This window comes from Winslowiella sp. 2C04 (genome assembly GCF_050037805.1).
GTDB lineage: Bacteria > Pseudomonadota > Gammaproteobacteria > Enterobacterales > Enterobacteriaceae > Erwinia > Erwinia toletana_A.
Map to the genome: position 1 here is coordinate 3,913,357 of NZ_CP188300.1, position 115,343 is coordinate 4,028,699.

At 51.4% G+C, this 115,343-nt stretch carries 98 protein-coding genes, 1 pseudogene and 1 other annotated feature (2 of these 100 only partly in view); of the genes and pseudogenes, 32 read left to right on the top strand and 67 right to left on the bottom strand.

Annotated features, from left to right (window positions below; genetic code table 11):
- Together ACP3TC_RS17805 and ACP3TC_RS17810 are read right to left on the bottom strand one after the other, a co-directional pair.
- A protein-coding gene (locus tag ACP3TC_RS17805) for a DUF2169 family type VI secretion system accessory protein (RefSeq protein WP_426816940.1) crosses the window boundary here: on the bottom strand, positions 1-1,054 show its start. It extends 1,460 nt beyond the left edge of the window; only the first 1,054 of its 2,514 coding nucleotides appear in the window; its start codon is at positions 1,052-1,054; its stop codon lies beyond the left edge, outside the window.
- Between the two features lie 42 nt (positions 1,055-1,096).
- Positions 1,097-3,127: a type VI secretion system Vgr family protein gene (locus tag ACP3TC_RS17810; RefSeq protein ID WP_426816941.1), complete on the bottom strand. Its 2,031-nt coding sequence runs from the start codon at positions 3,125-3,127 to the stop codon at positions 1,097-1,099.
- Between the two features lie 288 nt (positions 3,128-3,415).
- Between ACP3TC_RS17810 and polB the strand changes: the two genes are divergently transcribed.
- The 3 genes from polB to rluA all read left to right on the top strand — a co-directional run bounded on the left by polB (position 3,416) and on the right by rluA (position 9,489).
- Positions 3,416-5,776, top strand: coding sequence for a DNA polymerase II (gene polB / locus ACP3TC_RS17815; RefSeq protein ID WP_313855722.1), 2,361 nt, complete (start codon positions 3,416-3,418; stop codon positions 5,774-5,776).
- A gap of 153 nt (positions 5,777-5,929) precedes the next feature.
- Entirely contained in the window at positions 5,930-8,836 is a 2,907-nt protein-coding gene (gene rapA / locus ACP3TC_RS17820; protein ID WP_426816942.1) for an RNA polymerase-associated protein RapA, read from the top strand.
- Complete coding sequence (gene rluA, locus ACP3TC_RS17825) at positions 8,836-9,489, top strand: bifunctional tRNA pseudouridine(32) synthase/23S rRNA pseudouridine(746) synthase RluA (RefSeq protein ID WP_426816943.1); 654 nt, start codon at positions 8,836-8,838, stop codon at positions 9,487-9,489. The genes rapA and rluA overlap by 1 nt, the downstream gene beginning before the upstream one ends.
- 142 nt (positions 9,490-9,631) lie before the next feature.
- Here rluA and djlA read toward each other — a convergent pair whose 3' ends face one another.
- A complete protein-coding gene (gene djlA, locus ACP3TC_RS17830; protein WP_426816944.1) occupies positions 9,632-10,456 on the bottom strand; it encodes a co-chaperone DjlA in 825 nt (274 codons plus the stop codon).
- A gap of 148 nt (positions 10,457-10,604) precedes the next feature.
- Here djlA and lptD point away from each other — a divergent pair, with 148 nt between their 5' ends.
- From lptD to apaH, 6 genes are read left to right on the top strand one after another with little or no spacing between them, the layout of a single operon-like run.
- Entirely contained in the window at positions 10,605-13,004 is a 2,400-nt protein-coding gene (gene lptD / locus ACP3TC_RS17835; RefSeq protein ID WP_426816945.1) for an LPS assembly protein LptD, read from the top strand.
- Between the two features lie 52 nt (positions 13,005-13,056).
- On the top strand, positions 13,057-14,352 hold the full coding sequence (gene surA, locus ACP3TC_RS17840; RefSeq protein ID WP_313855717.1) for a peptidylprolyl isomerase SurA: 1,296 nt from the start codon (positions 13,057-13,059) through the stop codon (positions 14,350-14,352).
- Positions 14,342-15,334, top strand: coding sequence for a 4-hydroxythreonine-4-phosphate dehydrogenase PdxA (pdxA, locus tag ACP3TC_RS17845; RefSeq protein ID WP_426816946.1), 993 nt, complete (start codon positions 14,342-14,344; stop codon positions 15,332-15,334). The genes surA and pdxA overlap by 11 nt, the downstream gene beginning before the upstream one ends.
- A complete protein-coding gene (gene rsmA, locus ACP3TC_RS17850; RefSeq protein WP_313855715.1) occupies positions 15,327-16,148 on the top strand; it encodes a 16S rRNA (adenine(1518)-N(6)/adenine(1519)-N(6))-dimethyltransferase RsmA in 822 nt (273 codons plus the stop codon). Before pdxA ends, rsmA begins: the two co-directional genes overlap by 8 nt.
- Positions 16,149-16,151: 3 nt before the next feature.
- The gene (gene apaG / locus ACP3TC_RS17855; protein WP_313855714.1) at positions 16,152-16,529 is read left to right on the top strand and encodes a Co2+/Mg2+ efflux protein ApaG; all 378 of its coding nucleotides are present in this window, start codon (positions 16,152-16,154) and stop codon (positions 16,527-16,529) included.
- 12 nt (positions 16,530-16,541) lie between these two features.
- On the top strand, positions 16,542-17,372 hold the full coding sequence (gene apaH, locus ACP3TC_RS17860; protein ID WP_426816947.1) for a bis(5'-nucleosyl)-tetraphosphatase (symmetrical) ApaH: 831 nt from the start codon (positions 16,542-16,544) through the stop codon (positions 17,370-17,372).
- Between the two features lie 54 nt (positions 17,373-17,426).
- Here the strand turns inward: apaH and ACP3TC_RS17865 are convergent, their stop codons facing one another.
- The 3 genes from ACP3TC_RS17865 to ACP3TC_RS17875 form a co-directional block, all read right to left on the bottom strand.
- Positions 17,427-19,214, bottom strand: a complete 1,788-nt coding sequence (locus ACP3TC_RS17865) for a glycosyl hydrolase family 18 protein (RefSeq protein WP_426816948.1) — start codon at positions 19,212-19,214, stop codon at positions 17,427-17,429.
- A 155-nt stretch (positions 19,215-19,369) separates the two neighbouring features.
- Positions 19,370-21,331 (bottom strand): glycosyl hydrolase family 18 protein, encoded by a 1,962-nt coding sequence (locus tag ACP3TC_RS17870; RefSeq protein ID WP_426816949.1) that lies wholly within the window; start codon positions 21,329-21,331, stop codon positions 19,370-19,372.
- 143 nt (positions 21,332-21,474) lie between these two features.
- Complete coding sequence (locus tag ACP3TC_RS17875) at positions 21,475-22,233, bottom strand: prepilin peptidase (protein WP_313855709.1); 759 nt, start codon at positions 22,231-22,233, stop codon at positions 21,475-21,477.
- 316 nt (positions 22,234-22,549) lie between these two features.
- Between ACP3TC_RS17875 and gspG the strand changes: the two genes are divergently transcribed.
- From gspG to ACP3TC_RS17935, 12 genes are read left to right on the top strand one after another with little or no spacing between them, the layout of a single operon-like run.
- A complete protein-coding gene (gene gspG, locus ACP3TC_RS17880) occupies positions 22,550-22,972 on the top strand; it encodes a type II secretion system major pseudopilin GspG (RefSeq protein ID WP_426816950.1) in 423 nt (140 codons plus the stop codon).
- 2 nt (positions 22,973-22,974) lie between these two features.
- Positions 22,975-23,421, top strand: coding sequence for a lytic transglycosylase domain-containing protein (locus ACP3TC_RS17885; RefSeq protein ID WP_313855707.1), 447 nt, complete (start codon positions 22,975-22,977; stop codon positions 23,419-23,421).
- Positions 23,422-23,435: 14 nt separating this feature from the next.
- Positions 23,436-24,605, top strand: a complete 1,170-nt coding sequence (locus ACP3TC_RS17890) for a type II secretion system F family protein (RefSeq protein WP_313855706.1) — start codon at positions 23,436-23,438, stop codon at positions 24,603-24,605.
- Positions 24,605-26,242, top strand: a complete 1,638-nt coding sequence (locus ACP3TC_RS17895; protein WP_426816951.1) for a GspE/PulE family protein — start codon at positions 24,605-24,607, stop codon at positions 26,240-26,242. Before ACP3TC_RS17890 ends, ACP3TC_RS17895 begins: the two co-directional genes overlap by 1 nt.
- Positions 26,223-26,924 (top strand): hypothetical protein, encoded by a 702-nt coding sequence (locus ACP3TC_RS17900; RefSeq protein ID WP_313855703.1) that lies wholly within the window; start codon positions 26,223-26,225, stop codon positions 26,922-26,924. Before ACP3TC_RS17895 ends, ACP3TC_RS17900 begins: the two co-directional genes overlap by 20 nt.
- Positions 26,914-27,408 carry a hypothetical protein gene (locus tag ACP3TC_RS17905; protein WP_426816952.1) on the top strand — a complete coding sequence of 165 codons (495 nt, stop codon included), beginning with the start codon at positions 26,914-26,916 and terminating at the stop codon, positions 27,406-27,408. The genes ACP3TC_RS17900 and ACP3TC_RS17905 overlap by 11 nt, the downstream gene beginning before the upstream one ends.
- Positions 27,398-27,952 carry a hypothetical protein gene (locus ACP3TC_RS17910; RefSeq protein ID WP_313855701.1) on the top strand — a complete coding sequence of 185 codons (555 nt, stop codon included), beginning with the start codon at positions 27,398-27,400 and terminating at the stop codon, positions 27,950-27,952. The genes ACP3TC_RS17905 and ACP3TC_RS17910 overlap by 11 nt, the downstream gene beginning before the upstream one ends.
- Positions 27,949-28,461, top strand: a complete 513-nt coding sequence (locus tag ACP3TC_RS17915) for a hypothetical protein (protein WP_313855700.1) — start codon at positions 27,949-27,951, stop codon at positions 28,459-28,461. Before ACP3TC_RS17910 ends, ACP3TC_RS17915 begins: the two co-directional genes overlap by 4 nt.
- Positions 28,462-28,463: 2 nt before the next feature.
- The gene (locus ACP3TC_RS17920) at positions 28,464-30,350 is read left to right on the top strand and encodes a secretin N-terminal domain-containing protein (protein ID WP_313855699.1); all 1,887 of its coding nucleotides are present in this window, start codon (positions 28,464-28,466) and stop codon (positions 30,348-30,350) included.
- Positions 30,347-30,826, top strand: a complete 480-nt coding sequence (locus tag ACP3TC_RS17925; protein WP_426816953.1) for a type II secretion system protein — start codon at positions 30,347-30,349, stop codon at positions 30,824-30,826. The genes ACP3TC_RS17920 and ACP3TC_RS17925 overlap by 4 nt, the downstream gene beginning before the upstream one ends.
- Positions 30,813-31,181: a type II secretion system protein gene (locus ACP3TC_RS17930; RefSeq protein WP_426816954.1), complete on the top strand. Its 369-nt coding sequence runs from the start codon at positions 30,813-30,815 to the stop codon at positions 31,179-31,181. Before ACP3TC_RS17925 ends, ACP3TC_RS17930 begins: the two co-directional genes overlap by 14 nt.
- Complete coding sequence (locus tag ACP3TC_RS17935) at positions 31,168-31,665, top strand: hypothetical protein (RefSeq protein ID WP_313855695.1); 498 nt, start codon at positions 31,168-31,170, stop codon at positions 31,663-31,665. The genes ACP3TC_RS17930 and ACP3TC_RS17935 overlap by 14 nt, the downstream gene beginning before the upstream one ends.
- 4 nt (positions 31,666-31,669) lie before the next feature.
- Here the strand turns inward: ACP3TC_RS17935 and ACP3TC_RS17940 are convergent, their stop codons facing one another.
- Positions 31,670-31,945 carry a LysR family transcriptional regulator gene (locus ACP3TC_RS17940; protein WP_313855694.1) on the bottom strand — a complete coding sequence of 92 codons (276 nt, stop codon included), beginning with the start codon at positions 31,943-31,945 and terminating at the stop codon, positions 31,670-31,672.
- 241 nt (positions 31,946-32,186) lie between these two features.
- Here ACP3TC_RS17940 and ACP3TC_RS17945 point away from each other — a divergent pair, with 241 nt between their 5' ends.
- Positions 32,187-32,876, top strand: a complete 690-nt coding sequence (locus ACP3TC_RS17945; RefSeq protein WP_426816955.1) for a LuxR C-terminal-related transcriptional regulator — start codon at positions 32,187-32,189, stop codon at positions 32,874-32,876.
- Between the two features lie 107 nt (positions 32,877-32,983).
- Here ACP3TC_RS17945 and ACP3TC_RS17950 read toward each other — a convergent pair whose 3' ends face one another.
- The 6 genes from ACP3TC_RS17950 to ACP3TC_RS17975 form a co-directional block, all read right to left on the bottom strand.
- Positions 32,984-33,175: a hypothetical protein gene (locus ACP3TC_RS17950; RefSeq protein ID WP_313855690.1), complete on the bottom strand. Its 192-nt coding sequence runs from the start codon at positions 33,173-33,175 to the stop codon at positions 32,984-32,986.
- Positions 33,176-33,442: 267 nt separating this feature from the next.
- Complete coding sequence (locus ACP3TC_RS17955) at positions 33,443-37,060, bottom strand: transporter substrate-binding domain-containing protein (RefSeq protein WP_426816956.1); 3,618 nt, start codon at positions 37,058-37,060, stop codon at positions 33,443-33,445.
- 2 nt (positions 37,061-37,062) lie between these two features.
- Positions 37,063-37,689, bottom strand: coding sequence for a response regulator (locus ACP3TC_RS17960; protein WP_313855685.1), 627 nt, complete (start codon positions 37,687-37,689; stop codon positions 37,063-37,065).
- Positions 37,686-38,933: an MASE1 domain-containing protein gene (locus tag ACP3TC_RS17965; protein ID WP_426816957.1), complete on the bottom strand. Its 1,248-nt coding sequence runs from the start codon at positions 38,931-38,933 to the stop codon at positions 37,686-37,688. Before ACP3TC_RS17965 ends, ACP3TC_RS17960 begins: the two co-directional genes overlap by 4 nt.
- 185 nt (positions 38,934-39,118) lie before the next feature.
- Positions 39,119-41,005 carry a PhoX family protein gene (locus tag ACP3TC_RS17970; RefSeq protein WP_426816958.1) on the bottom strand — a complete coding sequence of 629 codons (1,887 nt, stop codon included), beginning with the start codon at positions 41,003-41,005 and terminating at the stop codon, positions 39,119-39,121.
- A 165-nt stretch (positions 41,006-41,170) separates the two neighbouring features.
- On the bottom strand, positions 41,171-41,467 hold the full coding sequence (locus ACP3TC_RS17975) for a hypothetical protein (RefSeq protein ID WP_313855680.1): 297 nt from the start codon (positions 41,465-41,467) through the stop codon (positions 41,171-41,173).
- 323 nt (positions 41,468-41,790) lie between these two features.
- On the opposite strand from ACP3TC_RS17975, the pseudogene ACP3TC_RS17980 reads away from it, so the two are divergent.
- Positions 41,791-41,964, top strand: a pseudogene (locus ACP3TC_RS17980) (LysR family transcriptional regulator); the annotation flags it as partial.
- A gap of 111 nt (positions 41,965-42,075) precedes the next feature.
- Positions 42,076-42,696, top strand: coding sequence for a LysR substrate-binding domain-containing protein (locus ACP3TC_RS17985; RefSeq protein ID WP_426818297.1), 621 nt, complete (start codon positions 42,076-42,078; stop codon positions 42,694-42,696).
- Between the two features lie 78 nt (positions 42,697-42,774).
- Here ACP3TC_RS17985 and ACP3TC_RS17990 read toward each other — a convergent pair whose 3' ends face one another.
- The 8 genes from ACP3TC_RS17990 to ACP3TC_RS18025 form a co-directional block, all read right to left on the bottom strand.
- On the bottom strand, positions 42,775-43,128 hold the full coding sequence (locus ACP3TC_RS17990) for a DUF6277 family protein (RefSeq protein WP_313855677.1): 354 nt from the start codon (positions 43,126-43,128) through the stop codon (positions 42,775-42,777).
- A gap of 19 nt (positions 43,129-43,147) precedes the next feature.
- Positions 43,148-46,603 carry a type VI secretion system membrane subunit TssM gene (tssM, locus tag ACP3TC_RS17995; protein ID WP_426816959.1) on the bottom strand — a complete coding sequence of 1,152 codons (3,456 nt, stop codon included), beginning with the start codon at positions 46,601-46,603 and terminating at the stop codon, positions 43,148-43,150.
- A 13-nt stretch (positions 46,604-46,616) separates the two neighbouring features.
- Positions 46,617-48,140: a type IVB secretion system protein IcmH/DotU gene (gene icmH, locus ACP3TC_RS18000; protein ID WP_426816960.1), complete on the bottom strand. Its 1,524-nt coding sequence runs from the start codon at positions 48,138-48,140 to the stop codon at positions 46,617-46,619.
- The gene (gene tssK, locus ACP3TC_RS18005) at positions 48,137-49,492 is read right to left on the bottom strand and encodes a type VI secretion system baseplate subunit TssK (RefSeq protein ID WP_426816961.1); all 1,356 of its coding nucleotides are present in this window, start codon (positions 49,490-49,492) and stop codon (positions 48,137-48,139) included. Before tssK ends, icmH begins: the two co-directional genes overlap by 4 nt.
- A 79-nt stretch (positions 49,493-49,571) precedes the next feature.
- Positions 49,572-50,054 carry a type VI secretion system lipoprotein TssJ gene (gene tssJ / locus ACP3TC_RS18010; protein ID WP_426816962.1) on the bottom strand — a complete coding sequence of 161 codons (483 nt, stop codon included), beginning with the start codon at positions 50,052-50,054 and terminating at the stop codon, positions 49,572-49,574.
- Entirely contained in the window at positions 50,041-50,367 is a 327-nt protein-coding gene (locus ACP3TC_RS18015) for a PAAR-like domain-containing protein (RefSeq protein WP_426816963.1), read from the bottom strand. Before ACP3TC_RS18015 ends, tssJ begins: the two co-directional genes overlap by 14 nt.
- Positions 50,368-50,422: 55 nt before the next feature.
- Positions 50,423-51,028 carry a DUF3540 domain-containing protein gene (locus ACP3TC_RS18020; RefSeq protein ID WP_313855668.1) on the bottom strand — a complete coding sequence of 202 codons (606 nt, stop codon included), beginning with the start codon at positions 51,026-51,028 and terminating at the stop codon, positions 50,423-50,425.
- The gene (locus ACP3TC_RS18025; RefSeq protein WP_426816964.1) at positions 51,021-51,947 is read right to left on the bottom strand and encodes a pentapeptide repeat-containing protein; all 927 of its coding nucleotides are present in this window, start codon (positions 51,945-51,947) and stop codon (positions 51,021-51,023) included. The genes ACP3TC_RS18020 and ACP3TC_RS18025 overlap by 8 nt, the downstream gene beginning before the upstream one ends.
- Positions 51,948-51,982: 35 nt before the next feature.
- Here ACP3TC_RS18025 and ACP3TC_RS18030 point away from each other — a divergent pair, with 35 nt between their 5' ends.
- On the top strand, positions 51,983-52,138 hold the full coding sequence (locus ACP3TC_RS18030) for a hypothetical protein (RefSeq protein WP_426816965.1): 156 nt from the start codon (positions 51,983-51,985) through the stop codon (positions 52,136-52,138).
- 43 nt (positions 52,139-52,181) lie between these two features.
- Here ACP3TC_RS18030 and ACP3TC_RS18035 read toward each other — a convergent pair whose 3' ends face one another.
- The 17 genes from ACP3TC_RS18035 to ACP3TC_RS18115 all read right to left on the bottom strand — a co-directional run bounded on the left by ACP3TC_RS18035 (position 52,182) and on the right by ACP3TC_RS18115 (position 73,451).
- The gene (locus tag ACP3TC_RS18035; protein ID WP_426816966.1) at positions 52,182-54,416 is read right to left on the bottom strand and encodes a DUF2169 family type VI secretion system accessory protein; all 2,235 of its coding nucleotides are present in this window, start codon (positions 54,414-54,416) and stop codon (positions 52,182-52,184) included.
- Positions 54,417-54,425: 9 nt separating this feature from the next.
- Positions 54,426-56,705 carry a type VI secretion system Vgr family protein gene (locus tag ACP3TC_RS18040; protein ID WP_426816967.1) on the bottom strand — a complete coding sequence of 760 codons (2,280 nt, stop codon included), beginning with the start codon at positions 56,703-56,705 and terminating at the stop codon, positions 54,426-54,428.
- Between the two features lie 83 nt (positions 56,706-56,788).
- Positions 56,789-59,362 (bottom strand): type VI secretion system ATPase TssH, encoded by a 2,574-nt coding sequence (gene tssH / locus ACP3TC_RS18045; RefSeq protein WP_426816968.1) that lies wholly within the window; start codon positions 59,360-59,362, stop codon positions 56,789-56,791.
- A gap of 15 nt (positions 59,363-59,377) precedes the next feature.
- Positions 59,378-60,418 carry a type VI secretion system baseplate subunit TssG gene (gene tssG, locus ACP3TC_RS18050; protein WP_426816969.1) on the bottom strand — a complete coding sequence of 347 codons (1,041 nt, stop codon included), beginning with the start codon at positions 60,416-60,418 and terminating at the stop codon, positions 59,378-59,380.
- On the bottom strand, positions 60,408-62,252 hold the full coding sequence (tssF, locus tag ACP3TC_RS18055; RefSeq protein ID WP_426816970.1) for a type VI secretion system baseplate subunit TssF: 1,845 nt from the start codon (positions 62,250-62,252) through the stop codon (positions 60,408-60,410). Before tssF ends, tssG begins: the two co-directional genes overlap by 11 nt.
- A gap of 14 nt (positions 62,253-62,266) precedes the next feature.
- The gene (locus tag ACP3TC_RS18060; protein WP_313855660.1) at positions 62,267-62,713 is read right to left on the bottom strand and encodes a type VI secretion system baseplate subunit TssE; all 447 of its coding nucleotides are present in this window, start codon (positions 62,711-62,713) and stop codon (positions 62,267-62,269) included.
- Between the two features lie 57 nt (positions 62,714-62,770).
- Positions 62,771-63,289 carry an Hcp family type VI secretion system effector gene (locus tag ACP3TC_RS18065; RefSeq protein WP_313857588.1) on the bottom strand — a complete coding sequence of 173 codons (519 nt, stop codon included), beginning with the start codon at positions 63,287-63,289 and terminating at the stop codon, positions 62,771-62,773.
- A 198-nt stretch (positions 63,290-63,487) separates the two neighbouring features.
- Complete coding sequence (gene tssC / locus ACP3TC_RS18070) at positions 63,488-64,990, bottom strand: type VI secretion system contractile sheath large subunit (protein WP_426818298.1); 1,503 nt, start codon at positions 64,988-64,990, stop codon at positions 63,488-63,490.
- Between the two features lie 8 nt (positions 64,991-64,998).
- Positions 64,999-65,559, bottom strand: a complete 561-nt coding sequence (tssB, locus tag ACP3TC_RS18075; protein WP_426816971.1) for a type VI secretion system contractile sheath small subunit — start codon at positions 65,557-65,559, stop codon at positions 64,999-65,001.
- Between the two features lie 27 nt (positions 65,560-65,586).
- Entirely contained in the window at positions 65,587-66,558 is a 972-nt protein-coding gene (locus ACP3TC_RS18080; RefSeq protein ID WP_426816972.1) for an ImpA family type VI secretion system protein, read from the bottom strand.
- A 165-nt stretch (positions 66,559-66,723) separates the two neighbouring features.
- Positions 66,724-67,245, bottom strand: a complete 522-nt coding sequence (locus ACP3TC_RS18085; RefSeq protein ID WP_313855656.1) for a fimbrial protein — start codon at positions 67,243-67,245, stop codon at positions 66,724-66,726.
- Between the two features lie 12 nt (positions 67,246-67,257).
- Complete coding sequence (locus ACP3TC_RS18090) at positions 67,258-68,286, bottom strand: fimbrial protein (RefSeq protein WP_313855655.1); 1,029 nt, start codon at positions 68,284-68,286, stop codon at positions 67,258-67,260.
- An 11-nt stretch (positions 68,287-68,297) separates the two neighbouring features.
- A complete protein-coding gene (locus ACP3TC_RS18095; RefSeq protein ID WP_313855654.1) occupies positions 68,298-68,936 on the bottom strand; it encodes a fimbrial protein in 639 nt (212 codons plus the stop codon).
- A 26-nt stretch (positions 68,937-68,962) separates the two neighbouring features.
- Positions 68,963-69,697 (bottom strand): fimbrial biogenesis chaperone, encoded by a 735-nt coding sequence (locus tag ACP3TC_RS18100; protein WP_426816973.1) that lies wholly within the window; start codon positions 69,695-69,697, stop codon positions 68,963-68,965.
- A 20-nt stretch (positions 69,698-69,717) separates the two neighbouring features.
- Positions 69,718-72,207 carry a fimbria/pilus outer membrane usher protein gene (locus ACP3TC_RS18105; RefSeq protein ID WP_313855652.1) on the bottom strand — a complete coding sequence of 830 codons (2,490 nt, stop codon included), beginning with the start codon at positions 72,205-72,207 and terminating at the stop codon, positions 69,718-69,720.
- Positions 72,208-72,300: 93 nt separating this feature from the next.
- Positions 72,301-72,852 carry a fimbrial protein gene (locus ACP3TC_RS18110; RefSeq protein WP_313855651.1) on the bottom strand — a complete coding sequence of 184 codons (552 nt, stop codon included), beginning with the start codon at positions 72,850-72,852 and terminating at the stop codon, positions 72,301-72,303.
- 77 nt (positions 72,853-72,929) lie between these two features.
- Positions 72,930-73,451: a fimbrial protein gene (locus ACP3TC_RS18115; protein ID WP_313855650.1), complete on the bottom strand. Its 522-nt coding sequence runs from the start codon at positions 73,449-73,451 to the stop codon at positions 72,930-72,932.
- 620 nt (positions 73,452-74,071) lie between these two features.
- Between ACP3TC_RS18115 and ACP3TC_RS18120 the strand changes: the two genes are divergently transcribed.
- Positions 74,072-74,965 (top strand): FKBP-type peptidyl-prolyl cis-trans isomerase N-terminal domain-containing protein, encoded by an 894-nt coding sequence (locus tag ACP3TC_RS18120; RefSeq protein WP_426816974.1) that lies wholly within the window; start codon positions 74,072-74,074, stop codon positions 74,963-74,965.
- 66 nt (positions 74,966-75,031) lie between these two features.
- Here ACP3TC_RS18120 and folA read toward each other — a convergent pair whose 3' ends face one another.
- The 7 genes from folA to ACP3TC_RS18155 form a co-directional block, all read right to left on the bottom strand.
- Positions 75,032-75,511, bottom strand: a complete 480-nt coding sequence (gene folA, locus ACP3TC_RS18125; RefSeq protein WP_313857585.1) for a type 3 dihydrofolate reductase — start codon at positions 75,509-75,511, stop codon at positions 75,032-75,034.
- A gap of 288 nt (positions 75,512-75,799) precedes the next feature.
- Positions 75,800-76,522, bottom strand: coding sequence for a putative quinol monooxygenase (locus ACP3TC_RS18130; protein ID WP_426816975.1), 723 nt, complete (start codon positions 76,520-76,522; stop codon positions 75,800-75,802).
- A 46-nt stretch (positions 76,523-76,568) separates the two neighbouring features.
- Positions 76,569-77,168 carry an NAD(P)H-dependent oxidoreductase gene (locus ACP3TC_RS18135; RefSeq protein WP_426816976.1) on the bottom strand — a complete coding sequence of 200 codons (600 nt, stop codon included), beginning with the start codon at positions 77,166-77,168 and terminating at the stop codon, positions 76,569-76,571.
- 53 nt (positions 77,169-77,221) lie between these two features.
- Positions 77,222-77,599, bottom strand: coding sequence for a DUF1330 domain-containing protein (locus tag ACP3TC_RS18140; RefSeq protein WP_426816977.1), 378 nt, complete (start codon positions 77,597-77,599; stop codon positions 77,222-77,224).
- Between the two features lie 153 nt (positions 77,600-77,752).
- On the bottom strand, positions 77,753-78,049 hold the full coding sequence (locus ACP3TC_RS18145; RefSeq protein ID WP_426816978.1) for a YciI family protein: 297 nt from the start codon (positions 78,047-78,049) through the stop codon (positions 77,753-77,755).
- 14 nt (positions 78,050-78,063) lie between these two features.
- Positions 78,064-78,639 (bottom strand): NAD(P)H-dependent oxidoreductase, encoded by a 576-nt coding sequence (locus tag ACP3TC_RS18150; RefSeq protein ID WP_426816979.1) that lies wholly within the window; start codon positions 78,637-78,639, stop codon positions 78,064-78,066.
- A gap of 274 nt (positions 78,640-78,913) precedes the next feature.
- Positions 78,914-79,861: an aldo/keto reductase gene (locus tag ACP3TC_RS18155; protein WP_426816980.1), complete on the bottom strand. Its 948-nt coding sequence runs from the start codon at positions 79,859-79,861 to the stop codon at positions 78,914-78,916.
- 198 nt (positions 79,862-80,059) lie between these two features.
- Here ACP3TC_RS18155 and ACP3TC_RS18160 point away from each other — a divergent pair, with 198 nt between their 5' ends.
- Both ACP3TC_RS18160 and ACP3TC_RS18165 read left to right on the top strand, forming a co-directional pair.
- Entirely contained in the window at positions 80,060-80,947 is an 888-nt protein-coding gene (locus ACP3TC_RS18160) for a LysR family transcriptional regulator (protein WP_313855639.1), read from the top strand.
- A gap of 107 nt (positions 80,948-81,054) precedes the next feature.
- Positions 81,055-81,669 carry a LysE family translocator gene (locus tag ACP3TC_RS18165; protein WP_426816981.1) on the top strand — a complete coding sequence of 205 codons (615 nt, stop codon included), beginning with the start codon at positions 81,055-81,057 and terminating at the stop codon, positions 81,667-81,669.
- A gap of 65 nt (positions 81,670-81,734) precedes the next feature.
- Here ACP3TC_RS18165 and carB read toward each other — a convergent pair whose 3' ends face one another.
- The 8 genes from carB to ribF all read right to left on the bottom strand — a co-directional run bounded on the left by carB (position 81,735) and on the right by ribF (position 93,422).
- A complete protein-coding gene (carB, locus tag ACP3TC_RS18170; protein WP_313855636.1) occupies positions 81,735-84,959 on the bottom strand; it encodes a carbamoyl-phosphate synthase large subunit in 3,225 nt (1,074 codons plus the stop codon).
- A gap of 14 nt (positions 84,960-84,973) precedes the next feature.
- A complete protein-coding gene (gene carA / locus ACP3TC_RS18175) occupies positions 84,974-86,122 on the bottom strand; it encodes a glutamine-hydrolyzing carbamoyl-phosphate synthase small subunit (RefSeq protein WP_313855635.1) in 1,149 nt (382 codons plus the stop codon).
- A 466-nt stretch (positions 86,123-86,588) separates the two neighbouring features.
- The gene (gene dapB, locus ACP3TC_RS18180; protein WP_313855634.1) at positions 86,589-87,410 is read right to left on the bottom strand and encodes a 4-hydroxy-tetrahydrodipicolinate reductase; all 822 of its coding nucleotides are present in this window, start codon (positions 87,408-87,410) and stop codon (positions 86,589-86,591) included.
- Between the two features lie 304 nt (positions 87,411-87,714).
- Positions 87,715-88,668, bottom strand: a complete 954-nt coding sequence (ispH, locus tag ACP3TC_RS18185) for a 4-hydroxy-3-methylbut-2-enyl diphosphate reductase (protein WP_313855633.1) — start codon at positions 88,666-88,668, stop codon at positions 87,715-87,717.
- Complete coding sequence (gene fkpB / locus ACP3TC_RS18190) at positions 88,649-89,119, bottom strand: FKBP-type peptidyl-prolyl cis-trans isomerase (RefSeq protein WP_313855632.1); 471 nt, start codon at positions 89,117-89,119, stop codon at positions 88,649-88,651. The genes ispH and fkpB overlap by 20 nt, the downstream gene beginning before the upstream one ends.
- A gap of 3 nt (positions 89,120-89,122) precedes the next feature.
- A complete protein-coding gene (lspA, locus tag ACP3TC_RS18195; protein WP_313855631.1) occupies positions 89,123-89,629 on the bottom strand; it encodes a signal peptidase II in 507 nt (168 codons plus the stop codon).
- The gene (gene ileS / locus ACP3TC_RS18200; RefSeq protein WP_313855629.1) at positions 89,629-92,445 is read right to left on the bottom strand and encodes an isoleucine--tRNA ligase; all 2,817 of its coding nucleotides are present in this window, start codon (positions 92,443-92,445) and stop codon (positions 89,629-89,631) included. Before ileS ends, lspA begins: the two co-directional genes overlap by 1 nt.
- Before the next feature lie 38 nt (positions 92,446-92,483).
- Positions 92,484-93,422 (bottom strand): bifunctional riboflavin kinase/FAD synthetase, encoded by a 939-nt coding sequence (ribF, locus tag ACP3TC_RS18205; RefSeq protein ID WP_313855627.1) that lies wholly within the window; start codon positions 93,420-93,422, stop codon positions 92,484-92,486.
- Between the two features lie 318 nt (positions 93,423-93,740).
- Here ribF and rpsT point away from each other — a divergent pair, with 318 nt between their 5' ends.
- Entirely contained in the window at positions 93,741-94,004 is a 264-nt protein-coding gene (gene rpsT, locus ACP3TC_RS18210; protein WP_313855626.1) for a 30S ribosomal protein S20, read from the top strand.
- Positions 94,005-94,205: 201 nt separating this feature from the next.
- Here rpsT and ACP3TC_RS18215 read toward each other — a convergent pair whose 3' ends face one another.
- The 8 genes from ACP3TC_RS18215 to tal all read right to left on the bottom strand — a co-directional run bounded on the left by ACP3TC_RS18215 (position 94,206) and on the right by tal (position 105,797).
- Positions 94,206-96,248: a trypsin-like serine peptidase gene (locus ACP3TC_RS18215; RefSeq protein ID WP_426816982.1), complete on the bottom strand. Its 2,043-nt coding sequence runs from the start codon at positions 96,246-96,248 to the stop codon at positions 94,206-94,208.
- Positions 96,249-96,797: 549 nt separating this feature from the next.
- Entirely contained in the window at positions 96,798-97,688 is an 891-nt protein-coding gene (gene nhaR, locus ACP3TC_RS18220; RefSeq protein ID WP_313855624.1) for a transcriptional activator NhaR, read from the bottom strand.
- Between the two features lie 104 nt (positions 97,689-97,792).
- Complete coding sequence (gene nhaA / locus ACP3TC_RS18225; RefSeq protein WP_313855622.1) at positions 97,793-98,953, bottom strand: Na+/H+ antiporter NhaA; 1,161 nt, start codon at positions 98,951-98,953, stop codon at positions 97,793-97,795.
- Between the two features lie 271 nt (positions 98,954-99,224).
- Positions 99,225-100,373, bottom strand: a complete 1,149-nt coding sequence (gene dnaJ, locus ACP3TC_RS18230; RefSeq protein ID WP_313855621.1) for a molecular chaperone DnaJ — start codon at positions 100,371-100,373, stop codon at positions 99,225-99,227.
- Between the two features lie 153 nt (positions 100,374-100,526).
- On the bottom strand, positions 100,527-102,437 hold the full coding sequence (gene dnaK, locus ACP3TC_RS18235) for a molecular chaperone DnaK (RefSeq protein WP_313855619.1): 1,911 nt from the start codon (positions 102,435-102,437) through the stop codon (positions 100,527-100,529).
- Between the two features lie 241 nt (positions 102,438-102,678).
- Positions 102,679-103,983, bottom strand: a complete 1,305-nt coding sequence (locus ACP3TC_RS18240; RefSeq protein WP_313855617.1) for an MFS transporter — start codon at positions 103,981-103,983, stop codon at positions 102,679-102,681.
- A gap of 128 nt (positions 103,984-104,111) precedes the next feature.
- Positions 104,112-104,699, bottom strand: a complete 588-nt coding sequence (mog, locus tag ACP3TC_RS18245; RefSeq protein WP_313855615.1) for a molybdopterin adenylyltransferase — start codon at positions 104,697-104,699, stop codon at positions 104,112-104,114.
- A 144-nt stretch (positions 104,700-104,843) separates the two neighbouring features.
- Positions 104,844-105,797: a transaldolase gene (tal, locus tag ACP3TC_RS18250; RefSeq protein WP_313855613.1), complete on the bottom strand. Its 954-nt coding sequence runs from the start codon at positions 105,795-105,797 to the stop codon at positions 104,844-104,846.
- 221 nt (positions 105,798-106,018) lie between these two features.
- On the opposite strand from tal, the gene yaaA reads away from it, so the two are divergent.
- Entirely contained in the window at positions 106,019-106,795 is a 777-nt protein-coding gene (gene yaaA, locus ACP3TC_RS18255; protein ID WP_426816983.1) for a peroxide stress protein YaaA, read from the top strand.
- A gap of 68 nt (positions 106,796-106,863) precedes the next feature.
- Here yaaA and thrC read toward each other — a convergent pair whose 3' ends face one another.
- The 5 genes from thrC to ACP3TC_RS18280 all read right to left on the bottom strand — a co-directional run bounded on the left by thrC (position 106,864) and on the right by ACP3TC_RS18280 (position 112,613).
- Positions 106,864-108,150 (bottom strand): threonine synthase, encoded by a 1,287-nt coding sequence (thrC, locus tag ACP3TC_RS18260; protein ID WP_426816984.1) that lies wholly within the window; start codon positions 108,148-108,150, stop codon positions 106,864-106,866.
- 3 nt (positions 108,151-108,153) lie between these two features.
- Positions 108,154-109,083 (bottom strand): homoserine kinase, encoded by a 930-nt coding sequence (gene thrB / locus ACP3TC_RS18265; protein WP_313857584.1) that lies wholly within the window; start codon positions 109,081-109,083, stop codon positions 108,154-108,156.
- Positions 109,084-109,085: 2 nt separating this feature from the next.
- A complete protein-coding gene (gene thrA / locus ACP3TC_RS18270; RefSeq protein ID WP_313855605.1) occupies positions 109,086-111,548 on the bottom strand; it encodes a bifunctional aspartate kinase/homoserine dehydrogenase I in 2,463 nt (820 codons plus the stop codon).
- Between the two features lie 25 nt (positions 111,549-111,573).
- Positions 111,574-111,696, bottom strand: a sequence feature (Thr leader region).
- Positions 111,632-111,703 carry a thr operon leader peptide gene (gene thrL / locus ACP3TC_RS18275; protein ID WP_313857581.1) on the bottom strand — a complete coding sequence of 24 codons (72 nt, stop codon included), beginning with the start codon at positions 111,701-111,703 and terminating at the stop codon, positions 111,632-111,634. It overlaps the preceding feature by 65 nt.
- 223 nt (positions 111,704-111,926) lie before the next feature.
- Positions 111,927-112,613, bottom strand: coding sequence for a tRNA/rRNA methyltransferase (locus tag ACP3TC_RS18280; RefSeq protein WP_313855603.1), 687 nt, complete (start codon positions 112,611-112,613; stop codon positions 111,927-111,929).
- Positions 112,614-113,221: 608 nt separating this feature from the next.
- On the opposite strand from ACP3TC_RS18280, the gene arcA reads away from it, so the two are divergent.
- Positions 113,222-113,938 carry a two-component system response regulator ArcA gene (arcA, locus tag ACP3TC_RS18285; RefSeq protein ID WP_313857579.1) on the top strand — a complete coding sequence of 239 codons (717 nt, stop codon included), beginning with the start codon at positions 113,222-113,224 and terminating at the stop codon, positions 113,936-113,938.
- 111 nt (positions 113,939-114,049) lie between these two features.
- Here the strand turns inward: arcA and creA are convergent, their stop codons facing one another.
- On the bottom strand, positions 114,050-114,523 hold the full coding sequence (gene creA / locus ACP3TC_RS18290) for a protein CreA (RefSeq protein ID WP_313855601.1): 474 nt from the start codon (positions 114,521-114,523) through the stop codon (positions 114,050-114,052).
- 213 nt (positions 114,524-114,736) lie between these two features.
- On the opposite strand from creA, the gene robA reads away from it, so the two are divergent.
- Positions 114,737-115,343: the 5' portion of an MDR efflux pump AcrAB transcriptional activator RobA gene (gene robA / locus ACP3TC_RS18295; protein WP_426816985.1), read on the top strand. 269 nt of this gene lie beyond the right edge of the window; the window shows 607 of its 876 coding nt (coding positions 1-607); it begins with the start codon at positions 114,737-114,739; its stop codon lies beyond the right edge, outside the window.

Sequence of the window (115,343 nt, forward strand, 5' to 3'; positions counted from 1 at the left end):
CTTTTTCACGAAAGGCATACAGCGCGCCCTTTTCTTTATCCAGCCGCTGCTCAAGCACCAGGCGATAGTGACTAAGTGAACGTTCACTACCGATTTTTTCCAGCGCCGGTAAGATCTGCAATATATCGGCACCATCATCCTCAGCAATGCGGATACTGCCCTGCCAAATCAGCAGCATCTGTTCAAGATGTGGAAAGAACCACAGCGTCGTGGCGCGCAGCGGCACCTCGTCAAACTGCTGCTGATTCTGACGGGTGATAAAACAGCGCGCCTGCCACGGCGGTAATCGCCCCTGCTGTAACGGCCGGTTTGGATGCATATTCCAGATGCGCCACTGCGCCCCGGCGGGCAGCCTGTCATCCTGCGGCCACCACTGATCTTCGCTGGCGGCATTGAACAGTCGCCAGTCCATATCCGGCGCGAAACCCGGAAAATGTTGCTGTAACCAATGGGTATCGTACTGTTGACCCACGCGCGAAAAACGTCGTGGCCATGTGATATCTAACGGACCAAATCCGGCGGGTTCTGGCCTGTCGCCCACTGATGCCATGCGCCCGCTAAGCGACTCAATATTCGGCAGGCGAAAAAAATCATGCCCCTCAATGTTATCGGGATGAAAGCCAATACCCTGCGGGTTGTCCGCGAAGCCTTTACCACCAAAAGCCCGGCTCCAGTCGAGGCGCATCTGACGAAAACAGCGGGGCGAGGACGGTTTATCGGCTAACCAGTGACGATCGCCGGTGACCAGCAGCGTCTTACTCAACATCCCGACTTCAATTTTTACCGTGCAGCGCGTTTTATCTGCCTGATGTTGACTAAAGGCATAGCCGGTCGCCAGGTATTCGGCGCAGACTTTTGGCATCGCTAAATCCAGCACGCCACCGCTGGTGGATAACTCACTGGCAGCCAGTTGCCACATTTCCGCTTCGGGCCGTAATTGCGGTGTGGCCCCCATATCCGCCAGTGCTAATACCGAAATTCCCAGCTGATTTTCCCCCTGCAAACAATAAGGCCGGTTTAATACACTTAAACGCAGAGGCTTAATTATTTTCATGCGATGATCCTTAAGCACACTGCAAGCGATAAAGGCTGGTGATTACATATATAAATGCAGCATGCTGAATATCGATATTTGATTGGAAAAATCCAGCTTCACTCCGGAACCACTGTATTTTATGGTATCGGTTTGCAGCGTAACAGCGCTTTTAGACATATTAAAGCCGGTAATACTGCTGGAAACGCCCTTAAATTCATTACTCGATAGCGTAGTACCTGCCGTCATACCATTTACTTTGATATCAAGACCATTAATACCAATATTGACACCAGAAATAGTGCAGGCTTCTCCCCGGGTAGTAAAGGTAATGCCCGGCGCGTTGATGGCTATATTACTGTCACTTTTCAGATGAATATTATGGGGTGAAGTAATAGCAATATTTCCGCCATTAACATTCTGTTGCCAGCCACCCTCAATCGAAACATTCGCTTCGCCATGAATACAAACATTACGATCGCCGGCAATCGTCAGCTTACTGTCTCCCCCAATTTCAGTGCGTTGCTGGCCTTTGATAAGATAGCGGGCGTCACTGTCTACCTGCAGATTCAGGTCATTCTCTACCGAAATCGTCATATCACGCTCGGCGTGCATGGCGAAAATCTCGCGCCCCGGCGCATCATCAAGAAACAGGTAGCTGGCATTGTCCATGCTGCCACCGCTGCTGCGCGACATAAAGCCCATGCGGGTGGCGGCGCTGGGTAACGCCCACGGCGGCATATTCTGCTGATTATATACGCCTCCGGTAATAATCGGCCGATGCGGATCGCCATTAATAAAATCCACCACCACCTCTTCTCCGATGCGCGGCACCTGAACCGCACCATATTTCCAGCCTGCCCGACCGCTGGAGACCCGCACCCAGCAGGAAGCCGTCTCATCATCACCACCGTGACGATCCCAGTGAAACTTCAGCTTTACCCGCCCGTATTGATCGGTCCAGAAGGTTTCACCTCGCGGCCCGACAACCACGGCGGTTTGCGGCCCATACGTTTTCGGCCAGCGGGTATTTCGTGCCGGTCGCCAGTTCACCACCGCGGGCACCACGACAAAGTTGATATGCTGTTCGGCATCCTGCTCGTTACCGCTGGCATAGGGGTTTGCCACCAGCTGATAGCTGGCGCTGATGGTGAGGTAGTCTCCTTCATCCACCGCGCGAGCCGCCTGGCTAAAGTTAAACAGAAAACCCGCAGCGATGCCGACAGCACTGGCGCTGCCGGTTATCTGCTGATGACGTGCAGCAAGCTCCTGCTGACGCACTCGGGCATAAAACTCGCCGTGCTCTCGATCGGTAAACCCGCCAGGCCAGTCAAAGACTTCGGCTTTACCGCTGGCAAAAGAGTGGGGATTCTGACGCACCTGCAGCAAACGCGCATGTGGCTGTAAGTAATCGTAATCCGCGTGGCTGTAGCGTGCCGGAGTCACAGAATCCGTTACGCTCCAGCTCATTATCGCTTCCGCAACCTGCTCTTCATCCGGCTGATACGTCAGCCTTTCATAACCCGGCAGCGGGTTATGTGCTCCGGGTGCATCAGCCAGAATGCAGACCTCGCTGCCCAGCTGATGCTTAAAGTAGTAATAGATCCCTTCGTGCTCCATCAGGCGGCTGATAAAATCAAAATCACTCTCCTGATACTGCACGCAATAATTCCACCGCCGGTAGCGCCAGCTAAGTTGATTCTCAAAAAGGATCTGATGCTCCGTCAGTAGCCCAGCCACAATTTCAGGAACGCTTTTTTCCTGCCAGATTCTGAAATCGCGATTTTGTGTTAAATGCCACAGCGCCGGACGTAAAACCGCCAAATAAACATAATAACGTTCACCACGGTTTTCACGTCCTACCAGGGTTATTTGCGTAACACAGCCATTTAAATATCTCGGTATTTCTTTGTGGGTATTTAATGCAACCGTTATTGACTGCCCTAACAAACATTTCAGCTCGATATCATTACTGGCGCTTAATAGCTCAACTTCAAAGCGATACAATCCGGAAAGCTGCTCACTGCCGGTCAGTTTTTTGAATAGCAGCCGACCGTCATCCAGCGGAGTATAGGCGACAATTTGGCGTTCCATGGTAAAAATCCTTTTATTAACTCTTCGCCTGCCTGGCTAAAAAATAAATTAACATCGTCCGTTTTTATTGCCATAAAAATGTCATACCAATCGGTCTGAATAACATTATTACGTTAAATCGCCGTAAGGTTTAACACCTGATTCTGTATCTTGCCAGCCACAAGCGAAAGATTGAGCAATAATTTAAAAGTGTAATGATAATTATTATCAATTAAACACTCAGCGTCTGCAGCACTGTATAAATAAACATGCTATTATTGCTTATAGTTAACGCAATAAGGGTTTTCGGTGGACAACGCGCGCGCAGGCTTTTTACTTACTCGCCACTGGCGGGATACCGCCACGGGAACGGAGGTGGTGCTGTGGCTGGCAACCGATGCCGGGCCGCAACGGCTGGTGCTGCCGCAACAGGAGTCGGTGGCCTTTATTCCGCTGGAGTATCAGCAGCAGGTGCAGCAGCTGCTGGCAAATGAACGCCACTACCGCGTTGCACCGCTGGAACTGAAAGATTTTCGCCTGCGTCAGGTATTTGGGCTGTATTGTCGTCAGTACCGTCAGCTGCAGCGGCTGGAAAAACTGCTGCGGGAAAATCAGATACCGGTTTATGAAGCCGACATCCGCCCGCCAGAGCGCTTTTTAATGGAGCGCTTTATCACCGCACCGGTGTGGTTTAGCGGCCAGCCACTGGGTAACAGCCTGCAAAACGCCCGTCTGAAACCGCATCCTGATTATCGTCCACCGCTAAAATGGGTGTCGCTGGATATTGAAACCACTCAGCACGGCGAACTGTACTGCATTGGTCTGGAAGGCTGCGGTCAGCGCCAGGTTTATATGCTGGGGCCGGAAAATGGCGATGCCAGCCAGCTAGATTTTGCACTGGAGTACGTCAGCAGCCGGCCGCAGCTGCTGGAAAAACTTAATGCCTGGTTTCAGCAGCACGATCCGGATGTGCTGATTGGCTGGAATGTGGTGCAGTTCGATCTGCGGGTATTACAGAAACATGCTGACCGCTACGGTATTCCGCTGCGGTTAGGCCGCAATAATGAACCCCTCGAATGGCGTGAACATGGCTTTAAACCCGGCGTGTTTTTCGCCCAGGCCACCGGCCGGTTGGTCATTGATGGTATTGAAGCGCTGAAATCAGCGTTCTGGAACTTCTCCTCATTCAGCCTTGAAGCGGTTTCTCGTGAGCTGCTGGGCGAAGGCAAAGCGATCAATAATCCCTGGCAGCGCATGGAGGAAATCAACCAGCGTTTTGCCAACGATAAGCCGGCGCTGGCCCATTACAACCTGAAGGATTGTGAGCTGGTAACCCGTATTTTCCAGCACACCGAACTGATGCCATTTTTACTCGAGCGCGCCACGGTTAACGGGCTGGCGGTCGATCGTCACGGTGGTTCGGTCGCCGCCTTTGGTCATCTTTATCTGCCGCGCATGCATCGCGCCGGTTATGTTGCGCCAAACCTCGGTGAAATTGCGCCGGAAGCCAGTCCGGGCGGTTATGTGATGGACTCACGTCCCGGGCTGTATGACTCGGTACTGGTTCTCGACTACAAAAGCCTGTATCCGTCGATAATTCGCACCTTTCTTATCGATCCGGTCGGGCTGATCGCCGGGCTGGCGCAGCCTGACGATGCCCATTCGGTGCCGGGTTTTCGTGACGCCCGCTTCTCGCGTACAGAACACTGCCTGCCGGAAATCGTCAACCAGATCTGGCTTGGCCGCGAAGCGGCAAAAAAACAGGGCAATAAGCCGCTGTCTCAGGCGCTGAAAATCATTATGAATGCTTTTTATGGCGTGCTGGGAACCAGCGCCTGCCGCTTTTTCGATCCCCGGCTCGCTTCCTCAATCACCCTGCGTGGTCATGAGATTATGCGGCAAACCCGCGAGCTGATTGAGGCGCAAGGCTATGATGTGATTTATGGCGACACCGATTCAACCTTTGTCTGGCTGAAATCACCCCATGGGGAAGCCGAAGCGAATGAAATTGGTCAGCAACTGGTGGCAGTGGTTAATAACTGGTGGCGCGACCATTTGCACCAGCAGTTTGGCCTCGAAAGCGCGCTGGAACTGGAGTATGAGACCCACTTTAATCGCTTTCTGATGCCGACCATTCGCGGCGCGGAACAGGGCAGTAAAAAGCGTTATGCCGGAATGATTAACGATGGCGGTCAACAGCGTATGGTATTTAAAGGGCTGGAAACCGTGCGCACTGACTGGACGCCGCTGGCGCAGCAATTTCAGCAACAGCTTTATCAGCGTATTTTTCAGCGCCAACCCTATCAGGATTTTATTCGTGAAACCGTGCGCCAGCTGCTGGATGGCGAACTTGATGACCAGTTGGTGTTTAAAAAGCGCCTGCGTCGGCCACTGAGTGAGTATCAACGTAATGTGCCGCCCCATGTGCGGGCAGCGCGACTGGCCGATGAACAGAACCGCAAATTAGACCGCCCGTTGCAGTATCAGAACGGTGGCTATATTCGCTACGTGATGGCCACCTCTGGCCCGGAACCGCTGGAAGCCCGGCTTACGCCGCTCGACTACGATCATTATCTTTCGCGCCAGCTTCAGCCGGTAGCCGAGGGTATTTTGCCCTTTGTTCAGGATGATTTTGCTACACTAATAACCGGGCAATTAGGGCTGTTTTGACAGGTGACGAACGCGCCACCTTCCAGTACCATAGCGCCCTTCCTGAACGCTACCGCTCTGAACCTTTCGCCAGACATTCATGTCCGGCCGCAATACTTTTTGCCTGTGAGCGCGTTCTAAAAATTTTTTTTAAGAGAATCGAGCCAACTATCTATGCCTTTTACACTTGGTCAACGCTGGATCAGCGATACGGAAAGCGAACTGGGATTGGGAACTGTTGTTGCACTGGACGCACGTATGGTGACAGTGTTATTTCCCGCTACCGGTGAAAACCGTCTCTATGCCAGAAATGATTCTCCCATTACCCGCGTGATGTTTAATCCGGGCGATACCGTCACCAGCCATGAAGGCTGGCAGCTGGAAGTTGAAGAAGCCATCAGCGAAAACGGCCTGATGGCTTACGTCGGCCGACGTCTCGATACCGACGAAAGCGGTGTCATGCTGCGTGAAGTGATGCTGGACAGCAAACTGGTGTTCAGCAAGCCGCAGGATCGCCTGTTTGCCGGTCAGCTTGATCGTATGGATCGCTTTGCGCTGCGTTTTCGCGCACGCAAATACCACAGTGAACAGTATCGCCTGGCGATCAGCGGGCTGCGCGGCATGCGCACCAACCTGATCCCGCATCAGCTGCATATCGCCCATGACGTGGGTCGTCGCCACGCCCCACGCGTGCTGCTGGCCGATGAAGTTGGCCTGGGTAAAACCATCGAAGCCGGTATGATTATTCACCAGCAATTGCTGGCTGGCCGCGCAGAGCGCGTGCTGATTGTGGTGCCGGAAACGCTGCAACATCAGTGGCTGGTCGAGATGCTGCGCCGGTTTAACCTGCGCTTTGCGCTGTTTGACGACGCGCGCTATGCCGAAGCACAGCTCGACAGCGATAATCCATTTGATACCGAACAGCTGATTATCTGCTCGCTGGATTTCGTGCGCCGTAACAAACAGCGTCTGGAAAAAATGGCCGATGCCGAGTGGGATCTGCTGATTGTCGATGAAGCACATCACCTGGCGTGGAGCGAAGGTGAGCCTAGCCGTGAATATCAGGTCATTGAACAGCTGGCCGAACAAATTCCCGGCGTACTGCTGTTGACCGCAACGCCAGAGCAGTTGGGGATGGAGAGCCATTTTGCCCGCCTGCGCCTGCTCGATCCGGATCGTTTCCACGACTTTGACCAGTTTGTTGAAGAGCAGAAGAACTTCCGTCCGATCGCCGATGCGGTAGCAATGCTGCTGGCTGACAAAAGCATCTCTAAAGATGAGATGAATATGCTGAACGATCTGGTCGGTGAACAGGATATCGAGCCGCTGCTGCAAGTGGCTAACAGCGATCGTGAAGGCAAGCAGCAGGCGCGTGAAGAACTGATCAGCATGCTGATGGATCGTCACGGCACCAGCCGCGTGCTGTTCCGTAACACCCGTAACGGCGTTAAAGGCTTCCCGAAACGCGAGATGCACCAGATCCGCCTGCCGCTGCCGTTGCAGTATCAGACGGCGATCAAAGTCTCCGGTATTATGGGCGCACGTAAATCTGCTGATGAACGCGCGCGCGATATGCTTTACCCGGAGCAGATTTATCAGGAATTCGAAGGGGATTCCGGCACCTGGTGGAACTTCGATCCGCGCGTCGAATGGCTGATGGGTTACCTGACCAGCAACCGCGATGAAAAAGTGCTGGTGATCTGCGCCAAAGCCGCAACCGCACTGCAACTGGAACAGGTACTGCGTGAGCGTGAAGGCATCCGCGCGGCGGTCTTCCATGAAGGCTTATCGATTATTGAACGCGACCGTGCAGCGGCTTACTTCGCTACCGAAGAGGGCGGCGCTCAGGTACTACTGTGTTCAGAAATCGGCTCTGAAGGCCGTAACTTCCAGTTCGCCAGCCGGCTGGTGATGTTCGATCTGCCATTCAATCCGGATCTGCTGGAGCAGCGTATTGGTCGTCTTGACCGTATCGGCCAGGCGCACGATATCCAGATTATGGTGCCGTACCTGGAAAAAACCGCGCAGTCGGTGCTGGTGCGCTGGTATCACGAAGGGCTGGATGCATTCGAACACACCTGCCCAACCGGTCGTACGGTTTATGACAGCGTTTATCAACCGCTGATCGAGTATCTGGCCGCGCCGGAAAATACCGAAGGGCTGGACGAATTTATTGCCGAGTGCCGCAGCCAGCATGATGCGCTGAAATCGCAGCTGGAGCAGGGCCGCGACCGTCTGCTGGAGCTGAACTCCAACGGCGGTGAAAAAGCGCAGGCGCTGGCCGAGCTGATTGGCGAGCAGGACAGCGATATCGAGCTGGTGAATTTCGCGCTGAATCTGTTTGATATCGTTGGGATCAACCAGGAAGATCGCAGCGACAACCTGATCGTTCTGACGCCATCGGATCATATGCTGGTGCCTGATTTCCCTGGGCTGCCGGAAGATGGCTGCACCATCACTTTCGATCGCGATCAGGCATTATCACGTGAAGATGCGCAATATGTGACCTGGGAACACCCGATAATTCGTAACGGTTTGGATCTGATTCTTTCCGGCGACACCGGCAGCTGTGCGCTGTCGCTGCTGAAAAACAAAGCGCTGCCGGTCGGAACGCTGCTGGTCGAGATGATCTATGTCGTTGAAGCGCAGGCACCGAAACATCTGCAGCTGACCCGCTTCCTGCCACCGACGCCGATTCGAATGCTGGTTGACCGTAAAGGCACCAATCTTGCCGGTAAAGTGGAGTTTGAGAGCTTTAACCGTCAGCTGAATGCGGTAAATCGTCATACCGGCAGTAAGCTGGTCAATGCGGTTCAGCAGGATGTGCATGCGATTCTGAAGTTATCCGAAGAGCAGGCCGCAGCGGAAGCGCGTTTAGTGATCGATGCGGCGCGTCAGGAAGCCGATGAAAAACTGAGTGCTGAATTGTCTCGTCTGGAAGCGTTGAGAGCCGTTAACCCTAACATCCGTGATGATGAGGTAGAGGCGCTGGAAAACAACCGTGAACAGGTACTGGCCAGCCTCAACGACGCCGGCTGGCGTCTTGATGCACTGCGTCTGATTGTGGTGACTCACCAATAATGCAACCTTACAATCCCCCGCAGGATCCCTGGCTGCATATTCTGTATCAGGATCAGCATATTATGGTGGTCAATAAGCCCAGCGGTTTACTGTCAGTACCCGGTCGTCTTGAGGAGCATAAAGACAGCGTGATGACGCGTATTCAGCGCGATTATCCGCAGGCCGAATCGGTGCACCGGCTGGATATGGCGACCAGCGGGGTGATTGTTGTGGCGCTGCACAAAGCCGCTGAGCGTGAGCTGAAGCGGCAATTTCGTGAGCGTGAGCCACAGAAAAGCTATATGGCGCGCGTCTGGGGCCACCCGCAGCCGGAAACCGGTCTGGTTGATTTACCGCTGATCTGTGACTGGCCGAACCGGCCAAAGCAGAAAGTGTGTTTTGAAACCGGCAAAGCCGCACAGACCGAGTATGAAGTACTGGAGTATGCCAGCGACAACAGCGCGCGCGTGCGCCTGAAGCCGATTACCGGTCGTTCGCATCAGCTGCGCGTGCATATGCTGGCATTAGGCCACCCGATTCTCGGCGATAATTTTTATGCGCACGAGGAAGCCAGAGCAATGGCATCAAGATTACAGCTGCATGCGGAAATGCTGACGATTACTCATCCTGAGTATCAGACGCCGATGACCTTTCGTCAGCCGGCAGATTTTTAGTTACGCCAGACTCTCGCTTATTCAGGCGTCGGTGGCGCCGTCAGTTCAGGTGCGGCCAGCGCGCAAAAACCGGAACGTACACAAAGTACATAAGGATTTTGCGCACTGCCCAAGCCTGAAATGGCAAGTAAGCCAGCCTGGATTACTTGAAATTCTTCTCGCGTTTGATCAAATCATACGCCGCCTGAATCTCCTGCGCCTTTTGCTTTGCCATCTCCATCATCTCCGGCGGCAGCCCTTTGGCAACCAGCTTATCCGGATGGTGTTCGCTCATCAGCTTACGATACGCACGTTTAATGGTGGTGCTGTCATCGCTGCTTTTCACTCCCAGCACGCTGCAGGCATGTTCCAGCGTTGGCCCACGCGGAGCCTGCTGAAAACCGCCGTGTGAAGAGCCGCCCCAGGATTGATTGCTGCCGCCAAACTGCTGGCCCCCTTCCATCATGCGCAGAAACTGGTCGAACTGCGTGCGAGAGATGCCCAGCTCTTCGGCAATCACATACAACACCTGACGTTCATTGGGGTGCAGTGAACCATCAGCAAAGGCGGCCTGAATCTGAATTTCCAGAAACATCCTAATCAGATCAAAACGACCAAAACAGGCGCTGCGCAGTTCGCGCAGTTTATTTCGCAACGGATATTCACCCTGCTTACCTTCGCGGAATGCCCGCTGGGCAGCGGTACGCGCCTCACCGTGTAACTGCATCCGATCCATCAGCAGTGATGCCATCTGGATATCCGCGTCGGTTACACGCCCTTTAGATTTGGTTAAATGCCCCATTACCTGGAAGGTGGTGCGAAAAAATAATGTTTGTCGCGTTTGTTGATTGGCAAAATAGCCCTGCCCTTGCGCACCGCGAATCTTATCGACCATATGGCCAATAATCAGGCCAATTGCCAGACCCCAGAAGCCCGCTCCTGACATCAAACCCAGCACAAGGCCGAGTACTTTTCCCCAATAGCGCATATACTCCTCAATTCGCCATGCTCAAGGCTAAAAATTGCATTATCATACCTGTCATTTATCTCAGAGCCTAACGGCAACGCGGGTAAACGAGCAGGATTAACACTAGCGCAACGCAGTTGAGTAAGTTAGTCTCTGACCGTTTGTCGGCATGATGCCTGTTATCACGGAATTCTCGATACCGCGTATGAAAAAACGTATACCTACTTTGCTGGCCACTCTGATTGGCTCAGCACTATACAGCCAGCAGGTGCTTGCCGACGATTTGATGTCGCAGTGCATGCTTGGCGTGCCAAGTTTTAACCGGCCACTGGTTGAAGGCAAAACCGATCAATTGCCGGTAACGATCAACGCTGATAACGCGAAAGGCAATTATCCCGACAATGCGGTATTCAGCGGTAATGTTGATGTTCAGCAAGGGAACAGTCGCCTGCAATCTGATGAAGTTCAGCTTCACCAGAAAATGCTGCCGGGCCAGACTGTGCCGACGCGCACCATCGACGCACTGGGAAATGTGCACTATGACGACAATCAGGTCATCCTGAAAGGTCCGAAAGCCTGGTCAAATCTGAATACAAAAGACACTAACGTCTGGAACGGCAACTATCAGATGGTAGGCCGCCAGGGGCGTGGTCAGGCCGATCAGATGAAACTGCGCGGTGAAAATCGTTACACTATTCTGGAAAACGGCACCTTTACTTCCTGTCTGCCTGGCGATAACAGCTGGAGCGTGGTCGGTTCAGAAGTGATTCAGGACCGCGAAGAAGAAGTGGCTGAGATCTGGAACGCGCGCTTTAAAATCGGCGCGGTACCGGTGTTTTACAGCCCATACCTGCAGTTGCCAATCGGCGATCGTCGCCGCTCCGGCTTCCTGATCCCGAATGCAAAATACGGCAGTAATAACGGCTTCGAATTTATGCTGCCTTATTACTGGAACATCGCGCCAAACTTTGATGCGACGCTGACGCCGCACTACATGAGCAAGCGCGGTGTGCAGTGGCAGAACGAGTTCCGCTATCTGACCGTTGCCGGCACCGGTCTGGTGCAATTTGACTATCTGCCTTCGGACAATCAGTACAATAAAGATCAGGCCGAGCGCGGGAACACCGATGACAAAGATTCAAATCGTTGGTTCTTCTACTGGCGTCATGCTGGCGTCTACGATCAACACTGGCGCTTCAATGCCGACTTCTCGAAGGTCAGCGATCCCTACTATTTCAACGATCTCGACTCGCCTTACTATTCGTCTACCGATGGTTATCTGACGCAGAAATTCAGCATCGGCTACGCGGAAGAGAACTGGAATGCGACGATTTCCAGTAAAGACTTCCAGGTGTTCCCAATTAACAACACCAGAAACGTTTATCGTGCGCAGCCACAGTTTGATTTTAACTGGTATCAGAATGATGTCGGCCCGTTTGACACCCATCTGTATGCACAGGCGGTTAAGTTTACCAACGTAAACGATCGCTATCCGGATGCGACGCGCTTACATCTTGAGCCAACCATCAATCTGCCGATGTCCAACGGTTGGGGTAGCCTGAATACCGAAGCAAAACTGCTGGCGACGCACTATCAGCAGGATGATGTTGAATATTTCAACTCACTGCCGGTCAATGCCAATAATCAGCTGGATGAGTCGGTTAACCGCGTGATGCCGCAGTTTAAAGTTGACGGCAAGGTGGTCTTCGACCGCGAGATGAACTGGGCAGAAGGGTATACCCAGACGCTGGAGCCACGCGCCCAGTACCTGTATATCCCGTATCGCAACCAGAGTAATATCAACTCGTATGACTCCACGCTGCTGCAATCTGACTATACCGGCCTGTTCCGTGATCGTACTTACAGCGGCCTCGATCGTATCGCCTCCGCTAACCAGGTGACCACCGGTGTCACGTCGCGTATTTTTGATAACGATCTGGTTGAACGTTTTAACGTTTCTGTGGGTCAAATCTACTCGTTTACCCCTTCCCGCACCGGTCTGAATACCGTTAGCGATGAAGATGATACTGGCAGCCTGGTGTGGGCCGGTGATACATACTGGAAGATTAGCGATCGCTGGAGCACCCGCGGCGGCATTCAGTACGACACGCGTCTGGATAACATTTCGCAGGGAAATGCGGTGCTGGAATATCGTCGTGACGCTGACCGCATGGTACAGCTTAACTATCGTTACAGCAGCCCGGAGTACGTTGCGTCAGCGCTGCAACAGAACATTTCGGCCAACCCGATCTACAAAGATGGTATTTCTCAGGTTGGTATGACGGCTAGCTGGCCAATTGCTGATGCCTGGTCCGTTGTAGGTGCATACTACTACGACACCAAAGCACAACAGCCTGCCGATCAGCTGGTCGGCCTGCAGTACAGTTCGTGCTGCTATGCTATCCGCCTGGGTTATGAACGCAAAATCAACGGTTGGGAAAACGACAACAGTAAATACGACAACCAAATCTCGTTCAACATTGAACTGCGTGGCCTGAGCTCTAACTACGGCTTAGGAACCGGTCAAATGCTGCGTCAGGGTATTCTGCCTTACCAGCGCGCTTTCTGATGTTGTAATGTCTGGCATGCAAACCCGCAGTGCGGAAAAGAATGGAAAAAGTATGAAGAACTGGAAAACGCTGATCCTTGGTGTGGCGCTGGCAGCCAATACCGCGTTTGCAGCACCACAAGTTGTTGATAAAGTCGCCGCAGTGGTAAACAACGGCGTGGTACTAGAAAGCGATGTAAACGGCATGATGCAATCGGTCAAAGCGCAAGCGCAGCAGGCCGGGCAGCAGCTGCCTGACGATAAAACGCTGCGTCACCAGATTGTTGAACGTCTGATTATGGATAACATCCTGCTGCAGATGGGTAAACAGATGGGCGTACAGATCACCGATCAACAGCTTGATCAGGCGATCGCTAACATCGCGGCGCAGAACCAGATGTCAATGGATCAGATGCGTAGCCGTCTGGCCTATGATGGCGTCAATTACGGCACTTATCGCGAGCAGATTCGTAAAGAGATGCAGATCGCCGAAGTGCGTAATAACGAAGTACGCCGTCGCGTTACCATTCTGCCGCAGGAAGTCGACACGCTGGCAACTCAGGTCGGCGCACAGAATAACCGTGGAACCGAGCTGAACCTTAGCCACATTCTGCTACCGCTGCCGGAAAACCCGACTCAGCAGCAGGTTGATGATCAGGAAAACCTGGCTAATCAGCTGGTCGGCGAGATCAAAGGCGGCGCTGACTTTGGTAAGTTAGCAGTGACTTACTCGGCTGATTCTCAGGCGCTGAAAGGCGGCAACATGGGCTGGGGCAAAATCGAAGAGTTGCCAACGCTGTTTGCCCAGGCGCTGAGCACGGCGAAAAAAGGCGATATCGTCGGCCCAATTCGTTCTGGCGTCGGTTTCCACATCCTGAAGGTCAATGACCTGCGCGGCGAGAGCCAGAACATTTCGGTTACCGAAGTGCATGCCCGCCACATTTTGCTGAAGCCATCGCCGGTACTGACCGATGCGCAGGCGCGCCAGAAACTGGAGCAGGTTGCTGCTGATATTCAAAGCGGAAAAACCGACTTTAGCAGCGCGGCAAAACAGCTGTCTGATGACCCAGGTTCTGCCAATCAGGGCGGCGATCTCGGCTGGACGTCAGCTGAAGTCTATGACCCTGCGTTCCGTGATGCCTTGCTGAAACTGAATAAGGGCCAGCTCAGCCAGCCGGTTCACTCCTCTTTCGGCTGGCACCTGATTCAGCTGATGGATACCCGCCAGGTTGATAAAACTGATGCGGCGCAGAAAGAGCGTGCCTATCGCCTGCTGTTTAACCGTAAGTTTGCTGAAGAAGCACAAACCTGGATGCAGGAACAACGTGCCAGCGCTTACGTGAAAATCCTCGATCAGAATGCACAGTAATCTGCGCGTGGCGATCACTCCCGGCGAACCCGCCGGGATTGGTCCCGATCTGACCATTCAACTGGCACAGCGCGACTGGCCGGTTGAACTGGTGGCCTGTGCCTCTCCGGCACTGCTGATTGAGCGCGCCGCCCTGCTCGGCCTGCCACTGGAGCTGCGAGAGTATCAAGCGGGTACTGCCGCGCAGCCACAACGCGCCGGTACGCTGACGGTGTTGCCGGTGGCAACGCCACAGCCGGTGACAATCGGTGAGCTAAGTGTGGATAACAGCCACTACGTACTGGAAACCCTGGCGCGTGCCTGTGACGGCTGTCTGAACGGCGAATTTGCCGCGCTGATTACCGGTCCGGTACACAAAGGGGTGATCAACGATGCCGGTATTGCCTTCAGTGGGCATACTGAATATTTCGCTGAGCGTTCCGCATGTGAGCGGGTAGTGATGATGCTGGCGACGGAAGAGTTACGCGTCGCGCTGGCCACCACCCACCTGCCGCTTAAAGATGTCGCCGACGCCATTACGCGTGAGAGCCTGCATGAAGTGATAGGTATTCTGCATCACGATCTGCAAAATAAGTTTGGCATTGCCAACCCACATATCTTCGTCTGCGGCCTTAACCCGCATGCTGGCGAAGGCGGTCATATGGGCCGCGAAGAGATTGATACCATTATCCCGGCTCTGAATGAGCTGCGCCTGCAAGGGTTACAGCTTACCGGCCCGTTGCCGGCGGATACGCTTTTCCAGCCGAAATATCTGCAAAATGCCGATGCGGTGCTGGCGATGTATCACGATCAGGGACTTCCGGTGCTAAAATATCAGGGATTTGGTCGCGCGGTGAATATCACCCTTGGCCTGCCATTTATCCGTACCTCTGTTGACCACGGCACCGCGCTTGAACTTGCGGGCCAGGGCACGGCGGATGCGGGCAGCTTTATCACGGCGCTTAATCTCGCCATTACCATGATCAAGAGCAGTAATGAATAATCGCGTCCACCAGGGCCACTTTGCCCGCAAACGTTTTGGACAGAACTTCCTCAACGACCAGTACATCATCGACAGCATTGTTTCCGCTATCCATCCGCAGCCCGGTGAGGCGATGGTGGAGATCGGTCCCGGCCTTGGCGCCCTGACCGAACCGGTAGGCGATCGCCTCGATGCCATGACCGTCATTGAACTTGACCGCGATCTGGCGGCACGTTTGCAAACGCATCCGTTTCTCGGCCCTAAACTGACCATTTTCCAGCAAGATGCGATGACCTTTAACTTTGCCGAACTGGCAGAGCAGCAAGGCCAGCCGCTGCGTGTGTTCGGTAACCTGCCTTACAATATCTCCACGCCACTGATGTTCCATCTGTTCAGCTATACTGGTTCAATCCGTGATATGCACTTTATGTTGCAAAAAGAAGTGGTTAATCGTTTGGTTGCGGGTCCGGGCAGCAAAGCCTATGGCCGCCTGAGCGTAATGGCACAGTACTACTGCAATATCATTCCGGTGCTGGAAGTGCCGCCTGAGTCGTTTACTCCGGCACCTAAAGTTGAGTCAGCGGTGGTGCGTCTGGTGCCCCATACCACGCTGCCTAATCCGGTTGACGATATTCGCGCACTGAGCCGTATTACCACTGAAGCCTTCGGCAAACGCAGAAAAACCCTGCGCAACAGCCTCGGTCATCTGTTTTCGCTTGAAGTGCTTAATGAACTGGGCATCGATAACACGCTGCGTGCGGAAAATATTTCTGTCGCACAATACTGCCAGTTAGCTAACTGGTTAACTGCGCATCCTCAGCCGCAGGAGAACTAACAGATGATTGATTCGCCCCGAGTTTGTGTACAGGTGCAGAGTGTTTACGTTGAGTCGCAATCAGCACCTGATGAACAGCGCTACGTTTTCGCTTACACCATTACCATCCGCAATCTGGGGCGCAATCCTGTGCAGTTACTTGGCCGTTACTGGTTGATTACCAACGGTAACGGTCGGGAAACTGAAGTTCAGGGTGAAGGTGTGGTTGGAGAACAGCCACATATTGAGCCAGGCGAAGAATTTCAGTATACCAGCGGCGCGATCCTTGAAACGCCGATGGGCACCATGCAAGGCCACTACGTGATGATCGACCAGCAGGGTGAAACCTTTCACGTCGATATCCCGGTCTTCAGGCTGGCCGTTCAAACCCATATTCATTAAGAAACAGACTCAATGAGTACTTACCTGATTGGCGACGTCCACGGTTGCTATGACGAGCTGCAATCGCTGCTGGCACAAGTCGCCTTCGATCCACAGCAAGATACCCTGTGGCTGACCGGCGACCTGGTAGCGCGCGGGCCGGGATCGTTAGAAGTCTTGCGCTTTGTGCGCTCTCTGGGCGACTGCGTACGCCTGGTTCTGGGCAATCACGATCTGCATCTGCTGGCGGTTTACGCCGGTATCAGCCGTAATAAACCGAAAGATCGTATTACTCCGCTGCTGGAAGCACCCGATGCTGATGAGCTGATTAACTGGCTACGTCGTCAGCCGCTGTTGCAGGTTGATGAAGAAAAGAAGCTGGTGATGGCGCATGCCGGCATTACCCCACAGTGGGATATCGCCACGGCGAAGATGTGCGCACGCGAAGTGGAAGCGGTGCTCTCCAGTGACAGTTACCCGCTGTTCCTCGATGCCATGTACGGTGATATGCCTAATAACTGGACGCCGGAACTGAGTGGATTATCCCGCCTGCGTTTCAGTACCAACGCGCTGACGCGGATGCGCTACTGCTTCCCGAACGGTCAGCTGGATATGATCTGCAAGGATTCGCCGGAGTCTGCCCCGCCACCGCTGAAACCCTGGTTCGCCATTGAAGGGCCAGTGGCACGCGACTACACCATTATCTTTGGTCACTGGGCGTCGTTAGAAGGCCGCGGTACACCGCAGGGGATTATCGGGCTTGATACCGGTTGTTGCTGGGGCGGTAATCTGACGCTGCTGCGCTGGGAAGATGGCTCGCTGTTTACCCAACCGTCCAACCGTGAACGCGCGGTTGAAGCGTAGTCGGTGTAAGCGGAGACCGTTGCTACGGTCTCCGCTGTTATCTGTCAGTCCAGATTATTTCTTATCCCAGGCCTGTGCCCAACTGCTGCCCGTTCCTGGTGCATAGGCCCATTCTGCGCCTGCACACCAGGCAGTATACGGCCATGGCTTACATGCATACACTCCGCCAGCTGAACTGACCTTATCACCGGCTTTATAAGCAGTACCCGCGACATAGGCAGGATAGCCCGGCTGTGGATTTTCACCCGCTTCGGTAGTGACTGAAATCATTTCGCTCTTATCAGAATGATTATCAGAGGTATCAACCGCTTCAACCTGATACTGATAGGAAGTGCCTGCCGCCAGGCCGGTATCGATAAAGCTGGTCTGCAGCTGTTTCGTCAGCAACGCGCCGTTGCGATAAATATTATAGTGACGCACCGCGACATTATCGCTTGAGGCTTCCCACGACAGTTTCACCGCGTGCGCTCCGCTCGCCTCACCGTACAGACCCTGCGGAGTGCTCGGCTGCTCGTTATCTTCAGATGGCTTATCATCATCCAACACCACTGATGCCGCTTCGCTCGGCAGTGACAGATTGCCTGCTTTATCCACGGCGATAATCACATACTCGTAAGCATTGCCGTTAGTTACCTGATTATCGCTGAACTGCGGCGAAGTGGACTGACCGATCTCTTCACCATTGCGCCAAATCTGATACTGAGCAACGCCGACGTTATCGGTGGATGGCGTCCAGCTCAATGCAACCTGGCCCGATGAGGCGATCAGCTCTGGCTTACCCGGCTGGCTCGGTGCCTGATTATCCGGCTCGCCAACGAAATCTTCGTTAATCAACTTGCCGTAACGGTTGGCAAACTCATAACCGTAGGCATTGCCCGCCTTGCTGTGACCGGTGTCCCAGTTAATTGACCAGGTCATCAGCCCTTTAATCGGCGTACCCTGCGCCGTCAGGCGCTCCCAGGCAGAACGCACATCGGCTTCGTTGCGGGCATAACCGGTTGCGGCGGCATCCGGATTGCTCGGCAGGCCGATGACAAACTTATCGGCAGGAATCCGGATAAAGTCACGCGAACCGTGAACCAGCGAATCTGTCAGATAGTACAAGAACTCCGCTTTTTTGCTGTCATCATTTTGCGCATACCAGCCGCTTCCGGCCGCGACGCCATCGCCACCCTGGTTGTAATACTGAGGAGAGATGAAGTCGTAATAGCCTTCGAGATTTTTGATCAGACCTTCGTAGGCTCCGCCATTCCGCAAATAAGGGAATTCCGGTGCCATACTAATAATAAAGTGCGGGTATTTATTCTTGACCAGTTTCAGTGCCGCCGGAATTTCAGTCTGGTTAGCGCCGGCCTTAATTGCGCTGCCTTCCAGATCGATATCCAAACCATCAAAACCGTACAGCTCAACCAGACGAATAATTTCATCAGCAAATTTCTGCGCGTCTCCGGCTTTAAGCTCAATATGCGCGTCAGCCCCCCCCAGTGATACTAATACCGCACGCCCCTGACTATTCAGCGTGGCGACCGCCTGACGGAACTGTGCATCCGTCATATTATAGGGTTTAAAAGTTGGGATACCGCTGCCTTCCATAAAAGCGACGGTAATAACATTATACTCGGCAGGAATACTGGTCAGTTCAACATCGGCAGCGCTACCTTGCTGATAACCATCTGATTTTGAAGCCCAGTTATGCCAGAACCCCACCATTATTTTTTTCCCGCTAATATCAGGAAAAACTGATGCGGCATCATTGGCAGCAGCAAAACTCGCAGAACCGGAAAGTACTCCCGCGATTAGCAGGCTGGCGGTGATAATGTTTTTTTTGAACAAGGATTTCATCGAATAATACTCCAGATAGATGATACTTTATCCAAACAAGTTAATATCACTCCGCCATCAATAAAATAAGCGACTTCCCGGAATGACGCAGAACTTTCTTTTATTAGTGTTTGATTTAGGTTTCGTTTTTAATAAACAGGAAAAATAAATTAATATTATTGTGGATATTCAATAACTTTCACTTTGGCTATTGACGACTGATGATGATCGTCAGTGACCGTCAGAATAAAACTGTATTCTGTCTGCTGATCTACCGCCATTAAACTAATATGCGCCTGCTGCTGATCATCATCTTCAAGCGTGACAGGCGGCCCGGATAACTGCTCCCAACGCCAGCTCAGGGATCCACCTTCCGGATCTTTTGACTGCGATCCATCCAGCGTCACCCGCTCCGCTCCGCTAATATGCTGCGTGTAGCCAGCGTTGGCGATCGGCGGTCGGTTTTCGGGCAGTTGCAAACTATCACCGTTTCCCAGACCTTCATGCATCGCATTCAGCAAATCACCGTTATCAGCGCTGATATCGCTGAGCAGCAGTCCACCCAGTCGCTGAGCATAAACATACTGCCCTTTTGCTTTCACCGAGCGCGGATTTTCATAGCTGAGCAGCTGCCGGGACGATTTGTTAAACAGAAAAGGCACCTCGGCTTTTTCGTCATAACCCGCTTGCCAGTGGCTGTCGTTCAATTGCTGCGTCAGATTACGATAACCGATCAGACTCGCTTCTCTGCTGCCGTTCAGCGGCCCCAGGGCGCGTCCGGTGAAAGGGTTTGCTTGCTGATGAGTGTCGACCCCCTGCCAGCCCTGGGCGTAACTGGCAAAACCCAGTACAATTTTATCACTACTGACTCCCTGATTAATCAACGCTCGCACGCTGTTATCAACGGCCGGCCGACGTTCGTCATACAGCGCGCTCTGATGCCAGGGGTATTGCTGCTCACCCGGCGCGACGCTGCCGTCGCCATTAAGGAAAATATGATCCAGATAGCGCTGAGCCTCAGCATAGTTCACTCTGGCAATACGCCGTGCGCCGCCATCAACCGTTGCGGTTAACTGATACTGTTTGCCGTTGCGGATGGCCAGCTCATCCATCATGGCCCGCAGCTCTTTCATTAATGCGGTGAAAATTGCGCCATCGGTTGGCTTACCGGGGTTTGCACCGACGCCGCCCCCGCCTGGATATTGCCAGTCGATATTAATCCCATCAAAAAACTTCCACGTCTGCAGCAGTACTTTTACCGAATCGACAAACTGCTGACGACGAAGCGGATCGTCCAACTGGCTGAAAGGATCAGAAAGCGTCGCTCCGCCGATTGAGGGCAGGATTTGTAGTTGTGGCAAACTTCTTTTCAGCATCATCAACTGACCAAAATGGCCCTGATAGCTACTCTGGCCACTTATTCCCTCACTGTTCTGCACCGCAGCGTAAAGATCCAGTAAGCCGACGCTAAAATCTGGCCGTCCGGCGCAGCTACGCATCAAAGCCTGATAGCGCTGTGGCTGACGTATTTTCAGGGTATGATTTATCATCTCGCCACCACAAATTGGCAGCTCTGCATAAAGCAGATGCGTCAGATTCTGTGCCGGAATGCTGCTCACCGGAAAATAGCCATCCTCACCGCCCCATTCGGTGAACGTGGCGGCGATGACTTTAGCCGAACGGTTCTGGTAAGGCTGATGGTTATCCGGCAGCGGGAGATCTATCGGCTCCAGATGACTGCCGTCTGTGTCGGCCACGATCAGCGGATGTCTTTTACTGAAACTACAGCCTTCGACATTACACAGCTCAATCTGTAGCTGATAATGTCCGCCTTTCTTGATGATAAAACTGGCGCGTTGCTCGGCGCTGCTTCCGCTCCAGTGAACAATATCATCGACTAATATATTTGCACGTGTACCGCCGTCGCCACTCCAGGTATTCCACTTAACCGTCACCTTTGCTGCGGATTTAACGGTGACTAACTGTTGATAAGACTGCGCATTATAATCAATATCAACCAGCGAGGCGGTCAGATTATCCGTATCAGAAATCACCGCTTCACCAGGAAGCGCAGCAGAAAGTGCGGGAGACAGGAGCACACTAATCAATAAACTTAGTTTTTTAATGTTATTTTTCATGGCTCATTTTTCTTTATTTTCAGGATGGAAAACCCGGCGCATAATATATTCCGACATTAATGATAAATATAAGAGGCATGACAGCCAGCCTGTGGAAAATTCCCAGCAGTTCCAGGATACTTCTAAATAAAATGTTTTAATGCTCAGAAAAAAGCAGGATAATCCTGGCGTCCAAAAACCAGGCAGATCAGCGCCACGACAATCGGATAAGGGCCAAAAGGAAAGGGCTGATTCGGTTTCACCCGTAACAACAGTATGGCAGTCGCTATCGCCAGCAAAGGCGCAAATACCATAATCTGGCACAGCGTTTCCACGCCAAACCAGGCCCCCAGCGCAGCAAACAGCTTCATATCTCCCATCCCCATTCCGGCGCGTCCACGCAGCAGGTAACATCCGCGATCCAATAACCACGGCAGCAGATACCCCAGCAGAGACGCGATTAACGCTTCTGTTAAGCTGACGGTTTCAAGGCCCAATCCGGCGGCGGCAATTCCCAGCCCCCACAGCGGCAATACCAGACAATCCGGCAGCAGCATGGTCTGCCAGTCAATCGCTGCCAGCGCAATCATCAGACAGATAGCAATCAGCAACATGGCGCAATACAGTGTTACGCCGTAGCGCCAGAGCATCAGCGCAAACAATCCTGCCGTCACCGCTTCCACCAGCGGATAGCGCCAGTGAATTGCCTGCTGGCAATCGGCACAGCGTCCGCGCAGCAGCAACCAGCCGAATAGCGGCAGATTGTGCCGCCAGCGGATACGTGCCTGGCAACAAGGGCATGAAGAAGGAGGAAAACTTAAACAACATTGCGCACCTGCCATCATTAGCGGCAGGCGATAAATCACCACGTTGAGGAAACTACCGAAAACTGCACCAAGCAGCAGAGCCAGAGCAATCTGCATTTATCATCTCATTTATTAATTATTTAACACACCGCCAGACAGGTTGAGTCTACTTTTTTATCAGAAACAAAACGTTATTAATAAACCATTATGTTTTTTAATTTTCTAAAACTGAACGGCGAAAGCTTAATTTTCTCTAAAGATAATACAAAGAGTGATGAAAGTTAAAGGCAATCAGCAGATAAAGAATATTCTCCGCCAGCCCGCCAATATTCTTAATAAACGAAAGAGCAATAGCCTACAAATTCATCATTAAATGTTTAAGAATAATCGAATGAATTTGCAATGAATGAAATATGGCTACCGTGAGAACCTCATGAACAAATATCTATTATCCCATTATCGCCAGCAACAAGGTTTTACCCTGCTCGAATTACTGGTGGTGTTAATGATTATCGCCTTACTGGCTGGCTTTGTTGGTCCGCGTCTTTTTTCACAGGTTGATCAGGCCAAAGATAAAACCGCCGCCAGCCAGATGAAGAGTTTGTCACAGGCACTGAGCCAGTACCGTCTTGACGTCGGTCAATATCCCTCCGAAGAGCAGGGGCTGAAAGCACTGACAGAGCGCCCGAGCGGCGAGAGGAACTGGCACGGCCCTTATCTGAGTAAAGAAGTGCCCGCCGATCCCTGGGGCAATCCTTACCAATGGCACAACCCGACCCGTAACAAGAATGTGGTGTATGAAGTGGAGCTGATTGCCACCGGTAATGACGGGAAAAAGGTGAGTTACGGGTTCTGATTGTGCGTACTTCACTGCTTTTACTCCTGCTCTGGTTTGTGCAACTGCCCGTTTACGCCACCTGCTGGGATCAGGCCGGGCAGCGTTACGGCATTGAGCCGGAGCTGCTACAGGCTATCGCCATCGTAGAGTCCAATTTGCAAGCCTCGGCGCGCAATCAGAACCGCGATGGTAGCTATGACATCGGGCTGATGCAGATTAACAGTCGGCATCTGCCCAGGCTGCGCAACTTTCAGATATCAGAACGAAAGCTGCTCGATGATCCCTGTCTGAGCGTAATGACGGGAGCCTGGGTACTGGCCGGTTTTATGCGTAGCTACGGCTACAGCTGGGACGCGGTTGGCGCGTATAACGCCGGCGGATCGGCCGCCCGTGAACATCTGCGCCAGCGTTATGTTATGCGCGTCCAGCCTCACTATGCGCGGCTCAAACAAGAAAACCGGCCGTAAGCCAGTAAGAAATCATGAAAAACTATCAAATTACTTTATTGCGTAACGGTGTCCGCAGCACGGAGCAGGTGTGTGCCAACAGCGTCGAAGAAGCCAAAGCCCAGCTGGCGCCAGGTGCTCTGGTACTTGAGGCCAAAGCCAGCCGGCTGACGAGACGCGTGCGCCCTTTTCCGCTGACGCTGTTTATCCAGGAATTAATCGCGCTGCTCGAGGCCGGTCTGGTGATTGTCGAAGCGATTGAAGCACTGTGTGAAAGCAGCGCTGATGCAGAACAGCGCCGGGTATTAGGGGAAATCCTGAAAGAACTTTATCGCGGTCAGCAGCTTTCTCAGGCGCTTGTCGCCCAGCCGCTGTTGTTCCCGCCATTACTGGTCAGCACCGTAGCGTCGTCAGAACAGACCGGACAGCTGCCCGTCGCGCTCGGGCGTTTCCTGCATTACGAAAAGCGTATGGAAACCTTGCGTAAGCGCATTCGCAGCACCCTGCTCTATCCCTGCGTGGTGATCAGCGTCGGCTGCCTGATCCTGTTCTTTTTGCTCGGCTTTATTATCCCGCGCTTCGCCGTGGTGTTCACCGGCATGAAAGACCTGACGGGCAGCGCGCAGTTTATCGTCTGGTGGGGGCACCTGACGCAGAACTATGGCGCGTTATTAATGATGCTGACCGCCGCTGCGGTCGTGCTGCTGATCGCCGCCGTGCGCAGCAAAAGCCTGCGGCAGTCCGCTTTAAACCAGCTGATGCGCGTGCCACAGCTTAAACAACAATATCAGCTGGCGATACTGGTGCGCTTCTACCGCACCCTTGGCCTGCTGTTGCAGGGCGGAATGGCCGCCGTCGAAGCGCTGCAACTGACCGGCAGCCTGCTACCGAATTCGTATCAGCCACGGCTACAGCAGGCACTGATGGATGTGCAGGCGGGCAAGGCGCTTTCGCACTGCCTGGAAACTCAGGGGCTGACAACTCCGGTCGCCAGTAGGCTATTGGTGGTCGGTGAACGCAGTGGTGAATTGCCCGCCATGTGCGAACGCATCGCGGCGTTTTATGACGAAAACCTCGAACGTGCCATCGAAACCTTCAGCAAGGTGTTTGAACCGATCCTGATGCTGATCGTCGGTGGACTGGTCGGCCTGGTGGTATTTCTGCTGTATATGCCGATTTTTGAAATGGCCGGAGGATTAGCCTGATGACTCAACTAACACATCATGTCGACAGCGCATCCTCGCCATGGTTAACCATGACGCCGGAGCAACGAACCGACTGGCTGGAACAGCTGCTGACATCGCAGCCTGAACAGCTGACAACGCTCGCCGCTGAACTGGGTTTATACCCGTTATCACAGCAGCAGCTGGTTGAGGCCGGGCAGGATTTCTCTCGTATCTCGCTGCCGCAGGCGCTGTCACGCCGCCTGTTGCCAATTACGCTGGACGGAAAAAGCTGGTTGCTGATGGCCGATCCGTTTTCACTGACGCAGCGTCAGTGGGCGCAGCGTTACAGCGATCGCATCGCGCTTTGTCGTCCGGGCTGGGTGAATGAGCAGTTGGATCAGCTGTCGCGCCAGCAGCGCACCATGGATCACCTCGAACCGCAGGATTTTGACGGCCAGACGGAAGAAACGGCGCTGGTGATCTCGCTGCTTAGCCTGTCCGAGGAGCAAAGCCCGGTGATTAAACTGGTCAACTCCACGCTGTACGACGCACTTCAAAGCCGTGCCAGTGATATCCATCTGGAGAGCGTACCCGATGGGCTGGTGGTGAAATACCGGATTGATGGCGTACTGCACGCCATTACCCGCTGCAACGGTTCACAGAATGCGGAACAGATCATTTCACGGCTGAAAGTGCTGGGCTGTATGGATATTTCTGAACGCCGCATTCCACAGGATGGACGTTTCAAAGCGCACATTCAGCAGCGCAACGTCGATTTCCGCGTTTCGATCATGCCGAGCATTCACGGTGAGGATGCGGTCTTGCGCGTACTGGATAAATCCCACGACAAAAAACTGCGGCTGGAAACGCTGGGATTCGACGGCCAGACACTGCAGGCGATCCGCAAGCTGACGCAAATCCCACACGGCATGGTACTGGTGACCGGACCGACCGGCAGCGGCAAATCCACCACGCTCTACTCCGCGCTCAGCGAGCTGAACAGCGGTGAAAGCAAGATCATCACCATTGAAGATCCGGTGGAATATCAGCTGGAAGGGGTATTACAAATCCCGGTTAACGATAAAAAAGGGCTGACTTTCGCCCGCGGTCTGCGCGCCATTCTGCGCCATGACCCAGACATTATCCTGGTCGGCGAAATCCGTGACGGTGAGACGGCGGGCATTGCGGTTCAGGCAGCACTGACCGGGCACGTGGTGTTGTCATCGGTACACGCCAATAGCGTGTTCAGCGTGCTGGAACGCTTTATGTATATGCAGGTGGAGCCAGCCAGCCTGATTACGGCACTGAATGGCGTGGTGGCGCAGCGGCTGGTACGCCAGCTGTGCCCGGCGTGTAAACAACCTCATCAACCAACAGCCGAAGAGATTACGCACTGGCAGCTGGATAAACAGCCGTTCAGCCACGCCTGCTGGCACGTTGGTGCAGGTTGTGAGCATTGTCGCCACAGCGGCTACCACGGGCGACTGGCGCTGGCCGAAGTCCTGCATTTTAGCGATGCGATGAAAGAAGCCTTGCTGGCGCGCGCGCCATTGCGCCAGCTGCGCGAACTGGCGATGAAAGAGGGTTTTATCCCGCTGCATCAAATCGCAATTGAAGCCGCCCGCCAGGGCTTCACCACTTTACAGGAGGTCAGGCGTGTTATTTCCCTTCATTAATCACTGGTGCTGCAAGCTCTACCAACACCAGTTGCAGCTATGGTTGGGCGGCAGCCTGCATGCGCAGTGCCAGTGGCAGCCCGACCTGCCGTTGCCAGCCCAACTGGAGCAGCTGTTCAGCACGCTGCCTGCGGCCCCCGCCTGGCGTGATTCGCTGGAATTTATCGTTGATGCACCACACGTCAGTTACCTGCTGGTTCCCTGGCCACAGGGGATTACGCGGCCACGCGAGCTAAGGCAGTACGCCAGATTATTGCTGGCCGAGCAGCAGGGTGAACAGCATGAGATGAAGGTCAGCTTTCTGCGCAGCAGCTTTGGTGAAGATGCTTTTGCAGCGTTATTAAATAAAACGCTGCTGGTCAGTCTGAAACAGCTGAGCAGCCAGCATCGGCTGCGGCTGATCGGCTGCAGCACGCCATTCAGTAACCTGCTGGCTCGCTGTGGTCGCAGCCTGCCGGAGAACGCGCTGTTTGCCAGCATCGGTGAGCAGCAAAGCAGCTTTGCCTTTCGCTGGCAGCATCGCTGGCACAGTACCTTTACGTTGCGCCTGCCACACAGTGACGAATTACAACAACTGGATACGGCAAATCGCCTGGCAGGATTGCCACCACTGGAGCGCTATGTGGTGCACAGTGAGACCGCCAGCACCAAGATTGCGGCAGAAAATAATCGTGATGACTAACCACCAGTTTATATCCCGCCGGGCAATGCCGGTTAATGCGGCGTTACTGATTGTGCTGATGACTCCGCTGCTGACGGCGATTTTCTTCAGCCATCAGCAGCAAAACCAACTGCAGACAGAGCTGGCCGCAGAGATGCAGAAGTTGAATGCGCACAGTCAGGCCGCGGAGATCATTCTGGCCAGGCAGCGGGCTTACGCCAGCCAGCCCCAGCAGCAAGAACCGCAGCAGCTGGCCGGGCTGGCGCTTATTGGTCAGGCCCTGAGCAAAGATATTGCTCTGATGTCGCTGCAAGTGGATGCACGTCAACAGCAGATGCGGGTGGAAGTGGTCGCCCATTCGCTGGACTCGTTGCTGGATTTCGTCTCGCGCTTACAAGACACCAGAGCCAGGGTTGGCCTGGAACATCATCACACCGAAACCAGCCTGACCGAACCATGGAAGATACGCGCCACGCTCAATCTGGAGTATTCCCATGCGTCTTAATGCTGGCACGCTGCCTTCGATGAAAGATCTGCTGCCGCGCCTGCGCTGGTGGGCCGGTAAGAGTTATGAAATGTTCGGCCCGCTGCCATTGTTAATCGTCGGATTATGGCTGGTACTGCTGATGTATTTATGCGCCCAGCTGCGCCCGGAGCTGCATGCAAATAGCCTGCGCCTGCAATCCGTGCATCAGCAGCTTGCTGTGCCGCTGCCCGTCAGTACGCCGGAGGAAGAAGAAGCGCTGAGCTCGCTGAGCGTTAAAGAGTATCAGCAGGTCAAGGCGCTGTTTGCCATTCTGAAAAAACACGGTCTTGAAGCACGTGAGAGTCGTTACCAGCTGCTCTCTGACAGTAATGATTCAAAGAGTGAGCAGATGATCCTCGATATTCCGTTAACCGGCGACTATCCGCGCTTGCAAGCCGCGCTGCGTGAGATGTCAGGCACGCTGCCGTTGCAGTTTGAATCGCTGGCGATGGCGCGGACTTCCCCCGCCAGCACTCAGCTGACGATGTCGCTGCGCGTCACATTAACCGGAGAAGGCCGATGAAGCTGCCGCGTTACCTACAGGTGATGCTGCTGCTGACCGCGGTCATCAGCCTGTGGAGTGCACTGAGTGGCGATGCTCAGGAAGAAGAAAGTCTGTTGACGGTAAGCCAGCCCCATCCGGTGCGTGATATCCCGACGACTCCCGCGCCGCCCGCGATCGCCGGCAATGCGTCTGATGACCTGTTTCCTTATCAGGGTAACCCCGTCGAGCCTGCTTCTGCACCCGCCACCGCCAGGCCAGAAAAGCCACGCGCACCACAGCTTCCTTTTAAGGTGGTCGGTGCCTGGTGGAGCAATAACCAGCGCCTGCTGGTGCTGACTGATGGCCGCGAAAGCTGGATTGTCTGTCGACAGTGCAAATTGCAGGAGAGCATCCGCCCCGGCGACAAGCTGGATAACAACTGGCAGTTGATGGAAATCGCGACAGATTCGCTGACGTTCCGCTGGCTGCCGCTAAAAAACGACCAGCATTTATCGCTGGATGATATGAAATCGAAACCAGAATTCTGATTATGTTTATTAAAAAAAATCTTTCAGTGGTCATCGGACTGCTGCTGCTGGCAGGCTGCGCTTCAGACACCCGCGATCACGATGCCGCCCGGGTGCAAAACCAACAACAACAGTTAGTCACCTCGCTGGATAAGCTGAAAAAACAACGTCAGGTCGCTCCTGATGATATGGCGCTGAAGAGCCGCGAACAGCTGGAAAGTAACCAGCTGGTCGATCTGTATATGAAACAAGCTGAACGTGCCGTTGGCGAAAACAATTACCAGGAAGCATCACGTCTGTGGCACACCGCGCTGGAGTATCAACCCGGTAATATGCGCGCTCAGCAAGGAATACGCCGCATTAACAATTATCGCTCTCTGGACGTGATGTACCAGCAGGCCAGCAAGCTGTCGGCTGATAATCCGGAAGCGGCGCTGGAAAAAATCCGCAAAGTGCTGGAGGAAGAGCCGGGCTGGCCACAGGCCGTCGCGCTGCGCGACCATCTGCTACGCCGACTCTCTTCCAGCTCAATGCCGTCGCAACGTATGCATGTGGAACTGCAAAAGCCAGTATCACTTAACTTTCGCTCCCATAATCTGATGGAGATCTTTGCCACCATTTCCAAAATTACAGGCGTGAACTTTATCTTTGATAATGACGTTACCCGCAGTATTACCACCAGCATTATTGCCAATAACACCACCGCTGAAGATGCGATCAACTTACTGCTGATCTCCAATCAACTGCGCAAAAAAGTGCTGAACAGTAATACCCTGCTGATCTACCCGGCCAGCCAAAGCAAAGAGAAGTTGTACCGCGATATGATGGTGAAGACCTTCTTCCTTGGTTATGCCAAAGCCAAAGATATCAACGTCGCGCTGCGCAATATTCTGAAACTAAAAGATATTCACGTTGATGAACGCACCAATACCATCACGGTGCGTAGTCCGCGCGAAAGCATTGAAATGATCGAGCGCTTATTGATGACGCTGGATCGACCAGAAGCAGAAGTGACGCTGGAAGTGGAAGTGCTGGAGATCAGCAGCAGCGACGCCACCAAACTGGGCATTCGTTATCCGGGCGAAGTGGGTATTGGCTTCGGTACGACCGATGCCGGCAATAATATCCCGCTGAATGGCTTTAACCGCGACAATATGTTTATCAATCTCGGGGGGAATCGCGGTATCAAAGTCGACATCAGTAAAATACGCAATAACGCTAAAGTGCTGGCTAACCCGCGAATTCATGTGAAAAACAACAAACCTGCGTTGATTGAAATTGGCGAAAAAATGCCGGTATTGACCAATACCACCAATGATGGCGTCACCAATCAAAAAGTGGATTATCAGGACGTTGGCCTGAAACTTAATGTGACGCCGGAGATCAGCCTTGATGGTGAAATCAGTATGGATGTGGAGTTCACACTCAGCAGCCTTGGGCAGTCGCAGGAGAGTAAAGACGGGCTGAAATATTACAGTACCAACAACCGCATGGCGAAAACCATTCTCAGCAGTCTTGATGGCGAAACCCAAATGCTGGCCGGTTTGATCAGAGAGGATCAAAAAGATGAGAAAAGCGGCCTGCCATGGCTAAGCGATATTCCCCTGATTGGTTCGCTGTTCAGAACCTCGGATAAAGAGAGTAAACGAACGGAAGTGGTACTGCTGATTACGCCGCGTATTGCCCGCAACATTGATCTGCCAGGCGCGCATGTCAGCGCCATTGCGGTCGGCACCGAAGATCTACCGGGTGAGCAGGATATGCGTCTGCGAGCACCGGGCCGTATTCAGGTCGGCAGAGAAGCGTTTATTGCGCCACAGCTGGTGCCACCGGCGCATTTCCCTGAACAGCGCGGTGCATTGCCGTCACCGAATCCGGCGGCTGAACCTCTGCCGGAACTGACCAGATGACGCGGATCAGGCAGCAGGGTTTTACCCTGATTGAGATGATGGTAACCCTAAGCCTGCTGGCGACGCTGGCTGCCGCCTCACTGCCGCTGCTCGAAAAACAGGGTCAGCGGCATAAAGAGGAGCAGCTACAAACGGCACTGCGACAAATACGTCAGGCGCTGGATGACTACCAGCGCGCGGCGATTGAAGGGCGAATAGAAAAAAAAGCCGACGAGCCTGGCTATCCAAAAAACCTTAAAGCGCTAACCGAGGGGGTGGTCGATAAAACCTCACCGAATAAACGCAAAATCTATTTTATGCGCCGCCTGCCACGCGATCCGATGTGTGATTGTGAAGGCAAAGCGGACGAGGAGACCTGGCGCGTGCGCAGCAGTACTAATGATGCCGGTAATTTTTCTCCAGGCAGCGATATTTACGACGTTGTCTCATCCAGCCAGGCTTATGGACTGAATGGAGTGCCTTATGCGCAATGGTGAAAAAGGCTTTACCCTGATTGAACTGCTGGTAGTGATGGCAATTATCGCCACGCTGATGACGCTGGTGGCACCGCGCTACTTTCAGCAAACCGTACGGGCAAAAGAGGTGGTGTTAAAGCACAATCTGAACACCCTGCGTCTGTCTATTGATCAGTTCCGTCGCGACAATATCAACAGCCCGTCCACGCTGGAAGAGATGATAGACAAGGGATATCTGCGCCAGCTGCCGCTCGATCCGATTACCGATAAAAATAACAGCTGGAAAACTCAACAAGATGAGCACGGTCAGATTATTGATGTTCATAGCGGTTCCGAAAAGAAATCGCTGGAAGGCAGCGCTTATGCCGACTGGTAATCATCAGGCTGGATTCAGCTATCTGCTGTTGCTGGCCTGGCTGAGTATACTGGCTCTGATGCTACTGCGCAGTCAGGATCATCTGCGCACCGAATGGCGTCAGGAACGAGAGGCACAGCTACTGTTTGCTGGCGATCAGATTCGTGAAGCCATCCAGAAATATCGGGATAACCCCGCCGGGAATAGATGCTTCCCATTAAATATTCAGCAATTGCTGAGCGATCGCCGCTTCACGCCCCATCGTTATCTGCTGCGCCAGCACTATCGGGATCCGTTCAGTCAGAAAGGCGACTGGGGAATGATCTATGATGATAAAGGACGCTGGACTGGGGTTTACAGTAAAGGTGCTGGAAAACCGATTAAGAAAGAAGGATTTGCGCATATTTATCAGAACTTTAAAAAAGCGAGCAGCTATGCTGAGTGGCAATTCAAAGTTGATGAAGATGCGAATGCGCCACTACCTGCTAACTGCATTACCCCATAACACCTTACTTATTATCAGTAGCTTTATTGCTAAATGCATCATCCAACTGCATTTTCACCTCACGCAGTGCCAGTGCATGTTGATAAAATATTTCCCCTTTAGGCGTTGGAACGCAAGGGCGACGGCGTAATACCAGTTTCTCGCCGACTTCACTTTCCAGTGAGCTTAAGCGTAATGATACCGCAGAAGGGGTGATATACAGCCGCTTGGCCGCCTCTTCAAAACTTCCCGTCTCAACCACCATCAGAAATGTATTAATTTTTTTAAAGCCCGCTCTCATCACTTTTACCTGAATTGTATTAAAATATATTGTGGACCCACAGCGAGACGAAGTTTAATCGCAACCCTCACCACAATTAAATCTGACCAGTCAGAAAATGCAGAATTATCCGTAGCAATAACTTAAAATTAATAAAATGAGTTTTTCTTATTCAGAAAGAATTTTCTCCCTGAAAGCGAGATAACTGGTTACTATCCGGCCAACTTGATTTTTAGTCTGAAAACATTCGGGGATATATTCAATGAATCTAAACATTATAATTGCACACGAGCATAAGCTGTTCCGCAGTGGTATTAAGTCACTGATTGAAAACATGACCAGCAAAAAGCTGTCATCGAGTAAAGAGTATTCTTGTTATAATATTATAAATGATGTTTCCACACCAGGAGAACTGGTCGCGAATCTGACGAATAACAGTGTCGATATTCTGTTATTAGGCTATTCATTGCAAACCGATGAAAGTAAAAATAGCCCTATCGCTACAATGGATGGCTATAATCTGGTGAAGTGGTTACGTAACAAATATCCTAAACTGAAGATTGTGGTCATGTCACCACACCGTCATGCCAGCCTGGTGAGAATGATGCTGGCAGCGGGCGTTTCAGGTTATATCAGTATGGATATCTGTGACAAAACACTGGAGCGGGTATTGAGCACCGTGCTGAATAACGAAGTTTATGTAGAAAATGACCTGATGTGCAGCTTACTTAACTCGCACAATAATACTAACGAAATCACGCCTAAAGAGTTAGAGGTATTACGATTGCTGTGTAAAGGTTTAAGCCTGACGAAGATTGCCGGGCGGATGAACCTCAGCATTAAGACCGTCAGCGCACATAAACTCAGAGCGATGGATAAACTGGATGTAGACAATGACTGTCAGCTCTATTTCCTGTTGAGCCGATCCAGCCTGTTCGATATCAGATTGTAATGCTTAATTCATTGATTTCGCCATCTTCTTCTGCGGATTATCCCAGGTTGAGATTACCGACTGGCTTAGTACCGGGCGGTAATCTCCGATGGCAGCAATTAAATAAATTAATCAGTGCTTTCATCATCAGCAATGGCGGCACCCTCACAATCATGTGCTTTTTCCGCTGGCTTTACCTCAGGATTTTGCGAAACTTCTGCGGCTTCGTCACTCTGATGATCGTGGCCTTCATGGGCAAATGAAGGGACAGAGAACAGCGCTGACATCATCACGGCTAATGCAATAATCTTAGTTTTCATAATTAGTCTCTCGTAAATAAATATAGGTAAACGCATCGTTTAATGCCGGATAAAAATGACTTTAGCTTAATGCTAACTTATTAATAATGAGTCACGCTGCGATCCACAACAAGAAGATAATTCTGGTTGAATTTAAGAAATAACGTAATAAGACTCACTAAACAGAGAGCCAACGCTGGATTATTTAAATAGCAAAATGGTTTCAAAAATGATTTTTAAAAGCAGCCAACTGATTATCAGCTGGCTGCAGAAACAGGTCAAAAAAATTCAACGCGACTCCTCACTATTTATAGATAACAGGCGCTGCTTAATCAGCTGAATCATAATAGCCGTGTATTTCTCCAGAGCCTCTATTGTTTGCCGATCGAAACGCTGAGTTTTCTCAATACGCAAACACACGCGCATTCCCGGATAATAGGGCAGCAAAGCAAAGGCGGCATGCAGACGATGCGCGTAATGAGCCAGCTGCGATACATGGTCACCATCACGGTTTTTTATTATTCCCTCAAGATCCTGCTCCATTCCTTGTAATAAAGAGGTGAGCAACGCTTGCTCCTGCTGAACATCCGCCTGAGCCAGCGCCTGTATTTCAGCAAACGGCTCAGTTGCTACACCCCTGCTGCTTATTTGTTGCCAGACTTGCGTAATACCGTTCAGCAACGTAGTTTGCGAAAGCGGTTTAATCAGCACCTCATCCATTCCGGCTTCGAGACAGCGATCGCGCTCGGTGGCAAAGGCATTCGCTGTACAACCAATAATGGCATAAGGTGGCAACTGATGACGCTGCTGGTGCTGGCGTAAATGGGCCGTCAGCCTGTAACCATCCATTCCCTGCATCTGGCAGTCAGTCAGCACCACGTCGTAATAGTGCTGCTCCACTTCCTGCAAAGCCTCGTCGCCACTGCCCACCAGCTCAACATAATGATCGGAAGTCGCAAATTGCAGCGCCAGCACTTGCAGATTAACCGCTAAATCATCTACCACCAGAATATTTAATGACTCCTCTTCCATCGTAGCGTCAGCCGCTCCCTGCGCAGGCGGGATTAACAGTTGAGTCGCCGCTCTTTTCAGCATCAATTCCACCGTTACCCTGACTCCGCCGCTTTCGCTGCCGCACAGCTGTAAGGTTCCCCCCATCAGCGCGATCAGTTTTGCGGAGATCGGTAAACCCAACCCGGTGCCCGGTACGCCCTGCGCCGTTTCAACTCTGACATAGGGTTGTAATACCGCCTGATACATATCCGGGGGAATGCCACAGCCGCTGTCCTCAATCTCAATCGTTATCCGGTCGCGCGGATCGTTGGCGCGATAGTGGATAGCCGCCCGCAACTGTATTTTTCCATTCGCGGTGAATTTTATTGCGTTGAGCAACAGGTTATTGATGACCTGGCTCAGGCGAATACTGTCCAGCCAGTGCAGCGCGCTCTGCGGTATGCTGACCGCGGTTAACAGCTCCAGCCCTTTATCTTCCGCACTGATGCGAAACGTCGCGGCACAATTTTCCAGTAACTGCGTCAGGCTGGCTGGCTGAAGCGTAATGTCGATATTGCCTGCTTCGATTTTGGAGAAATCCAGCACATCGCCAATAATGCCCTGCAGGGAATCTGCTGCCTGCCAGGCAATATGCAATGGAGCATCGCTCTCCCGCTGCTGTTTTACCGCCAGCTCGAGAATACCAATAATCGCATGCAGCGGCGTGCGGATTTCATGGCTCATCCGCGCCAGAAACTCCGACTTCTCGTGGCTGGCCTGCTCGGCTTTGTCACGTGCCAGGCGAAGTTCACGCGCCAGTGATTTACGCTCGGTCACATCAAACCAGCCGCCCATCACCCCCAGCATAACGCCCTCGGTATTTCGATATCCCTCAAACCACAGATAACCTTCGCGCTCCTCGCCCTGCAAAAACACCCGGCGGTCGGAGAAATGCGGCATTTCGCCGGAAAGACAGCGCAGAAAAATACCGCGGATATCTTGCTCATCGGCCGGTGATAAAAAACGAAGAGAAAACAGATTGCTGCCGACAATGTCCGGTGGCGTTTTTCCCATCACGCGGCAGAACCAGAGGTTTGCTGCCGTCACCGTCATATCTGGCGCGCAGACAAACATCGGCGTCGGCACGTTATTAAATAAGGTCTCCCACCAGGCCAACAGCTCCTGTAAGCGGCGATCGGCTTTTTTGCGCAGTCCGATCTGACGCGCCAGATAGGTTCCCCAGAATACTGAACTGAGCGCAATCACGCACAGTGCTCCACCCCATACGATTATCCACGGCGAAATCATGGTGTTATAAGAAGCCAGATTCGCCACTGAAAACCAATGCATACGCAAAGCACGTATTTCATTCGGTGCCACGACATGCAGGCTTTTATTCGAAATTTCAGTCAGTTGCGGATAAGCCGGCAACACGGCGAATCGTTCTGGTTGAAAGGCATTATCCAGCGGCTGAACGGCGATGCGGCTGCCATAGCGGCTGGACTGCAGATAATTAGCGCTACCGATACTGGCAAAAGTGGCATCCACGGCCCCAGCCAGCATCATATCTACCGCCTCCGGCACGGAAGCCACCTCAACAATCGACAGCGAGGGATAAAGCTGCATTGCCGCCAGCAGCGCATGACCACGCTGGATAGCCACTCGCTTATGAGCCAGTTGCTCCGGAGTAAAGGGGGCGCTGCGCTCGTTACGGGTAATCATCACCCACTCGACGATGCCGTAAGGATCGCTGTATGATAGCCAGCCGCGCCGGTCGGGCGAATCCATCAGTGATGGCGTCATCTGCGCCTTCCCGGCCCGTAGCGCCTGCTCTACGCCCGCCGGCTCGAATGCCGGAATAAAGTTTAGATTCAGGCCACTTTTTTCCGCCACCAGCTGCAAAATATCGACATCCAGGCCGGTTATCTCATCATTTTTATCCAGGAAAGAGTAAGGGGGGATATCAATATCTATCGCCACGTTAATCACCGGATGTTGCTTAATCCAGTCGATCTCCTGCGGCGTAAAAATCGAGGCATCATTGTTAGCGGACTGCGACAGGCCAGAGACCCAGCGCTGATAAATCTCATTTTTAATCGAATGCGGAATATTGGTAAGGATGTCATTTATCACTTCCAACACCCCGTCGCCGCTGCGCCCGACAAAACCGTACAGCAGTTCATCAAGTGCGGGGTCGCGCCGCCAGACCACGCCAGCGACAGGCCGCAGTGCGCTGAACAAGGTAATCTGGCTCTGACCATCAAGATAAGCATCAGCCTGGTCATTGACCACCGACTGAATCGCCAGCGTTGAACTGCGTGCCACTTCCAGGTGGGGATACAGGGTTCGCAGATGCTCAATCACCGTCGGGCTGATATCAGGAGCGGCGAGAATATGCAGGCTGGAAAGTGGCGTAGTCTGATGATTTTTACGCACCATCAGCATCAGTGGCTGCACCAGTAACGGATCGGTTTCATTATCGCGATTCGCCGATTGTAAAAAATCAGACTGGGTCAGCAGTTGAATATCCCCGCGCTGCAACGCCTGATAAGCCTGCTCCCAGCTATTGTACAGCATGGCCTGCACCGGCCTTTTCAGCACCATTTGCAACAGTTGCAGATAATCGGGATAAATGCCTTCCAGTTTGCCGTCCCAGCGCGGCATCTGTAGCGGCGCGGCTGAACAGCAATACATTCCTACTTTCAGCACCGGATACTGCGCCAGCGCGTGGGAACGCGTTTCAGCCAGCGGCAAAAAATCCTGAGTCATATTGGAATAGAGCTCGACCGGACGCCCTTCGATCTGCCCGGGCGCACTGTTATGCGCCGTAAACGGCGGCTCGCTCGCCAGCGTCAGCCCGGACAGCGCCAGCAATAGCCCCAGCCACCACAGACAGCAGACCTTACGCCACATCGTTATTGTCCCAGTCCACACTGGCTGAGATAGAGGTACAGGGCGGCATCATTTTCCAGCCCCAGCTTTCTCATGGCACTCAGCTTTTGCGCGCTGATGGTCTGCTTGGTGCGAAACAGGCGTGCGGCTATCTCATTGACGCTAAGCCCCTGGCCTATCAGCCGTATCACTTCCATCTCCTTCACCGACAGCGCTTTTTCCACCTGAATCAGCGGATCGCTGCGAAACGCGTCGCTCAACCACGGCTGCTCGTCACTCTGCGGACTGTTCAGGCCATCCGCCAGCTCATGTGACAGGCTACTCTTGTTCAGGATGGCTTTTATCCGGTATCCCGCCAGCAGCTCAAGAATCCGCTGGTCGCTTAACATGGTGATCACCACAATGGTCAGATCGGGATATAACTCACGGATCCTGCCGATCATCCGCACACCATCGACCTGATCATCGCCAGGCATATTAAGATCGGTAATCAACATATCGGCCTGGCAGACGCTCAGCTGCTCAAACAGGCTGCTGACATCATGCGCCTCAGCGATCACCGGATATTCCTCTGGCAGTGTGGCCAGCACACCACGCAATCCCAGCAGAAACACCGGATGGTCATCGGCAATAATCACTCGCGTGCTCATATGTCCCCCTCAGGCGGCAATAATACTTGTAGCGGAAAAATCACGCCTTCAAACCAAAATACCTGCCCTTCCTGACAGGCAACCAGCGCCATACTGCTCTGATGAAACTCGCCATATCGATCGGCCAGCCGTATGGGTAACACCTGAGGTGTCGCGGAAGCGCTATTTTTCAGCTGCTCCACCGCCAGCCGATCGTCTGGATGTAACCAGCCAATAAATTGTTGCCAGCTGACCGGCGCATGACCAGACTCCGGCCAGCGGCTTTGGTAAAGCCAGCGCAAATCATCACTGCTGCCCAGCTGAAAACGGTGGTAGCAGCCATGCTGTAACACATTATCCATTAATTGTTCGCGCCAGCGATGCCGTGCCAGCAGCGCAGACTTCTGGCTGACCAGGCTGGCACAAAGGAGCGCCGGTAAACTCAATACGGCGCTGTACCAGGCGGCAACCAACACATCCTCCTGCTGGACAAGCAACATCTGATAAAACGGCCCGTAACCAAACAGTGTTGCGCCAACAGAGATAATCGAGCACAGCGATAAAAAGCCGCTCAGCATCAGCAAATCTCCGCGCATCGCTAATAAAACCGGCAAAGCCAGCGAGAATATCAGCGCCAGATCCTGCCAGCGCAGCGCTTCGTTTAATATGTCAGATGTTCGCCAGAACAGTGCCAGCATTGCCACCAGCATCGACAGCATTATCAGGTAGCCACGGGTATCAATTCTTTCTCTTTTCACCCTGGTAATCAGATAAAAAACAAAAAAGGTCAGAGGTAAGGCGCTGATGACATAACCCACGGTATGAATAACTGAGATCGACTGGTCAATGGGATAATCCAGCAAAAGCAGCGCCCAGGTAGTGACAAAGCGCTCAATAATGCCACTAACAATACACAATATTACCAGCACGATAATGTCACGCTCCCGCACGGGTCGAGCCATCACGCCATAAAAGAATTGCCAGATAAGTGCAGTCACCGTTAACGATAACGCATCAAAAAAGCAGAAAATTAACGACACATTGACCGGGCGGCCATAAAGCTGACTGGCGACCAGATGCACTAAGGCAGAACTCAATAACCAGATCGGCCAGTAACGCGGAGGCAGAGTACAGAGTATGCCGAGCAGCAGACCGGCCGGGAACCAGACCAGTGACGACAAACTCCAGACGTCCCTGGCCTGCAGGCTCATCATAGCCAGAAAAAAATCGCAGCAGATAAATGCCAGCCAGCCGATTAGCATCATTTTTATTTTCATAAGCTTGCGACTCAAACTTTTACCAGACCTGTTTAGAGAATAATCTGTTTTAAACTAATAAGCTCATTTGAAATATTGAAATTGCAGGAGATAACGTGCGGGGAGGTAGCCGTGGGCTTGAAGTGGATGATTTAAATGGGCGGCAATCGCTCCGCCCAACAGAAAAAACAGAATTATGCTCCCAGCACACCACCGTCTTTACGCGTCACCATAATCACCGATGAGCGTGGACGTGGGCTGTTATTCGGGAAAGTTGAATCACCCTCTTCCCCTGGGTGCTGAACGTTAACAAACATCGTTTTGTAATCCGGGGTGAAAGCAATGCCGGTCAGCTCGCAAGATTTCGGTCCAACCATAAAGCGGCGAATCTCACCGCTCGCCGGATCGCCTACCAGCATCTGGTTATTCCCCTGCCCCGCGTAATCACCTTGATTACTGTATTTTCCATCGGTCAGAATCCAAAGGCGTCCATCGCGGTCAAAACCGAGCCCGTCAGGACTGTTAAAGGTGTTCTCTGCCGTAATGTTGGGCGTACCGCGATTCACCCCCTGTGGATGAGCAATCGGATTTCCGCACAGCACAAACATATCCCAGTCAAACTGACGCGCAGTGGCATCGCCGTTTTCATCCCAGCGAATGATTTGACCATAAACATTTTTTGGCCGCGGGTTTGCCGGATTGACCGGCATCCCTTCATCGCCACGCTTACTGTTGTTGGTGAGAGTGCAGTAGGCACGGCCATCATGCGGGTTAACCGCAATCCATTCCGGGCGGTCCATCCGCGTCGCATTGACCCGGTCTGCCGCGCCGCGCGCATTAATCAGCACATCGGCCTGGCTTTGAAAACCATTTTCTGCCGTCAGCCCCTGTTTACCGTGGGTCAGCTCCAGCCAGCGGCCACTGCCTTTCAACGGCGTGCCCTGCGCATCACCATTAAATTCCGCAACGTACAAGGTGCCGTTATCCAGCAGCGTGCTATTCGCTGTCGGATTGGCGCTGTCGACCACGCCGTCAGAGACAAATTTATAGATATATTCGCCGCGCTCGTCGTCACCCATATACACCACCAGGTGGCCGTTCTTCGCTACCGTAACGGCAGCATTTTCATGCTTAAAGCGTCCCAGCGCGGTTCGCTTGATCGGCGTCGAGGTGGGATCGAGCGGATCGATCTCAACGATCCAGCCATGGCGATTAAATTCGTTGGGATTTTTCGCCATATCAAAACGCGCATCGAAGTCTGCCCAATTACGCTCTGCTTCATTCGGATTCAGCGTGTAACGCTTCTGCGCCGGGGTAACCTGATAGTCACTTTTACTGGTGCCGAAGTAAGTATCGAAGTTCTCTTCGCAGGTCAGATAGGTTCCCCACGGGGTTTTACCGTTGGCACAGTTACCAAACGTACCAAGTACGCGGGTGCCGCTGGGATCGGCAACAGTTTGCAGCGCTTTGTCACCGGCTGCCGGGCCGGAGAAAACCATCGGGGTATTCGCGGTAATACGGCGGTTATAGCGTGACGGGCGCACCACCTGCCAGCGGTTGTCTGCACCGCGTTGAATTTCAACAATCGAGATGCCGTGCGCCGCCTGAGATTTACGGACATCTTCTTCACTGATTGCCTTGCTGCCACCGTGAGCAAACAAGTATTGCTCATTAACATACTCATTATTAATGGCCAGCACACCACGATTTTCATCTACCGGAAAAAAGCTCATACCGTCATTATTATCGCCAAACTGCTTTTCCTGATCGCTGGCGCTATTTTTACCATTCGGATCAAATGCCGCAGCGCCGTTTACCAGCGGATCTCCCCAGGAGATCAATACCTCAGCCTGATAGCCATCGGCAGTCACGATCTTATCGGCAGTTGAAGCAGCGATACCTTTAAAGCCTAATAACTGGCTGCCTGCCGGTTCTCCTTTGGCAAGTGCGTCCGCAGGGAGGCTCCAGACACCACCAGCCAGAAAGCCGGTCAGGCCGATAGCACTAGTGCCCGCCAGCAATTTGCGACGTGCAGGGTCTTTCAAACGATCGACATTTAACTCTTTGATTTTATCGCTCATAACCGTTACTTCCTGTTATTTTTTTCCCAGAGATAACGCATGTTAAAGCGCGAAGATGTCAGTAATGTTTCAGCGGCAACGGCGGCAGGGGGTTCTGGCTTTCAGAGAAATGATCTTCGCTACAGCCTATTAAAACAATATAACTATCAAAGAGTATATTAACGATTATTCGTTATTCTCAATTCGCGATATTGCCTGCCCGCTATAGGCCATTGCCGCAGTCAGGCACTGTATGGCGTTATTATAAGCCGCGCTTTCAGAAGTCAGAGCAAGCGAGTTTTTATCTTCAGCATGAGTAATATCATGAATGGTAAATATATGACTTCCTTCAACACTGAGACCTGAATTGGTCGAAATACTGCACACCACGCGAAAAATTATCGCGCCATTACTATTATCGCGCATAATTTCATTCCACTGATAGTGGACTGTCTTAATTATCGATTCAGAAATATTTTTCATGCTTACCACTTCCATTGGCATACTGAATTTAGTACATTTTAGCTGAAGAGGACATCTTTGAGACAATGAACGCTGGTTAAACACATTTTAACCACGTAGAGAAACGGATAATCCATGTGTATGCGCTGAAAATTTGGTAAATTAATAAAAATAATAGCATTTATATTTAAGTTTCAGCCAGCGCGGTTTCAGCATTAAATACCCCTGAAAGCGTGTAAAATTACGTCCTTAATCATAATAATGATAAAAAGCCTTTTCCTCCAGTATGTACCAAAGGATTACATTCAAAAATTTTATGTATCAACATAAGGATTTGATTTGATATGCCACGCACAGATTTGAATTTGTTAATTGTTCTGGATGCTTTACTGGAGGAGTGCAGCGTCAGTAAAGCAGCAAATAAATTAAATGTCACTCCTCCTGCGATAAGTAAGTCACTGAATAAATTAAGAGAGGCTTTTCAGGACCAAATTCTGGTTCGCTCTGGCTCCTTGTTAATGCTTACGCCCTTAGCCATTGAATTAAAACCACAAATTCATAATCTGATAAAAAATATTGATGCCGTACTCAATCATAACCTCTCGTTTGATGCTGGAAGCTCATCCTTGATGTTCAATATCGTCTCGAACGATTTACTTATCTCACTATTAAATTCTGGATTTCTCGAAGAGATGCAGGATAAAGAACCGAATGTAGTGCTGGATTTCTCCTACGACCACGGTGCCGCTGATTTCTTACGGAAAGATAATATTGATCTCTACATCGGGGAGTCACGTAAGCTCAGCCCGGAGATCAAAATTCGTACCATTCACCGGGATAAATGCATCATTGTTGCCAATAAAAATCATGAAATCCTCGGGCTGAATAAAACCCTTGAAAACATAGCCAGTTTTGGATTTATCAGCACGCGCAGTAAACTGAATGATGACGTAGACAACTTATTCACGCTACAAGGCTTTCAGCGTAAAATTGTTGGTATCAATCCCAGCTACTTTTCGACGATCGAAACGGTAATGCGTACCAGTTCACTGGCGGTAGTGCCATTATTCTTTCTCAGTGCGCTGGAGAGTTTTAACATCGATGTGATTGCTTTCGAACCACAAATAACACTACCCGAGGTGAATATCATTCAGGCGTGGCATCCCAGACATGACAACTCACCGCCGCATAAGTGGCTACGTGATAATACGAAAGATTTTCTGCGGAAAAAAGTCAGCGCAGGCGTGTAAAGAAAATGGCAGCCACCTTCACCGGCATCTGAGCTTATCAGATTAACCAGCTCCTCTGAGCTGGTTAATCATCTGATGTTATTTCTTTTGCAAGCTGGAGAAGAAATCCATCGCCCCCTGCGGGAAACTCATTTGTGGTGCTGCTGGATCAGACTGCTTGCCTTCATTATTGTTTTCAGCCGTTTGCTGCGCCGCACTCTGCTGTTGCATATCAGCATTCTGTTGGAAGTTCTGCATAATGCCGCTCATATCAGCCGTGGCTTTACCATTGATATCGGTCATAAGCGCCATCATTTTTTCCATTTCCGCACTGCCGTTTAAATTCATACCCGAAACACCGGACATAAAATTTTGTGACAGGGAACTTTGTGTGGTTTGCGCCATGCTGTTTAAATCAGTCAGCATTGCCAGTAATTTATTAGGATCTAGCATAGGAACTCCATTATTTGCATTAACCAGGACATGAGAACTGGCTCAACGCCCGGGACCAGAGAGGAAAATCATTTATTGTCGAACGTAATTCCATTTTGAAAAATCCGCTGATCGAGGCAATACCCATGGTCAGTTCACGGCGGTCGCGATCAATTTGCAGTGGATTACTTTTGTCATACAGGTGGAACAGTGCCCATGGCCCGTTAAAACTGACTGATTCAATTTTGCCGTTCATATCTTTGAAAGAGAGGCGAACATAAGCGCCACCATTCTTACCGGGCCACTGCACGGCGACCGGCTGAATGCTGCCGTGGCTATAACGAATCACCTCGCCATCAATATCCAGCACTGCTTCCATAATATTCGGTGACAGCGACAGAGGACGCAGATACAGCGAGAAAGAGACTTTATCGCCACCGTTAAAGAAGGTATCGCCGATCAGCATCGCGCTTTCAAACGCCTTCAATGTGCTGGCACTCAGCAGGCCGCGACTTCCCTCGCGGATACGTAACTTACCGGCGGTGTTATCAACATAAGGCGCAAGATGCTGATCAAAGTAGCGTTTCATTGAACCCGCTGGACCGAACATTCGCGCAAAATCACCAATGCCAACTTCATCCCGCGCCCGGCGATTAAATGGATAGCGTCCGGACAGCACGTTTTTACACACATCGGTGGCAAAGATTGCCGCACTGTTATTTAAGTTGTTACGGCTCTGCTGCAAACTCTGATGATTACCGACTTCCAGCAGATCCAGCATGATGCTGCGCACCGGTTCCGGTTGCTGTGCCGCGGCAATGCGCAGCCGACTGATCGCTGAGTTCTGCGGCATCACTTCGCCCGCACGCAGCGACACCGCCAGTGAAGAGAGCTGGTTATACAGCTCTTCAAAACCGCGTGCTAAGGGATCGTTATTGCCACCGGGCTGCATCAGCTGAGCACCGAGACGCCGTACCACTTCAAAGCGTTGCTCCAGTGACTTTTCCGGAGTAATGCGAAAACGCGAGCGTTCACCGGAAATTTCACCGACGATATCGCGGCGGGCATTTTCCAGCTCCATACGCCGCTTGCTCATCCAGCCAGAAACATCGTTACCGTCGGTTTGGCTCAGTCCTGTTTGTCGGGTGACAAAACGCAGTAAATTGGCCAGCGGCGAAGAAGGATCGCTAAATTGCCGTGCCAGCAGTGCCGCATCATCGAGATTACTGACCGGGCGTACGTGCACATCCTTCAGGAACGACTCCCAGCTATCGGCATACTCCAGCAGATAGAGTTTACGCACTTCATCACTGAGTTTTTGACCGTAGTCCAGCGCTCTGGCTTTATCGACGTTGCCGTCACTGTCGCGCAATACCCATGCCTCTTCACGAATCATTGAGGTCACCGCGCTATTAAGCTGAGGCTTAAACACATCATGGTAGCTGGCGAGGGTGTAGAACGCCGGCACGGCCATATCGGTTACCGTCGCCTGCCCTTTACGCCGCAGCATCAGGGAAACATTGGCACCGGCTGCGCTCGCTAATGAGACGTTTTCGATGTTAGACGGCACCTTAATTTTCAAATCCTGTAGCACGCGCACATGAACAGGAATCGCCATGGCCTTAACCCGTGCCATGCGAATCAGTTCAGGATTCAGTTTGGTGACCGGAGCCTCGGATTGCAGGCTCTCTTTAAAGATAGTGCGCAAATGCAGGCCAAATAACCGCTTGTCGGCATCCGAATAGCCCTGTGGAGCAAAGCGACTCCAGCGGGCTAAAAACCAGTTTTCTAATTCTGTTGCTGAGCGATGCTCAGGTTTCCCCATCATCAGATAGATTTTTAGCGTGTTATAAACGTCAGCGTCACTCGATGAAATATCCCTTTCCATCTCTTCAGAGACGTAACGCTCCAGCGCGGGCCAGAAAAACTTAAACAGATGACGATGGTAAGTCTGCTCAGCCTGTTGGTTGATCAACCGATGCTCAAAGTAGGGATTGACCATCAGTGATGCACTGTTGGATAACTGTGCATTCATATACCCCAGCTGTTCGTAGGCAGAAATCAGATCGTCACTGATGCGATTGGTCGCCGGGATTTCGCGCACCATTCTTTTGGTCTCATCAAAGCTGGCACTCATATAAGCTATATACTCTTCCTCCCATAAATAGCGGGTCACCAGCATATTGACGGCAAACGCCAACAGCAGAAACACCAGCGAATAGCGCAAAGTACGGCCGATGCGCGCGCGCAGAGGTAACGCCCGGGAATTAAGCGTGCCGCGCTCGACAATGGCATTGTCCAGCATTGGCGAATAGATCTGGCCGGTTGGACGCGGCTCCACCTCAGTCAGTGGTGAGTCACCCAGCTGCAATACCTGGGTGCTGCCCAACCAAATCTGACGCACCTGCGCCGAGTAGCCTACCGGCGATTGTGGGACGATTTGCTCGAGAAGATTGAATAATGGTTTGCGCAGATTGCCGAGTGACTCGGTAAAGAACAGCAGCTGCTGGCGTAATTCGTTGCTGTGGGTGGAATGCAGCATCTCCTGCACGTAGCGACTCACCCGCGCCAGCAGATAACTGTACTCCGCATCACTCTGCGGGAAATCCAGCTTGCCAGCACTGTCTGACACAATGGTAAAGCCGATACCCTGTGCGAGAATCTCTTCGCTCATCATCGATAAAAATGCGCTGCCGCCCGATAACGAATCGAGATTATTGACCGCCAGGTAAACGGCGATATCGTTGCGAAAATAAGACGCCACCTCCAGCATGCGGGCGCGCAGCGCATCAGCCAGCGACTTGCGCTCGGTTAACGAGGCATGTAACAGCCAGTGAGCATCAAGACACAGCACAATCGCGTCGATGCCGGGATGCTGGCGATAACGACGAATCAGCGAGAATAGCCGTCCCTGCGCTTTGCTGGCCTCATCACTCAGGCCGTGAAGCTGAGTCCACTCGCCAGCGGTATCAATGTATACCGCCTTATCCGTCAGCCACAGATTGCAGTCGCGGGTTGGGCCAATATCGGCGGTCTGCGTGAAGCCATATTGTTCCGATAATAAAAAGCGTTTGCCGCTCTCATTAACCAGTGAGGTTTTACCACTACCCGACGGGCCGATAATTAAAAACCAGGGTTTTTCATTCAGATAATCATTTCTTAACCGATAACGTAAACGCTGCCACAGCGTTTTTTGCCCGGCGATACCAATATATTTCAGCGTGCGAATAGCATCAAAAAAACGTGCTGATACCCGGTCGCGCTGGCGGGATTTTTTATTACTGATTTTCGGTGCGCGGAAGTGCCGAAACAGATACCCCAGCGCTGAAGCCACCAGAGGCCACAGCGCCCAGGTTAAAATCAGCGCGATAATAATTCCACGCACCAGCACCGACACCATAGGATAAAAAGTGCCTATCGCAATCAGCGGCCCCACCCACCAAACCAGCAGGCTTAAAACGATGGCGACAAATATCACCAGTGTTCTACGAATCATAATATCATTCCACTTAACGGGCAGACGTTGCTGTCGAGTTTTTATTGTTTAATAAACCAGGAGTCTGCTCACTGAGATGACTTTCAGTCATTTTGTTTTTTATTTCGCTGCGCTCTCCCACTTTCCAAAGAATATCAACACGCCGATTCTTACGGCGCCCCTCGTCAGTACTGTTATCAGCCAGCGGCTCGGTGTCACCTTTACCCACGGCCAAAATATTTCGCTGATATTTACTGTTCACCAGGGTACCTTCTTCCAGCTTATCCGCCACCATGCTGGCGCGCTCCTGCGACAGCCGCATATTAGGATCGCCAGAAGTGTTATTGCGGAATGGCTGGGCGTCGGTATGACCAATCACCTCGAGATCGCCCGGCCAGCCGGCCAGTGCTTCCCCCAGACGCTCAATATTACGTTTTTTGACGAACTCCGCTGACAGCACTGATTTGCCGGTACTGAATGCACCATCAGAAGTAAACAGCAATAACCAACCGCGCGGGTCTTCGCGTACCTGCAGCCAGCCTTCATTTAAAATTTGCGGCAAGGGCTGCGGCAGGGTTTCCATAATATTAATTTTACGCGGCACCGGCGGTTCCCATACCATAATGGCATTGCGAATCTCGCGTGATTTATCATGCAGAAATAGCGATACTCCGCCATAGGCAATCAGGCATAATATTAACCCATAGCTCAGTACTTTCAGCGGCGTTAATAACGTCAGTGAGCCGGTAACCACATTGGTCTTTACCCTGCTCAGCGATTGAGTAAACCCTTTTTCATACAGTGTCGAGTTAAGACGAATAAAGAGATCCGTTAATAAGACATCTCCTCTTTCGAGTACGTGATATTTGCCTTTAAACCCCATCGATAAGATCAAATGATAAAGTCCGAGAATATTGCGAAACTGATGCGGGTTCTGCATATAGTGTTCAAGATCGTCGAAACATTTTTCACCTCCCCAGGAGTCGCGATGAAGCTCAATCAGCAAATTCATCGCCGTCAGGCCATATTCCCGCAGCTCAGCAAACATCCCGTCCAGATAAGTGCAGAGCAGATAGGACATGCGGCGCACATCTTCGGGCAGCGTCTGTTGCTTCAGCAGCGTCTGGCTAAAGTGCTGTAGCTCTCTGACCATCTGGGCGCGAATCAGCAGGTTATCAATGCCTTGCTGTCCGCGGATGCGCTCCATCATTAACAGGGCAGGCATCGCTGCGGCAACACAGGGATTGGCCCAGTTGCCGGCAATACTGCCCGGCCGGGTCAGTGCGGCCGACTTAACCACCTTACGCGCAGGTGCCGAAAAATAACTTTCGCCGCCAGTCGTAACCGCTCCCGAATGGAAGGGCGGCGCTTCTTCGGTGGAACGGGTAAACCCTTCCCCACGGCCATCTTCCGCGTCGTGGCGTGCTGTGGCGGCAAAGGCAGCCATGGTGCCCACCGAAGCCTGAACCACCGGCGAATTCAGCAAGCCATTTATCTGATTCAGCCCGTTGCGTGAGGAGGACATGGCATCACGGATTTTTTGTTCAAACTCGTTCATCTCCCTCTCCCCGGCCTCAGCCCCCAGACATCAAAGCGCAATGCTGGAAAATCACCGACGACGCTGAAAGCAATAGCCGCACCGGCCATCATCTCTTTATACAGCGCGTCAGAGGGATCCACTTCAAAATAGACGCTGTCGGGATAGTAGGGAATATGACGCGGTGGCGCTCCCAGCGCCGCAAGGCGCACGCCCGGCAGCTGCAAATCAATTAACTTGATGATTTTCTCAACCGGCCCCAGCTTGATTTGTGCCGGGAAATCACGGCGCAGCACTTCTGCCGGAATATCGGCACTCACCGCGAAGATCAGGCGTTCCAGCCGCAGCTGTCCATCGTTTTGACATAAATAAAGATTATCGCCGCTACTTTTAAACGGCATGGCGACTGCCGGAGATTCAATGACCAACGAGAGCGCACGACGCAGCGCCGCAAACAGCTGGAAGTAGCCAATGTCCGGACGTTCATGGCTATAGTGCAGATCGTTGCGCTCGCGGATCGCTTCACTGCCCGGAATAATGCACAGTCGGCCCAGCAGCCCCAGCAGCAGCTGATACAGCTCTTCAGGGTGCACGCGCGGACGGCGCAATAAATGCGTCAGCACCAGATGATACTCGCCAAGCAGCTGCACCAGCATCAGTTCCAGCACTTCCGACATCCCGCCGCCCGCGTAGTGGGCATCCGGCAGGCGTACGCTATTCAGGCGAAGCGAGATCAGCCCCTGCAATTCAGAAACGGCACTGTTAAGCCAGCCGGTGGCGCGAAAATCCAGCATCGGTGGCAGAATTTTACTGTTTAACACCAGACTGCCTTCGGCGCTTCGTTCGCCAATCATCGCCAGCGGCAACATTGATTCATTGGCGCTGAGATTGTCCCGCAGGCTCAGGCGCGTCTGCAACTGCCCCAACTGCAACATAGCATTTCGCGGATTACCTTCGGCCTGCTGGAATACATTACGATCCTGAATTTCGCTATCAATGGCACGATAGCGGCTGCCCGCGTTACCGCGCGTTAAATCAATCCATGGATTACCCGGCATATCGGATAACACCGACAGACAGACCATTTTATTTTGACAACTGTCGTTCAATTCCAGCGGCAATGGCAAAGGGTCCTGTGCTGGCATATCAAAAACAGTGCCGTCAGGAAAAATGCCTTTTGCCCGCTTAATCGCCAGCTTGCCTTGTTCAAGCAGCCCCTCGTCGATCTCCAGCTCACAAATACCCCAGGTATAAGCGCCAAAGCTTCGCGCCTGAGCATAAATTAAGTTTTCTAAATAACGCTCTTGCTGCTGGAAATGCTGTGGTTCCATTAGCATTCCTTCAACCCAAGCAACACGCTGTGTGGGCAACATATCAACATTCCATATTGATACCCTTAATATTTCATGTTGCAGGCACATTAGCTCCGCCCTGAAATGCAGGATATTTATTTTATAAAAAAGTTAGCGCGGTATATTCAGCAACCACGTCTATTTTAAAATCCCCGTCAGGGGGGATGATTTTTTCGATAAGAGAATACTCACCGATTCCTCGTTGAAATTCAGCCCCGACTAATATCCACCGGCTGCCGCTATCGTAATCATGGCTTATCGTTCTGTAGGTTTTTTTCTGCCCCGGCGCCAGAATATACTGCTCGAAATTGACCACATCTGCCGAAGCACTCAATCCTTCACAAATTCTTCCTTCATAGAGCTGTTGTGGCAACCATCCCGCCCTGCGCGTTTCAATAATGCAGATTTTTACCGGCTGTGAATTATTCGCCATGTCGGGATTCACTTGCTTTGCGACAGACAGGCTGACTTCGATACTCCGCACTTCCTGCTCAGTTGCGCGATCAAAAAAATGACTACAGCCGGTATTGATCATTACCGCCAGAAAAATAAAACTAAACTTCTTCATATTAGCGATTAACATGAACGGTATATTGACCAGGCGCAGACTGAACACAAGCGGTATTGCCAGAATTAGTGACACCAGCGCAACCCAGATAGGTTACGCCATTACCTTTTACAATCAGTACGCTTGACGACATCATATGCGATCCTTTACCCGAGTGAGTAGAGGAACAAATACCGATCCCCGCCCCTTTGGTCGCGCTATGATAAAACTGCGTGGATAAAGTCTGAACATATCCGCCACAAATCAGCACATTGGGCACGTTAACGCCGCCACTGCTGTTCGGTAAGGTATTTTCAGCCACAACAATAATTAACCCTGACTTCAGCACATCACTTCCTGATGTACTGAGCCCTCCAGCACTGATATTGACTGATGGCATTTCCTTACCCCATATGGATCTGGCTACCCTCGACCTTCACCACGGCAGAGCCGTTTATCGAAGTCATGCGTCCTTTTACTGTCATCATTTCTTCAGCGTGGTGAGTGATATTTTCCGCTTCAATACTTTCGTTATATTTAATCTTACGGTGAGCATCATCCGCCTGCACAAACCACCGTTTAGTCATTTGCTCCATACGTTCGGCGACCCAGCGTGAGGTCCGTGATAGCAGTGAGATACTTTCCGCTTGCAGCACTATTTTTTTGCCGCCGTTTAAGATCAGCTGAGGCGCAATAATGTGTAAAGCATGCTCGCCGCTGTTTAATATCCACTCGCCTGCCTGCCGCCGCACCAAAATATCGGTGATATATAATCTTTTTTGATCGAGAGTGGCTCTGACACGGTCGCCTTCCAGCGGTTTCAGTAAACAACTGGCCGCAACCTGCAATTCATAGTTTGACCAGGCAGCCAGATACAGCTTGCCCTGATTATCAGTTTTAATTTCAGCAACCACCTGAGTACCAGAAGGAAGCGCACAAAAGGCCGGTGGCTCATCTCTGAACGGCAAAGGATTTCTTAATGGCGCACCTGCGGATAATCTTCTAGACATTGCGGCTTCCTCCCGGTAACACTTGCGAAGACAACGGTGAATCTGACGGAATCCCCGGCTGGTAATACTGATACCAGGCATCGACAGTGGTCAGTACCGGCTCTTCTTTAACGACAGTCTGCTCGGCTGGCCCGAGCGTTGCCCCATGCAAACGAACGCCGGCCGTTTGCGCTGCCTCGTGTAACGGCGTGGTCGATACATCCGCCGCGCGCAAATCGGCCTGAGAAAGATCGCAGCCCGATACACGACAGTGCTGCAGGCTACACCCCGCCATTTGTGCAGTTGCCATGGTGGCCCCGACGAAATTACAGCGAACAAACTGCGCGTTATCCGCCATGCACGCCGTCAAATTGGCTCCAGACAGCTGGCAATCGCTTAACTGTGAACGGGTAAATACGCCGTGGGCCAAATTACTGCCACAGAGATCGCAATGCGTCAGGCGCGAACGATAAAAACTGCTGCCCGGCAGGCTAAGCCCACTCAGCACGACCTGGTTTAACTCACACTGGTTCCAGACTGCGTGTCCACCGCTGATATCCTGCCATACCACATCCTCAAGCTCGCACTGGCTCATCGCTAAGCGATGAATTTCAACCTGCTGCCATCGCCCCTGCTCAATTCGGCTGGCGAACCAGCTTGCGTCCTTAAATTTACCGCCGGAGACAGTAAAATCCGTAGCGGGTAATGAGAGCGCCACCCAATTAGCCAGCTGTACATCGCTGATTCTCATCTGGGCGATCTGCGTTTTTTCCAGCACCATGCCCTCGATTAAGCATCGCTGCCAGTGAGAGGCGCGTAATTCTCCCTGCTGAAAACGTAAGTTCTTTGCCAGACAATCCTGCATAATAAACTGATTAATATTACAATTAATAAAAGTCAGTTCATCGATATTAGAGGCGATAACCTTAACGTTGTCCATTACACAACGCTCAAAATATAGTTTCCTGAAATTACATGCTTCAATGGTTGCATTTGAAAAATCACATTCAATATAACGGCAATCTGCTTTATCAACTGCCTGAATTCGGCGATGCCGGTAATCCTTTTTTTCGTTCTGTTCCGCTGCTGGCGGAATATCGAACTGGCTCATCTCAAAAGACGCTTTACTGACCATTCTGCTTAATGCGCTTTGCTGCTTGCTCTCAGACACGGTTTATCCCTTCCCTTCCACAGCCTGATAAAGTGGATACCAGGTCACCTCACTCAGTAAACATTCTGAAAAAGGCTCCCCCACATCGCGAATGACCATCGACAGATTCGCGGCCACCAGGTTACAGCGATAAAAAACCGTATTTCTGATATCGGCATGGTAAAGCATCGCCTGCTGCAGGCTGCATCGATCCCATCGGGCATGTTGCATCATGGCGTCCTTCAGGCCTACGCCGGTCATATCGCATAAAATAAACTGCGCATTAGCCAGTTGGGCACTCTCAAAACTGGTTTCCCTCACCACGCAACGGGTAAACTCACTGCCTTCCAGCGTCACGCCACGCAGCCCGACCTGATTCAGCACCGAGTGTTCGAATTTCGCCTCCGGCAGCCAGCAATCCTGCTGGATGGTGGTGCTGTCAATTTTGCACTGCGTAAAAGACAGCCCACGGCAGTCGCTGTCGAGAATCGATCCGCTATCCAGTTGGCTGTTGATAAAATATGCCTGCCGCAGCTGGCAGCGATTAAAGATCGACGCGGTGATCATCCCGTCCTGTTGCTTGATCAGGGAAAGATCGGTCTCAGCAAAAGTGCAGTGATCCCAGAGGCTATGGGTCAGCACGGCACCTTCCAGACTGACTTTTTCAAACTGGCAGCTTTTCCATTGACTGCTATGACTGACTAAGCCGATGGCCCGCAGTCGGCTGAAACTGGTCTGCTCAAGCTGAACATTATTAAAGCTCCCCTGCGAGAATTGTCCGTCGGTAAAGCGACATTTATTCAGCGTGACATGCTTAAATGTCACCGAGGAAAAGGTGCAATTCTCAAACTGACAGTATTCAAAAATACACTTATCCAGCACCATCTCAGAGAAGGAGCAGTCGACAAACTGGCATTGCTGAAAGCGCATATTGGCCGGATTTAGTTGCTCTACCGACTGACAGGTAAAAATCTCTCCCTCAGTCCAGTGGCTACCGCTACCGGACAGCAGCTGGTTCAGGCTCTTCTGATTCACCTGGGGAAAGACCTCCCACTGAATTTTTTCCAGCGCCGGCTCCTGTTTTAGCGCCATCCGCTGCTGATGCTGATTGAGTTTCTGACGGATATCGAGAAAGTAGGCCAGATAATCCTCCCGTGGCCCGGCACGATAACGCAGTGAGTCAGGATTGTGCTGACGGGCATTAATCACGTTCATACCCATTCCTTTCGGCATCAAATCGGGATCGTAGAGAAATTCGAAATCACTGCCATCCTTTGCCAGCCGTCTGTCGAGCACATCGCGAAAGTGGTGGTCGTCACGCGGATTATCGACAGCATCTAAGCCAATGACCATGGTCGCTACAGGCTCCTGCATTAAGTAATCCAGTGGAATGGCCGCGGTAAATATCAGCAATCCCAAATCGCTGTCCGGTAACAGCCACAGGGTTTTACGCGCCATATTTAAGGGGATCAGGCGAGCCTCCGCCTGTTTCAGGCTGTAAAACACCCGGGCGCGCACGCGAGGGAAATGTCCCTGAATCTGCATACCGTCAGCACGAAAACCCTTCAGTTCAAACGGTACATCGTCCGGCCACTCCGTCTGATGATAACGTTGCGCTGGAGCCGCCAGCTGAAAATATTGTCGGTCAAGTTGCGGCGGATAGCCGGGAAATAGGGTCTTAAGGTAGCCTTCTCCAACCATTTCCCCCGCCACGCGATCGAGATAACGTTTACGCTGCAGGAAATGCTGCGGCAGCGGACCCGGCGCGGCCAGCGGTGAATTCACCTGTGGTAGATCGTCTGCACCCAGCGTCATTAAACGTGGGGAGAGACCATCCTGAAACCCTCGTCCGGTCGGATTTTCCGCATATCCTTCGCCGCCATAACTGTGCTGATGATCCAGCGCCATCTGCGTAAAAGGGGCGATCTGCATTGCGGACAGCTTCGCTTCTCCCTGTACGCGCCAGCGCCGCTGCAATTCGCCGACCGACACGCTGATATTCAGTGATGTCACCGGTTTAGCCGTAGCGGCATGCCCCGCCAGCAAATACTCAGCAAACGGCTTTGGCTCAGCTAAATCCATGATTCGATTAGCCAGCGGTGCTTTTTCCCAACCCGCCCAAATTTCCGCCTCATTGGCAAAATGCTGTGGTTTTGATAAATAGACTCCCGCCACCACACTGACACCCAGATAACTCTGCTGAGCAAGCTGGTATCGTCCATTAAGAAAAATAAGTTGTTGAGGTTTTACAATCCGCATTTTTATTCCTTAATTGATCAACAACAATCCAACCGTCCGGTTTTCAAAATCAGTGCTGTTAACCACAGTGCCATTATTCTCAATACGTGATTTGCTGCTGGTGACCAAATTACCGAACTCCTCAACTCTGGCCTCGGTAACATTAATCTCCGAGGCGGTAAAATTAAGCGCATTACCGGTGCGTACGGTATTGATGCCACAAAGCTCGGTATTGACGCCGACAATCCTGTTTCCGACCCCAATTAATTGATTACGATTCACCACCGCAGAGTTATCCATGCCAACAAATTCATTATTAAATGCGATAAAGCTATTTTTATTACCGGTTAAGTCATTTTCCATCACCACAACTTTATTTCTGATACCCAACATCAGGTTATCAATGCCGGTCGACGAGACTTTCAGACCGGTAAAGTTCTTTTCAATACCGGTAAAGTGGGTGCTGATGGTGGTAAATGAGGTATCCAGCGCGGTGAACGACGTTTTTGCGCCGGTAAACAGGACGTCCACCATCGTAACACCGGTATGGATACCTTTGGCTTCGGCTTGCACACCCGTAAGATGAACACCTAAACCGGTTACGCTAAAGTGGATATTGGTATAATAAAGATGGGTATTATACAGATTGCCATGAATGACCTTGATCCACTCCCAGCGGTGGCGGTCAATAATATTATACTGATCTTGTTCGACCGAAGTGTGCATATCGCGTTCAGCATGAATAACAACCTTCTCACCGCCACGATCATCCACCAGCGTAATCTGGCTGGCATTCTGTGGCAGCCCCTGCTGCAACGAACGCGAGACAATACCCGTGTGGCCAATCTGCTGCGGCAAGTTATACGGCGGAGGGTTTTCGCCATTATAAACAATGCCGGTCACCAATGGCCGATCAAGATTGCCGTCAACATAGGTGATTAACACCTCCTGGCCAACGCGCGGCATCGCAACCACTCCCCATCCTTTACCGGCCCAGGCCTGCACTACCCGCACCCAACAGGAACTGTCCTCTTCGGTACTCTTATAGCGGTCCCAGTGGAAATGCACGCGAATACGCGCATGCTGATCGGTATAGACCTCTGAGTCTGGCGTACCCACGACGGTGGCACTTTGCAGGCCGGAGACACGCGGCGGTCGGGTTTTCAGTAACGGACGCCAGGAAACATCATCATTGAGTGTGGTCAGGGTGCAGGAAATCTCACCGCTGGCGGAAATATCATTACCGCTGTCAGCCGTACCTTGCAGGTAGCGGTAATGCACGCCCAGCAGCTTATAATTGCGATTACGCGCGTTGTCAGGATGCCCCATCAGCCGAAATGCATAGCCGGGAACCATGCCCATAGCGCTGCTTTTACCACGCAGTAGCTGTCGATCGCTCTGCATCATTTCCAGTCGTAAACGCGCAATATGTTCGCCGCGACGGGTATCCTGATATCCCGCCGCATAGTCGTACCATTCAAGCTGGACGTTATCCAGCCCACCATCCGGCTCATCCACAGCGGCCTGCAAATTATTGCTCGGATGCAAATAATCATAATCGCGTAGCACGATTTCATTCGGTCGCACCTTGCGCGAACGTTTAAGCTCCTGAATTCCTTCACGAATTGCACGGCCGTCTTCATCATCAGGAATAAAGTCAATTACATCATAGCCTTCCGGCATGGTTTCAAACGCCTGCCGATCGGTGATCACCATGACATGTTTATCTTGCTGATGACGGAAGTAGTACCAGATCCCCTCTTCCTCAAGCAGCCGACTAATGAACGTAAAGTCGGTTTCACCAAATTGCGCGCAGTATTCGCGCTGCGGATAGTCGCCATCAAGCTCCAGGCTAAAATCGGCAATCTGGTTATAGCGAGAAAAAATATCCGTGACGACGTCAGGCGCACTTTTCTCCTGAAAGATACGACTATTGCGATTCTGCATCAAAAACCACAGCCAGGTACTCAGCTCAAGTTTATAAACAAAATTATTGCCGTTCTGACCATCATCATAACCGGCGGTAACATAGGCATAGTAATAACGATGACGGAAGCTATCAAAATCGCTTATTACCGCGAAAGGTAAGACATTGCTGATATAACGTATTTTAATCCGCACCACCTGTCCCAGCAGTGAATCAAGGTCAACATCAGGTAACGGCGATTCAAATGCCAGAACATATTCCTGATTGTGCGAAATATCTTCTTTTGTCGTAAAGCTGATTGGCCAGGCCTGTACATCCGCCAGATAATCATTCTTTATTTCCAGAGTAAAAACCTTACTACTCTCTGATAATGGAAGAGACATAAAAAACTCCCTTTTTTAAATTAACTATGTTCCAGACTCTGGCAACATCATTATCTGGCGAATGGCAGGTATATTCAGGCCCGTTACTCAAAAGCCATGCTGAGCTCACCATCCTGAACGATAAGATGAATATTATTGGTTTCCTCTTCGTTCTTTTTACGACGCAGAATTTCATTACCCATAGCCGGCAATATCGTCTGACGTAACAGATCTTCAACCGCCCTTCCGCTGTTAGGGTGTGAGACGACCCGGTTTGCTACCCAGCGTTCGACTTCTGACTCAAAGGCAAATTCAGCGTTAATTTCACTTTTCAGTCGGCGTTGTAAACTGCTGAGGTTTTTACGCGCTATCAGTATCAGCGCCTCCTCGCCCAATGGTAAATAGGGAATAATATTGATACGAGCCAGTAATGCAGGGGCAAATTTACGCTGTAGTGCGTCATAAACCAGTGGCCGCAGTTGTGCCAGCGGCAGAGTTGGCTCACGCAATATCGCCTGCTCAATCTCTTCAGCCCCCTGATTACAAGTGATAAGAATAAAGCAGTGACGGAAGCTGATCTGCCGCCCTTCACCATCTTCCATCGTGCCTTTATCAAATACCTGATAAAACAGATCGTGAATATCGGGATGCGCCTTATCAAACTCATCGAGCAGAATGACGGAATAAGGTTTGCGCCTTACCGCTTCGGTGAGTTTGCCGCCTTTGCCATAGCCGATATAACCCGGAGGTGCACCACGCAGCGTCGATACCGCATGAGATTCCTGAAACTCACTCATATTAAAGGTAATCAGATTATGCGCACCGGCATACATCGCTTCCGCCAGCGCAATCGCGGTTTCTGTTTTGCCAGTCCCGGTCGGCCCAGCCAGCAAAAACACGCCCAGCGGACGTTCAGGCTGGTGAATACCTGCCCGACTGATTCGAACTGCCTGCGCGATTTCCGCCATCGCGACTTTTTGGCCGAACACCCGTGCTCCCAGCAGTTTTTCCAGCTGCAGCGCATTATCTAAATCGTCCTGAATCATGCGTCCACCGGGAATCCCGGTCCAGTCTGACAGCACTTCGGCCACCACCTGCTCATCCACCCATGGATAGACCAGCGGATCCTGATTTTGCACGCCTTCCAGCTCACCGAGCAACTGGCGGATCTGCTCAGGTTGCTTCGGTTCTGTCGCCTGAAGTTCAGCCACCAGCTGCTGCTCGCGCTCGCGGCGCAGCGACAAAAGTTTCAGCTCAGCTTCAGCACACGCCACATTGAGCTGCAATCCCTTTAGCCGCTCCAGCACATTACCACCCAACGAAATTTCGGCGTTCAGTGCGCCAATTTCACTATTCTGCATATTCATGGTGGCGTTGAGCATTTCCATACGCTGTGGAGTAGCATGATGGCTTAATGACACCCTGGCACAGGCGGTATCTAACAGACTGATGGCTTTGTCAGGCAACTGGCGCGAAGGCAGGTTGCGCAAAGACAAGCGCACCGCCGCCTGAATCGCCGCGTCGCGGATAATCACACCATGATGACGGGAAAGTGCCGGTGCAATGGCGCGCAGCATACTGATGGAATCCTGCTCCTTCGGCTCGCCGACCAGCACCCGTTGAAAACGGCGCGTTAAGGCCGCATCAGGCTCAATAAACTGTTTATATTCTGACCAGGTCGTGGCGGCAATCATGCGCAGCGCCCCGCGCGCCAGCATCGGCTTGAGTAAATTAACGGCGTCGCCCGTTCCGGCCTGTCCGCCAGCACCGACCAGCGTATGCGCTTCATCGCAGAATAAAATAATCGGCGAACTGGATTGAGTTATGGCATCAATTAATGATTTAAGCCGCGATTCAAACTCACCGCGTACGCCGGATCCGGCCTGCATACGCCCAAGATCTAACGACAGTAAGCGCGCCCCTTTCAGCGAGGGGGGAACATCACCGGCAGCAATTTTACTGGCCAGCGCCTCCACTACCGCCGTTTTACCCACACCGGCTTCGCCAACCAGAATTGGATTGTTCTGACGACGACGCAGTAAAATATCAATCACCTGGCGCAGCTCGCTATCACGCGCGACCACCGGGTCAATCTTACCTTCCAGTGCGCTGAGGGTTAAATCACTACACCATTTAGTCAGGATCTCACCAGCCTGATCGCCGCCATCCTGCATCCGCGCGTCCTGCGAGTAGATCACTGCCCCTTGCTCGCACGATCCTTCCACTACTTCGTTAAATTCCGTCATCACCTGCGGCGTCGGGATTTGTTCAAATTCGCTGCTCAGGCGATACAGCCAGCGCTGCAGGTCCTTATCCTGCAATATCCCGAGCAGAATATGTGCGGTGCGAACTGAAGTACTGTCGTCACCGATCTGACTCATTAATAAGCCGCGCTCTACCGCTTCTTCCAGCCGTGCTGAGATATCCTGCACTGAACGGGTACGGGTCGGCATATGACAAATAACCTTATCCAGTTGCTCGTTCAGTTTGGCAATATTGATGTCGTAATGTGCCAGTAACAGCGGAATATCCCCTTCACTGCTGTCGATAACTGTTTTTAACCAGTGTTCTAATTCAACATCTTCATGGCGAAAAGTGCGGCAAAGCCTGGTGGCTTTTACCACCGACTGATAAGCATAATGTCCCAGCCGGGAAAAAAGTCTCTCACGTTGATACACAACAAACCCCTGTCGCTAACATAAATTTTTTATAAAATAGCCGCGAGTCGCTTTAAGCCACCCATCCTTGCCCAAGCGAGCTTTGCCTAACAATCCCGATATTTCAGGTGTGGTTTCAATAATTAAGTCGATCTCAAACAACAACTGATGTTCGACATAATCCTGGCTGATAGCGACTAATGCTTTCAGCTTCTCACTGCCGCGCTGGAACGCCATATACTCGGGTGAAGTTAACGGGCCAATCACCAACTTGACCTGGTGCTGAACATCATAAAAACGCTTTCCCACCCGCGTCTTTCCCAGGTAGCCCAGACGCTGATGCACCTCGCCCTGCATATCATCAATCCAGCGGGCATGGCGGGGTATCAGCGATATCGGTACGGCAAAATAGTGCTTAAGGATCTGGCACAATGTATTTAGCCCGCGACGTCCTGGTAGATAAGCGGCACAAAACCGGCTTCTCACTCGCTGCACATGCTGATCAACCTCAAGAATTTCACTTAATCCGCCCAACTGTTTCAGGTGCAGCAAAAACGAATTCAGCGATGGCTTTTCATGCCCTATCGCGACATTCAGTTGCGCCCAGGCGCGGTAGTGAAATAGCGCCAGCCGCTGGCTGAGGATGTTAATAAACGCCTCGAATGCGCCACTGCGCTGCACCAGCAACTCTTGTCGCGCATGCTCGGTAATATGAATCGGTAACGGCCCGTAAGGGGCAAATAAGCCGAAATGGCGACAGATAATGAATATTTGCGTCGGATGGTTATCCTGCCGCGCGTGGCTGATATCAACCACCTCGCGGGTAGCGAAAGACATATCCGCAGGCTGGATAATGCGTAAATCCAGATAAGCCCGCTGATTCACATCCCCCAGACGGACTGGCATCGCGCTGTCACGTTCGATTCGCCGCAGCACCTCAAAAAAGTTCTGCCGGTTCGACAGCCCGCTAAAGGGCACAACCCGCTGAGAAATCACACCGTCCGCGACGGATTTCGCCGTCAGCGGGCTGTGATAACAGATCTCGCTGGGATAAAGCGGATCGATTCTATACATCATTGCCCAGCGGCCCCCATTGGGCCGCTGACTCGCCATCAATATTCAGCGACATGCGTAACGTCTGGTTGAGCTGGCAATATTCAGACAGGGCATAATGAACGATACGTCCGAACAAAAATGCGCCCTGATCGGCATGATGATCGCCACGCAGATTTAATCGTGCCGCTACGCCACGATTCCAGGCAATCGGGCCTGCGCCCCGATAATGTTCGAAACAGTGTAAAAACTCGGCCTCAGCCAGGCTGGCAATGCGTTTGCTGTGGCTGACATCACCCGGCCAGGCAAACAGGGTTAACCAGCTGCGCAGCAGTGCGGCAGCATTGACCACCTGCGGCCGGGCATAGCGCAGCGGATTGACGGATACCATCTGCACCGCCTGCCACACCAGACTGATATCCGGGACAGGTCGCGGTAACGAAGGCGGCCGCAGTAAACCGATCTGTTTCACCGGCAGCGCCACTTCCGCATGGAAAACCGGGTTCTGTAACTGCTCCGGGAACAGGTGACGATCGCAAATCATGGCATTGACCGATAGCGACTTAACTTCATCCAGCGATACCCCGGAGCTTCCTGAAGAGAGCGTGATAAACAGTTCATTGTGGCCAAAAGCTGACTTTTTATATTTTTTGTCATAGCGAATCGCTTTACGGCGCACGGCATACCCCGCCTGCGGTTGATGCTGGTCGAAACAGACCTCTTCCGGTAGCGTGGAAAATTGCAGGCTGGTGCCATCTTTCAGCGTCCCCTGCACCTGACTAAGGTGATGGACTTCATACTGTGCGGGATTGAGACGATCCACTATCAACTGATGTTCAGTACGATCCGCATCAAAAACCACGGGATCGCAACGACGCGAATAGAGGTTGATGACCGGTGTGGCAAACAGGCTGAAGTCCCTGGCGCTAATACGATCAACTAAGCTGTAAGGCAACTGCTCCAGGGCAAAGACGATCTCAAATTCATGCAGATTCCGGCACTGCGCAAGGAAAGCATTCAACTGATGCAGTTCAACACTGTAAAAACGCGAAGGCGCGGCAAAATATTCGCGCAGCAAACGGCTACCGGGTAATTCACCGATGCTGCCAGGCAGCAATGCCTCGGTCTCTTTCACTCCGCCAGGCTGCAAAGCTGTCGGATTCAGACGTTGTACCACCGGCAATACGCTATTTTTAGCCCACAGCACCACGTGTCGACACTGGCCGAGCAGCGCGCTGAGTAACTGATTCGCCCGCACTGCATCGCCGGTAAATGACAGATGTAGCGGGTCAAAATCGATCCCAGACAGGGCTTTAACGCCGTGCGTGGTCAGTTTCAGACGGATACACGCTGGCGCCCCCTGTAACAGACTGGCGACCGCATCCGGCAGTCGCGTAGCGAGGGTAGTCGAGCATTCAGCTTCGGAAATCGTGACCGGTTGCAGGTTAACTGTACGCCCGGTGGTGAAAATGGCCGGTTTATTATTGAGTGTGCTGTCGCTAAGTTTGAGTACGCTGCCTTTGGGCAATATGGCGCTACTTTGCCATTGCGGTGAGGTCAAATCTGGCGACAAATCAACGGTAGCAATCGCCGGCATCGGCGTATACCAGAGCGGTGCCAGACGAGAGAGCATCTGCAATGCAAACTCAGGATATTCATTATCAATGCGTTCATGCACCCGGCTGCTGAGAAATGCCGTACCTTCCAACAGGCGTTCAATAAAAGGATCCTGAATGCCGTCGGCATGCATACCTAAATGCCGGGCAATTTGAGGGTGTCGCTCGGCAAACTGCATGCCGGACTCACGCAAAAAGCGCAGCTCCTCATTGTAACGATCCAGAAAACGCGCACTCAGCATTATTCAACCCTTTATTATTTAAAAACACGTACTGCGCCACATGAATAATCCAGAGCAATGCGCAGATTGACTCTTTCCTCTCCTTCTGCGAACAGGCAGACCCCGTAGATATCAAACAGAATTGCCAGTACATAGCACTGCTCGCCATCAATTAACGGAATAACTTTTATACTTCGGGAGTCCAGCCTTGGCTCAAATGTCGAGATAATCCGCTGAATATGTTTTGCCAGTAATATCGGGTCGATATCAATGGGGATTCTTTTACTCAGTGAAGGTAATCCAAAATTAATTACCGATGATTCCGCATTCGATCCGGCGGAAAGTTTTAAGTCCGCACCGCGCGAGGCATCATTTAACAGGCATTCGATGTCACGTAATAATATCTCCCGCCAGTTTCCACCTTTTCGTTTATCACTGCGCGAACTTAATTTATCGAAAATGGCGGGCAGTGACGTTTTCACTGTTACACTCCTGAATAATTGACCAGCTGAAAAAGCCAGCCGGTCAGTCTGTTACCCTTAAATGCGGGTGTTTGCTTTCAGGTCGTAACCGGCCTTGATTACTGGCCCCATGGTGCCGTCTGCATTCTGCTCGCGGTATTCAATTTCAATTTGCGCGAAGTTCAGGCTCAGCATTTCGGTTGGCAGCACCATATCGTTTCCTGCTGCTGCACCGATACCCAGCGGCATATTGCCCACTACGCGATAAGAAGAGACCAGGCACTGCTTAAAGGTGATGGTCATAAAGTCCTGCTGTCCGCTACCGGCTTTACGGCAGACAAGCTGGGCTTGCTTAATATGTTCACCGGTTGCACACAGCTGGAATAATTTCGGAGACGCTTTGTTGCTTGCCATGCGAAATTCAAAATCGCTCATATTGACTTTGCCGGCACCGCCGCCACTGCCATGAGCCAGGCGACCAGAGTTCTCCTGCGCCCACTGCCAGGCTTGCAGCTGAATCCAGCCATTATATTTTCTGTCCTGCGACTCACCGTCCACACCCTCTATTTTCAGAAAGTAGTCTACTAATCCAGACATATTTTCATCGAACTTACTTGAAGCCATCTACTTCTCCTTAAGATATTAACAACTCACATAACCACTGATTCAAAGCGCACACGTCAACAGAAAAAATATAAAAGTAAAACTATCGGTTAATTAATTAAATGACACTGACCGTAAAATTAATCCGGAAATAAAAAGATAAAATAATGAGTTTATCGAGCAGGATTATATTTAGATTCGCACATCCGCTCTGGCTGAAGGTAATTTAGAGACCAGCCGTAATGAAACGGTCATGCCCTCTAACTGATAGTGCGGACGCAAATAAAAATGCGCACGGTAATAACCCGGATCCTCAGGGACTTCTTCCACATTCACTTCTGCGGCCGACAGTGGGCGCATTGCTTTGGTGGCTTCGGTTGAAATTGACGGATCGCCATCAACATAATTCATCAACCAGTCATTAAGCCAGCTCTGCATATCTGCACGTGAGCGGAAAGAACCGATTTTGTCGCGCACAATACATTTCAGATAATGCGCGAAACGACAGGTGGCAAAAATATAGGGCAAGCGCGCTGACAATTTTGCGTTAGCGCTGGCATCAGGATCATCATAGGTTGCCGCCTGATGCAGCGTTCCGGAGCCAATAAAGGCCGCGAAATCAGTATTCTTACGATAGACCAGCGGCAAGAAACCGGCTTCTGAAAGCTCATGCTCACGGCGATCCGAAATCGCGACTTCAGTCGGGCAAATCAGCTCATAGCTGCCTTCATCTGAAGGGAAGGCATAAGCTGGCAGCTCTTCAACACCACCACCAGACTCAATGCCGCGAATACGCGAGCACCAGCCATATTGATGGAAAGCCCGGTTAATATTAACGCCCATTGCATAAGCGGAGTTCGCCCAGGCGAAATCCTCAACCCTTTCAGGGCGCACCGTCTCTTCAAAGGCGAACTCTTCCACTGGATTAGCCATCGCACCATACGGCAGGCGTGATAAAAACCGGGGCAGTGTCAGCACCAGATAACGTGAGTCATTGCTCGCACGCAGACTGCGCCATGCCGCATATTCCGGCGTGGAGAAAATTTTGCCGATATCACGTGGATTAGCCAGTTCGTTCCAGTGGCTCATCTGCATCAGTGACGGTGAGGCAGAAGAGACAAACGGGCAATGTGAAGCCGCGGCAATTTTCGCCATTTCGGTCAGCAGTGAAACACTCTGTTGACTATGGTCAAACTCAAAATCTCCGATCAGGCAGCCAAAAGGCTCGCCACCAAACTGGCCATATTCGTACTCATAAATCTGTTTAAAAATCGGACTTTGATCCCATGCAGCACCGCGATAGCGGCGTAAATTACGTGCCAGTTCATCTTTGTTGATATTGAGTACGCGAATTTTAAGATGCTCATTCGCTTCAGTATTGGTCACCAGATAATCCAGCCCGCGCCAGGATGATTCCAGCTTCTGAAATTCAGCATGATGCAGAATTTCATTCACCTGGCGACTGATCTTGTCATCAATTTCGGCAATCAGTGACTCAACGGTAAGCACGACATCACGGCTGACCGTCATCTTATTACTGCTGGCATAATCCATCAGCGTACTGACCGCACGGCGCACCGCATCACTGGCTTCATCGGTGCGTGGACGGAAAGAACGTTTTAAAATTTGATCCAGATGATTCTCATCGTGCTCCGCGTCCAGCTCAACGGTGCTGTTACTCGCCGGTGCATACATATTCTCCATCATGCTTGCTCCTCCGGTTTCCCTTCCGTTCCGGCATTAAGATTGGGGCCATTAAGCGGTTTTTTATTCTGATGCGCCACACGATGCAGAAACTCAGGATCTTCGAGCAGATTTTTAATCACCTCTTCAGCACTGGCTTTACCATCCATATAGGTAATCAGCTCTGCTAAGCGGGTGCGGGTTTCCAGTAAGCGAGTCAGTTCCGGCACGTTTTTAGCAATAGCGCCTGGAGAAAAATCGTCCATCGATTCGAACTCAAGCTCAATATTCAGCAAGGTATCGTTGTCGTCATCAAGAGTACTGTTAACATTCAACGCCAGCCGTGGCTTAATTGCGCGCATACGCGAATCGAAGTTGTCCTGATCGAAGGTGAGAAACTTACGATCGGCAACAGAAGCCAGAGGCTCTACCCGATGGCCCGATAAATCGGCCATCACGCCGGTGACAAACGGCAGTTCAACCTTTTTCTGCGAACCATAAATCTCCACATCGTATTCAATTTGTACGCGAGGAGCATTGTTCTTACCTATAAACTTTTGCGAACTTGTATCTTTTGCCATAATTCACTCCCTGATAGCCTGATGCCATTAATTGCCAATAAACTGCTTAAGAGAGCTCATGGCATCCGGCATTAATTCTTCAACAATATTTTCAAACTCCATGCCGATCATTTTCTGCGAGCGCCGGATAAAAATAGGCGCGGGATGACTCGGCTCATAGGTTTTAAAATAATCAATAATTTTATCCAGCATTAAAATCGCTTCCTGCCGCGTTCTGATTTTTCCATCAAATCGGGCATTATCAGCAGTGACCTGCACGATATCTGCAAGCGAGTTATCGTCGTAAACAGCATCGGAAAACGGTTTTTCAACAGCAAGATAAGGCCCGGATAACTGCGCGGCCAGTTTGCTGATTGCCAGTCGAAGATTCCTGCATTCCAGCAGATAGCCATCGCTGCTTTGATTGGCATATTGTTCAATTCGCTCCAGCGCGTCACCAGCAAATACTAACTGGTTAAATAATACAGGCATATTTTGTGCCTGATAATAACTGTCGGCATTATCAAGCATCACAATAAGCTCGGCGAAACCGATGGTTGAATCCGCGCTGTGCAGCGCGTTTTCATGCAGCGCTTCAAACGTTAAGCCAATGTCTGCTGATAGTTTGGTCTTTTTTAAATCAGACAGGCAGGAAGGCGTAGATAACCATCCTAATGCCGCAGCATGACCACTGCCTTCAGGTTCATCCGCCAACAGTGGATAAATTTTCTCTTTTGCGGTCAGCAGGTCATCAATTAACTTAATGCCTTGCCAGAGAGCAGCGACCCCCAGAGTATGAAACCCGGCGCGCATAAACCAAATAATTACCCGCAGGTCATTGCAAGCCATTAATAAGCGCTCACTCTTTTCTCTGATATCCAGCCAGTTGATTTGTTCTACCGCCTGCTGATCATTCAACGGATCGATTGAATTATCATATTCAGCCAAAATAAATAAAATTTCATTGTAAAGAGGATCAAACTCAACACCATCACGTTCATTAAAGACGATTTCACTCATTATCATTAACCCTGGTGATAAGTATTATTTGATATTGTCTTTAGACTGATACTAATGACATCGCTAATCGACCCGGCTATTATCGCCATTGTGATGCTCTCAGGCGATTGAACGCTGGCTAACTACACTTTAACCTGCGGAAATCCGAAACTTTACTCATTGTTATCACGGATAACGTAAGAGAAAGTTTGCGTTGGCGCTGTAGTTTCCTGCCACCACTTCCGTCGCGGGTTGCGCTTCCAGATAGGCGCCGAAATTCAGGATGTTTTCGTCGTCTTGCAGGCTAATCCCCTGCGCCGGATTATTAATACCGATCGCGCTTCCATCCTGATTCAGCAAACGGATGGCCGCTCCACCGGCATCGCCAACCACGGCCAGCCGTCCGGGGAGCTTGCTGTCCTCATTGCCGGTAAAGGTCACCACCACCGACTGGCCGGTGGGCACGCTGCAGTTAAGTAACCGGATAGTGAAGTTCTTCGTCTGTCCTTTACCATGTTGCTGCAAATCTTGCCTGCTGATACTGCCCATATCGACTTCAATATCTTCTGAATCAGGAGCGACCACGCAGGGCTGAGAGACGATTCTTCCACTGAAGGTGATCTCACCGCCCTCCATAATAATATTTGCCTGTGCACGGGTGGTAAAAAAGATAATAACTGCCATCAGGCTGATAATTCTGCTCTGCATTGCTGAATTTCCTTAATCAAAGCTGGCGATAACGGTGGCGCTGGCATTAAATTCCCCATCGCTAATGCTTGCACCTGTTTTTGCTAACGGTGCCGCACGCAACGGCCAACTACCACTATTTTGGTTACTCTGCACCGGATAAGTAATATTTGGCCTGACAGTCCCTGTGCTGCTGGTCAGCCTGATGCCTAAATCTTGCTTATCGGTTTTAAAGTAATCGCTCGAAAAATCACTGGCAATTCCTTTGATGGTTAACCGAATATTTCTGGACCCGTTATCGAAATCACCACCGCTGCAAACAAACTGAATCGGTAGATCCTGGATATAACGGCTGCCATCCAGCCCTTCATTACCCACATCACCAAAATCAACCTCAATGGGATTTCCACCATTAAAGATACATTTTTCCGGCACGCCAATAATGGCGGTTTTGATTTTCACCTTAAACATCGGTTCACTACCATAACGCCCATTTCCGCCATCCATGCGTCCGAACATATCGAAGGTTTCCAGGTCGTCAATCACCGCACCATTGGTAATGCTCTTTCTTAATTTAAACGTCACCCTGCCCTTTGAGGCCGATTCAAAAGGATTATGAATATTCTGCGGAGAAGACTGACAATAATAATCCCGATCGAGATTGTCGACGTCAAAGAATGGCACTGCATAGTAGTTTTGGTTGTATCCCGCCACGATGATTTCAACTTTAACATCAATAAAATCATTGATTTTCATAAATCCAGGGTTGATATCAGAAGAAGGGAGCGCCGATGTGGTTTGAAAAAATATCGATTTCCGCGCGGGGATACTGCCTTGCTCGCAGTAAACTTGCCCCGGATATCTTTCTGAGACACTCCAGGTTCGCGTGACTTCTGCGCCGGGACGGTTATCAATGATATCGCTGTCGGTTAATTCTATCTCCCTGGTTTGGGTGCCATTGGTCAGCCGAACCTCTCCCTGCTCAAATGCCGCCGCCGCAGTGGACAATCCGCTATATAGCATCGCGATACTCAACAGCTGACTCAATTGTTTTAATTTCACCACTGCCCCCATTAAAAATAGTAAATATTCACGTTAACAACCGTATCGATATAATCTGCCTGAACAAATTTCCCCGTCGACTCGAGGCTGGCACTAAAGGTCAGCGTATTATCGCCGGGCTGGAGCACAGCATTATTAATCTTCTGATTCAGTGGCAGCGGTCTGGATAGCGCATCACGCAGGCGCAAGCCTACCCCAACAGCGCCATTAAGCTTAAGCAGCTCGGCGTTCTGATCGTCAGGTACTCCGGCAAAGGAAAAAGCCACCAGTTGCTCGCCACTGTTATACCCTGACGTGCTGCCCGGGAATTGCAGCTGCTCTGCTGCTGGCTGCCAGTTGCTGGCTCCCATCAGGCAATCCTGAAACTTCAGGCTAAATCTGACCTCCGGACCGCGATCGCCCTGCTGACGAAACTGGCTGGCGGGCGTGTTTCCGAGATCGACCCACTGCTGCTCTGACTCCACGGATAACGCGCAAGGGGTACTGAGCAGCCCACCGACAAAATGCACTTTGGCCGTTTCGGCAAATTGACTGCGAGGTTGTGCGATTTCTTTAGGCTTATACGACGCCTGCCCAGCGGCAGGCAGTAATCCGCATAATAGCGGCAGCACCGCCCGGATAATATTTATAACAGAAAATTGAACTCGCATAATATTGCCTCCTGCATAGTGTATTATTAATGACTGCCGGCACGACAGATTTGGTTACTGTCACAGACAAATTTGAGTTCAGGATGCCCACCGTAATCGTTAATATAAGTCACCACAAAACTGTTCAGTCCGGTTGACGGGAGAGTTATTTTCTCACTGGACTTTGGCGCCAGCATGAGTGGCCTGAATTCTTTCATCTCCTTACCACCGTCTTTTTTCATCTGGCGCTTTATCGTGGTGAGAGTGACGTAGTACGGCGTGGGATTTTCCACTGTGAAACCCTGTGCTGTTTTTTTGAATATAAGCTTATCCTGCCAGACAGCATTTCTTTCAGCCCGAATGGCTGATGGCCGCCAGAATAACTTAATCTGAGTTTGTAGCGCGATTTGCATTACATTGGATTTTTCTGGTCGCGGTGGAATCTCACGCAAATTGAAATAAAATAAACTTTCGCGATCCTGTGGTAATGCACTGACTCCGCCAGACTGTGCAATACGCACCAGGCTGCGTTCACCCATATTGATACGTTGCAACGGCGGTAATACCACCAGCGGAGAAGTCACTTTGTTATGATTACTGTCTTCAATCCAGGCCTGGGCTAAAAATGGCAGCTTCTTGTTATCATTGCTGACATTTAAACTGATGGACTTTTCATCGGCATCAAATATTACACGGGTCCGATCCAGTGTCAGTGCTGCCTGAACCAGGCCGACACTAAAGATGCCTGAAAGCAACAGGCTTAGTTTCACTATATAATGCATTGTTAATAATCCAGTTTACGTTATTCACACGGTAAAAGAAGTTGCGATATGCTCTTGTAATTAGCCGGTACGCGAATCTGACATTTTTTGCTGCCACCCCATGCCACGTCTAATGTTTCTTCCTGCTTTACGCCAGTTAAATAGACGCTGCCATCATCATTGACCACTGACACACCACGACCTTGTTTATTTAATACAATCGCGCCGAATGGCGGTGCCACTCCTTCAACCGTACGTAATACGGCGAACATTTTTTCCCCTTTCACTACATCAAAATTACGATAACCGATCGCGCCCTCAGTAAGTGTTCCCTGCACGACAGCCCGCATCGCTTCAACATCATCATCCAGCTTATTAACATCAATACGGGTTGTTGTATCGTAATAACTGTTGACGTCACTCACCACTGCCACGCCGAAACGGTTACTTTTGGCCCGGCCATTATTAATTGGCACGCCACTGACTTCTCCGGTGCTCACCATAATGCGGCTGGCACCGTTGAGAGTATTGCGGTGTATCGCCGCGCCATGTTCAGTAGCGGTTATACCACTACGTAAGGTGCCACTCATCGAAGTGTAACTGTCCTGCTGATAGGCCGAGTTAATATTAAGCGTGCCGTAAGGTGACTCGTGATTATAATATCCGCGTCCAATCACTTTGCCTCGCTGATCGACCCCGGCATTCACTTGCCAGCTATTATTTGCATCGGAATAATCACCGTATGAGGCTGTTTGCGTAACATGACGATTAGCAACTTGCATGTTATATCCGGCACGGCGTCGGTCCTGCAGTGGAATTGAGATATTTAACGCGCCGCCATAATCATCTGATCCATAGTATTTAGACTTATAGGCAGTTAACGAGACCGAGACATTTTTGACGCTGCTGACATCAAAGAATTTACTGACCGAGAAATCCAGTCGTTCCCGGGCACCGCTGTTCCAGTACTGTTGATGGCTGTAACTCAGATAAGTGGTAAAGGTTTTTGCCGGGTCGTTTGCCCAAAAAGTCTTATTCGCCGAGACGGTATACGCCTGCTTTTCCCGACGAGAATAGTCATCATTACTTTGATAACGCGCCGCCAGATACTGCGACATATCCATATATTTTCGTTGTGAGAAGCGGTAACCGGCGAAACTTATCTGGCTGTTATAAGTGTCAAAGCGTTTGGCATAGTTAATTTTAAACGAGGTTCCCATCTCACGCTCTCGCCCCGGTAATTTAGCCAGAGATTGCGTTGCATCCAGCGACATCGCGCCTAATGCTTTCAGATCGACCCCCACGCCTGTGGTTAACGCATTGTAATTACCGGCCAGTAATGTACCGCCATACAGTGACCATGAATTCGTCAGTCCCCAGGAAAAATCGCCCATCGCCATTCCCGAACCGTAGATGCGGTGATCGCGGTTGGAAGGCAAGCCTATCGCCGTGTTATAGCGTATCTGGCCCGGGCGAGTCAGATAAGGTAACGAAGCGGTATTCACCTGGAAGGTCGTAATTTTGCCATTTTCTTCTTCGATCCTGACATCCAGCTGGCCGCGAACCGAGCTTTTGAGATCCTGAATAACGAACGGGCCAGCCGGCACTGTTGTTTCGTACAGCACCCGCCCTTCCTGCAGAATGGTCACTTTCGCATTACTGTCTGCCACACCCCGAACTTCAGGCGCATAACCCTGCAAGTTTGGTGGCAGCATGCGCTCATCGCTGCGTAAACTCACCCCGGTGTAACGGAAACTGCTGAACACATCAGAGTCCAGATAGAGTTCACCGGCCGCCAGGCGAGCAGCCTGTTCTGGCAATGTGCGGAAGGCATAAATCTGATTCCAGGCAAACTCGCTGTTATTTTGCAGCTTATTACGGGCAGAATAAGCCTGATAATCGGCGCGCAGCCGCCAGTTGCCGGCATTTGCCCCCAGCGTACCGTAGCTGCTGAAGCTGTTGTATGAGCTGTGGGCTTCACCGTGGCCATATCTTTTACCGATTTGCCCACTGAGATTGTAATCGGCCAGTAACCCTGGGATGCCCTGGTCCCACTGTTCAGGTGGCGTCCAGTCGGGATCGGAATATTTCATCCACGCCTGCGGAATACTGATTTGTAATGTGCCATCACCAATTTTATTGGATACGGATGCGCCAGTCAGAGCCGTGAGATCGGCACACTTTTCATTATTCCAGTATGTGACTTTTTCGCTGGCTTCTTTTTTTAATGCCATTCTGTTGATTAAATCTGATGGCAGACACAGGCGCGACGGATTGTCCGAATTCGGGTCGGCGAGAAAACTGATGATTCGCTGGTTTAACGTTGCCCGATTTATTTTTATATCCAGCAGATACTCGCCAGGCAGCACATACCCATCATTGGAAAAATGGCTTAAATCGATGCTGCTACGCTCATTGACATCTAATACCGCAGTATTGAACTCGGTATTAGCCTCGGCCGGATCGCTGTCGCAGAATGGTAACGCGACACAAACCGCAAGTAGTTTTTTTTTCGTATATAAGGACGCCATCGCTAATATCCATCTATTCCTGACCAAACATCTCTGGGTAAGCCTGTGGTCTTCGCTCAGAGCATGATGCAAACTGGAAAGCTGCCTGACAGGTTAAAAATATCTCAGGGTGAATTGCGCCATACCATCAATCGTCCCGGCACGAACCTGATTACCGAAGCCTCTCAGCGAGGTATTGAAAGCCAGTAAATTGTTATTCATCATGACATCCTGCAAATTAACCGCCGTTCCAACAGGAATTAGCCGACCCGCGGAATCAAGAATTTCAATTGCCACACCTCTGGCATCGCCACTTGCTGCCAGCAAGCGTGAGTCATAATGACTTGGCGTGCCGGAAAGCAGTAAATCAAATGGCTGGCTATTAATCTGACTGAATTCCATGACAGAGCAGTGTGTCAGGCGGATATAAAATTTTTTTTGACTGTTTGCTACGCTTTGGCTGTATTCGGCTCTGTTGGTTGTTATTGCCAGTAGCCCAAAGTCAACGGTTTGCTCCGCACTGTCGTTATCAATCCCGCAGCTGGAAGCGATCAACTCTCCTCCTAACTGAACCAATCCATCTTGCCGCGTCGGTTCCTCTGCCTTGACATTTAACACGATCAAAAACATTGAAATCATAATGCTGAAACTGAAAATCTTTAGCATTGCCCTCACCCCACATGAATAATATTGAGCGATAAAATCATCACTCAATATATCTATTCGCTCACTACGGTCGGTGATCAGTTATAGGCGAGGGTAAAGTTCGCAACGCTGGTAAATGCACCGGGCACTGCCACTGACGTGGTTGAATTACCTTTCAACGCGGCCTGTAGGCGCAACGTCTGGTCACCTGCATCCAGGTCGAATTCCGGAGAGTCTTCGCCAAGATTAATCGCATCGCCGTTTCCGGTCATCAGCTGGATGCCCGCGCCTGTTGCATGTCCACCCTGTAATGCCAGCAGGTTGGTATTGGTCTGGTCCGCGGTGCCGCCGAATTTCACCACTACGGAATTTTGACCCGTACAGTCTTTCAGATTTATCACAAAAGGAACCGGCGTTGCGGTTTTGCCGCCATTGACCGCAGACGCGGCGACAGCGCCCATATTCACATCAATATCGGTAGAGTCGGGCGCAATACTGCATGGCGCACTAATAATTGAGCCGTTAAAAGTGACGTTGCCGCTGCCTTCATTCGCCTGAGCCGCTCCTGTGGAAAACGCCCCCATCACCAGCAGCATTGCTGAAGTTGTTTTAAATTTCATCTTTACATTCCCCATATCATCGACATTTAAATTACCCTGCTCTGAAAACAGTCCAGTTCACAGGAACGGCGTCAGTCTATTTTTGCTGATACAGGAAGACCATTTCCATTTTAGCAATGTGTTATTAACAAGCTTAAATTGACCAACATTAATTTTATTATTACTTTTTATGCATACTGCGATGATGAGTGAATTGACTCACGTCTTAGATTGACGGAAAACACTATTCATCAATATCTCCGTCTGCACAGGTTAAATAAACACGCCGACATTACGTTATTTAATTAAAGAGCATTCAAATGATTTATTACTGCAAGGATTTTTTTGCCGCTGAGGCGGTCAGTATAAAAAGCTCATCTTTCCTGATATTACTGACACTTTTCCTGCTGCTGTTCTGCGGAAAATCATCGGCCAGAGACTTTTCATGGGGCCCGGGAGAGACTCATCGTTCGATCAACAATTTTGATGAAAAGCGTTTCTTACCCACGCAAAAAGAGCCACTACCCAAAGCCCCGGCACCTCCGGCGTTAATCGAAAAAAAGCTCATCGGGTCTGCTGATAGGGCAAGTATTCGTGAAAGAAATCGGCAGATTGCGCAACTTAAGAAAAAACTCAGTCAGGTGAGCGATCAATCTGCACGAGAAATAAAACAGTTGCAGCTTGAAGTAAGCCGACTTAATAACGCGCTGGACAGCGCTCAGGCCAGGCAGAAAAATTTACTCTCCGGGCTGTTTCCAACCGCTGTCTGGCCAGCATCGGGGCTTATCAGCAGCCATGACATTTTCTCTGCCGCGCTGTCGGTGATATCACCGCTGTCCGGCGCGATAGCGGGCAGCGCATTACCGACGCGGAATTTACAGCCTGATGCGCCGAGTCGCCACAATGTGTTAACCCCACTGGCAGACGAAATGAAAGCTGATTACGCCGCCGGGATCCTGATTGGCCGCAATATCATGCAGATGAATAAGAGAAACAGCGCGCTGAATATCAAAACCGATAATCAGACGGTTTTATCAGGCATTCAGGATTTTCTTGAGCAGCGTAGCCGGTTATCGGAAGAGGAAGTAAACGACGTGCTTTTTACTGTGGGCTCAACGTTACAGGAGGCGACCGAAGCTTTCTCCTCCCGTCATCAGTTAGCTGGAGCGGCTTTTGTCGAAAAGTTTATTAAGCGGGCGGGAACTCACCGTGCGCCTGCCGGCTTTTACTATAAAATTGAGCAGAAAAGCCGGGGAGTGGTTGCCCCATCAGACAAAATCACTATTCGGATCAGAGAAAGTTTGGTCGACGGCACGGTGGTCAGCGACAGTGGTCGCAGTGGCAGCGTCATCTCGCAGCAGCTGAACGCCTATCCGCCGCTGTTTCAGGATGCGATTTATCTGGCAGGTCAAAAGGGGGCGATCACTCTGGTGGTGCCGCCGGAACTGGCTTATGGTGAAGAAGGCAATCCACCGCTGATTCCACCCGCAGCGACCATGATTTACTATCTTGAAGTGATTGATACCACCTCATAATGTTTGACCGCGACAAGCTGAATAGCGCTGCGTAGGCAAAAGGCAAACGCAGCGATTTACTCGCCGTTAACGGCGTTCGAGAATTTCAAAGCAGTAGCTGTGCGAATTGTTGGCATCTGCATCGTGGAACTCGCTAAAACTGGACTCCCACTCATCAGGCTCGTAATCCGGGAAGTGAGTATCGCCCTCAACTTCAGCGTCAATATGGGTCAGATAAAGGCGATCGGCACGGCTCAGCAGCTGTTCGTAAACACGCCCGCCGCCAATCACCATAATCTCTTCCGCCTCACCGGCAGCTTTAATCGCTTCGTCAATTGACGCCACCCAGGTCACGCCATCTGCGTTGCCAGGCTGGCTACTGACCACGATATTCTGGCGATTCGGCAACGGACGGCCGATCGATTCCCAGGTCAGGCGGCCCATAATCACCGGTTTATTCAGGGTATTACGTTTGAACCAGGCTAGATCCGCAGGCAAATTCCACGGCATCGCGTTTTCCATACCAATAACACGATCGGCTGCCAAAGCCGCGATAAGGCTAATCATCATATGAAACTCAACAGGGTTAAATTGGCGCCATCATACGTAAAGGCGAAAGTTTCGTCGATAGCGAGATGGCGGGATTTGCGTAAAGGTTGTAAAGGTTTTTTAAACCCTCTGCGCCTTTTGTCGATGCGCCGACAGAGGCCCATTCGGGAAATGAAAAATATTTTACGCTAAGATGATTTTTTGAACCTAAACGGCGAAGCCGATAGCGCACTGGACAACCCGACTTCATCCTTTAACCCGGTAAGCGGTTTTCTCTGGTAGAGCGTGCCGACTGAAACTCCGGTGCTAGCGATCACTAAACGCCAGCTTGCCTTTATTTCTGAGAAACACTGGCACAACAGGAATGGACTCTTTTCCGGTTGTCATTTCTGCCGTTTGCTCAATATATGCGCGAAAGTGTGGCGTCTCTCTGTGCAGTTGATAATCCGCTTCGCTGGCGTAAATTTCATAGAAATACCAGCGATTTTCATCTTTCGCATCGGTTGCGGCATACATAGCCAGCACGCCATCTTCAACACGCAAGGACTCAGCCATTTCCGGAAGGACGACATTTTTAAACGCCTGCTGATAGCTGGGTTTCACATCGACAATAACCAGGTTATTTATCGTCTTCTCCGTTTGTGTGATGCGCTTATCGCCAAGAAATTGCGGTACGACATCTTTTTTACGCTTCTGCTCTATGATTTCAGGCGCCTGGGCAACAAATGCCTGATAGGGTTCTGAGTCCAGATGTTTTTTATAAGCCTCCTCATTGGCGTAAATTTCGATCATATACGCCTGATTGAGATCATCTTTGCGTTTGAGTGAGTACATCGCCAATGTGCCACTTTCATTCCTGACCGAGGAGGAAATATTGCTTCTGGCGACTTCATCATACTGCTGATTTTTTCCCGTTTTAATGCCAAGTTCAAAAATGTTCATAACGGCTTTATCCAATGGGATGGTACTGGTGGCAAATGCTGGGCTACCCAACAGCAGGCAGAGCGTCATAGCGATGAGATATTTCACGAGGTGCCTTATTTAATTATGGATTGTAGAGTAAGTGTCCGTCTGCTTACCTTTTCAGACGTTCAATAAGCTGACGCTGATATACCGCTAAATTACTGCCACTGGCATTCTGGAATACCAGCGGTGGCAGGTAAGTCATACCGGTATGCAGGGCGCTGGCTTTCATCGGTAAAAAGACATCAGCAAGCGTAACGCCGATTCTGCCCGCCTCTCCGTAAGTTGATGCGCCTCCAGCGGCAGTGCTGACAACAAGCATCTCTTTTCCCTGCCATGAACCCGGCCCGACGCTACCCCAGGTATCATTGAGCCAGGCCTTCATCATCGGCGTAATATTAAACCAATGCGTCGGGAACAGAAAAACGATACGTGAGTGATCGCGCATTATCCGGCGCTCTTCTTCACCATTTATTTTGCGGGTGTCAAAACCATATATCGATTCAAGATTACGCACCGTCACGCCTTCCATGCTTTCCGCGGCCTGCTGCAACCCTTTAGTTAAAACAGATCTTTCCGGATAAGGATGAGAAACGATAACCAGCGTTTTGATATTGGTCTTATCATTGCCAATTGCTTTGCTGACTGGTATCAGAAACAAAACAATAAGCGTAATGAATTTTGCAGTCTTGCATAAGTTAATCCAGCTCATTCACTTCTCCTGTAACGGCCAGGTCAAAATAACGTTGAGAATTGTTGACGTTTTTAAGATCGATCAGGTTCCTGCCCAGGTAAACCTTCAACGATATAAGTGCGAGAATTTCCGGCACGATGACGTAGTGGTATAATTTTTTGATACTCTGAAGAGTTGTACCAGTCCTGAGCGCGTTTCAGACTGTCAAACTTAATAATGACCAGCCGACCTTGTGCACCAAATCCTTCCTTAATATCAGGCTCACCGCCGCGAACAATAAAGCGTCCGCCGTAAGGTACAAAGGTGGCTTCGACCTGAGCACTGTAAGGTTTGATTGCATCCCGATCGGTAGGCTGAAATTCTGCAACATAGTAGGCTGGCGTGACCGCCAGCGCTGATGAAACACCAGAGAATGCCACAAGGCAAGCCAGTATCATTTTTTTTATCATATTGACTCCAATCTTTTATTTACGTCTGTGCATCTCACGATGATTAAAGATACACAGCTTTTCACATCATCTTCAGCATTAAACTTCGACAATAAATCAGGTTTCCATTCCATCCTTATTTTCCAGTCAATCAAATCAGTTATCTGCTTCTTCTCATAATTCCTGAAGCTGATGCAGGTTCTCCGCAATCATTTTAGGGAAAAATTCACTTACCTCATAAGTGGCCAGATCGGGATAATAGGAGTCCTCACCAAGAATGGTTATCAGCTCATGATGATTATCGATGTTGGCTATGATGACACCTGCTCTTTCCCGATCGGAATAAGGCCCGACAATGACAAATTTTCCTGCAGAGAAATAGTGTTTAAACCATTGCGCATGACGAATAAACAGGGATTCATGCTGCTCAGGTGACAACGTTTCTTTTACCGTAATATTAATAATAAACAATTAACACCTCTCTTTTACACAGCCAATTTCAGCTCCGGAGATAAAGATTTCAAAAGCGCGATCAGTCGTGAAGCATGCTCTTTAGCGATTACTTTTTGTTGTGCTATTTTATTTTCATCTCTGTCAGCATAGTTAATGCCGCAGGTATACACCGGTTTTTGCAAATCCAGATTGCAGAGTCTGGCAGTGGTTTCAAACTGGATGAGGTAATCTTCGATGTTATGCGCAAAGAACCCTTCCGATGAATAGAGCGCCTGCGGTGCACCGGTGGTAAATGAAAGAATAAGTTTTTTACCGCCAAGGCGGGCCGTTGAACCGTGCGCGAACCCATGTACAAAAACCTCATCCAGCCATAATTTCATTATTCCAGGCAGTGAATACCAGGAGAATGGGAATTGCCAGATGATCACGTCAGCTTGCAGCAGGCTCTTCTGCTCTGCTTCTGCATTAATTTTGTGGTCCGGATAGAGCCAGTCGAGGCGGCGAACTTCAGCCTCAGGCAGTGCCGTGGCTAACTCATGTAAAATTGTCGCGTTAGCAATGGACTCGCTCAGATTAGGATGACCGGAAACAATCAGAATATTGTTCATTTTCAATAAATTAAAAGTTAGTTAGTTAACAGGCCTTCAGTATATGTCGATCGCGTTCTGTTTATTAGGGTATCAATAGCTCAATCACTTTTAGCCAAAAGCTAATAATTAACCTGATTTACCCCAGCGGTTATCATCAGGGCGCTAAACCGTGTCACTTCTCGCGGCCGACCCCGCTGACTTCACCACTGCACTTGTTTTCACTGACTTATTCGCCCTGCGCCAGGCCGCCACGTAAAAGGTGTTAGCTGGCGGCATTCTCGATAACTTTACGCTATGCCATAGGTTGTTCCCACGCTCCCCGCGTATCCACCCCAGCATCTCTTGCCAGGCGTTCCAGCGTTGCCATATCTTCAGCGCCGAGCTGAATTTCCGTTGCCCCGGCTGCGTCCAGAACATGGTGTACTTTTGTCGCACCAATGATTGGCAGCGTGCCTTTCGCAATTGCCCATGCGATGGCAATCTGCGCAACACTGGCGTTTTTGGCCTCTCCCATCACTTTCATCGCCTGGGTTAATTGTTCAAGCTGCGGTAAAACCTTGTTATAGGTTTCCGCACGCCCACTGCCTGCTGGCATAGGATTTTGCGAGTTGTAATGGCCACTCAACGCACCTTGCTCCAGCACCATATAAGCAAAGAAAGTGATGTTGTTTTTATGACAATAATCGAGGATCCCTGCGTCTGCCGATGATTGGTAGAGCAGGCTATAGTGATTCTGAACGGCATTCACAGTGAACCCTGCCGATTGCAGAATCTCATTTACCCGCTTTATTTGCTCCAGGCTGTGATTAGATACGCCAACCTGTTTAACCTTGCCGCTCTGCAACAGCGGAATAAGTCCCGGCGTCCACTTTTCCACATCAAACGGGTTATGGATCCAGTAGATATCAATCTCCTCAACGCCCAGGCGCTCAATACTCGCCTCAAGCATGCTACTCATCGGCATGGCCGACTGCTCGTCAGCTATTTGCGGAGTAAACTTGGTCGATAAGATGATCTCTTCTCGCGGATACTGACGAACTAATTTACCCAGCGCTGCTTCTGAGCTTCCCATCCCGTAGACGGCGGCGGTATCCCACAGGTTAAGCCCTTTATCCATGGCAGTGCGGAACACTTCTTCCATCTGCCGATCGGAAAGATGGTTTCCGAATACGGTATCTCCACCCGCAAATCCCGCTCCCCAGGACCAGGTTCCCAGCGCTATTTTTGGTAATTCTTTCATGATGTTTTCCTGAATAAGGGTCGGATAAAGCATTATCCGATCGGCCAGAATGAAGTTTGTTGTCTGCTGAATTTAATTATCAGTGAGGAGCTGGAAGGAAGTATAAGCTGGCAAATTTGATTAGATTAGGTGATTATCAACTTAAAGATATTTAGCCTGTAGTTAATAATCAGCAGGCTATTGCTTCAGGATGACGTGATGAACAATGTGATTTATAACCAGATACGCATCTTTCAAAGCATTGCTCGCGAGGGCAATATTTCCGCTGCCGCCAGAAAGCTTGAGATTACTCCCCCCTCCGTCAGTAAGGCGCTTAAATTACTTGAGCAGCATATCGGACACCCGCTTTTTGTTCGTACAACACGGCGTATTGAACTGACGGACGCCGGGCAACAGCTGCTTGAGCAGACATCAGCAGCGATAGACTCGCTTGAGGAATCGCTGGAAAGTATCCGTGATCAGAATCATGAACCCTCAGGCCTGGTCAGAATTACGCTTTCCCGCTTCGCTTATCTGCTGATACTTAAACCGGTTATGGCAGCCTTTTGCCAACAACACCCCGGCATTCGACTTGAAATTTCTGTCTACGACGGCACTGTTGATATCATTAAGGAACGTTTTGATTTGGGGATTCGCTTTGGCGATATCCTGGAGGGCGGCGTAGTGGCCCGACAGTTGATGAAACCGTTTCGTGAAGGGCTTTATGCGTCATCGGCTTATCTTGAGGAGTTCGGTATCCCGACGACGCCCGCCGCGCTCTATCAGCACAAGCTTATTGGTTATCGATTTATTACCAATAATCGTATTCTTCCACTGATCCTGGACTACAACGGGGAACAACTGACGGTTGAAATGCCCGGCCAGTTAACCAGCAACGATATTGACGTTATGGCCGATGGAATACGCAACGGCCTGGGTATCGGAAGATTATTTGAGCCGATCCACAGCTTACAGCCGGACAAAGAAAAATTTATCCCCGTGATGGAGAATTTCTGGAAAACCTACCCGCCAGTGTATCTCTATTACCCGAGAAATGCGGGCAAAACCAAAAGAGTGAAGACATTAATTGATTTTCTAATCAAATGAATGCGTTTCGCTCATGTAAATCACAAGCGGAGCGCTGACAGGATGCACCACCATTCGGCATAACACGTGCTAAACTTGCGCTTTCTATTTTGACTCAGATTACTACCATGTTAGAAACCAGCTTGTTTGTTGCGACCCTCGCAACCCTGGGAATGCTCTCTCCCGGCCCGGATTTTTTCCTGATTATTAAAAATGCCGCACGCTATACCCGTGGTACTGCACTGGTAACTTCACTTGGCGTGATTTCTGGCGTCGCCACCCATATGACCTATTGCGTCGCGGGGCTGGCGGTAGTGATTACCACCACTCCGTGGCTGTTTATGTTGCTGAAATACGCCGGTGCTGGCTATTTGATCTATATCGGTGTGCAGGCGCTACTGGCGCGCGGTAACAGTAAAATGGATCTGAGCAATGTGCAGCGCGAGCAAACTTCGCTGAAGAAAGCTTTCTTACAGGGTTATCTGTGCAATTTGCTTAACCCGAAAGCCACGCTGTTTTTCCTCTCGGTGTTTACTCAGGTACTGAGCATCGATTCAGGTTTTGGCGAAAAGATGTGGTATGCCGGCATCATTCTGAGTTTGTCGATAGTCTGGTGGCCAATGCTGGTGTTTCTGATACAGAGCGCACCGGTGCGTCGCGGCCTGACTAAAGCACAGAAACTGATTGATAAACTGCTGGGCGGCGTGTTGATTGGATTAGGGATTAAAGTGGCGCTGTCCTGAAAACCTGCTCGTTGAAAAGAATAAAAAAAATCCCCGCCGTGCGGGGATTTTTTATTACAGGCAACTTAGCCTTTAATCTGCGCGTGCATCTCCTGCACGGAAATCACCTGCTCAGTCGGGTCAGCATTCAGCGCCATCGCGGTGGCAAAGCCGCCGTTCAGCGTGGTGTCATAGTGGACTTTATACTGCAACGCGCTGCGGCGAATCAGCTTCGAATCTTCAATCGCCTGACGACCGGCGGTGGTATTAACGATATAGGCATACTCACCATTTTTCAGTCGATCCTGAATGTGTGGGCGGCCTTCATGCACCTTATTCACCAGGCGTGGATTAATACCCGCTTCACCCAGCACCACTGCGGTACCGTGGGTCGCATCCAGCTCGAAACCAAACTTCTGTAGTTTCGCCGCAAGGTCAACAATGCGTTTCTTATCGCCTTCACGCACCGACAGCAGCGCACGGCCCGATTTCTTCATATTGGACTGCGCACCCAGCATCGCTTTGGCAAAGGCTTCCGCGAAGGTGCGGCCAACGCCCATCACTTCACCGGTAGAGCGCATTTCAGGGCCAAGAATCGGGTCAACGCCCTGGAACTTGTTAAATGGCAGCACCACTTCTTTCACTGAGTAGTAAGGTGGAATCACCTCTTCAGTGACGCCCTGCTCGGTCAGCGATTTTCCGGCCATCACGCGCGCCGCCACTTTCGCCAAAGGTACACCAGTGGCTTTCGACACAAACGGCACGGTACGCGCGGCACGTGGGTTGACTTCAATCAGGTAAACTTCATTATCCTTAACCGCGAACTGGACGTTCATCAGGCCACGGACGCAGAGTTCAAACGCCAGTTTTTCAACCTGCTGGCGCATCACGTTCTGAATTTCCACACTCAGCGTGTAGGCCGGCAGTGAACATGCGGAGTCACCGGAGTGCACGCCTGCCTGCTCGATATGCTCCATGATGCCGCCAATCAGCACGCGCTCGCCGTCGCAAATCGCATCAACGTCAACTTCAACCGCATCATCAAGGAAGCGATCCAGCAGCACCGGCGCATCGTTGGATACAGAAACGGCCGTCTGGAAGTAGCGTTTCAGGTCGATTTCATCGTAAACGATTTCCATCGCCCGGCCACCCAGTACATAAGAAGGGCGCACCACCAGCGGGTAACCGATCTGCACCGCTTTCTCAACCGCATGCTCCAGTGCGGTTACCGTGGCGTTAGCGGGCTGTTTCAGGCCGAGACGGTCTACCGCCTGCTGGAAACGCTCACGGTCTTCTGCACGGTCAATGGCATCCGGGCTGGTGCCAATCACCGGTACACCGGCGGCCTCCAGCGCACGCGCCAGTTTCAGTGGCGTCTGACCGCCGTACTGCACGATGACGCCTTTCGGCTTCTCGATGCGGACGATTTCCAGCACATCTTCCAGCGTTACCGGTTCAAAGTAGAGGCGGTCAGAGGTGTCATAGTCGGTAGAGACGGTTTCCGGGTTACAGTTGACCATAATGGTCTCGAAGCCGTCTTCGCGCAGTGCCAGCGAGGCGTGCACGCAGCAGTAATCGAATTCAATGCCTTGGCCGATGCGGTTTGGACCACCACCCAGCACCATGATTTTATCGCGGTCATGGTTTGGATTCGCTTCGCACTCGTCTTCATAGGTCGAGTACATATAAGCAGTATCCGTGGCAAATTCTGCCGCACAGGTATCCACGCGTTTATAGACTGGGTGCAGATTGTACTGCTCACGCAGCTTGCGGACTTCTGATTCGGACACGCCAGCAAGGTCAGACAGACGCGCATCGGCAAAGCCTTTACGCTTCAGAGCGCGCAGGAAATCTTTCGTCAGGCCATTTACGCCTTCGCGTGCAACCTGCTCTTCCAGGCGCACCAGCTCTTCGATTTGTACCAGGAACCAACGGTCAATATTGGTCAGGTTAAATACGCCGTCGACCGACATACCGGCACGGAAAGCGTCGGCCACGTACCAGATCCGGTCAGCGCCCGCATCTTTCAGTTCGCGGCGAATGCGGGTCAGGGCTTCCGGATCGTCAAGGCTGACTTTCGGGTCGAAGCCGTTAGCGCCCACTTCCAGGCCGCGCAACGCTTTCTGCATCGATTCCTGTAGCGTACGACCAATCGCCATCACTTCACCGACCGACTTCATCTGGGTGGTCAGACGATCATTGGCACCGGCAAATTTCTCGAAGTTAAAGCGTGGGATTTTGGTCACAACATAATCGATTGACGGCTCGAACGAAGCCGGGGTCAGGCCACCGGTGATATCGTTCATCAGCTCATCCAGCGTGTAGCCTACCGCCAGTTTGGCCGCCACTTTGGCAATCGGGAAGCCGGTGGCTTTCGATGCCAGAGCAGAAGAGCGGGAAACACGCGGGTTCATTTCGATAATGATCAGACGGCCATTCTTCGGGTTGACCGAGAACTGCACGTTAGAACCACCGGTTTCCACGCCAATCTCACGCAGTACCGCCATCGAGGCGTTACGCATGATTTGATACTCTTTGTCGGTCAGCGTCTGCGCTGGCGCAACGGTAATCGAGTCACCGGTATGGATACCCATGGCGTCGAAGTTTTCGATTGAGCAGACGATGATGCAGTTGTCGTTTTTATCACGCACCACTTCCATCTCATACTCTTTCCAGCCAATCAGCGACTCATCAATCAGCAGCTCATTGGTTGGCGACAGGTCGAGACCGCGCTCACAAATTTCTTCGAACTCTTCACGATTATAAGCAATACCGCCGCCGGTGCCGCCCATGGTGAAAGAAGGACGAATAATGCACGGGAAGCCAACATCTTCCGCCACCGCCAGCGCTTCTTCCATATTGTGCGCAATACCGGAGCGGGCGGTTTCCAGACCGATTTTCTTCATCGCTTTATCAAAGCGCTGGCGGTCTTCCGCTTTATCAATGGCATCGGCAGTCGCACCGATCATCGTTACGCCAAACTCGGCCAACACACCCTGGCGCTCCAGTTCCAGCGCACAGTTCAGCGCCGTCTGGCCACCCATGGTTGGCAGTACCGCGTCCGGGCGCTCTTTTTCAATGATTTTACGCACCACTTCCCAGTGAATCGGCTCGATATAAGTAGCATCGGCCATTTCCGGGTCGGTCATAATGGTTGCCGGGTTAGAGTTAACCAGAATCACCCGGTAACCCTCTTCGCGCAGCGCTTTACAGGCTTGCGCGCCAGAGTAGTCGAATTCACAAGCCTGGCCGATGACGATCGGGCCAGCGCCAAGAATCAGGATACTTTTTATGTCGTTACGTTTTGGCATTTTCTCGCTCCTGATTATTTTGCGGTTGAACGGTAAGCTTTAATCAGCTCGATAAAGTGATCGAACAGCGGCGCGGCATCATGAGGGCCCGGGCTGGCTTCAGGGTGCCCCTGGAAGCTGAACGCCGCTTTATCGGTGCGGTGAATACCCTGCACCGTATGATCAAACAGCGATGTATGAGTTACCCGCAAATTGGCCGGTAAATTGCTGTCATCTACGGCGAAACCGTGGTTCTGGGCAGTGATCATCACGCAGTCGTTATCCAGATCTTTCACCGGATGGTTGCCGCCGTGGTGGCCAAGTTTCATTTTGACGGTCTTCGCGCCGCTGGCCAGTGCCAGCAACTGGTGGCCAAGGCAGATGCCAAAAAGCGGGATATCGGTTTCAAGGAAAGACTGAATCGCGGAGATGGCGTAGTCACAAGGCTCCGGGTCACCCGGTCCGTTCGACAGGAAAATGCCGTCAGGATTGAGCTTCAGTACTTCATCAGCCGGCGTCTGCGCCGGAACTACCGTCAGGCGACAGCCGCGGTCAACCAGCATCCGCAGAATGTTGCGTTTGGCACCGTAGTCATAGGCCACCACGTGGAACGGCAGCTCGCTGGCGTTGCTCTGTGCCGGCAGTTCGTCCTGTAACGTCCAGCTGCCTTGCAGCCAGCTGTAAGACTCCTGGGTGGTCACTTCTTTTGCCAGGTCCATGCCCTTCAGGCCAGGGAAGGCTTTCGCTTTTTGCAGTGCCAGTTCAGCATCCGGCGCGTCACCGGCAATAATGCAGCCATTCTGTGCACCTTTCTCGCGCAGCAGACGGGTCAGCTTACGGGTGTCGATATCGGCGATAGCAACAATATTGTTGCGCTTCAGGTATTCAGACAGCCCTTCTTCATTGCGATAGTTGCTGGCGATAAGCGGCAGGTCGCGAATAACGAGGCCTTGTGCATGTACCTGAGAGGATTCTTCGTCAGCAGCATTGGTGCCGACATTGCCGATATGGGGATAAGTAAGGGTGACGATCTGGCGAGAATAGGAAGGATCTGTGAGGATTTCTTGATAACCGGTCATTGAAGTGTTGAAAACGACTTCACCCACTGCCGATCCTACTGCCCCAATGGCCCGACCGTGGAATTGGGTTCCGTCTTCCAGAACCAATAGCGCTGACTTAATCAAAACGTCCTCCAGGGAATAAACAGTCACAATATCTGCATATTAATTCATAATCATAGCCTGAATCAATGTAAAAACCGCCTGAGATGTCGATTTTTGGCAAATTGCGCGCATTCTAATGATCGCCCTGTCGATTGTCTACCCTGAAGGCCACTTTTTCATACTTTTTTAGCCTGCTGACAGGAAATACAGAAGATTTGCACTGAAAACAGCAGACAACCCCGTGATAAAACCGATTGCCTGGTGAAATGATTTTAATTTTGGGGTAATTATCAGTAAAAAGTAGACCAAATGGTCAAAATTAGCTTGCGGCAGGGCTGAAAATCACAGATAAGTTACTATTATAAGAACAACACAGGATTTTATTAACCTAACACCTGTTTTTGCAAAATAAAAAGGGCAATAAAATTATTGCCCATATAATCATAAAGTTATGATTAAAATAACCACATCACGATGGTCGCAACACTTACAGATTCTCTAAACCAAGCACGTCACGCATGTCATAAAGACCATTTTTCTGCAAACTTAACCACTGAGCCGCACGAACCGCACCATTTGCGAAGGTCATACGGCTTGAAGCCTTATGTGTAATCTCTACACGCTCACCGACATCTGCAAACATCGCAGTGTGCTCACCGACGATATCGCCAGCTCTGACGGTAGCAAAACCGATGGTTTTCGCTTCACGCTCGCCGGTGTAACCTTCACGCGCGTACACCGCGTGTTCTTTTAAATCCCAGTCCATTGCATCGGCAATCGCTTCGCCCATCGCCAGCGCAGTACCCGATGGCGCATCCACTTTATGACGATGATGCGCTTCAACAATTTCAATATCGGCGTAATCACCCATCACTTTGGCGGCTTTTTCCAACAGCTTCAGAACCAGATTAACGCCGACGCTGAAATTGGCGGCGAACACAATAGCGATATCTTCGGCAGCTGTTTTGATCGCCGCTTTACCCGCATCGTCGAAACCGGTGGTGCCAATCACCATCGCTTTCTGATGCTGACGGCAGAAAGCCAGATATTCCAGCGTGCCTTCCGGGCGAGTGAAATCGATCAGAATATCGAAATCATTAACCACCGCATCAAGGTTGTCGCTCACCTTAACGCCGATAGCGCCAATTCCGGCTAACTCACCCGCATCGCTACCGACCAAAGAGGATCCACTGCGCTGAAGTGCCGCTCCCAAGCGCACGCCTTCGGCTTGCTGAGTAGCCTGAATCAGCTGACGCCCCATGCGCCCGGCGGCACCGACGATGGCAATACGGATTTCTGAATGACTCATAATAATTAATTCCTGACAACGACCTGTACCTGCAAACAGGCAGGCACTAAGACTAATGAGGTTAACGAGGTGACTACAAATGCGCCACAATAATCACAGCATAATTAGAATTTTACGCCAGCGAGAAGGGATTATCAGTAAAACAAATCATCAGGGGAGGTGTGAAAGTCAGGAAAAAGGACAAGGTTCAGGGATTGCGGTAAATGTAGCGGAGCCATTTTCGGCTCCGGTCCTGAAGGTATGCAGGGTGCAAACCGGTGGTACGGACGGCGATAGCGCCGCCCCTACATGCAGAGAGATGAAATCAGTCTACTTGTTTAACCTCAACACGTAGCTCTTTCGGCACTTCAAACACGATATTCTCTTCGCGGCCACTCAGCTCGATAGCCGGTTCGCCGCCCAGCTGGCGCAGGCGTTGAATCACTTCCTGTACCAGAATATCGGGCGCTGAAGCACCAGCAGTCACCCCAACACATTTGATATTGCTCAGCCAGCTTTCCTGAATATCTTCCGCAGAGTCAATCAGGCGTGCCAGCTTGCCAGCACGCTGCGCCAGCTCAGCCAGTCGATTGGAGTTGGAGGAGTTTTTCGAGCCAACTACCAGCACCACATCGGCATCCTGCGCTAAGCTGCGCACCGCTTCCTGACGGTTAGTGGTGGCATAACAGATATCATCTTTGCGCGGGCCGATGATTTTTGGAAAGCGCTGGCGCAAGGCATCGATCACATCCGAGGTATCATCAACCGACAGCGTGGTCTGGGTCATAAAGCACAGGTTATTTTCGTTCTTCACCTGCAGCTTACTGACATCGGCCGGTGACTCCACCAGGTACATGCCCCCTTGCGGGTTGCTGTACTGCCCCATAGTACCTTCCACTTCCGGGTGGCCAGCGTGACCGATCAGAATCGCTTCGGTGCCTTTACGACTGGCTCGCGCCACTTCCATATGCACTTTGGTGACCAGCGGGCAGGTAGCATCAAACAGCATGGTCAGATCGCGTGCGCGCGCTTCAGCCCTAACCGCCTGAGAGACACCGTGGGCAGAGAAGATCAGAATCGAGCCATCCGGAACTTCAGCAATCTCTTCAATAAAGATCGCCCCACGCTCGCGCAGACTATTGACCACGTAACGGTTATGCACCACTTCATGTCGCACGTAGATTGGCGCGCCGTACATCTCCAGCGCGCGCTCTACAATACTGATTGCGCGATCAACACCGGCGCAGAAACCGCGCGGGTTAGCCAACAGGATTTGCATTGGTCCCCTCCAGTTGCGGATCGATCTCCAGCACCTCGATATCAAACTGAATGGTTTGCCCTGCCAGCGGATGGTTAAAATCTACGGTGATCGAATCACCGGAGATTTCACGGATCACGCCTGGCATTTCGCTACCACCCATCCCGGTAAACAGCATAATAGCACCGATTTCCGGCTCCCCAGCCTGCACAAAATCACGGCGGGAGAAATACTGAATCATATCCGGGCTGGCCGCGCCGAAGGCCGATTCCGGCGGCAAGCTGAAGTGATGCTTATCGCCGGTTTTCAGACCAAGCAACGCCTGCTCCAGTCCTTCTGACAGGCTGCCATCGCCCAGCCGAAACAGGGCAGGCTTGCCATTGGCACGCGTCGACTCCGCCGTTGAGCCATCTTCCAGCTTCAACGTAAAGTGCACCAGCACCGCGCTATCGTGCTGTACTGAATCAGTCATGCCTTACCCTTTTTCTTTAGCCTGTTTTCCGGCAGGAGTAATAAACCCCTCCAGAACGATCAACGCCGCACCGATACAGATGGCGCAGTCGGCAATATTGAAGGTGGCAAAATGCCAGTCACCCACATAGAAGTCGATAAAATCGACCACAAAGCCGTGATAAGAGCGATCAAACAGGTTGCCAATCGCGCCGCCAACAATCAGCGCGTAGGCAATATTATTAAGCTTCTGGCTGGCAGAGGTACGGTACATCATCACCAGCAATGCGACGACAATCGCAATCGCAATACCGGCAAAGAACCAACGTTGCCAGCCACCTTTATCGGCGAGGAAGCTAAATGCCGCGCCGTAGTTGTGTGCGTAGAAGAGATTAAAGTATGGCATCACTGGCACCGACTGATGCAGCATCAGATTATCCATAATCCATTGCTTGCTGGCAAAGTCGACAACAATCACTACCAGCACCAGCCACAGCCAGCGCAATCCGGTCGATAAAAGGGGTTTACGCATCAGGCAAATTTACGCTCTTCGCCGTTACCGGCTATGTTAGTGACACAGCGACCGCAAACTTCTGCGTGCTCCGCGTTCTGACCGACGTCAGTGGTGTAATGCCAGCAGCGTGGGCACTTCTCGCCTTCCGCTTTGTGCAGGGCGATTTTCAGCCCTTTCAACACGTCGCTCTGCTGTGCTTCTTCGCCAGCCAGCGCATAATCAGCAACCTGTGCCCCCGAGGTCAGCAGCACAAAGCGCAGCTCTTCGCCAAGGCTGTTCAGTTTCTCAGCCAGCGCCGCATCGGCATACAGTGTTACGGTGGCTTCCAGCGAGCCGCCCAGACGCTTATCAGCACGCGCCTGCTCGATCACGCGGTTAACTTCACCACGCACTTTCAGCAGTTCAGCCCAGTAAGCGTCGTTCATTGGCTCATCTTCAGCCAGACCAAATAACCCGTCGAACCACTCTTCGGTGAACACGTACTGAGTACGTTTACCTGGCAGGTAGCCCCAGATCTCATCGGCAGTAAACGACATGATCGGCGCCATCCAGCGCACCAGCGCCTCAACGATAAAGTACAGCGCAGTCTGGCAGCTACGACGTGCCAGCCCATCCGCTTTGGCGGTGTACTGACGGTCTTTAATGATATCCAGATAGAACGAGCCCATCTCAACCGAGCAGAACTGCATCAGGCGCTGAACCACTTCATGGAAGTCATAGTTCGCGTAAGAGGCAATGATATCGTCCTGTGCAGCTAACGCACGGCCTACCGCCCAGCGATCCAGCACGACCATCTCTTCCGGTTTCACCATATCGGTTTCCGGGTTGAAGCCGTTCAGGTTAGCCAACAGGAAACGTGCGGTGTTACGGATACGACGATAAGAGTCAGCAGAGCGCTTCAGGATTTCGTCAGACACCGCCATTTCACCGGTGTAATCGGTTGAAGCCACCCACAGACGCAGGATGTCGCCACCCAGCTTATTCATCACGTCCTGCGGGCTGACGGTGTTACCAATTGATTTCGACATCTTGCGGCCCTGACCATCAACGGTGAAACCGTGAGTCAGCACCTGTCGATAAGGCGCCTTGCCTTTCATCGCGGTCGAAATCATTAATGAAGACATAAACCAGCCGCGATGCTGGTCGGAACCTTCCAGATACATATCCGCGCTGTGGCCGCCAAACTCAGGACGCACATCAACCACTGAAGAGTGGGTCGAACCGGAGTCAAACCACACGTCCAGCGTATCCGGCACTTTCACGTAGTCGTTGGCTTCTTCACCCATCAGATCTTTTGCGTCCAGATCCCACCAGGCCTGAATACCATCAACTTCTACGCGCTTAGCCACTTCTTCCATCAGCTCCAGCGAACGCGGATGCAGCTGCTCAGTCTCTTTATGGACGAACAGCGCCATCGGCACACCCCAGGTACGCTGACGTGAGATACACCAGTCGGGACGGTTAGCAACCATGGATTCGATACGCGCCTGGCCCCAGTCCGGGATCCACTGCACGCCTTTGATCTCTTTCAGCGACTGCGCACGCAGACCTTTCTGATCCATGCTGATAAACCACTGCGGGGTAGCACGGAAGATGATCGGCGTTTTATGACGCCAGCAGTGCGGATAGCTGTGGAACAGTTTTTCCAGATGCAGCAACGCGCCTTTCTCACGCAACAGCTCAACGATGATATCGTTAGCTTTAAAGACCTGCACGCCATCCAGCGTCGGATAAGTGCCGGTGATAAAGCAGCCGTCCGGGCCAACCGGGTTAGCGGTCTCCAGACCATATTTCTGGCCGATGACATAGTCATCCGGACCGTGGCCTGGCGCGGTATGCACCGCACCGGTACCGGCATCGAGCGTGACGTGCTCGCCCAGCACAACCGGCACATCAAAACCGAGGAAAGGATGCTGGAAACGCATCAGTTCCAGCTCGGCACCGGTGGTCGTGCCCAGTACGGTCCACTCGCTGACGCCAGCGCGCTTCATCACGCTCTCAACCAGGTCTTTGGCGAGGATCAACGCTTTACCGTCGATCTGCACCAGCTGGTACTCAAATTCAGGATGCAGAGAGATAGCACGGTTAGCCGGCATGGTCCACGGAGTGGTGGTCCAGATCACCAATGCAATCGGGCCAGTCACGCTGGCTACGCCAAATTTCGCTTTTACCGCTTCAGTATCGACGGCATTAAACATCACATCGATAGAAGGAGAGGTTTTGTCATAATACTCGACTTCCGCTTCTGCCAGCGCAGAACGGCAATCCAGACACCAGTGCACCGGCTTGGCACCTTTATGCAGGTGGCCATTACCGATGATTTTACCCAGCGCACGGATGATGTTGGCTTCGGTCTGGAAGTTCATCGTCAGATAAGGACGATCCCAGTCGCCCAGCACGCCGAGGCGGATAAAGTCTTTCTTCTGACCTTCAACCTGTTCAGCAGCATACTTACGGCAGGCCGCACGGAACTCAGCCGCACTCACCTTCTCACCCGGCTTACCGATCATCTGCTCAACTTTATGTTCGATTGGCAGACCATGACAGTCCCAGCCCGGCACATAAGGCGAATCAAAGCCCGCCATGCCTTTCGACTTAACGATAATGTCTTTCAGAATCTTGTTTACTGAGTGACCAATATGAATACTGCCGTTCGCGTAAGGAGGGCCATCGTGCAGAATAAAGGTTTTTTTCCCTTTTTTGGCTTCGCGGATGATGCCGTACAGATTGTCATCATACCAACGTTGCAGCATTCCCGGTTCGCGTTTGGCCAGATCGCCACGCATCGGGAACCCCGTTTCCGGCAAATTCAGGGTAGATTTATAGTCACTCATCAGATTCTCGGTTCCGTTTGTCGGTTCAGTTTCAGTTCTTAAACCGGTGTTTGTAGCCCAAAAAAGTTTCGGGCAGTCACCACATCTTTAGCAATTTGCTCTTTTAGCGCATCGAGCGAAGCGAATCGCTGCTCGTTACGGATTTTTTGACAGAGCACCACATCTATATGGCGTCCGTACAGGTTCATTGCAACGTCCAGCAGATGAACTTCCAGCTGTTGACGTAACCCGGCAACGGTCGGGCGGGTACCTATATTGGCAACACCGGGCAGCGGTTGCTCAGCAAGGCCATATACTTCAACCGCGTACACCCCTTTCACCGGTGAAACTGAGCGGCGCAAAGGAATGTTTGCGGTGGGAAAACCGATGGTGCGGCCCAGCGCATCGCCATGTACCACACGGCCAGAAATGCTGAAGGGATGCCCCAACAGCGATTGAGCCAGCGCCAGGTTGTCTTCCGCCAGCGCCTGGCGTACCGCAGTACTGCTGATACGCTTCCCGCTGTCGCAGAAGGTCTGGGTACTGATGACGTCAAAGTCATATTCGACGCCCGCTTTCTGTAATAACAGGAAATCCCCCTGGCGACCAGCGCCAAAGCGGAAATCATCGCCAACGGCGAGAAACTGCACGCCAAGTTTGTTAACCAGCAAATCGGCAACAAAACTTTGCGCGGTCAGTGCGGCAAAGCGACGGTCAAAGCGGACACAGAGTACCGCATCCACCCCGGCTTCAGCCAGGTAACGCAGTTTTTCGCGCAGGCGCGTCAGGCGCGCAGGCGCTTTGTCAGCCGCGAACAGCTCCAGCGGCTGAGGCTCAAACAGCATCACCATCACCGGTAAGCCGCGCTGACGCCCTTCTTCGCACAGTCGTGCCAGCAGAGCCTGATGACCGCGATGCACGCCATCAAAGTTGCCAATGGTCAGCACGCAGCCGCGATGCTGCTCTCTGAGATTATGTATGCCGCGGATAAACTTCATGGCTGACTCAAATTTGTGGAAATCGGCGGATTATACCTTGTACAGCGATTAAGGTTAACCCGCGATTGTCCCGTTTAGCGGTTTCTGATGCTGTTTTCAGTGAGATGGCAGCGACTTAGTCAGATAACAGACAATTTTATCGGGAAAGGCTGTATTCGTCATGACGATGCTGGTAGAATCCTGCGCCATCACAACGTAATCAAGTGTCGTCAGATTAACGGCGCTTATTTGCACAAATCCATTGACAAACGAAGGCTAAAAAGGCATATTCCTCGGCCTTTGAATTGTCCTCAATAGAAAATATTTGGGAGTTGGACCTTGGCTAATATCAAATCAGCTAAGAAACGCGCCGTAACGTCTGAAAAGCGTCGTAAGCACAACGCTAGCAATCGTTCTATGATGCGTACTTTTATCAAGAAAGTATACGCGGCTATCGCTGCTGGCGATAAAGAAGCTGCACAGAAAGCATTTAACGAAATGCAACCAATTGTGGACCGTCAGGCAAGCAAAGGCCTGATCCACAAAAACAAAGCTGCACGTCATAAGTCAAACCTGACTGCAGAGATCAACAAACTGGCTTAATGCTAAGTTGTTAATCGGCTTTGAAAGAGACCGGCCTAACCGCCGGTTTTTTTACGTCTGAATTTCAGGTGAATGGTTGCCAGCAGAACGAATACCACAAAAAAAATGTGGTCATGCCCAGGGCACGACCACATCGATTCATCAGAAGTCAGGGCTTTTGGTCAAGTGACCTGCCACCACCATTATCGCCTTCCGTCTTTCTTAGATGGTGAAATCAATATTTATCATAATCGCCTGTTCAAACCCGTCGCGTTTCTGCTTCAGTGGCAGAATGCCGGTATAGCGACCAGAAGGCAGACCCGGGTTGCTCCCATACCAGAATCGCAGATCAAGGTTTGCGGTTTGCGCAGTGGAACCACAACCAACAATCGACTCCATCGGGCCACTGCCTGGCGCTCCTGCACAGCTGGTTTTACGCAGTACATCCAGGTTTACCAGCTTTACTTCACCGCGCGCATTTTTCAGCGGCACCTGAACGCGTGTTGAACCGCCGCCAGCCACACTCGTGGTGGCCAATGGCCCCTGCCCCTGATTAACGGCAATAAAGCCGAAATTGTTGCTATGAGACATACGCGGTGTCTCAAGGTGCTGCGTGGTCATATTAAACGATCTTACCGACGTTCCAGGCGTAAACGGCGATACAAATGGGTCGTAATGCGCGTAGCTAAATGGAACAACCAGGTTTCTTATCAACTCATTTTGCAAGTTTGTGACTCGCAACGCCATAAATCCGCTATAGGCTGGTGAGGTTAACGTCGCGTTATCTTCAGCTAATACACTCAGCTCAAGGAAACGGTCACCCGCTGCAGTAGAGCACGGCTGTGCGGCATTTAAATCCGTCAGGCCACAAGGCGTGCGCACCTGCATACGTACATTGATCTGTTCAACGGCCCCACCTGTTGCTCTCAGTTTCGCTACAAATATCGAATAGCTGCCAAAATGCTGCATGCGCCCTTCATAGTGTGAGGATACTTTGACATCTCCCCAGCTCGTCAGATGAGCAGGTTGCGCAGGAATATAAGGATTGACAGTAAGATTAGTAACCGAAACCTTTCCTTGACCCACAGTTAGCGGATAAGTCGTGTTCGGCCCCGGGACTGTCGCTTTAATTAAATCATAAAGTCGCGGAGCGCTTATACCAACGTTCTCAGTGGACGTCCCACCAACATGCAATCCCGCAATAGTATTGTCAGCCTGCACGATAACCGGCGCTCCTGAGGAACCAGCAGAAGTATCACAGTTGTAGCGTACATAGTGACCACCGGTACTGCCGATCAGAGTGCAGGGGCCACCATCGTCATGGCGATCATTTATTTTCTGAACTCCGCCCCAGAGTTGATGAGCAACATATACCGGAGTACCGGCAGGCAGAGAGCTTGCCGAGTTAAGCCACAGATTACCAAATATTTGCCTAATCCCCGCTTCCTGATAATCATTGGCATTGACAGCATAAAGCGCATAATCATTGTTTACGTTGTTGTTTCCAGCCTGCAACTGACGTTCAGTACGCATGCTTACTACATGTGAGACGGAATTCGAGTTGCACCCGTTGTTCTGATAGTTATATTGCAGTAAAAACGATGAATTTGGCGCGTGATCAATAACATGGTGATTAGTGATCGCGTAAGGACCGCCGGCAAGATTCCATCCTGTAGCGCCAGCAAATCTCATTGATGCCTGGCTCGTGTTATACAATACGGGTTTAGATTGCTCGTAGCAGCGGGAATCGACTGCCTGATTATTTCCGATGATATTTTTTGAACCTATCTCGTCATCACTCGCCGCAGGGTAGCTGAAATGAGAAACAATCGCCCGGTCGTTATTCGCGTGACGGTTGAAGCGATCGGGATAAACCAGCTGCACCAGCGCGGTGTTGCCGCGAATGCTGCTGTCAAAGTTGGTACCACTGCCGTCATACAGTGCTTTATGGTTAATAATTTCTGTCTGCTGCCCGTCCGGCGAGGAGACGCGTAAATAAGCCCCCGGCTGTAAGCTTACGTCACTGAAATGAATCAGCAGTTCGCTGGCGCCCGCTTTGGTTATCGTCACTGTGGCATTGCCGTCCACGCCAAGCTTTTCTGCCAGGTTAACATTGATTTTTTCATCAATATAGCCGGGATTTGCCGCAGTCAGCGGTGCCCCGGCACTGACATCAGCATCGATAGCAGACATATTTGCCTGCGCGGCGGGCAGACAACAGGAAATCGCTGCCGCCAGCAAAGTTTTCTTCAAATTTATATTCATAATAAAAGCCCTGGTAAATTAGATGGTATTTTTTAAATTAATTCCAAAAGTGACTTTACGTATCATTTTATTAATCGTCAAAATTCAGACCGTGTAAAAACAGCATAAATTCCGTTAAGTAATTACAATGAAAAACCACAATTACATTAATTTCCCTCAGGACCTTATAAATTAATATTAATTAAAAAACATAAGGTTAGGCCACACTTACCATGGCAACAATCTTAATGGATATTAATAACCAATAAGCAAAACAGAAAGCCCAATACGTTATTTACTTATTCAATTCACTACTTTACGATCCTTGATATATAAATAGCCACTATCTTATAATTATAGAGAAAAATCTTAATCCAATATAAATAGTTACTCTTTTCGAATAGCAGAAATTTCTTAATAAATTATCGGAAAAAGCGATTCCGGCTGATACCGTTCGCTTAGCGTGAAATGACGGGCGTCGCCCAAAGGAGCCATGTCAGGCTCCTCAAGCCAGGGAGAATGAAGGTTTTCGCTACGGGCGACGATAAAGAAAGGCGGCCTTTCTTATCTTTACTGTGGAAACAACGCGGTAAAATCTTTATTGCAGATACGCTGCACTGCAGGATGCTGAATCATCCGTTCGGCGAAGATCACGTGATACTCCTCCATCACATTATCAATCCGTCCAATCTCGACAATTTCATCATCATTATAGATATCCTGACCGTACAGTGACGGCGCAACAAAAATCGCATTATTCGATGCGCCAAACGCCTTCATCAACGCCGCATCATCAAACTCGCCAAGAATCTCGACCTGCAATCCCTGGGAATGAAACCAGTTAAGCAGCTTGCGCCCAAGCATTGAACGGCGGCCAGGAATCAGTAAGCGCCGCTGCTCAAGGCAGGCCGGAAAGCTCTTATCCGGCAGCGGGCGGGTACACCAGAAACTGATGCCGCACTCGCCAAGCTTCACCGAGAACAGCCCTTCCTGCTGGGTGGAATCGATGGAGCAGTCGGACAGAATCATATCCAGCTTGTGCTGGCTGAGCTGCTCCAGCAGCATTTCATGCGTCGACTCATAGCAGCGCAGATGAATCTTCTCATCATCACGCACTGCAGTTTCCAGCACCTGGCTGACCAGACGTTTGGAGAGCGCATCCGCGACGCCAACGTCAAACAGCAGGTTCGACTCCTTGCGGTAGTTAACGATATCCAGCATCTCCTGGCTCAGGGTAAACATGCGGTCGGCATAGCGAAAAACCAGCTGCCCCAATTCTGACGGCACCAGTCCACGCCCCTGACGCTTAAACAGTTTGCCCTGCAGGCGATCTTCCAGCGCTTTAATTTGCCCGGTAATGGTTTGTGGCGTCAGAAACAGTGCTTCGGCGGCCCCGACTATCGACCCTTCCTTGCACACCTGCCAGAAGTAATAGAGATGGTTGTAATTGATATGAGACATGCGCACGGGGATATTCCTTTACTGCAGCCGGATAAGCTCCAGCTTAGCGTATTACCAGCCGAAAAAAACACGGCAAACCTGCAATTACAGGTTTGCCGTTGTGGTTATTTCAGCTTGATACGCAGCAGCAGATAGCCGATAACTGCGGAGGCTATCGAACCAATCAGGATGCCCAGCTTAGCGAGGGTAATCAGCGCCGGGTCGATGTCGCCAAAGGCCAGTGAGGCGATAAAGATCGACATGGTAAAACCAATGCCGCACAACACACCGACCGCGACAATATTCGACATGGTAGTGCCCTGAGGTAACTTCGCCAGCCCCAGCCTGACCGCCAGCCAGCAAAACAGGGTAATGCCCAGCGGTTTACCAATAAGCAGGCCAACCATAATTCCCAGCGGCAGCAGCGAGAACATATCGCCGGCAGAAATACCGTCCAGCACCACACCAGCATTGGCAAAGGCGAACAGCGGCAGAATCAGCCAGCTTACCCACGGATGCAAGCCATGCTCGAGTTGTTCGGCCGGAGAATGCCCGTCCTTCTTTGCCAGTGGAATAAAGAAGCCGACAATCACGCCCGCCAGAGTGGCATGCACCCCAGACTTCAGTACCGCCGTCCACAGCACCATACCCACCAGCAGGTACACTGCGGTACTGCGTACATTAGTCGCGTTGAGCAGCGCCAGCACCACAATCGCCGCCGCTGCAACCGCCAGCGCCGTCATTGACAGCTCGTTGGTGTAGAACAGCGCAATAATGATAATGGCCCCGAGGTCGTCGATAATTGCCAGTGCCATCAGGAAAATTTTCAGCGCTGGCGGCACCCGGCTACCCAGCAGCGCCAGGATACCCAGTGCAAAGGCGATATCAGTAGCAGTAGGAATTGCCCAACCGCTGCGTGTCACCTCGTCACTGCCGTTAAACAGCAAAAACAGCAAACCTGGCACAACCATACCGCCAACGGCTGCGATCAGCGGAAATATCGCCTGCTCACGGCTGGCCAGTGCGCCGACCATCAGCTCGCGCTTCACTTCGAGGCCAATCATCAGGAAGAACAGCGCCATCAGCGCATCATTGATCCACAGCAACAGATTTTTGCTGATATCAAGGGCGCCAAAGCGAAACTCTACCGGCGTAGCCAGCAGTGAGAGATAACCTTGTTGCGTCGCTGCCGTATTGGCCAGCACCATTGCCAGTGCCGCGGCCAGTATCAGCACCACGCCGCTGGTCGCTTCATTCTTAAGCAAACGTTTTATCTGAAGAAACATATTTTCAATCCCTGTTTGTTGCCTGTTTCAGTACTGGGGCAGAAGCATACGCCGTTTGAAGCATCGAAAATAACAGTTTATTCAGCACATTCAGCTCGGAAAAAACGAAGCATAGGCTTATCAAGCAAAATTAAGCAGTTAAGGGAGGGAGAGGGGAAAGTGGATAAAAAAGACTCAGGAACAAAAAAAAACCGCATCAGCGGCTTTAGTTTTAAACAGTTACTCAGGATCCAGAAAAACTGCTCCCTGCCGTTGCAGGGAGCAATTCGCATTAACGGGTCAAATCGTCAAAAAACTTTTTCACACCGTCAAAGAAGCTCTTGGAGCGTGGGCTGTTTTTCTCGCCGGAGGGGCCACCGAAACTCTCTTCCAGCTCGCGCAACAGCGATTTCTGTTTCTCACTCAGGCTGACCGGCGTTTCTACCACTACACGGCACAGCAGATCACCCTGACTGCCACCACGCACTGATTTGACACCTTTGCCGCGCATGCGGAACAGTTTGCCGGTTTGGGTTTCGGCCGGCACTTTCAGATTCACGCGGCCATCCAGCGTCGGCACTTCAATTTCACCACCCAATGCTGCCATCACAAAATTAATCGGCACTTCGCAGTACAGGTTGTTATCTTCACGTTCGAAGATTGGGTGTTTTTTCACCTGAACCTGAACATACAGATCGCCCGCTGGTGCTCCCTGCTCGCCAGCTTCACCTTCACCGGTCAGGCGGATGCGGTCACCGGTATCGACGCCAGCCGGGATTTTAACCGACAGGGTTTTCGACTTCTCGACGCGACCGTGGCCGTGACAGGCGTTGCAAGGATCTTTAATTATTGAACCACGACCGTGACAGGTCGGACACGCCTGCTGCACGGTAAAGAAGCCCTGGCGCATCTGCACCTGGCCTGCACCATGACAGGTTGGGCAACTCTGGGGTTTGGTGCCCGATTTCGCCCCGCTGCCGTGGCAAACGTCACACTCTTCCAACGTGGGAATGCGGATCTCTTTGGTCACGCCGCGTACCGCTTCTTCCAGCGACAGCTCCATGTTGTAGCGTAAATCAGCGCCGCGAGCGGCACGCTGACGACGGCCTCCGCCAAAGATATCGCCGAATACGTCGCCAAAGATATCACTGAAGTCAGCACCGCCGCCGCCACCGAAGCCACCGCCGCCGTAACCGCCACCGCCCATACCACCTTGTTCAAAGGCTGCATGACCGTATTGGTCGTAGGCCGCACGCTTCTGATCGTCGGTCAGAATTTCGTAGGCTTCCTTCACTTCTTTAAATTTAGTCTCGGCTTCTTTATCGCCCTGGTTGCGGTCAGGGTGGAATTTCATCGCCAGGCGTTTGTAGGCCTTTTTGATTTCACGCTCTTCCGCCGATTTCGGAACGCCTAAAACCTCGTAATAGTCTCTTTTCGCCATTGTTAGTTGTCCTGCCCTTAACATGCGTGCACGGGCGTGGAGAGAACTCCTACGCCCGTGCGGGTTACCTCTACCCTGCAATGGCTCCTGGCCGGGAGCCTTGCATACTCTCGTCAAGGACAGCGAAACCGCTATCCTTGCCGCTCAGGGCGATTATTTTTTGTCGTCTTTTACTTCTTCGAATTCAGCGTCGACAACGTCGTCGTCTTTCTTCGCAGAAGCGTCGCCAGCATCAGCCGCGCCAGCCTGTTGCTGCTGGGCAAATTCCATCAGCTTGCTGGAAACTTCCATCAGCGCCTGCATTTTGGCTTCGATTTCAGCTTTGTCTTCGCCTTTCAGCGCGGTGTTCAGATCGTTAAGTGCCGCTTCAATCGGTGCTTTGTCGTCTGCTGGCAGTTTATCGCCGGCTTCGTCCAGCTGCTTACGCGTGCTGTGCGACAGATGATCGGCCTGGTTGCGAACCTGAACCAGCTCTTCGAATTTACGGTCAGACTCGGCATTTGCTTCCGCGTCACGAACCATTTTTTCGATTTCATCATCGTTCAGACCAGAAGAGGCCTTGATGGTGATCTTCTGCTCACGACCGCTGTTTTTGTCTTTCGCTGATACGTGCAGGATACCGTCCGCATCGATGTCGAAAGTCACTTCAATCTGTGGCATACCGCGTGGTGCGCCCTGGATACCGTCAAGGTTGAACTGGCCCAGTGACTTGTTATCCGCCGCACGTTTACGCTCACCCTGCACCACGTGAATGGTTACCGCAGACTGGTTATCTTCAGCAGTAGAGAACACCTGGCTGTGCTTGGTTGGGATGGTGGTGTTCTTGCTGATCAGCGCAGTCATCACGCCACCCATGGTTTCGATACCCAGTGACAGTGGAGTCACGTCCAGCAGCAGTACGTCTTTAACGTCGCCCGCCAGTACGCCACCCTGAACTGCAGCACCTACCGCTACCGCTTCATCCGGGTTCACGTCTTTACGTGGTTCTTTACCGAAGAATTCAGCAACTTTCGCCTGCACCATTGGCATACGAGTCTGACCACCGACGAGGATAACGTCGTTGATATCAGAAACAGACAGACCCGCATCCTGCAGTGCCACTTTCAGCGGCTCAATAGAACGTGCTACCAGGTCTTCAACCAGCGATTCCAGTTTCGCACGAGTCACTTTGATGTTCAGGTGCTTAGGACCAGTAGCATCCGCAGTGATGTACGGCAGGTTCACGTCAGTCTGCTGTGCAGAAGACAGCTCAATTTTAGCTTTCTCTGCGGCTTCTTTCAGACGCTGCATTGCCAGTGGATCGTTGTGCAGATCGATGCCCTGATCTTTCTTAAACTCAGCCACTAAATAGTTGATCATGCGGCTGTCGAAGTCTTCACCACCGAGGTGGGTATCACCGTTGGTCGCCAGTACTTCAAAGGTTTTTTCGCCGTCAACATCATCAATTTCGATGATGGAGATATCGAAAGTACCGCCGCCGAGGTCGTATACCGCGATAGTGCGGTTGCCAACTTCTTTATCCAGACCGTAGGCCAGAGCCGCTGCGGTTGGTTCGTTGATAATACGTTTTACGTCCAGACCCGCGATACGGCCGGCATCTTTGGTCGCCTGACGCTGCGCATCGTTAAAGTAGGCTGGAACAGTGATAACCGCTTCAGTGACTGGCTCACCCAGATAATCTTCAGCCGTTTTCTTCATTTTTTTCAGCACTTCAGCAGAAACCTGCGGTGGTGCCATTTTCTGGCCTTTCACGTCAAGCCATGCATCACCGTTGTCTGCTGCGGTGATTTTGTATGGCATGATTTTCAGGTCACGCTGTACTTCTTCGTCCTGGAAGCGACGGCCAATCAGGCGCTTAATCGCGAACAGAGTGTTCTGCGGGTTAGTCACAGCCTGACGTTTAGCCGGCTGACCTACCAGAATCTCGCCATCTTGCGTATAAGCAATGATTGAAGGCGTGGTGCGATCGCCTTCCGCATTTTCCAGCACGCGTGCTTTGGTGCCATCCATAATTGCGATACAAGAGTTGGTTGTACCCAGGTCAATACCAATAATCTTACCCATCTAAACGTCTCCCACTTAAATTCGTCAATTCATCATTAATCTGCTTGTGAACCAGTTATGCGGGCGATTTACTCTGTTTCAAGCGCCGGCGCAGGCTTTTTTTCTGGTTCAACAATTCTGGATGACAACTAGATGGGGCCGCTTCGCACAGCATCAAGGGTTAAAACTAAAAAAAATTCTCTTTTGTTAAAACAGCACAGGCCCGCCTGAGCGAGCCTGTAAGGGTGATGATCCGCGAAGATTAACGCGCGCTGACCTCACCGGGTGCCAATGGCTGACGGCGCTCGCCGGCCAGCCATAGCCCCAGCAGCAGGCCGATTAGCGCAAGCGCCAGCACGTACCACGCCGGAGCCATCGGCGTCAGCTTCATCATCAGGGTGACGAAGATGGGCGTCAGACCACCAAAAATGGCGTAAGACAGGTTGTAGGAAAAAGAGATGCCGGTGAAACGCACTGCCGCCGGGAAAGCCCGCACCATAACAAAAGGCACCACACCGACCACGCCGACGCTGAAACCGGTAATCGCATAGGCAATAAACAGATACTCTGGCGCCGTTGCCACGCTATGGAAAAAGCTCCAGCTGCATATCGCCAGCAGCAGACTGCCCGCCGCAAGGATTTTCGCCGCGCCAAAGCGATCGACCAGCAATCCGGCAACAATACAGCCAACAATCAGCATCACCGTAGCCAGACTATTAGCCTGTAATGCGATGGCAGCGGCAATGCCGTGCTGCTTTTGCAGCAGCGTCGGCGCCATCAAAATCACCACCACAATGCAGGCGGACAGCAGCCAGGTCAGCAGCATCGACACCGCGACAGCACGCTTATGATCTGCCAGCACGGTTTTCAGCGGCAGCGCCTCGGAAAGTTTTTTCCGCGCCTGCATCTCGCGAAATACCGGCGTTTCCTGTAACCAGCGGCGCAGGTACATTGCCAGCAGGCCAAAAATACCACCGAGAAAGAACGGGATTCGCCAGCCGGTTTCGGCAATCGCCTGTGGCGACATGCTGGTATTAATCAGCGTGGCGACCAGCGACCCCAGCAGAATGCCAAAGGTTAATCCGGCCGTCAGCGTGCCGCAGGCAAAACCAATACGTTTTTCCGGCACATGCTCAGCGACAAACACCCAGGCTCCAGGCACCTCACCGCCAATCGCTGCGCCCTGTAACATGCGCATCAACAGCAACAGTATCGGTGCGGCCATCCCAATGCTCTGGTAAGTGGGCAGCATGCCGATCGCCAGCGTCGGCAGCGCCATCAGCAGAATACTCAAACTGAACATCTTTTTACGGCCGATTTTGTCACCGAAGTGCGCCATCACAATGCCGCCAAGCGGGCGCACCAGATAACCGGCCGCGAAGATGCCAAAGGTTTGCAGCTGACGCAGCCATTCGGGAATATCAGCCGGGAAGAAAAGTTCGCCAATTACCGCCGCAAAAAACACGAAGATAATAAAGTCGTAGAATTCCAGCGCACCGCCCAGTGCCGCCAGAGAGAGGGTTTTATAATCCTGCCGGTTTAAGCGGCGTGCAATGTGTTGATCCATGATTTTTCTTGCATTTCCAGAGGCAGAGTAGAAAGGGTATAGCGAAAGATGTAAAGCTAATCTGACTATACCGTCAATCTCTCGCCACACCCAGCCGTGCTGGATTTTATGCCTGAAAAATTCGTTTTTCAGTCGTTTGTGTCACGTCTGGCGCTTTTCGGGCGAAAAGCTGCTACCACACTGGCGTGCGTCTCAATATACGGCCCGTCCAGCAGTTGAATGCAATACGGCACGCTGGCGAAAATGCCGTGAACACGGGTGTTGCCCTGCTCATCCTTCAGGCCTTCCAGCGTCTCTTTGATCGCTTTCGGCTGGCCTGGCAGGTTGAGAATCAGAGACTGCTTGCGAATCACCCCAACCTGACGCGATAAAATTGCTGTTGGCACAAAGTTTAGGCTAATTTGTCGCATCTGCTCACCGAAGCCGGGCATCTCCCGGTCGGCGACGGCCAGCGTGGCATCCGGCGTAACATCGCGCCGCGCCGGGCCGGTGCCGCCGGTGGTCAGCACCAGATGGCAGAACATTTCGTCCACCAGCTCGCAAATCGTCTGTTCAATCATCGGCTGCTCGTCAGGCACCAGACGTTTTTCCAGCTCAAATGGCGTATCCAGCGCCTGACTAAGCCACTCTTCCAGAGCCGGCAGCCCCAAATCCTGATAAATGCCGTTAGATGCGCGGTCGGAGACCGAAATCAAGCCTATGCGTAATGTATTCATGGTGTATTCGCTGCGTAGTCGCGGCCTGCAAAACAGCAGCGGCGCGGTTTAAAAAGGAGTGTTACTTAGCAGGATAATACATTGAAGCGGGGATGGGATACAAAACAGAAACCGTGACCAGCGTTCTGGTCACGGTTATTGCCGTTACAGCAGGTCGGCAATCATCTTCTCAAGTTTGCCCTGGTCGATGGCAAAGTTGCGAATGCCCTGCGCCAGTTTGTCGACCGCCATTGGATCCTGGTTGTGCTGCCACAGGAACTCAGACTCGGTCATTTTCGCCGGACGTGCTTTCACTTCGCCGGTGTAAGACAGCTTGCGCTCAACGGTGCCTTCGCTTTCCGCCAGCTCTTTCAGCAGGTTCGGGGAAATGGTCAGACGGTCACAGCCGGCCAGTTCCAGAATCTCACCGGCGTTACGGAAGCTTGCGCCCATCACTACCGTTTCGTAACCGTGCTGCTTGTAGTACTCATAAATTTCAGAAACAGAAACTACGCCTGGATCTTCAGCTGGCGCGTACTCTTTCTTGTCGGTGTTGGCTTTGTACCAGTCGAGGATACGACCAACGAAAGGAGAAATCAGGAATACGCCCGCTTCGGCACAAGCACGCGCCTGCGCAAAGGAGAACAGCAGCGTCAGGTTACAGTTGATGCCTTCTTTTTCCAGCTGCTCAGCGGCACGGATACCCTGCCAGGTTGACGCCAGTTTAATCAAAATACGGTCGTTGCTGATACCTGCATCGTTGTACAGTTTGATCAGGCTACGCGCTTTAGCGATGCTGGCTTCGGTGTCGTAAGAAAGACGAGCATCAACTTCAGTCGAGATACGGCCAGGGATCAGCTTCAGGATTTCCAGACCGATATTCACTGCCAGTTTGTCAGAGGTGAACTGGATCTGCTGTTCTTTATCGCTGCTCTGCTCGCGCGCCCAGGCGATCGCTTCATCGATCAGTTTACGGTATTCAGGGATTTGCGCGGCGTTCAGAATCAGAGAAGGGTTGGTGGTAGCATCCTGCGGCTGATACAGCTTCATCGCTGCGATATCGCCGGTGTCAGCAACCACGGTAGTCAGCTGACGTAAGGAAGTAAGTTTGTCCGTCATAGTTGTCATTCTCATCAAGTTAGACTGTCAGGGTGTGAAAAAGTCTGTGGTCGATAATATCACTTGTCCTTCGTCGCGCAAGGTAAGGTTACCGGTAAAAACATAGCCAGCACGAATAGCAATGATTTGCCTGTCCTTATGGCTTTTTTGCTACAGTTACCGTATCGGAATAGCAACCAAACAGATGATATCCTTGTGAATCACTGTCAGGAATAGAATATATGTTGATGGTTATCTCTCCGGCTAAAACGCTGGATTTTGACAGTCCGCTGGCAACTAAACAGTTCAGCCAACCCGCACTGCTGGACAAATCACAGCAGTTAATTGATGTGGCGCGCAAGCTTTCACCGGCGCAAATTGGTTCGTTGATGCATATCAGCGATAAGCTGGCCGAACTGAATGCCCAGCGTTTTAACGACTGGCAGCCGCCCTTCTCGCTCGACAATGCGCGCCAGGCGATTCTGGCGTTTAAAGGCGATGTTTATACCGGCCTGCAGGCAGAAGATTTCAGCAAAAAAGATTTCGATTTCGCCCAGCAGCATCTGCGTATGCTTTCCGGCCTGTATGGCCTGCTGCGCCCGCTCGACTTAATGCAGGCATATCGTCTGGAAATGGGGATCAAGCTGGAAAACCCGGCGGGAGCCAATCTCTACAGTTTCTGGGGCGATACCCTGACCGAAGAGCTGAATCAGGCACTGGCCGAACAGGGCGATGAGGTACTGATCAATCTGGCTTCCGATGAGTATTTCAAAGCGGTGAAGCCGAAAAAACTCAATGGCCGGATTATCAAGCCGGTGTTTCTCGACGAGAAAAACGGCAAGTTTAAAGTGATCAGTTTTTACGCCAAAAAGGCGCGCGGCCTGATGAGTCGCTATATTATTCAACAGCGACTGACCAAACCAGCCCAGCTGAAAAAGTTTGACCTTGAAGGTTACTTCTTTGATGCCGAATCAAGTTCAGAGGATGAACTGGTGTTTAAGCGCCACGAGCAGCAGTAAGATTTGCTGGCGCAGGCGTGATAACTGACGCCTGCGCGTTAATACTGAGTAAATGTTAAAAGACGGATTTACGCCTTCAGCAAAAATGCCCGCAGCTCAGCAAAGTCAGCTTTCATCTCATGGGAAAGCAGATCCAGCTCGGCACGCTCTGCCAGTTCTGGCGGCAGCGGCAGCGACTTATCCAGAATCTCTTCAACGCTCTCTTTAAACTTAGCCGGATGCGCCGTGCCGAGGAACAGGCCAAACTCGCCATCCTGCAGCTGATCGCGCAGCAGACGATAGGCAATTGCCGCATGTGGCTCAGATACGTAGCCGATGGCGTCCAGCTCGCGCATGGTAGCTTTAGTGGTTTCATCACTTACCGCACCGGTTGCCAGATCCTGTAAACGCCAGGTTTTACGACGGAACAGCTCTTCGACGCGCGGCCAGTTGTTAGGCTGGCTGACATCCATCGCATTGGACAGCGTCGCCACCGTCGCATTTGGCTGCCACTCACCGCTGTTGAGGAAGCGAGGAACGGTATCGTTGGCATTGGTCGCGGCGATAAAACGCTTCACCGGCAGGCCGAGTGATTTCGCCAGCAGGCCAGCGGTCAGATCGCCAAAGTTACCGCTTGGCACCGAGATCACCAGCTGGTTACGCTGCTCTTGTGTCAGTTGCGCAGCGGCTTCAAAGTAGTAGCAAATCTGCGCCAGTAAACGGCTGATATTGATGGAGTTGGCAGAGTTAAGGCCAATCGCGCGCTTAAGCTCTTCATCATCGAAGGCCTGTTTGACCAGTGACTGGCAGGCGTCGAAATCACCATCAATGGCGATAGTTTCGATATTGCCGCCCAGCGTACAGAATAATTTCTCCTGCAGCGGACTGATTTTGCCCTGCGGATAGAGGATGACGACGCGGACATTTTCCATACCGTAAAACGCATGGGCTACCGCCGCACCGGTGTCACCGGAGGTTGCGGTCAGAATGGTAATCTGCTCATCGGCACCGCTGATATAAGAGAGCATCTGCGCCATAAAACGGCCGCCGAAGTCTTTAAATGCCAGCGTCGGGCCGTGAAACAGCTCCAGCGCCGAAATATCATCGCTGACTTTCACTACCGGTGCCGGAAAGGCAAACGCCTGCTTTACGCGCTCCTGCAGCTGGTGTGGCTCAATTTCATCGCCGATAAATGCCGAGAGAATTTTGCTGCTGCGGGTCACAAAATCCAGCTTCAGCATTTCATCGATATCAGTCAGTTCAAACTCAGGCAGCTCCAGTGGAAAAAACAGCCCTTGCTGTTTACCCAAACCCTGCTTTACCGCCTGGGCAAAGCTGACCTGCTCGTTGTGATCCTTAAGGTTATACAGTTTCATGCGTTATCCCAATTTACGTGCGCCTGCCGTGTCTAAACGGCAAATATGTACGAAGCCTTCATCATTCTGTAGATAGTGCTGGCTGAGCCAGTCCGCCATGCGCTGCGCGGTGTCCGTCTTATCGCAGACGGCAAACAGCGTTGGGCCGGAGCCGGAAATGCCGCAGGCCAGCGCGCCAATATCCTGTGCCGCCTGGCGTGCTTCGGCAAAGCCCGGCAACAGCTTAGTGCGGTACGGTTCGGCAATCACATCCTTCATCAGTTTCGCCGCCAGCTGCGGTTGCTGGCTGTGGCAGGCATGGATAAAGCCCGCCAGATAGCGACCATGCTTAATGCAGTCCTCTTTGCGATACTGCGCCGGTAAAATTGCCCGCGCTTCCGCCGTCGAGACTTTAATACCTGGATAAGCCATTACCCACAGCCAGTCGTCAAAGCCTGGCACTTCCTGACTGATAATGCCGTTCTCTTCCAGCATCAGCTGCAACCCGCCAAGGAAGCAGGGAGCAACGTTGTCGTAGTGTACGCTGCCGGAAATCCGCCCTTCCAGCTCGCCCATCAGTGCCAGCAGTTCGGTATCATTTAGCGGTTTACCGCAGTGCTCATTCATCGCCATCAGGCCAGCCACCACCGAACAGGCGCTGGAACCCAACCCGGAACCGATCGGCATGTTTTTTTCCAGCTTCATCGCCACCGGCACTTGCTTACCGATAGCCTCACAGAAGCGTGCCCAGCACTGATAAACGATGTTCTCTTCTGGATTAGTCGGCAGCTTACTGACGAAACGACCTTCATTGACCAGACTGAAGCTGTCCGCAGCCTCAACGGTTACGCAGTCGCCAAGCAGCGAACCGTCGACTGGCGAAACCGCCGCGCCAAGCACATCAAATCCGACGCTGACATTGCCAATCGAGGCCGGTGCATAAATTTTTACCATCATTAAACTCCCAACTTCCACGACAGCGTGCGTAACAGATCGGCAAAGACTCCGGCAGCCGTCACATCATTGCCGGCACCATAACCCCGCAGTACCAACGGAATCGGCTGATAATAGCGGCTGTAGAACGCCAGCGCATTTTCACCATTTTTAACTTTATACAGCGGGTCGTTACCGTCAACCGCATCGATTTTCACTTTACAGACGCCGCCTTCTTCAATCGCGCCAACGAAGCGCAGTACCTTGCCTTCGTCGCGTGCTGCCGCCACGCGGGTGGCAAAGGCTTCATCCAGCTCTGGCAGACGCTGCATAAAGCTCTCTACGTCGGCAATCTGGTTCAGGCTGTCCGGCAGTACTGCTTCAATCTCGATATCACTCAGTTCCAGTTGATAACCGGCCTCACGGGCAAGGATCAGCAGCTTACGCGCCACATCCATTCCGGAAAGATCATCACGCGGATCCGGCTCGGTAAAGCCCAGTTCACGCGCCAGTTTAGTGGCTTCAGACAGCGAAACGCCTTCATCCAGCTTACCAAAGATAAACGACAGCGAACCCGACAGAATGCCGGAGAAGCGAATCAGCTCGTCACCGGCGTTCAGCAGATTTTGCAGGTTTTCGATTACCGGCAGGCCGGCCCCGACGTTAGTGTCATAGAGGAATTTACGACGCGACTTCGCTGCCGCTGCGCGCATCTGCTGGTAGTAATTCCACGAGGAGGTATTGGCCTTTTTGTTCGGCGTCACCACGTGGAAACCGTCGGCGAGAAAATCGGCATACTGATCGGCCACGGCCTGGCTGGAAGTACAGTCAACAATCACCGGGTTAAGCAGATGGTACTCTTTCGCCAGTCGCGATAAGCGCTCCAGGCTGAATGGCTCTTTCGCCGCCTGCAACGCCTCTTTCCAGTTCTCTAATGCCACGCCGTGCACATTAGTCAGCAGCGCTTTCGAGTTGGCGATACCGCAGACGCGCAGATCGATATGTTTCTTCTTCAGCCACGCCTGCTGGCGATACAGCTGATCGATCAGAGCACCGCCGACGCCGCCGACGCCAACCACAAACACTTCAATTACCTGGTCGGTAGCGAACAGCATCTGATGCACGACCCGCACGCCGGTGGTGGCGTCTTCGTTGCTGACCACCACTGAAATCGAGCGCTCGGAAGAGCCCTGGGCAATCGCCACTATATTGATATTGGCGCGCGCCAGCGCCGAGAAGAATTTTGCTGAGATACCGCGCAGGGTGCGCATGCCATCGCCCACTACCGAGATGACCGCCAGCTGTTCGGTCACGTCGAGCGGCTCCAGCAGGCCATCTTTTAACTCCAGGAAGAACTCGTCCTCCAGCACGCGGCGCGCTCGCGCCAGGTCGTGCTGCGAGACGCAGAAACTGATGCTGTATTCCGAAGAAGACTGAGTGATCAGCACCACAGAAATTCCGGCGCGCGACATCGCGGCGAAGACCCGTGCCGCCATCCCGACCATCCCTTTCATGCCCGGACCTGAGACGTTAAACATCGCCATATTATTCAGGTTGGTGATGCCCTTCACCGGATTTTCCTCATCCGCACCATCGCCACCAATTAAGGTGCCGGGTGCCTGGGGATTGGCGGTATTTTTAATCAGGCAAGGGATCTGAAACTGGGCGATGGGGGTGATAGTGCGGGGATGCAGAACTTTAGCGCCGAAGTAAGAAAGCTCCATGGCTTCCTGATACGACATCGACTTCAGCAGCCGTGCGTCCGGAACCTGGCGCGGATCACAGGTATAAACGCCGTCAACATCGGTCCAGATTTCGCAACAGTCGGCGCGCAGGCAGGCGGCCAGCACCGCTGCCGAGTAATCGGAACCATTACGCCCTAACACCACCAGCTCACCGCGCTCATTACCGGCGGTAAAGCCGGCCATCAGCACCATATTGTTGGCTGGGATCTGGCTGGCGACAATACGACGGGTAGATTCAGGAATATCAACGGTGGACTCGAGGTAGTGACCCACTGCCAGCAACTTTTCTACCGGATCAATCACCGTCACGCTGTAGCCACGCGCCTGTAGCAGCGCTTCCATAATCGCGATTGAGAGTTTTTCACCACGACAGATAATCGCCGCGTTGACGCTGTCCGGGCACTGCCCCAGCAGGCTGATACCGTGCAGTACCTGCTTTAGCTGAGCGAACTCCTGCTCTACCAGAGTTTTGACTCGCTGGAGAGCAAAACCCGGCTGCACGTCGGCCAGCCCCTGCACCAGTTCGGCGAAAATGCGCTCGGCGTCGCTGATATTCGGTGATGCATCCTGACCACTGATGGTTTTTTCAATCATCGCCACCAGATGATTAGTAATTTTAGCCGGGGCAGAAAGCACCGTCGCGACCTGTCCCTGCTGTGCATTGCTCTCCAGAATATCGGCAACGCGCATAAATCTGTCCGCATTTGCCACTGAGGTCCCGCCGAATTTCAGCACTCGCATTTTAAAACTCTCCTGAATTTACGCCGAAAAAAAAGCCCGCACTGTTTAGGTGCGGGCTTCTTTTTTGTTTTTTTCTTTATGCGTCAGCCCGCACCGTTACCTGTGGTAATGGTGGTGGTAATAATAATTGTGGTGTTCAGGCTGATTTTACGCATTGAGATTTATCGTCTGTCTGTCTTTTAATGTCTGTCTGACTCCAGAAGTAAAGCAAACTGCTGGCTAAGTCAATTTTTTTATCCACATTCACCGGCTGGCTTTACCGCACGCTGCCGGTGCGAATTGACACTTGCCAGTGCGGATCTTTTACCGCTGATAATTTTGCTGGTGAGTCACACCAGCAAAAGCCGATCACACCGAATTTTTATCTGGCGTTTTTTTTCAGCGTGATAAGTTTTTTTCAATATCGTGCAGCAGGCGATGCAACATTGCGCTGTCGCGCTGCTCCAGCAGGCCGGTGCGCTGGTGCAGCCAGTCTGCCAGCTTCTGATCGTCGTCGACCTTCAGCTTCACTAACAACTGCTCAATACGCTGACGCAGTGCGCTCAGTTGCTGTGCGTCGGCGACCGCTGGCCGTTCAGTTGCCAGCTGGCGTAACGCCGACAGTTGATAGCAATACACCATCACCGCCTGGCCGAGATTCAGCGAGGGATAATCATTTGCCATCGGGATGCCGGTGAGTAAATCGACCAGCTCCAGCTCTTCATTCGTCAGGCCGCTGTCCTCACGGCCAAACACCAGCGCCATACTGTTTACCCACTGCATCTTCTCTTGCAGGATCTCCTGCACTTGCGGTGGCGTAGCGTAATAGCGAAATTTGGCACGGCTGCGCGCGGTGGTCGCGACCGAGAAATCGATATCCGCCAGCGCCTCGGCCAGCGAGTTAAAATGAGTGACATTATCAAGAATCTCACCGGCACCGTGTGCCACCCAGCGCGCGGCTGGCTCAAGATAAGCCTGACTTTGCACAATACGCAACTCGCTAAAGCCCATAGTTTTCATCGCGCGCGCAGCGGCACCGATATTTTCTGCACGGGCAGGAGAGACCAGAATCAGAGGAAACAGCATGACAGCCTTAAATGTTACATCACCAGAGGCAGATACTCTGACACGACAGCATGTTAAATAACAGTTCCGCTTAATTTAACAATTAAATAACAAGCTTAAATTACACTGATAAATTACCTGAGGTTAGGGTTTATTCACCGCAGAGTGCTTAATCACTAATTAATCCAAATCATTAACAATTAATTAATATTTATCAAGGCATTAAAATTCACAGCCAGACAAAATTGGACGGTTTCAAATTTTGTCGCTGAATCGTTGCGAATTCGCCTATATTTGTGAGCTAAGCTGGCATTCTGTGAAGAGTTTTTCACAAAAGTGTTAACGTGCTACAATTGGATTTGATATAAGTCAACGAAGCGTTGTTTTAATGCTTATCGGTTGTGCTCGTTGCTGTTATGTTGCTGTTAATGCAGTTAGGATAGTCAGCGTTAGGGCACCGCCGGGGCATGCAGGATTCATCCTTATGGCTGAGCTGACAATGTTGTTGACGTTGATGGATAGTGCATCAAGAACATAATTCTGTACTTCGATTAAAACCCTTGATGAAGGGCTTATTAATGGTTGTACGTCCTGTTTCGATTTTGTTGGCAATTTTAGGTAGCGAACACATGCAGACCCCGCACATACTTATCGTTGAAGACGAACTAGTGACTCGTAATACTCTCAAAAGTATTTTTGAGGCCGAAGGCTACATGGTATATGAAGCTACGGATGGCGCTGAAATGCACCAGGTGCTGACCGATAACGACGTAAATCTGGTGATTATGGATATTAATCTGCCGGGTAAAAATGGCTTGTTGCTGGCGCGTGAACTGCGCGAGCAGGCTAACGTTGCGCTGATGTTCCTGACGGGCCGCGATAACGAAGTCGACAAGATTCTCGGTTTAGAAATTGGTGCTGATGACTACATCACTAAACCGTTTAATCCACGCGAACTGACTATTCGTGCGCGTAATCTGCTGTCCCGTACCATGAATCTGGCGGTCAGCAGCGACGAACGTAAGCTGGTTGAGAGCTACAAGTTCAACGGCTGGGAGCTGGATATCAACAGCCGCTCACTGGTCAGCCCAAATGGCGAACAGTACAAGCTGCCGCGCAGTGAATTCCGCGCCATGCTGCACTTCTGCGAAAATCCGGGCAAAATTCAGACCCGTGGCGATCTGCTGAAGAAGATGACCGGCCGCGAACTGAAGCCGCACGACCGTACTGTCGACGTGACTATTCGTCGCATCCGTAAACATTTCGAATCCACACCGGATACGCCAGAAATCATCGCCACCATTCATGGCGAAGGCTATCGTTTCTGTGGTGAGCTGCACGATTAACCCCTGGGACCGCGTCACCGCCGTCCATGTCAAAGGTTTGCACTCTGCATACCATCAGGCCGGGAGCCAAAAACGGCTCCCTTAACGCCTTGCGGTATTTTTACCGCGACGTTATTCCTTCCACGGCATAATAGGCACCGCGCTTAATGCGTTTTTCGGGGAACCTTCGACCACTTTGTCGGAGTAGCTCAGATAGATCAGCGCATGACGTTTCTGATCGTAGAAGCGCACCACCTGAAGTTTCTTAAACACCAGCGATGTCCGCTTCTTAAATACCACGTCCCCTTCGGCTTTACCCTGCGCAATTTTGTCACTCAGCGTTACCGGCCCTACCTGCTGACAGGAAATCGCCGCATCTGCGGTATCCTCCGCCAGACCCAGTCCACCTTTAATTCCGCCGGTTTTTGCCCGACTGATATAACAGGTTACATTTTTTACATCAGGATCATCGAAGGCCTCAACGATGATTTTATGGTCCGGCCCAAACACCTTAAACACCGTATCGACTGAGCCCACTACCTCTGCCTGAGCGGTAAAGGCCGAAAAAATAACTGCTGTTACTAATAACCGTGCTTTTATTATCATTACGTTACCATTGCTTGAGTAATAGATGAGATTGTAAGGTAAACTCAGGAATGGGTTTTGCATTCACCCGCTAAATTTACATCCTGTCGCCAATTTGCATTGATATAGCACATTCGGACTAATAAAACCGCCACGGTTTCCTGGGCATTTAGTGCTATTATTCGTCGACTTTGCTTTCCCTGCGCCAACATTAGAGTACGAAGAGGACGTTTTATGGACCAAGCCGGTATCATTCGCGATTTGCTTGTCTGGCTGGAGAGCCATCTGGATCAATCATTATCGCTGGACAATGTGGCCGCAAAAGCAGGTTATTCCAAATGGCATCTGCAACGCATGTTCAAGGAAGTGACCGGTCATGCGATTGGCGCTTATATTCGCGCACGCCGTTTGTCGAAAGCCGCAGTCGCCTTACGTCTGACCAGCCGTCCGATTCTGGATATTGCTCTGCAGTACCGGTTTGATTCTCAGCAAACCTTTACTCGCGCCTTTAAGAAGCAGTTTGCTCAGACTCCGGCCTACTATCGTCGCGCATCTGACTGGAACTCTTTCGGTATTCGTCCACCGATTCGCCTCGGCGATTTCCAGCTACCGGAAGCGACCTATGTCACGCTGCCGGAAACCGTGCTGGTTGGCCAGACGCAAAGTTATACCTGCACGCTGGAGCAGATTTCCCGCTTCCGTGATGAAATGCGCATCCATTTCTGGCGTCAGTTCCTGACTGAAACCGACACGGTTCCACCGATGCTGTACGGTCTGCATCAGTCGCGTCCAAGTCAGGAAAAAGATGATGAGCAGGAAATCCTTTACACCACCGCAGTCA

Coding starts and splice junctions, on each gene's coding strand:
- mog (WP_313855615.1), bottom strand. CDS start 104,699: ATGAATACATTACGCATAGGCTTGATTTCGGTCTCCGACCGCGCATCT.
- gspG (WP_426816950.1), top strand. CDS start 22,550: ATGAACAAATATCTATTATCCCATTATCGCCAGCAACAAGGTTTTACC.
- ACP3TC_RS18105 (WP_313855652.1), bottom strand. CDS start 72,207: ATGGCGTCCTTATATACGAAAAAAAAACTACTTGCGGTTTGTGTCGCG.
- tal (WP_313855613.1), bottom strand. CDS start 105,797: ATGACGGACAAACTTACTTCCTTACGTCAGCTGACTACCGTGGTTGCT.
- ispH (WP_313855633.1), bottom strand. CDS start 88,668: ATGCAAATCCTGTTGGCTAACCCGCGCGGTTTCTGCGCCGGTGTTGAT.
- surA (WP_313855717.1), top strand. CDS start 13,057: ATGAAGAACTGGAAAACGCTGATCCTTGGTGTGGCGCTGGCAGCCAAT.
- tssF (WP_426816970.1), bottom strand. CDS start 62,252: ATGCTGAGTGCGCGTTTTCTGGATCGTTACAATGAGGAGCTGCGCTTT.
- ACP3TC_RS18160 (WP_313855639.1), top strand. CDS start 80,060: ATGAACAATGTGATTTATAACCAGATACGCATCTTTCAAAGCATTGCT.
- ACP3TC_RS17810 (WP_426816941.1), bottom strand. CDS start 3,127: ATGGAACGCCAAATTGTCGCCTATACTCCGCTGGATGACGGTCGGCTG.
- ACP3TC_RS17960 (WP_313855685.1), bottom strand. CDS start 37,689: ATGAGCACGCGAGTGATTATTGCCGATGACCATCCGGTGTTTCTGCTG.
- ACP3TC_RS17990 (WP_313855677.1), bottom strand. CDS start 43,128: ATGCTAGATCCTAATAAATTACTGGCAATGCTGACTGATTTAAACAGC.
- rsmA (WP_313855715.1), top strand. CDS start 15,327: ATGAATAATCGCGTCCACCAGGGCCACTTTGCCCGCAAACGTTTTGGA.
- ACP3TC_RS17940 (WP_313855694.1), bottom strand. CDS start 31,945: ATGAGAGCGGGCTTTAAAAAAATTAATACATTTCTGATGGTGGTTGAG.
- ACP3TC_RS18240 (WP_313855617.1), bottom strand. CDS start 103,983: ATGGATCAACACATTGCACGCCGCTTAAACCGGCAGGATTATAAAACC.
- tssC (WP_426818298.1), bottom strand. CDS start 64,990: ATGTATGCACCGGCGAGTAACAGCACCGTTGAGCTGGACGCGGAGCAC.
- tssJ (WP_426816962.1), bottom strand. CDS start 50,054: ATGTTAATCGCTAATATGAAGAAGTTTAGTTTTATTTTTCTGGCGGTA.
- ACP3TC_RS18040 (WP_426816967.1), bottom strand. CDS start 56,705: ATGTCTCTTCCATTATCAGAGAGTAGTAAGGTTTTTACTCTGGAAATA.
- ACP3TC_RS18155 (WP_426816980.1), bottom strand. CDS start 79,861: ATGAAAGAATTACCAAAAATAGCGCTGGGAACCTGGTCCTGGGGAGCG.
- fkpB (WP_313855632.1), bottom strand. CDS start 89,119: ATGACTGATTCAGTACAGCACGATAGCGCGGTGCTGGTGCACTTTACG.
- ACP3TC_RS18280 (WP_313855603.1), bottom strand. CDS start 112,613: ATGCTGTTTCCTCTGATTCTGGTCTCTCCTGCCCGTGCAGAAAATATC.
- ACP3TC_RS17955 (WP_426816956.1), bottom strand. CDS start 37,060: ATGTGGCGTAAGGTCTGCTGTCTGTGGTGGCTGGGGCTATTGCTGGCG.
- ACP3TC_RS18080 (WP_426816972.1), bottom strand. CDS start 66,558: ATGAGTGAAATCGTCTTTAATGAACGTGATGGTGTTGAGTTTGATCCT.
- tssG (WP_426816969.1), bottom strand. CDS start 60,418: ATGATGTATAGAATCGATCCGCTTTATCCCAGCGAGATCTGTTATCAC.
- ACP3TC_RS18035 (WP_426816966.1), bottom strand. CDS start 54,416: ATGCGGATTGTAAAACCTCAACAACTTATTTTTCTTAATGGACGATAC.
- ACP3TC_RS18140 (WP_426816977.1), bottom strand. CDS start 77,599: ATGATAAAAAAAATGATACTGGCTTGCCTTGTGGCATTCTCTGGTGTT.
- rluA (WP_426816943.1), top strand. CDS start 8,836: ATGCAACCTTACAATCCCCCGCAGGATCCCTGGCTGCATATTCTGTAT.
- ACP3TC_RS17925 (WP_426816953.1), top strand. CDS start 30,347: ATGACGCGGATCAGGCAGCAGGGTTTTACCCTGATTGAGATGATGGTA.
- ileS (WP_313855629.1), bottom strand. CDS start 92,445: ATGAGTGACTATAAATCTACCCTGAATTTGCCGGAAACGGGGTTCCCG.
- rapA (WP_426816942.1), top strand. CDS start 5,930: ATGCCTTTTACACTTGGTCAACGCTGGATCAGCGATACGGAAAGCGAA.
- ACP3TC_RS17875 (WP_313855709.1), bottom strand. CDS start 22,233: ATGCAGATTGCTCTGGCTCTGCTGCTTGGTGCAGTTTTCGGTAGTTTC.
- tssK (WP_426816961.1), bottom strand. CDS start 49,492: ATGTTGCCCACACAGCGTGTTGCTTGGGTTGAAGGAATGCTAATGGAA.
- dnaJ (WP_313855621.1), bottom strand. CDS start 100,373: ATGGCGAAAAGAGACTATTACGAGGTTTTAGGCGTTCCGAAATCGGCG.
- dapB (WP_313855634.1), bottom strand. CDS start 87,410: ATGAGTCATTCAGAAATCCGTATTGCCATCGTCGGTGCCGCCGGGCGC.
- arcA (WP_313857579.1), top strand. CDS start 113,222: ATGCAGACCCCGCACATACTTATCGTTGAAGACGAACTAGTGACTCGT.
- yaaA (WP_426816983.1), top strand. CDS start 106,019: ATGTTGATGGTTATCTCTCCGGCTAAAACGCTGGATTTTGACAGTCCG.
- ACP3TC_RS18030 (WP_426816965.1), top strand. CDS start 51,983: ATGCTTCAATGGTTGCATTTGAAAAATCACATTCAATATAACGGCAAT.
- folA (WP_313857585.1), bottom strand. CDS start 75,511: ATGATTAGCCTTATCGCGGCTTTGGCAGCCGATCGTGTTATTGGTATG.
- creA (WP_313855601.1), bottom strand. CDS start 114,523: ATGATAATAAAAGCACGGTTATTAGTAACAGCAGTTATTTTTTCGGCC.
- ACP3TC_RS18065 (WP_313857588.1), bottom strand. CDS start 63,289: ATGTCTGGATTAGTAGACTACTTTCTGAAAATAGAGGGTGTGGACGGT.
- ACP3TC_RS18135 (WP_426816976.1), bottom strand. CDS start 77,168: ATGAGCTGGATTAACTTATGCAAGACTGCAAAATTCATTACGCTTATT.
- tssM (WP_426816959.1), bottom strand. CDS start 46,603: ATGATTCGTAGAACACTGGTGATATTTGTCGCCATCGTTTTAAGCCTG.
- ACP3TC_RS17945 (WP_426816955.1), top strand. CDS start 32,187: ATGAATCTAAACATTATAATTGCACACGAGCATAAGCTGTTCCGCAGT.
- lptD (WP_426816945.1), top strand. CDS start 10,605: ATGATGCCTGTTATCACGGAATTCTCGATACCGCGTATGAAAAAACGT.
- ACP3TC_RS17930 (WP_426816954.1), top strand. CDS start 30,813: ATGCGCAATGGTGAAAAAGGCTTTACCCTGATTGAACTGCTGGTAGTG.
- nhaR (WP_313855624.1), bottom strand. CDS start 97,688: ATGTCTCATATCAATTACAACCATCTCTATTACTTCTGGCAGGTGTGC.
- lspA (WP_313855631.1), bottom strand. CDS start 89,629: ATGCGTAAACCCCTTTTATCGACCGGATTGCGCTGGCTGTGGCTGGTG.
- pdxA (WP_426816946.1), top strand. CDS start 14,342: ATGCACAGTAATCTGCGCGTGGCGATCACTCCCGGCGAACCCGCCGGG.
- ACP3TC_RS17935 (WP_313855695.1), top strand. CDS start 31,168: ATGCCGACTGGTAATCATCAGGCTGGATTCAGCTATCTGCTGTTGCTG.
- thrC (WP_426816984.1), bottom strand. CDS start 108,150: ATGAAACTGTATAACCTTAAGGATCACAACGAGCAGGTCAGCTTTGCC.
- ACP3TC_RS17910 (WP_313855701.1), top strand. CDS start 27,398: ATGCGTCTTAATGCTGGCACGCTGCCTTCGATGAAAGATCTGCTGCCG.
- djlA (WP_426816944.1), bottom strand. CDS start 10,456: ATGCGCTATTGGGGAAAAGTACTCGGCCTTGTGCTGGGTTTGATGTCA.
- ACP3TC_RS17950 (WP_313855690.1), bottom strand. CDS start 33,175: ATGAAAACTAAGATTATTGCATTAGCCGTGATGATGTCAGCGCTGTTC.
- ACP3TC_RS18150 (WP_426816979.1), bottom strand. CDS start 78,639: ATGAACAATATTCTGATTGTTTCCGGTCATCCTAATCTGAGCGAGTCC.
- ACP3TC_RS17985 (WP_426818297.1), top strand. CDS start 42,076: ATGTTCAATATCGTCTCGAACGATTTACTTATCTCACTATTAAATTCT.
- ACP3TC_RS18165 (WP_426816981.1), top strand. CDS start 81,055: ATGTTAGAAACCAGCTTGTTTGTTGCGACCCTCGCAACCCTGGGAATG.
- thrB (WP_313857584.1), bottom strand. CDS start 109,083: ATGGTAAAAATTTATGCACCGGCCTCGATTGGCAATGTCAGCGTCGGA.
- icmH (WP_426816960.1), bottom strand. CDS start 48,140: ATGAACGAGTTTGAACAAAAAATCCGTGATGCCATGTCCTCCTCACGC.
- ACP3TC_RS18025 (WP_426816964.1), bottom strand. CDS start 51,947: ATGGACAACGTTAAGGTTATCGCCTCTAATATCGATGAACTGACTTTT.
- dnaK (WP_313855619.1), bottom strand. CDS start 102,437: ATGGGTAAGATTATTGGTATTGACCTGGGTACAACCAACTCTTGTATC.
- ACP3TC_RS18095 (WP_313855654.1), bottom strand. CDS start 68,936: ATGCGAGTTCAATTTTCTGTTATAAATATTATCCGGGCGGTGCTGCCG.
- tssB (WP_426816971.1), bottom strand. CDS start 65,559: ATGGCAAAAGATACAAGTTCGCAAAAGTTTATAGGTAAGAACAATGCT.
- ACP3TC_RS18110 (WP_313855651.1), bottom strand. CDS start 72,852: ATGCTAAAGATTTTCAGTTTCAGCATTATGATTTCAATGTTTTTGATC.
- ACP3TC_RS17970 (WP_426816958.1), bottom strand. CDS start 41,005: ATGAGCGATAAAATCAAAGAGTTAAATGTCGATCGTTTGAAAGACCCT.
- ACP3TC_RS18215 (WP_426816982.1), bottom strand. CDS start 96,248: ATGAATATAAATTTGAAGAAAACTTTGCTGGCGGCAGCGATTTCCTGT.
- ACP3TC_RS17965 (WP_426816957.1), bottom strand. CDS start 38,933: ATGATGCTAATCGGCTGGCTGGCATTTATCTGCTGCGATTTTTTTCTG.
- ACP3TC_RS18085 (WP_313855656.1), bottom strand. CDS start 67,245: ATGCAGAGCAGAATTATCAGCCTGATGGCAGTTATTATCTTTTTTACC.
- ACP3TC_RS17870 (WP_426816949.1), bottom strand. CDS start 21,331: ATGAAAAATAACATTAAAAAACTAAGTTTATTGATTAGTGTGCTCCTG.
- carB (WP_313855636.1), bottom strand. CDS start 84,959: ATGCCAAAACGTAACGACATAAAAAGTATCCTGATTCTTGGCGCTGGC.
- ACP3TC_RS17865 (WP_426816948.1), bottom strand. CDS start 19,214: ATGAAATCCTTGTTCAAAAAAAACATTATCACCGCCAGCCTGCTAATC.
- apaH (WP_426816947.1), top strand. CDS start 16,542: ATGAGTACTTACCTGATTGGCGACGTCCACGGTTGCTATGACGAGCTG.
- ACP3TC_RS17890 (WP_313855706.1), top strand. CDS start 23,436: ATGAAAAACTATCAAATTACTTTATTGCGTAACGGTGTCCGCAGCACG.
- ACP3TC_RS17915 (WP_313855700.1), top strand. CDS start 27,949: ATGAAGCTGCCGCGTTACCTACAGGTGATGCTGCTGCTGACCGCGGTC.
- ACP3TC_RS17920 (WP_313855699.1), top strand. CDS start 28,464: ATGTTTATTAAAAAAAATCTTTCAGTGGTCATCGGACTGCTGCTGCTG.
- nhaA (WP_313855622.1), bottom strand. CDS start 98,953: ATGTTTCTTCAGATAAAACGTTTGCTTAAGAATGAAGCGACCAGCGGC.
- ACP3TC_RS17975 (WP_313855680.1), bottom strand. CDS start 41,467: ATGAAAAATATTTCTGAATCGATAATTAAGACAGTCCACTATCAGTGG.
- ribF (WP_313855627.1), bottom strand. CDS start 93,422: ATGAAGTTTATCCGCGGCATACATAATCTCAGAGAGCAGCATCGCGGC.
- ACP3TC_RS18100 (WP_426816973.1), bottom strand. CDS start 69,697: ATGCATTATATAGTGAAACTAAGCCTGTTGCTTTCAGGCATCTTTAGT.
- thrA (WP_313855605.1), bottom strand. CDS start 111,548: ATGCGAGTGCTGAAATTCGGCGGGACCTCAGTGGCAAATGCGGACAGA.
- apaG (WP_313855714.1), top strand. CDS start 16,152: ATGATTGATTCGCCCCGAGTTTGTGTACAGGTGCAGAGTGTTTACGTT.
- ACP3TC_RS17895 (WP_426816951.1), top strand. CDS start 24,605: ATGACTCAACTAACACATCATGTCGACAGCGCATCCTCGCCATGGTTA.
- ACP3TC_RS18020 (WP_313855668.1), bottom strand. CDS start 51,028: ATGTCTAGAAGATTATCCGCAGGTGCGCCATTAAGAAATCCTTTGCCG.
- ACP3TC_RS18115 (WP_313855650.1), bottom strand. CDS start 73,451: ATGAAATTTAAAACAACTTCAGCAATGCTGCTGGTGATGGGGGCGTTT.